The organism is Marinobacter sp. (genome assembly GCF_040882185.1).
Lineage (GTDB): Bacteria > Pseudomonadota > Gammaproteobacteria > Pseudomonadales > Oleiphilaceae > Marinobacter.
Window position 1 is genome coordinate 168,440 of sequence record NZ_JBBEBW010000002.1, and the last position, 115,343, is coordinate 283,782.

106 protein-coding genes (2 of these 106 running past the window's edge) are annotated in these 115,343 nt (G+C 55.3%); 59 read left to right on the forward strand and 47 right to left on the reverse strand.

The window, feature by feature from the left end; all coding sequences use genetic code 11:
• Positions 1-62, forward strand: partial view of a DUF4112 domain-containing protein gene (locus WEB64_RS01800; protein WP_368062089.1) — the final stretch only. It extends 433 nt beyond the left edge of the window; the window shows 62 of its 495 coding nt (coding positions 434-495); its start codon lies off the left edge, out of view; its stop codon occupies positions 60-62.
• Between the two features lie 6 nt (positions 63-68).
• Here WEB64_RS01800 and WEB64_RS01805 read toward each other — a convergent pair whose 3' ends face one another.
• The 6 genes from WEB64_RS01805 to WEB64_RS01830 are packed head-to-tail and all read right to left on the reverse strand — an operon-like array spanning position 69 to position 5,914.
• On the reverse strand, positions 69-401 hold the full coding sequence (locus WEB64_RS01805) for a Na+/H+ antiporter subunit G (RefSeq protein ID WP_368062088.1): 333 nt from the start codon (positions 399-401) through the stop codon (positions 69-71).
• Between the two features lie 58 nt (positions 402-459).
• Positions 460-729 carry a K+/H+ antiporter subunit F gene (locus tag WEB64_RS01810; protein ID WP_368062087.1) on the reverse strand — a complete coding sequence of 90 codons (270 nt, stop codon included), beginning with the start codon at positions 727-729 and terminating at the stop codon, positions 460-462.
• The gene (locus WEB64_RS01815) at positions 726-1,214 is read right to left on the reverse strand and encodes a Na+/H+ antiporter subunit E (RefSeq protein WP_368062086.1); all 489 of its coding nucleotides are present in this window, start codon (positions 1,212-1,214) and stop codon (positions 726-728) included. Before WEB64_RS01815 ends, WEB64_RS01810 begins: the two co-directional genes overlap by 4 nt.
• Positions 1,211-2,731 carry a monovalent cation/H+ antiporter subunit D gene (locus WEB64_RS01820; RefSeq protein WP_368062085.1) on the reverse strand — a complete coding sequence of 507 codons (1,521 nt, stop codon included), beginning with the start codon at positions 2,729-2,731 and terminating at the stop codon, positions 1,211-1,213. The genes WEB64_RS01815 and WEB64_RS01820 overlap by 4 nt, the downstream gene beginning before the upstream one ends.
• Positions 2,728-3,096 (reverse strand): Na+/H+ antiporter subunit C, encoded by a 369-nt coding sequence (locus WEB64_RS01825; protein ID WP_368062084.1) that lies wholly within the window; start codon positions 3,094-3,096, stop codon positions 2,728-2,730. Before WEB64_RS01825 ends, WEB64_RS01820 begins: the two co-directional genes overlap by 4 nt.
• Before the next feature lies 1 nt (position 3,097).
• Complete coding sequence (locus WEB64_RS01830; protein WP_368062083.1) at positions 3,098-5,914, reverse strand: monovalent cation/H+ antiporter subunit A; 2,817 nt, start codon at positions 5,912-5,914, stop codon at positions 3,098-3,100.
• 407 nt (positions 5,915-6,321) lie between these two features.
• Here WEB64_RS01830 and WEB64_RS01835 point away from each other — a divergent pair, with 407 nt between their 5' ends.
• Positions 6,322-7,344 (forward strand): CNNM domain-containing protein, encoded by a 1,023-nt coding sequence (locus WEB64_RS01835; RefSeq protein ID WP_368062082.1) that lies wholly within the window; start codon positions 6,322-6,324, stop codon positions 7,342-7,344.
• Positions 7,345-7,363: 19 nt separating this feature from the next.
• On the opposite strand, the gene WEB64_RS01840 is transcribed toward WEB64_RS01835, so the two are convergent.
• Positions 7,364-7,528, reverse strand: coding sequence for a hypothetical protein (locus WEB64_RS01840; RefSeq protein ID WP_368062080.1), 165 nt, complete (start codon positions 7,526-7,528; stop codon positions 7,364-7,366).
• A 307-nt stretch (positions 7,529-7,835) separates the two neighbouring features.
• On the opposite strand from WEB64_RS01840, the gene WEB64_RS01845 reads away from it, so the two are divergent.
• The 6 genes from WEB64_RS01845 to WEB64_RS01870 all read left to right on the forward strand — a co-directional run bounded on the left by WEB64_RS01845 (position 7,836) and on the right by WEB64_RS01870 (position 16,745).
• Positions 7,836-9,638, forward strand: a complete 1,803-nt coding sequence (locus WEB64_RS01845; RefSeq protein ID WP_368062079.1) for an acyl-CoA dehydrogenase — start codon at positions 7,836-7,838, stop codon at positions 9,636-9,638.
• A gap of 104 nt (positions 9,639-9,742) precedes the next feature.
• Positions 9,743-10,000, forward strand: a complete 258-nt coding sequence (locus WEB64_RS01850; protein ID WP_368062078.1) for a hypothetical protein — start codon at positions 9,743-9,745, stop codon at positions 9,998-10,000.
• 164 nt (positions 10,001-10,164) lie between these two features.
• Entirely contained in the window at positions 10,165-10,476 is a 312-nt protein-coding gene (locus WEB64_RS01855; protein ID WP_368062077.1) for a hypothetical protein, read from the forward strand.
• 62 nt (positions 10,477-10,538) lie between these two features.
• A complete protein-coding gene (locus tag WEB64_RS01860; protein WP_368062076.1) occupies positions 10,539-12,524 on the forward strand; it encodes a PhoX family phosphatase in 1,986 nt (661 codons plus the stop codon).
• A 301-nt stretch (positions 12,525-12,825) separates the two neighbouring features.
• The gene (locus tag WEB64_RS01865) at positions 12,826-14,811 is read left to right on the forward strand and encodes a PhoX family phosphatase (protein WP_368062075.1); all 1,986 of its coding nucleotides are present in this window, start codon (positions 12,826-12,828) and stop codon (positions 14,809-14,811) included.
• A 275-nt stretch (positions 14,812-15,086) separates the two neighbouring features.
• Positions 15,087-16,745 carry a methyl-accepting chemotaxis protein gene (locus tag WEB64_RS01870; protein WP_368062074.1) on the forward strand — a complete coding sequence of 553 codons (1,659 nt, stop codon included), beginning with the start codon at positions 15,087-15,089 and terminating at the stop codon, positions 16,743-16,745.
• Between the two features lie 10 nt (positions 16,746-16,755).
• Here the strand turns inward: WEB64_RS01870 and WEB64_RS01875 are convergent, their stop codons facing one another.
• Entirely contained in the window at positions 16,756-17,646 is an 891-nt protein-coding gene (locus WEB64_RS01875; RefSeq protein WP_368062073.1) for a LysR family transcriptional regulator ArgP, read from the reverse strand.
• A gap of 90 nt (positions 17,647-17,736) precedes the next feature.
• Between WEB64_RS01875 and WEB64_RS01880 the strand changes: the two genes are divergently transcribed.
• Positions 17,737-18,351: a LysE/ArgO family amino acid transporter gene (locus WEB64_RS01880; RefSeq protein ID WP_368062072.1), complete on the forward strand. Its 615-nt coding sequence runs from the start codon at positions 17,737-17,739 to the stop codon at positions 18,349-18,351.
• Between the two features lie 65 nt (positions 18,352-18,416).
• Positions 18,417-18,779 (forward strand): DUF4870 family protein, encoded by a 363-nt coding sequence (locus WEB64_RS01885; protein ID WP_368062071.1) that lies wholly within the window; start codon positions 18,417-18,419, stop codon positions 18,777-18,779.
• A 53-nt stretch (positions 18,780-18,832) separates the two neighbouring features.
• Here the strand turns inward: WEB64_RS01885 and WEB64_RS01890 are convergent, their stop codons facing one another.
• Positions 18,833-20,140 (reverse strand): MFS transporter, encoded by a 1,308-nt coding sequence (locus WEB64_RS01890; protein ID WP_368062070.1) that lies wholly within the window; start codon positions 20,138-20,140, stop codon positions 18,833-18,835.
• A 200-nt stretch (positions 20,141-20,340) separates the two neighbouring features.
• Here WEB64_RS01890 and WEB64_RS01895 point away from each other — a divergent pair, with 200 nt between their 5' ends.
• Positions 20,341-21,183: a 23S rRNA (adenine(2030)-N(6))-methyltransferase RlmJ gene (locus WEB64_RS01895; RefSeq protein WP_368062069.1), complete on the forward strand. Its 843-nt coding sequence runs from the start codon at positions 20,341-20,343 to the stop codon at positions 21,181-21,183.
• A 62-nt stretch (positions 21,184-21,245) separates the two neighbouring features.
• Here WEB64_RS01895 and WEB64_RS01900 read toward each other — a convergent pair whose 3' ends face one another.
• Positions 21,246-21,632, reverse strand: coding sequence for a DUF4168 domain-containing protein (locus tag WEB64_RS01900; RefSeq protein WP_368062068.1), 387 nt, complete (start codon positions 21,630-21,632; stop codon positions 21,246-21,248).
• A gap of 223 nt (positions 21,633-21,855) precedes the next feature.
• On the opposite strand from WEB64_RS01900, the gene WEB64_RS01905 reads away from it, so the two are divergent.
• From WEB64_RS01905 to WEB64_RS01920, 4 genes are read left to right on the forward strand one after another with little or no spacing between them, the layout of a single operon-like run.
• Positions 21,856-23,346, forward strand: a complete 1,491-nt coding sequence (locus tag WEB64_RS01905) for a sensor histidine kinase (RefSeq protein ID WP_368062067.1) — start codon at positions 21,856-21,858, stop codon at positions 23,344-23,346.
• On the forward strand, positions 23,343-24,722 hold the full coding sequence (locus tag WEB64_RS01910) for a sigma-54-dependent transcriptional regulator (protein ID WP_368062066.1): 1,380 nt from the start codon (positions 23,343-23,345) through the stop codon (positions 24,720-24,722). The genes WEB64_RS01905 and WEB64_RS01910 overlap by 4 nt, the downstream gene beginning before the upstream one ends.
• On the forward strand, positions 24,719-25,630 hold the full coding sequence (locus WEB64_RS01915; RefSeq protein ID WP_368062065.1) for a DMT family transporter: 912 nt from the start codon (positions 24,719-24,721) through the stop codon (positions 25,628-25,630). The genes WEB64_RS01910 and WEB64_RS01915 overlap by 4 nt, the downstream gene beginning before the upstream one ends.
• Positions 25,623-25,898 (forward strand): GIY-YIG nuclease family protein, encoded by a 276-nt coding sequence (locus WEB64_RS01920; RefSeq protein WP_368062064.1) that lies wholly within the window; start codon positions 25,623-25,625, stop codon positions 25,896-25,898. Before WEB64_RS01915 ends, WEB64_RS01920 begins: the two co-directional genes overlap by 8 nt.
• Here WEB64_RS01920 and WEB64_RS01925 read toward each other — a convergent pair.
• Positions 25,876-26,769: an alpha/beta hydrolase gene (locus WEB64_RS01925; protein ID WP_368062063.1), complete on the reverse strand. Its 894-nt coding sequence runs from the start codon at positions 26,767-26,769 to the stop codon at positions 25,876-25,878. The two genes, WEB64_RS01920 and WEB64_RS01925, sit on opposite strands and share 23 nt — an antisense overlap.
• Before the next feature lie 148 nt (positions 26,770-26,917).
• Here WEB64_RS01925 and WEB64_RS01930 point away from each other — a divergent pair, with 148 nt between their 5' ends.
• Positions 26,918-27,925, forward strand: coding sequence for an alpha/beta hydrolase (locus WEB64_RS01930; protein WP_368062062.1), 1,008 nt, complete (start codon positions 26,918-26,920; stop codon positions 27,923-27,925).
• A gap of 36 nt (positions 27,926-27,961) precedes the next feature.
• Complete coding sequence (locus WEB64_RS01935) at positions 27,962-28,618, forward strand: OmpA family protein (RefSeq protein WP_368062061.1); 657 nt, start codon at positions 27,962-27,964, stop codon at positions 28,616-28,618.
• An 86-nt stretch (positions 28,619-28,704) separates the two neighbouring features.
• Here the strand turns inward: WEB64_RS01935 and serA are convergent, their stop codons facing one another.
• Positions 28,705-29,934 carry a phosphoglycerate dehydrogenase gene (gene serA / locus WEB64_RS01940; RefSeq protein WP_368062060.1) on the reverse strand — a complete coding sequence of 410 codons (1,230 nt, stop codon included), beginning with the start codon at positions 29,932-29,934 and terminating at the stop codon, positions 28,705-28,707.
• Between the two features lie 202 nt (positions 29,935-30,136).
• On the opposite strand from serA, the gene WEB64_RS01945 reads away from it, so the two are divergent.
• Positions 30,137-31,528, forward strand: coding sequence for an FAD-binding oxidoreductase (locus WEB64_RS01945; RefSeq protein ID WP_368062059.1), 1,392 nt, complete (start codon positions 30,137-30,139; stop codon positions 31,526-31,528).
• Positions 31,529-31,696: 168 nt separating this feature from the next.
• A complete protein-coding gene (locus WEB64_RS01950; protein WP_368062058.1) occupies positions 31,697-32,206 on the forward strand; it encodes a DUF2244 domain-containing protein in 510 nt (169 codons plus the stop codon).
• 279 nt (positions 32,207-32,485) lie between these two features.
• On the opposite strand, the gene WEB64_RS01955 is transcribed toward WEB64_RS01950, so the two are convergent.
• Positions 32,486-33,331: a DUF3037 domain-containing protein gene (locus tag WEB64_RS01955; protein WP_368062057.1), complete on the reverse strand. Its 846-nt coding sequence runs from the start codon at positions 33,329-33,331 to the stop codon at positions 32,486-32,488.
• Positions 33,328-34,080, reverse strand: coding sequence for a HipA family kinase (locus WEB64_RS01960; RefSeq protein ID WP_368062056.1), 753 nt, complete (start codon positions 34,078-34,080; stop codon positions 33,328-33,330). Before WEB64_RS01960 ends, WEB64_RS01955 begins: the two co-directional genes overlap by 4 nt.
• 199 nt (positions 34,081-34,279) lie before the next feature.
• Here WEB64_RS01960 and WEB64_RS01965 point away from each other — a divergent pair, with 199 nt between their 5' ends.
• From WEB64_RS01965 to WEB64_RS01985, 5 genes are all read left to right on the forward strand, one after another.
• A complete protein-coding gene (locus tag WEB64_RS01965; RefSeq protein WP_368062055.1) occupies positions 34,280-34,546 on the forward strand; it encodes a DksA/TraR family C4-type zinc finger protein in 267 nt (88 codons plus the stop codon).
• Positions 34,547-34,570: 24 nt separating this feature from the next.
• Entirely contained in the window at positions 34,571-34,717 is a 147-nt protein-coding gene (locus tag WEB64_RS01970; protein WP_368062054.1) for a hypothetical protein, read from the forward strand.
• 42 nt (positions 34,718-34,759) lie between these two features.
• Positions 34,760-35,506, forward strand: coding sequence for an SDR family oxidoreductase (locus WEB64_RS01975; RefSeq protein WP_368062053.1), 747 nt, complete (start codon positions 34,760-34,762; stop codon positions 35,504-35,506).
• A 113-nt stretch (positions 35,507-35,619) separates the two neighbouring features.
• Positions 35,620-35,997, forward strand: a complete 378-nt coding sequence (locus WEB64_RS01980) for a thiol-disulfide oxidoreductase DCC family protein (RefSeq protein WP_368065510.1) — start codon at positions 35,620-35,622, stop codon at positions 35,995-35,997.
• 192 nt (positions 35,998-36,189) lie between these two features.
• Positions 36,190-36,723, forward strand: a complete 534-nt coding sequence (locus WEB64_RS01985) for a hypothetical protein (RefSeq protein ID WP_368062051.1) — start codon at positions 36,190-36,192, stop codon at positions 36,721-36,723.
• Positions 36,724-36,861: 138 nt separating this feature from the next.
• Here the strand turns inward: WEB64_RS01985 and WEB64_RS01990 are convergent, their stop codons facing one another.
• The 3 genes from WEB64_RS01990 to WEB64_RS02000 all read right to left on the reverse strand — a co-directional run bounded on the left by WEB64_RS01990 (position 36,862) and on the right by WEB64_RS02000 (position 38,908).
• A complete protein-coding gene (locus tag WEB64_RS01990; protein WP_368062050.1) occupies positions 36,862-37,215 on the reverse strand; it encodes a DUF1428 domain-containing protein in 354 nt (117 codons plus the stop codon).
• A gap of 16 nt (positions 37,216-37,231) precedes the next feature.
• On the reverse strand, positions 37,232-37,591 hold the full coding sequence (locus tag WEB64_RS01995; protein ID WP_368062049.1) for a YciI family protein: 360 nt from the start codon (positions 37,589-37,591) through the stop codon (positions 37,232-37,234).
• A gap of 63 nt (positions 37,592-37,654) precedes the next feature.
• Positions 37,655-38,908, reverse strand: a complete 1,254-nt coding sequence (locus WEB64_RS02000; protein WP_368062048.1) for an RNA polymerase sigma factor — start codon at positions 38,906-38,908, stop codon at positions 37,655-37,657.
• Positions 38,909-39,138: 230 nt separating this feature from the next.
• Here WEB64_RS02000 and mscL point away from each other — a divergent pair, with 230 nt between their 5' ends.
• Positions 39,139-39,546: a large-conductance mechanosensitive channel protein MscL gene (mscL, locus tag WEB64_RS02005; RefSeq protein ID WP_368062047.1), complete on the forward strand. Its 408-nt coding sequence runs from the start codon at positions 39,139-39,141 to the stop codon at positions 39,544-39,546.
• Between the two features lie 75 nt (positions 39,547-39,621).
• On the opposite strand, the gene WEB64_RS02010 is transcribed toward mscL, so the two are convergent.
• From WEB64_RS02010 to WEB64_RS02030, 5 genes are all read right to left on the reverse strand, one after another.
• Positions 39,622-40,935: an ABC1 kinase family protein gene (locus WEB64_RS02010; protein WP_368062046.1), complete on the reverse strand. Its 1,314-nt coding sequence runs from the start codon at positions 40,933-40,935 to the stop codon at positions 39,622-39,624.
• Positions 40,936-40,966: 31 nt separating this feature from the next.
• On the reverse strand, positions 40,967-41,632 hold the full coding sequence (locus tag WEB64_RS02015) for a fumarylacetoacetate hydrolase family protein (RefSeq protein ID WP_368062045.1): 666 nt from the start codon (positions 41,630-41,632) through the stop codon (positions 40,967-40,969).
• 36 nt (positions 41,633-41,668) lie between these two features.
• Positions 41,669-42,211: an adenine phosphoribosyltransferase gene (locus WEB64_RS02020; RefSeq protein ID WP_368062044.1), complete on the reverse strand. Its 543-nt coding sequence runs from the start codon at positions 42,209-42,211 to the stop codon at positions 41,669-41,671.
• Between the two features lie 28 nt (positions 42,212-42,239).
• Positions 42,240-43,538, reverse strand: a complete 1,299-nt coding sequence (locus WEB64_RS02025) for an NCS2 family permease (protein WP_368062043.1) — start codon at positions 43,536-43,538, stop codon at positions 42,240-42,242.
• Positions 43,539-43,622: 84 nt separating this feature from the next.
• Positions 43,623-44,240 (reverse strand): trimeric intracellular cation channel family protein, encoded by a 618-nt coding sequence (locus WEB64_RS02030; protein WP_368062042.1) that lies wholly within the window; start codon positions 44,238-44,240, stop codon positions 43,623-43,625.
• 297 nt (positions 44,241-44,537) lie between these two features.
• Here WEB64_RS02030 and WEB64_RS02035 point away from each other — a divergent pair, with 297 nt between their 5' ends.
• Positions 44,538-45,518 (forward strand): NADPH:quinone oxidoreductase family protein, encoded by a 981-nt coding sequence (locus WEB64_RS02035; RefSeq protein ID WP_368062041.1) that lies wholly within the window; start codon positions 44,538-44,540, stop codon positions 45,516-45,518.
• A 23-nt stretch (positions 45,519-45,541) separates the two neighbouring features.
• Here the strand turns inward: WEB64_RS02035 and WEB64_RS02040 are convergent, their stop codons facing one another.
• The 6 genes from WEB64_RS02040 to WEB64_RS02065 form a co-directional block, all read right to left on the reverse strand.
• Entirely contained in the window at positions 45,542-47,527 is a 1,986-nt protein-coding gene (locus WEB64_RS02040) for an acetyl-CoA carboxylase biotin carboxylase subunit (RefSeq protein WP_368062040.1), read from the reverse strand.
• Position 47,528: 1 nt separating this feature from the next.
• Positions 47,529-48,380 carry an enoyl-CoA hydratase/isomerase family protein gene (locus WEB64_RS02045; protein ID WP_368062039.1) on the reverse strand — a complete coding sequence of 284 codons (852 nt, stop codon included), beginning with the start codon at positions 48,378-48,380 and terminating at the stop codon, positions 47,529-47,531.
• An 11-nt stretch (positions 48,381-48,391) separates the two neighbouring features.
• The gene (locus WEB64_RS02050; protein WP_368062038.1) at positions 48,392-49,552 is read right to left on the reverse strand and encodes an acyl-CoA dehydrogenase family protein; all 1,161 of its coding nucleotides are present in this window, start codon (positions 49,550-49,552) and stop codon (positions 48,392-48,394) included.
• Between the two features lie 370 nt (positions 49,553-49,922).
• Positions 49,923-51,539: an acyl-CoA carboxylase subunit beta gene (locus WEB64_RS02055; RefSeq protein ID WP_368062037.1), complete on the reverse strand. Its 1,617-nt coding sequence runs from the start codon at positions 51,537-51,539 to the stop codon at positions 49,923-49,925.
• A gap of 11 nt (positions 51,540-51,550) precedes the next feature.
• Positions 51,551-52,417, reverse strand: a complete 867-nt coding sequence (locus WEB64_RS02060) for an SDR family oxidoreductase (protein WP_368062036.1) — start codon at positions 52,415-52,417, stop codon at positions 51,551-51,553.
• A complete protein-coding gene (locus tag WEB64_RS02065) occupies positions 52,414-54,240 on the reverse strand; it encodes an acyclic terpene utilization AtuA family protein (RefSeq protein ID WP_368062035.1) in 1,827 nt (608 codons plus the stop codon). Before WEB64_RS02065 ends, WEB64_RS02060 begins: the two co-directional genes overlap by 4 nt.
• Positions 54,241-54,365: 125 nt before the next feature.
• On the opposite strand from WEB64_RS02065, the gene WEB64_RS02070 reads away from it, so the two are divergent.
• From WEB64_RS02070 to WEB64_RS02090, 5 genes are all read left to right on the forward strand, one after another.
• Complete coding sequence (locus WEB64_RS02070) at positions 54,366-55,001, forward strand: TetR/AcrR family transcriptional regulator (RefSeq protein ID WP_368062034.1); 636 nt, start codon at positions 54,366-54,368, stop codon at positions 54,999-55,001.
• A gap of 207 nt (positions 55,002-55,208) precedes the next feature.
• Positions 55,209-57,851 (forward strand): S8 family serine peptidase, encoded by a 2,643-nt coding sequence (locus WEB64_RS02075; RefSeq protein WP_368062033.1) that lies wholly within the window; start codon positions 55,209-55,211, stop codon positions 57,849-57,851.
• On the forward strand, positions 57,848-58,366 hold the full coding sequence (locus WEB64_RS02080; protein WP_368062032.1) for a protease complex subunit PrcB family protein: 519 nt from the start codon (positions 57,848-57,850) through the stop codon (positions 58,364-58,366). Before WEB64_RS02075 ends, WEB64_RS02080 begins: the two co-directional genes overlap by 4 nt.
• Positions 58,367-58,467: 101 nt before the next feature.
• A complete protein-coding gene (parE, locus tag WEB64_RS02085; RefSeq protein WP_368062031.1) occupies positions 58,468-60,363 on the forward strand; it encodes a DNA topoisomerase IV subunit B in 1,896 nt (631 codons plus the stop codon).
• A gap of 127 nt (positions 60,364-60,490) precedes the next feature.
• Positions 60,491-62,266 (forward strand): SLC13 family permease, encoded by a 1,776-nt coding sequence (locus WEB64_RS02090; protein WP_368062030.1) that lies wholly within the window; start codon positions 60,491-60,493, stop codon positions 62,264-62,266.
• A 47-nt stretch (positions 62,267-62,313) separates the two neighbouring features.
• Here WEB64_RS02090 and WEB64_RS02095 read toward each other — a convergent pair whose 3' ends face one another.
• Positions 62,314-63,582: an EAL domain-containing protein gene (locus tag WEB64_RS02095; protein ID WP_368062029.1), complete on the reverse strand. Its 1,269-nt coding sequence runs from the start codon at positions 63,580-63,582 to the stop codon at positions 62,314-62,316.
• A gap of 576 nt (positions 63,583-64,158) precedes the next feature.
• Between WEB64_RS02095 and WEB64_RS02100 the strand changes: the two genes are divergently transcribed.
• Both WEB64_RS02100 and WEB64_RS02105 read left to right on the forward strand, forming a co-directional pair.
• Positions 64,159-64,707, forward strand: a complete 549-nt coding sequence (locus tag WEB64_RS02100; protein WP_368062028.1) for a cytochrome b — start codon at positions 64,159-64,161, stop codon at positions 64,705-64,707.
• Positions 64,708-64,796: 89 nt separating this feature from the next.
• Complete coding sequence (locus WEB64_RS02105; RefSeq protein WP_368062027.1) at positions 64,797-65,378, forward strand: YceI family protein; 582 nt, start codon at positions 64,797-64,799, stop codon at positions 65,376-65,378.
• 155 nt (positions 65,379-65,533) lie between these two features.
• On the opposite strand, the gene WEB64_RS02110 is transcribed toward WEB64_RS02105, so the two are convergent.
• Complete coding sequence (locus WEB64_RS02110; RefSeq protein ID WP_368062026.1) at positions 65,534-65,782, reverse strand: hypothetical protein; 249 nt, start codon at positions 65,780-65,782, stop codon at positions 65,534-65,536.
• Positions 65,783-66,029: 247 nt separating this feature from the next.
• Here WEB64_RS02110 and parC point away from each other — a divergent pair, with 247 nt between their 5' ends.
• Positions 66,030-68,327, forward strand: a complete 2,298-nt coding sequence (parC, locus tag WEB64_RS02115) for a DNA topoisomerase IV subunit A (RefSeq protein WP_368062025.1) — start codon at positions 66,030-66,032, stop codon at positions 68,325-68,327.
• On the forward strand, positions 68,320-69,528 hold the full coding sequence (gene serB / locus WEB64_RS02120; protein WP_368062024.1) for a phosphoserine phosphatase SerB: 1,209 nt from the start codon (positions 68,320-68,322) through the stop codon (positions 69,526-69,528). The genes parC and serB overlap by 8 nt, the downstream gene beginning before the upstream one ends.
• Here the strand turns inward: serB and WEB64_RS02125 are convergent.
• The 3 genes from WEB64_RS02125 to epmB form a co-directional block, all read right to left on the reverse strand.
• Entirely contained in the window at positions 69,522-71,606 is a 2,085-nt protein-coding gene (locus tag WEB64_RS02125) for an EAL domain-containing protein (protein ID WP_368062023.1), read from the reverse strand. The genes serB and WEB64_RS02125 overlap by 7 nt on opposite strands.
• A gap of 225 nt (positions 71,607-71,831) precedes the next feature.
• Positions 71,832-73,529, reverse strand: coding sequence for a GTPase (locus WEB64_RS02130; RefSeq protein WP_368062022.1), 1,698 nt, complete (start codon positions 73,527-73,529; stop codon positions 71,832-71,834).
• 252 nt (positions 73,530-73,781) lie between these two features.
• Positions 73,782-74,834: an EF-P beta-lysylation protein EpmB gene (gene epmB, locus WEB64_RS02135; protein ID WP_368062021.1), complete on the reverse strand. Its 1,053-nt coding sequence runs from the start codon at positions 74,832-74,834 to the stop codon at positions 73,782-73,784.
• 45 nt (positions 74,835-74,879) lie between these two features.
• On the opposite strand from epmB, the gene efp reads away from it, so the two are divergent.
• Complete coding sequence (gene efp, locus WEB64_RS02140) at positions 74,880-75,452, forward strand: elongation factor P (protein ID WP_368062020.1); 573 nt, start codon at positions 74,880-74,882, stop codon at positions 75,450-75,452.
• A 4-nt stretch (positions 75,453-75,456) separates the two neighbouring features.
• Positions 75,457-76,440: an EF-P lysine aminoacylase EpmA gene (gene epmA, locus WEB64_RS02145; RefSeq protein ID WP_368062019.1), complete on the forward strand. Its 984-nt coding sequence runs from the start codon at positions 75,457-75,459 to the stop codon at positions 76,438-76,440.
• 6 nt (positions 76,441-76,446) lie between these two features.
• Here epmA and asd read toward each other — a convergent pair whose 3' ends face one another.
• On the reverse strand, positions 76,447-77,304 hold the full coding sequence (asd, locus tag WEB64_RS02150; RefSeq protein ID WP_368062018.1) for an archaetidylserine decarboxylase: 858 nt from the start codon (positions 77,302-77,304) through the stop codon (positions 76,447-76,449).
• Between the two features lie 175 nt (positions 77,305-77,479).
• On the opposite strand from asd, the gene motA reads away from it, so the two are divergent.
• Together motA and motB are read left to right on the forward strand one after the other, a co-directional pair.
• Positions 77,480-78,331 carry a flagellar motor stator protein MotA gene (motA, locus tag WEB64_RS02155; protein WP_368062017.1) on the forward strand — a complete coding sequence of 284 codons (852 nt, stop codon included), beginning with the start codon at positions 77,480-77,482 and terminating at the stop codon, positions 78,329-78,331.
• Positions 78,332-78,357: 26 nt separating this feature from the next.
• A complete protein-coding gene (gene motB, locus WEB64_RS02160) occupies positions 78,358-79,317 on the forward strand; it encodes a flagellar motor protein MotB (protein ID WP_368062016.1) in 960 nt (319 codons plus the stop codon).
• 38 nt (positions 79,318-79,355) lie between these two features.
• On the opposite strand, the gene rsgA is transcribed toward motB, so the two are convergent.
• Positions 79,356-80,414, reverse strand: coding sequence for a small ribosomal subunit biogenesis GTPase RsgA (gene rsgA / locus WEB64_RS02165; RefSeq protein WP_368062015.1), 1,059 nt, complete (start codon positions 80,412-80,414; stop codon positions 79,356-79,358).
• A 154-nt stretch (positions 80,415-80,568) separates the two neighbouring features.
• On the opposite strand from rsgA, the gene orn reads away from it, so the two are divergent.
• A complete protein-coding gene (orn, locus tag WEB64_RS02170; RefSeq protein WP_368062014.1) occupies positions 80,569-81,111 on the forward strand; it encodes an oligoribonuclease in 543 nt (180 codons plus the stop codon).
• 31 nt (positions 81,112-81,142) lie between these two features.
• Here the strand turns inward: orn and queG are convergent, their stop codons facing one another.
• Positions 81,143-82,195, reverse strand: coding sequence for a tRNA epoxyqueuosine(34) reductase QueG (gene queG / locus WEB64_RS02175; protein ID WP_368062013.1), 1,053 nt, complete (start codon positions 82,193-82,195; stop codon positions 81,143-81,145).
• 121 nt (positions 82,196-82,316) lie between these two features.
• Between queG and WEB64_RS02180 the strand changes: the two genes are divergently transcribed.
• The 11 genes from WEB64_RS02180 (at position 82,317) to WEB64_RS02230 (ending at position 95,604) form a co-directional block, all read left to right on the forward strand.
• Positions 82,317-83,885, forward strand: a complete 1,569-nt coding sequence (locus tag WEB64_RS02180) for an NAD(P)H-hydrate dehydratase (RefSeq protein WP_368062012.1) — start codon at positions 82,317-82,319, stop codon at positions 83,883-83,885.
• On the forward strand, positions 83,882-84,385 hold the full coding sequence (gene tsaE, locus WEB64_RS02185) for a tRNA (adenosine(37)-N6)-threonylcarbamoyltransferase complex ATPase subunit type 1 TsaE (protein WP_368062011.1): 504 nt from the start codon (positions 83,882-83,884) through the stop codon (positions 84,383-84,385). Before WEB64_RS02180 ends, tsaE begins: the two co-directional genes overlap by 4 nt.
• 27 nt (positions 84,386-84,412) lie before the next feature.
• Positions 84,413-85,771 carry an N-acetylmuramoyl-L-alanine amidase gene (locus tag WEB64_RS02190; protein ID WP_368062010.1) on the forward strand — a complete coding sequence of 453 codons (1,359 nt, stop codon included), beginning with the start codon at positions 84,413-84,415 and terminating at the stop codon, positions 85,769-85,771.
• 176 nt (positions 85,772-85,947) lie between these two features.
• Positions 85,948-87,840, forward strand: coding sequence for a DNA mismatch repair endonuclease MutL (mutL, locus tag WEB64_RS02195; protein WP_368062009.1), 1,893 nt, complete (start codon positions 85,948-85,950; stop codon positions 87,838-87,840).
• A gap of 68 nt (positions 87,841-87,908) precedes the next feature.
• On the forward strand, positions 87,909-88,886 hold the full coding sequence (miaA, locus tag WEB64_RS02200) for a tRNA (adenosine(37)-N6)-dimethylallyltransferase MiaA (protein WP_368062264.1): 978 nt from the start codon (positions 87,909-87,911) through the stop codon (positions 88,884-88,886).
• Positions 88,887-89,022: 136 nt separating this feature from the next.
• A complete protein-coding gene (hfq, locus tag WEB64_RS02205; protein ID WP_368062008.1) occupies positions 89,023-89,274 on the forward strand; it encodes an RNA chaperone Hfq in 252 nt (83 codons plus the stop codon).
• Between the two features lie 137 nt (positions 89,275-89,411).
• Positions 89,412-90,704, forward strand: coding sequence for a ribosome rescue GTPase HflX (hflX, locus tag WEB64_RS02210; protein WP_368062007.1), 1,293 nt, complete (start codon positions 89,412-89,414; stop codon positions 90,702-90,704).
• A 152-nt stretch (positions 90,705-90,856) separates the two neighbouring features.
• Entirely contained in the window at positions 90,857-92,068 is a 1,212-nt protein-coding gene (hflK, locus tag WEB64_RS02215; protein ID WP_368062006.1) for an FtsH protease activity modulator HflK, read from the forward strand.
• Between the two features lie 2 nt (positions 92,069-92,070).
• Positions 92,071-92,946 (forward strand): protease modulator HflC, encoded by an 876-nt coding sequence (gene hflC, locus WEB64_RS02220; RefSeq protein WP_368062005.1) that lies wholly within the window; start codon positions 92,071-92,073, stop codon positions 92,944-92,946.
• 125 nt (positions 92,947-93,071) lie between these two features.
• Positions 93,072-94,253, forward strand: coding sequence for an ATP phosphoribosyltransferase regulatory subunit (locus WEB64_RS02225; RefSeq protein WP_368062004.1), 1,182 nt, complete (start codon positions 93,072-93,074; stop codon positions 94,251-94,253).
• A 55-nt stretch (positions 94,254-94,308) separates the two neighbouring features.
• A complete protein-coding gene (locus WEB64_RS02230; protein WP_368062003.1) occupies positions 94,309-95,604 on the forward strand; it encodes an adenylosuccinate synthase in 1,296 nt (431 codons plus the stop codon).
• 26 nt (positions 95,605-95,630) lie between these two features.
• Here the strand turns inward: WEB64_RS02230 and cmoB are convergent, their stop codons facing one another.
• From cmoB to WEB64_RS02255, 5 genes are read right to left on the reverse strand one after another with little or no spacing between them, the layout of a single operon-like run.
• Positions 95,631-96,614, reverse strand: coding sequence for a tRNA 5-methoxyuridine(34)/uridine 5-oxyacetic acid(34) synthase CmoB (gene cmoB / locus WEB64_RS02235; RefSeq protein ID WP_368062002.1), 984 nt, complete (start codon positions 96,612-96,614; stop codon positions 95,631-95,633).
• Between the two features lie 10 nt (positions 96,615-96,624).
• Positions 96,625-97,380: a carboxy-S-adenosyl-L-methionine synthase CmoA gene (gene cmoA / locus WEB64_RS02240; protein ID WP_368062001.1), complete on the reverse strand. Its 756-nt coding sequence runs from the start codon at positions 97,378-97,380 to the stop codon at positions 96,625-96,627.
• 10 nt (positions 97,381-97,390) lie between these two features.
• Complete coding sequence (locus WEB64_RS02245; protein ID WP_368062000.1) at positions 97,391-97,738, reverse strand: kinase; 348 nt, start codon at positions 97,736-97,738, stop codon at positions 97,391-97,393.
• 40 nt (positions 97,739-97,778) lie between these two features.
• Positions 97,779-98,777 carry a serine/threonine protein kinase gene (locus WEB64_RS02250; protein WP_368061999.1) on the reverse strand — a complete coding sequence of 333 codons (999 nt, stop codon included), beginning with the start codon at positions 98,775-98,777 and terminating at the stop codon, positions 97,779-97,781.
• A gap of 9 nt (positions 98,778-98,786) precedes the next feature.
• Positions 98,787-99,209, reverse strand: coding sequence for a hypothetical protein (locus tag WEB64_RS02255; RefSeq protein WP_368061998.1), 423 nt, complete (start codon positions 99,207-99,209; stop codon positions 98,787-98,789).
• A gap of 196 nt (positions 99,210-99,405) precedes the next feature.
• On the opposite strand from WEB64_RS02255, the gene WEB64_RS02260 reads away from it, so the two are divergent.
• Positions 99,406-100,518, forward strand: coding sequence for an NAD(P)/FAD-dependent oxidoreductase (locus WEB64_RS02260; RefSeq protein WP_368061997.1), 1,113 nt, complete (start codon positions 99,406-99,408; stop codon positions 100,516-100,518).
• 12 nt (positions 100,519-100,530) lie between these two features.
• Here the strand turns inward: WEB64_RS02260 and WEB64_RS02265 are convergent, their stop codons facing one another.
• Positions 100,531-101,271: a ComF family protein gene (locus tag WEB64_RS02265; protein WP_368061996.1), complete on the reverse strand. Its 741-nt coding sequence runs from the start codon at positions 101,269-101,271 to the stop codon at positions 100,531-100,533.
• Between the two features lie 59 nt (positions 101,272-101,330).
• On the opposite strand from WEB64_RS02265, the gene bioB reads away from it, so the two are divergent.
• The 6 genes from bioB (at position 101,331) to WEB64_RS02295 (ending at position 108,655) form a co-directional block, all read left to right on the forward strand.
• Positions 101,331-102,389: a biotin synthase BioB gene (bioB, locus tag WEB64_RS02270; RefSeq protein ID WP_368061995.1), complete on the forward strand. Its 1,059-nt coding sequence runs from the start codon at positions 101,331-101,333 to the stop codon at positions 102,387-102,389.
• 10 nt (positions 102,390-102,399) lie between these two features.
• Positions 102,400-103,599, forward strand: coding sequence for an 8-amino-7-oxononanoate synthase (bioF, locus tag WEB64_RS02275; protein ID WP_368061994.1), 1,200 nt, complete (start codon positions 102,400-102,402; stop codon positions 103,597-103,599).
• 18 nt (positions 103,600-103,617) lie between these two features.
• Complete coding sequence (gene bioD, locus WEB64_RS02280) at positions 103,618-104,310, forward strand: dethiobiotin synthase (protein WP_368061993.1); 693 nt, start codon at positions 103,618-103,620, stop codon at positions 104,308-104,310.
• 51 nt (positions 104,311-104,361) lie between these two features.
• Positions 104,362-104,607 (forward strand): flagellar biosynthesis protein FlgE, encoded by a 246-nt coding sequence (locus tag WEB64_RS02285; protein WP_368061992.1) that lies wholly within the window; start codon positions 104,362-104,364, stop codon positions 104,605-104,607.
• Between the two features lie 280 nt (positions 104,608-104,887).
• Positions 104,888-106,687 (forward strand): acyl-CoA dehydrogenase C-terminal domain-containing protein, encoded by a 1,800-nt coding sequence (locus tag WEB64_RS02290; protein ID WP_368061991.1) that lies wholly within the window; start codon positions 104,888-104,890, stop codon positions 106,685-106,687.
• Positions 106,688-106,864: 177 nt separating this feature from the next.
• On the forward strand, positions 106,865-108,655 hold the full coding sequence (locus WEB64_RS02295) for an acyl-CoA dehydrogenase C-terminal domain-containing protein (RefSeq protein WP_368061990.1): 1,791 nt from the start codon (positions 106,865-106,867) through the stop codon (positions 108,653-108,655).
• Between the two features lie 138 nt (positions 108,656-108,793).
• Here the strand turns inward: WEB64_RS02295 and WEB64_RS02300 are convergent, their stop codons facing one another.
• From WEB64_RS02300 to leuS, 4 genes are all read right to left on the reverse strand, one after another.
• Positions 108,794-109,057: a hypothetical protein gene (locus WEB64_RS02300; protein WP_368061989.1), complete on the reverse strand. Its 264-nt coding sequence runs from the start codon at positions 109,055-109,057 to the stop codon at positions 108,794-108,796.
• 144 nt (positions 109,058-109,201) lie between these two features.
• The gene (holA, locus tag WEB64_RS02305) at positions 109,202-110,200 is read right to left on the reverse strand and encodes a DNA polymerase III subunit delta (RefSeq protein ID WP_368061988.1); all 999 of its coding nucleotides are present in this window, start codon (positions 110,198-110,200) and stop codon (positions 109,202-109,204) included.
• Entirely contained in the window at positions 110,197-110,775 is a 579-nt protein-coding gene (gene lptE / locus WEB64_RS02310; protein WP_368061987.1) for an LPS assembly lipoprotein LptE, read from the reverse strand. Before lptE ends, holA begins: the two co-directional genes overlap by 4 nt.
• 1 nt (position 110,776) lies before the next feature.
• The gene (leuS, locus tag WEB64_RS02315) at positions 110,777-113,362 is read right to left on the reverse strand and encodes a leucine--tRNA ligase (RefSeq protein ID WP_368062263.1); all 2,586 of its coding nucleotides are present in this window, start codon (positions 113,360-113,362) and stop codon (positions 110,777-110,779) included.
• Between the two features lie 194 nt (positions 113,363-113,556).
• On the opposite strand from leuS, the gene WEB64_RS02320 reads away from it, so the two are divergent.
• Entirely contained in the window at positions 113,557-114,138 is a 582-nt protein-coding gene (locus WEB64_RS02320; protein WP_368061986.1) for a zinc ribbon-containing protein, read from the forward strand.
• Positions 114,139-114,143: 5 nt separating this feature from the next.
• Here WEB64_RS02320 and lnt read toward each other — a convergent pair whose 3' ends face one another.
• On the reverse strand, positions 114,144-115,343 hold the 3' portion of the coding sequence (gene lnt / locus WEB64_RS02325) for an apolipoprotein N-acyltransferase (protein WP_368061985.1). 327 nt of this gene lie beyond the right edge of the window; 1,200 of the gene's 1,527 nt are visible here — the last part of the coding sequence; its start codon lies off the right edge, out of view; its stop codon occupies positions 114,144-114,146.

Below are 115,343 nucleotides of genomic sequence, written 5' to 3' on the forward strand. Positions count from 1 at the left end.
TGTTCGGGCTGGTTCTGGTGTCGCTGGCGGTGCTGGTGTTCCAGGCGCTGTTTCTGACGTAAGGCGGCTTACTGGTCCCAGGGTCTGCCGCGGGTTCTATCTGTAATCCCAACCTTGATGTGCATGGCCGCCTTGGCAATGATGTTGGCGCTTATCGGCGCGGTCATAAAAAGAAATACCATAATCAGAAATTCAGTCAGGCCCGTGCCTTGGCCTTGACTGAAAAAATACACCACCGAAGCCATCGCAATGCTGCCGACCCCCAGCGTTGTCGCCTTGGTCGGGCCATGTAGCCGGGTAAAGAAATCCGGGAATCGGGCCAGGCCGATAGCGCCTACCAGTGCAAATACACCGCCGGTAACCAGTAATATCGAGACTATCAGTTCTGCAATAAACGTCATGGCCGGACTCTCTCTGTCAGTCGCTGGAGGCTGTTATAAACAGTGTGGTGTGTTTTGCTCATTCAATCACACTTCCGCGTTTGAGGTACTTGGCCAGCGCCACCGTTCCCACGAAGCCCATGACTGCGATCAGCAGGGCTGCTTCCAGATAAAGCCGTGTGCCCAGGGCAATACCGAACAGAATGATTAACGCGATGGCGTTGATGTACAGGGTATCCAGGGCGAGTATCCGGTCCGGAGCGTCTGGACCTTTAACCACCCGATAGATGTTAAGTACAACCGCAAGACTGATCAGGGCTATAGTGAAAGACAGCGCAAAGGCAATCATGAGAATAGCTCCAACAACGGCTTTTCGTAACGTTTGTGAATATCGGCCATGAGTGCTTCGTCATCCGTCACATCCAGCGCATGGATCAAAAGCATTTTGTAATCGTCACTGATATCCGCACTGACTGTGCCCGGTGTGAGGGAAATCGTACTGGCCAGCATGGTGATTCCCAAGGGGTGCTCAAGGGTCAGGGGGTAGCAGATAAATGCAGAGTTTGGCTCGCGCCTGAAGCTCAGAACAAGGCGCGCGACTGTAATGCTGGCCACCACGATATCCACGATGACTTTCAGTACGTACCAAACCAGCTTCCAGGGTTTGTGGATGGCGGGATTGTCAGGCCAGAACCCCTGGGTAAACAGCGGTAGCAGCCAGGCGAGTACCAGCCCGAGTACAACGTTACCCGCCGACGCACCGGCCAGCATCAGCCAGACCAGCAGAAGCGTAAAGCTCAATAGGGGTTGGGGCAAACCGAAACGCAGGTTCATTCTTTACCCTCCGAGAACACAGGCATCTCAAGAATTTCAATATAGCCTGCTGGGTTGTGCAGTTGGGCCGCCGTAGCGTCGGTGTAACGACTGATAGGACCCGCCAGCGCCACAATCACAATGCTGAGCCCGATCAGTGCAGTAGCCGATACCGTCACCGGCAGCGTCAGTTTACTGTCAGATTCAATATGCCCCTCATTATTTCGCCAGAACACAATGCTGCCCGCATGACTGTAGGCGATCAGGGTGAAAAAACCGCCAATCAGTATAACGGACCAAAGCAACGCCATCTCGACGCCGGGTGTGACGGCCTGGAGAATCAGCAGCTTGGCAAAGAAGCCGCTCAGGGGGGGCAACCCGGCATTGGCGGTGGCACCCAGCAGAAAGAGTGTTCCCAGCAGGGCCCGGTTGTGCATTCTGGGGGCCGTCACGATCTTGTCAGTCGCTGAGCCGCGTTGGTCGGAGACCAGATCCACCACCAGGAACAACCCACCAACCACCCACGTGGTGTTGATAAGGTAAAACAGGGCCGCTGAGGTGCCCGCCGAGGTACTCAGACCGATGGCCGCCAACAACGTGCCGACGGAAATGATGACCTGCCAGGCGATCAGTGTTTTAAGCGTTCTTGAGCCAAGCAGGCCCACGACACCGACAGCCAATGTGATTAGTGCGAACGGGAATATCCAGTCCATACCCAGGTTCGCAAGCTCACCGGCTTCATCTCCAAAAACCAGGGTGTATACCCGAAGGATGGCGTAGATGCCAACTTTGGTCATCACTGCGAATAGCGCTGCAACTGGCGCTGTAGCGCTGGCGTAGGCTCTGGGTAACCAGAAGCACAAGGGCAGAATGGCGGCTTTCAGGCCGAATACCACGAGCAGCAACATCCCTCCGGCTTTCACAAGCGGCAGGTCCTCACTGCTTATGTTGGGCACCTGTACCGCCAGATCCGCCATATTCAGGGTGCCGGTTACGCTGTAGATCATGCCAACGCTGATCAGAAAGAGGGCAGAGCCGATGAGATTCAGAACCACGTAGTGCAGTCCGGGCACGGTGCGGGTGCTTCCACCCCCGTGCAGGAGCAGCCCATAGGAGGCGATCAGTAATACTTCGAACGCGACGAAGAGGTTGAACAGATCGCCGGTCAGAAAGGCAATGTTGAGTCCGGTGAGCTGGAACAGAAACAGGGTGTGAAAATGCGGCCCCTGGGTGTCTGTACGGTGAATCGAATAAATATGACAGAACAGCGCAAGAATAGCGGTGACCAACAGCATCAGGGCCGCCAGACGGTCCAGTACAAGTACGATACCGAACGGAGGCTGCCAGTGACCGAAAGCGTACATGCGGTAAGTGCCATCATCGGCAAGCCCCAGCAATACGACGGCGGCCACCACCATCAGGACGGTGGTGGCCAGGGCCAGTGTTCTGCGCAGTTGCATCGGGGCATAAGCCATGAATATCTGCAGTACGCCACCCAGAAGGGGAATGAGAATAGGCGCGGTTAGCCAGTGGTTCATTGGGTCTTCTCCCGGGCGTCCGCCAACTCATTTTGTACGGCCTGATTTTGAGCCCCATCAACATGATCGACGCCGGTATCTGCCCGGCTTCGCAGCGCCAGCACCACCACAAAAGCAGTCATTGCAAAGCCGATAACGATGGCGGTCAGCACCAATGCCTGCGGCAGGGGGTCGGTATAAACCTCTGCGCCGCCAATGATGGGTTGGCCGTCTGTCATAAGGCGTCCGGTCGAGAACAGGAACAGGTTCACGCCGTAAGACAGCAGTGTCAGCCCGACGACGACCGGAAAAGTGCGTGCGCGAAGCAGCAGGTAGACGCCGGTGCTGGTGAGCGTCCCGATTATCAGTGCGAATACGAGTTCCATATCAGGCTCCTCCTGCAGCGGCGTGGCGTTTTGGTGGCTGTTCGTGTTTTAAAGACAGCCTGCCAAGACTCGTGAGGGCCAGTAATGTCGCACCCACAACGGTCAGATACACACCAACATCAAAAATCATTGCGGTTGCCAGCTCGAACTTGCCGATAACCGGCAGAGAGACATAAGTAAAAGAGGACGTCAGGAAGGGGTATCCAAACGCATAGCTGCCTACTCCGGCCAGCGTGGCTGCGGCAACTCCCAGAGCAAGCATAATCTGATAGGGCATCAGTGACATACGCTTCTCAGTCCATTCCATGCCATTGGCAATGTATTGCAATAGGAGTGCAACAGCGGTGACGAGTCCGGCGATAAAGCCACCCCCCGGAAGATTGTGGCCCCGGAGGAAAATATAGACAGATACCATAAGGGCCAGTGGTAGCAATGGCCTGGATATCTGGGCCAGCATGACGGGGTAGGCGGATCGCGTCCAGCTATGACCCTGGCCATCAGTATTTGGTGGCTGGAGCTTTACATTCCGTAGCATGGCGAAAATGCCAAGCGCCGCGATGGCAAGAACCGTGATTTCACCCAGAGTATCGAAACCCCGGAAGTCGACCAGAATAACATTGACCACATTGGTGCCACCGCCCCCGGGCTTGCTGTTTTCCAGGAAAAACTCCGAGATCGAGGTGAACGGACGCGTCAGCATAGCGAGGGTGACGAGGGTCATGCCTACCCCTGCAACCAGCGCGATGACTGCATCACGCCAGCGGATTGCAGGTTTCGTTTCCCAGGGTGTCCAGGACGGCAGGTAATAAAGCGCCAACATCAGCAGCACGATGGTAACAACCTCGACTGATAACTGTGTCAACGCAAGGTCCGGTGCGGAAAAACGGGCAAATGCCAGGGCAACCATCAAGCCAACGACACTCAGCAGTATCAGAGAATAAAGCCGATCCCTGTGCATGATGGCGGCGGCAAGCGCACAACCAATAAGAATCAGGGCACCGAGCGCGGTGGGCAGGTCGACGGGGCTGAGGCCCTTACTGCCAATCGATACGCCCAGATCAAGCACAGGCATAACGGTGACCGTCAGCGCGGTTAGCAACAGCAACAGTGTGTAGCGTTGCAATGAGCCGTTCTCCAGCCTCACTGTTATCCGCTCTGACATATCGCCGGACCATTTTACTGCGGCTTCAAATAGGGCTTTTTCGTCAATCTCCTTGAAGCGTGCATGGAAATCAAAGAAGCGCTGACGCTGGGTATACATGATGAGGCCACCGAAGAAGGCGAAAAAACTCATCATCAATGGCAGGTTGAACCCGTGCAAAATCGCCAGTTCGTAGTCCGGCACAGGTCCGGCCAGGGTCGCTGCGGCGGCAGCATAGAGTAGTGGGCCGACCGAAAAAGCTGGAAACATGCCAACCATAAGGCAAGCGAACACCAGTATCTCAACCGGAATTTTCATGTAACGGGGCGGTTCATGGGGCGGATAAATGGGCAGGTTTACCGGCTTCCCGTTAAAGAATACGTCGTGAATAAAGCGAGCCGAGTAAGCCACCGCAAATATGCCTGCCAGGGTTGCGACCAGCGGTGGCAGGTAAGCCCAGAGGCCCGGAAGATTGAGTTGCAACGATTCGGCAAAAAACATCTCCTTGCTCAGGAAGCCATTAAGCAGAGGCACCCCCGCCATCGACGAGGCTGCCACCATGGCGAGAGTTGCGGTATGGGGCATGTAGCGCCAAAGACCGTTGATCTGGCGCATGTCGCGGGTGCCGGTTTCATGGTCAATGATGCCCGCCGCCATGAACAGAGAAGCCTTGAACGTGGCGTGATTGATAATATGGAATACCGCCGCTACGGCAGCCAGCTCAGTGCCCATGCCAAACAACAAAGTGATCAGACCCAGATGGCTGACGGTTGAATGGGCCAGCAGGCCCTTCAGATCGTGTTTGAACAGTGCGACGTAGGCTCCGATTAGCAATGTGGCCATACCGGTGAAGCTCACCATATAGAACCACTGATCTGTCCCGGCCAATGCCGGATAGAGCCTGGCTAGCAGGAAAACCCCGGCTTTTACCATGGTGGCGGAGTGCAGATACGCTGAAACCGGGGTGGGCGCCTGCATGGCGTGAGGCAGCCAAAAGTGAAATGGAAACTGGGCGGATTTGGTAAATGCACCGAGCAACACCAGTGTCAATGTAATCGGATACAGGGAATGCGCCTTGATCTGGTCACCCGCTGCAAGCACGTCATCCAGCTCGAAACTACCGACAATGTTGCCGATCAGAAGAATGCCAGCCAGCAGAGCAAGGCCACCTCCACCAGTGACCGCCAGTGCCATACGAGCGCCGCGGCGGGCATCCTGTTTGTGGTTCCAGAAACTGATCAGCAGGAACGACGTCAGGCTAGTGAGCTCCCAGAAGATGAGCATTAATATTAGGTTGCTCGAGAGTACAATCCCCAACATCGAACCCATGAAAAGCAGTAGCAGGGAGTAGAACTTGGCAATGTTCTCATGCTTTTTCAGGTAGTAGCGGGCATAAAGAATGATCAGAATACCAATGATCAGAATGAGTAAGGCAAACAGCAGCGACAAGCCGTCAAGCCGGAAACTCAGGGAAAGTCCTATGGAGGGCAGCCATTCATAGGTCTGGACCAGTACATCGCCAGCTGCCAGTGTTTTCCAGTGGGGAAATAATGCGGCCAGAGCAATCACCGCCGGTATGGACGATGCAATTGCTATGGCGGTCCTGCCTGCCTGCGCAAAAAATGGTGCAACAAGGGCGCCAATGAAAGGCAGTAAAACGACCAGCGATAGGGTCATCCCAACCTCTTTTGTCATTTTTTTCTATGGTTTGATTCCAACTCCCCGGTTGGATCGGGGCAGCTTTCGAATGCCTGGCGGAGTCAGCCTTGGCCGGGCGGGTCGGGAAAGTAGGGCAGTCTGCCCCAGCGCAGCCAATGAGGCGGGTTGGAGGCAGCTGGGACAGCCGAATGAGCACGGGGCTGTACTGTCATGAAGGCTCCGTAAAGTTAGTATGAACACAGATCATACGTGCCCGACTTCTCAGGTCAAGCGGCTCTGACGACGGTGCAGGCTGATGGGCGCTAAAAATTGCGGCGATCTTCGAACGCACGGTCAGGGTCGGTGGTGTTAATGGACTGGAGAACTGGACGGCAGGCAAGCTATCCGGCAGGGTGCTTGAATGATCGAGTCATTCTAAGGATATTATGGTACTTCTCGTTATTTTTGCGCTGGTCTCAATTGGGTTCTCGTTTTTATGCTCCATTCTGGAAGCAGCCCTGCTATCGATTACGCCGAGCTACATTGCGTCGATAAAAAGCAGCGATCCGGACCTGTTCACCAGGCTGCGAAGTCTCAAAGACACCATTGATGACCCACTCTCCGCTATTCTGACTCTCAACACAGTGGCTCACACTGCAGGTGCGACCGGAGTTGGGGCTCAGGTTGCCGTATTGTTCGGGGAGGCCTGGTTAGGTGTTGCCTCAGCGATAATGACGCTGGCGATCCTCATTTTTTCTGAAATCATCCCGAAAACGATCGGCGCAAAATACTGGCGCAGACTGGCGCCCAGATTGCCAGCGATTCTCGGTTTTATGATGAAGGCCCTGTTGCCATTTATCTGGTTATCCCAACAGATCACCCGACGCTTGGGTTCTGGTGATGCCGACGTTGATATCCGGGGCGAAATCAGCGCGTTGGCGGAAATTGGCCAGGATCAACTGGCGCTTGACGAAGATGAGAGAAGAATCATCCAGAACGTGCTGCAGTTTCACAGGATCAAGGTCAGTTCTATCATTACCCCGCGCACTGTCTGTAAATTCGTGGCACCGGATACGTCAGTGACGGCGACCATCGACTACGTCCGGCCACTGCCGTTTTCCCGTTATCCAGTGATCGACGAGCACGGCGAAGTAACAGGCTTCGTGCATAAATCTGATCTGATCGGCCTGTCAAAAGACGCCAAGTTGAAAGACAGGATTCGACCTATCAAGCGGGTCCGGGCAAAATCCAATATTGAATATGTGTTCGGAGATATGCTGAGGGACAGGCAGCACTTGGCTGCAGTTTACGACGAAGTTGGCGAGTGGCAGGGAATAGTGACACTGGAAGATATCCTCGAAACACTGCTGGGTACCGAAATCATGGATGAGACGGACAATGTCTCCAACCTCCAGCGTTACGCCCGGCAGCGGTGGAGCTGGCGGCTCAAAAAAATGGGTTCCGGCTAGTCCGGTTGCCCTTCAGGCTTTACCTGAGTGAATTCATGGCGTTCTGAATGGCCTGGGCTTCAGCTTCCAGCACCCGGTAACGCAAATGGTCTGTTTGAAGGGACACCTGGGTTAACTGTTTCTGTTTGAGATCATAAAGCCGGGATAACAGTGCAGCCTGACCTTCTTTTACCGGTGTATTCATGGAGTATCTCCCCAGTCTCTCGCCTGTCGAAATATTTTACGTTCTGGATCAGCCAGCGGCCTTACTCTGGTATAAAGCATAACCTGGGCCAAGTGACAGGCGGAACCGACAAAGAAAGCCACCGAGTCTTAGGGCAATGCCGCCGCCAACACCTGCGATAGGTCCGTCCACTGTGATCAGCCTCTCAGGGTGACACAGGAGGTCAGGATAGCGCTGACGGAACTCGTCACTGTAGCCCCAATGCGTCGTAGCTTCCCGCCGCGCCTTCAGTGTGACAATCTGTCGACAAATTATAAGGAGAGTCTCCATGTCCGATGTTTTGATTGACCGCCGGGATCTCGCGTTCCAGCTATACGAAGTTCTCGACACTCACACCCTGACTGAGCGTGAGCGCTTCAACGAGCACAGCCGGGACACTTTTGATGCGGTCATCGAAACTGCTGACAGGATCGCCCGGGACAAGTTTGCCAATCACAACAGTGCAGCAGACAAGGATGAGCCGAAATTCGTCAATGGTCAGGTCGAGATGCTGCCGGAGGTCAAACAGGGTTTTGACGCCTACGCCGAGGCGGGTTTTATTGCGGGTCGTTATGATTACGACCTGGGAGGTATGCAGTTGCCGGAATCGGTGATGGCAGCCTGTAACGGGTTTTTCACAGCAGCCAACCCTGGTACTGCGGGCTATCCGTTTCTGACCACCGCTGCGGCCAACCTGATTCGTGTATTCGGCAATGACGAGCAGCGGAACAGATACCTGCCCCCGATGCTGGCCGGGCACTTCTCGGGGACTATGGCGCTGACCGAGCCGCACGCTGGCTCATCGTTGGCAGACATTCGCACGTCCGCGTCACCGACAGAGCAGGGCCACTATCTGATCAAGGGAGCGAAGATCTATATCTCCGGTGGCGAGCAATCCATTACGGATAATATCGTCAATATGGTGTTGGCAAAGATCAGAGGCGCGCCTGCGGGTGTCAAGGGCATCTCCCTGTTTATCGTGCCGAAATTCCGGGTTAACGAGCGCGGTGAGCTGGGGGAGCGCAATGGCGTCTCCCTGGCAGGCTTGATCCATAAGCTGGGCTATCGGGGCACCACCTCAACCGCCCTGAGTTTTGGCGATGATGCGCCGTGTCATGGTTATCTGGTCGGGGAGCCACACCAGGGGCTCAAATACATGTTCCAGATGATGAACGAGGCCCGGGTAGGTGTCGGTTTTGGCGCCGCGGTCATTGGTTATCGGGGCTATATGCACAGTCTCGAATACGCCAGGGACAGGTTACAGGGCCGCAAGGCCTCGGAGAAGAATCCGGAGTCCCCTCAGGTACCGATTATTCAGCACGCGGATGTGCGGCGGATGCTATTGGCACAGAAAGCCTACTGCGAAGGCGGCCTTGCCCTGTGCCTTTATGGCGCTCGCCTGATGGATGACCAGCACACCCATCCTGACCCCCAAAAAAGCGAGGAAGCTGGCAAACTGCTGGACCTCCTCACGCCTGTAATTAAAGCCTGGCCCTCGGAGTTTGGCCCCAAAGCAAATGATCTGGCGATTCAGGTCTATGGCGGCGCCGGCTATACGCGAGAATATCCGGTGGAACAGTGCTGGCGGGATAATCGTCTTAATCCTATTCACGAAGGCACCAATGGTATCCAGGCACTGGATCTGTTGGGCCGGAAGATCTGGCAGGACCAGAGTCATGGCTTGCAACTGTTAATGAAGGCCATGCAAGTGGACCTGGAAGCCGCCACCACGCCCCGTTGCCAGCAGTGGGCTCTGTCGCTCAGCGAAACCTTGCAGCAGGCCGTTCAGGTTACCCAGATGCTTGGTAAGACTCTGATGAGTGAAGGCCCCGACGGCGTTCTGGCCAATGCCTCCTGTTATCTCCATCTGTTTGGCCACATTTCGATAGCCTGGATGTGGTTGCGTCAGGCCAATGTGGCAGCCAAGTCTCTTGAAGCAGCTAATACCGACGCAGAACGCAATTTCTATCAGGGTAAATTGCAAGCAGCCCAGTACTTCTTTCATTGGGAATTGCCGACGGTGGCGCAGGATATCGTACTGCTGCGCAATCAGGATGACAGCTGCCTCAATATGAAGCCTGAGTGGTTCTGAAGGGTTAATCAGAGGCTCCCTGATTGCAGGCCAGTCTACGCGCTGGCGAAACCTCGGGCCCTGAGCCAGACTGATAGATCATCAGTCAGGTTTCAGGGACGAGTATGAGTATCAATAACGGATACCAGCCTGTTGAATGTGCGACACGCACATTGCTGACCCGGGTTCTTATGTCCCACGACGTGGTTGAAGTGGTGTTCAGAGACGAATCCGGTCAGGTGCAGCATTACCATGATGTCATCCGGGACCTGTTCACTCGGGCAGGGGAGGAATTCCTGTTGTTGGGCCGGGGGCAGCTCATAAGGCTGGATCATGTGATAATGATTAGCGGTCACGCGGTCGGTCAGTCCGGTTCGGCCTAGGCACTGTCCCTGAGAACTTGTTCACAAACTGTCCGTGTAGCACCTAACTTCCTGTCATTATTAAAATATCTGTAACCTGTGGCCTGTTGTTAAGCCCTTAGGTGGGGCCGTAGACTACACGTTCGATGACTAATGTTGTATTTACCTCAAAGAAGGGATTCCCTATGAACAAGTTAACACTTAGTGCACTCGCTCTTACGATGACTCTCGGCCTGGCGGCCTGCAGTGATGAGCCAGATCAGGGCGCCGATCTGGATGAAGCAGCTGATAACGCTGGCGAGATGATGGATGACGCAGGTGATTCTGTAGAAGAAACTTACGAAGAAGCTACTGGCCAGAATTCAGTGGGTGATGACATCGAAGATGCTGGCGAAGAAACCGGTGAAGCGATGGAAGATGCTGGTGATGCCATGGGCGACGCCGCTGACGATGCGGGTGAAGCTATGGAAGAAGGTGCCGACGAAGCCACTAATTAATAGGTGGATGTAGTAGTTCGAAAGCCCGCCTCAGTGCGGGCTTTTTTGAGTGAGCCTGACCTATGAATGATCAGACCCGTTCTGTACCTGATCTCGACCCTGATTTAGAGCCCGTCGCCAATAGTTCTGACAATCCCACCTTCGCTTCCGTACTCAGCGCCCGGTTGCACCGCCGCACGCTGATCAAGGGCAGTTTAGGCGCAGCCCTGGCAAGCCTGATGGGTACCTCCCTGGCAGGTAGCCGCGACAGTAATGACGATAACGACGCTAGCGATGGTGTTAGCGCCAGTGCCCCCTCATCGCCCCGTCTTGGGTTCCAGGCTGTCAGTGTGTCGGATGCTAACCAGGTTTTGGTACCGGAAGGCTACACTGCAAAAGCATTCGTTCCCGCAGGCACGCCCTTGAGCGGTGATTGTCCAGCGTATCTGAAGGACGGCAGCAATACCGGGGCGGATCAGGAGCATCAGGTGGGTGCTAATCACGACGGCATGCACTTCTACCCGATTGACGTGAAAACAGGTGGCGCTAGCTCTACCGAAGGTTTGTTAGTGCTTAATCACGAATACATTGATCAGCGCAGCTTGCACGCCTCCGGACCAACAAACCAGACCGAGGGCGGTCCTCGTCCCAGTGATGAGGTGCGCAAGGAAGTCGCCGCTCATGGCGTGAGTGTTATTCACATTCGCAAGGACGAAGCTGGTGCCTGGGAGATGGTGCCCGGCAGTGGGTTTAACCGGCGTATTACTGGCGCCACACCTGTAGAAATTTGCGGTCCTGTTCGTGGTTTTGACAAGCTGGTTACCTCTTACAGTCCCGACGCTAACCGCAGCCGGGGAACGCTGGGTAACTGCGCCGGGGGCCCAACACCCTGGAATACCTATCTTGCGGCAGAGGAGAACTGGGCAGCCTATTTTTTTAGTGGTGAGGACTCACAGCCGCGCGAACACAGCCGTTATGGAGTGTTCTCAGCAGGGAATAATTACTACTGGCACACCTCCGATGGCGACGAAGACGTCTACACCCGTTTCGATGCCAGTGTTCAAGGTGCTGCTGCGGCCGATGACTATCGCAATGAGCCCAACAATTTTGGCTGGATGGTGGAGATCGACCCCTTTGCACCGGAAAGCGTGCCACAAAAACGCACTGCGCTCGGCCGCTTCGCACACGAGGGGGTCATTTTTGCACCGGCGGTGGAGGGCGAGCCGATTGTTTGTTATTCCGGGGACGATGCCCGTTTCGAATACATTTATAAATTCGTCTCAGATCAGCCCTATCACGCGGATACTGCCGGGGGTTACCTGTTGAATGAGGGCACACTCCACGTAGCCAGATTCAACGATGACGGGAGTGGCGAGTGGTTGCCACTGATCTATGGTGAATCCGGCCTGACGGATAGCGACAGCTTTACCAGCCAGGCAGACGTTCTGGTGAACACACGCCTGGCTGCAGATTCGGTCGGCGCGACCCGCATGGATCGTCCAGAGTGGGGCGCCATTGACCCCCATACCGGCGAGGTCTATTTCACCCTGACGAACAACAGTGATCGTACGGAAGCGGACACTAACGCGGCCAACCCCCTTGGGCCAAACCCTACCGGTCACATTATCCGGTGGTTGGAGCGTGACGGGAACGGCAATGCAACGGCATTCGATTGGGATATTTTCGTGTTTGCCGGGAAACCAGGCACCGAAACGATGGTTGATGGCGAAACTGTTGCCGAGTTGGACAAGAGCAGCACTTTCAACAGCCCGGACGGCCTCTGGTTCGACTATAACGGCCGACTCTGGATTCAGACAGACGGGTCGTCATCACCTCCGTACCAGAACAACATGATGCTGGCGGCAAACCCGGTTACCCGTGAAATCAAACGATTTTTCGTCGGCCCAGTAGGGTGCGAAGTAACGGGCGTGGTCACAACACCGGATTCAAGAACGATGTTTGTCAACGTCCAGCATCCCCGAGCGTACTGGCCAGATGCCAGTGTTGAGCGCGCCCGGAGTGCGACCATGATTGTTACTCGGGATGACGGTGGAGTAATTGGCGCCTGATTGCGCGGTACCCTTATGCTTATTGGACCAGCAATAATTTTCAGGCAGTAAAAGAGCGGAAAGACTACACAGACTGGTCTTGCCAGCTTTCCCCCCCACGCTTAGCAGGTACATCGCCCCTGGTTCACCAGCCGCGTAAGGTCGGCTCAACGGCAACCATGCGGCGCATTCTTCTCTGGCAGTTACAGGGCGTGTGTCACCGATTGTTCATCGTTTTGCCGCAATTCATTAATCCCGTTGTAAACATGAAATTCAACAATTGGCTCTCCAATAATGTTCACAACATGAGAGAGCCTGAAGTATGAACAGACAAACGCCTTCCGCACTTGATCTCGACCCTGATTTTGAACCGGTTTCCAATACCTCTGACAACCCGACATTCGCTTCCGTACTGAGCGCCCGGCTACAGCGCCGCACCCTGATGAAAGGCAGTGTAGGCGCCGCATTGGCCGGTATCATGGGTATTTCACTGGCGGGTTGCTCCGATAGCGACGATGACAACGACTCCAACGGGGGTGGCAACGTCAGTGATGAATCACCGACCGATCTCGGCTTCCGGGCTGTCAGTGTGTCCGATGCCAACCGGGTTGTGGTACCTGAGGGCTATAGCGCCAAGATATTTGTCCCCTCAGGCACGCCCATTACAGGCAACTATCCAGAATATCGCAATGATGGTACCAACACAGGAACTGACCAGGAGAATCAAGTTGGTACCCATCACGACGGCATGCACTTTTACCCGATCGACGTGAAAACGGGTGGTGCCAGCTCTACCGAAGGTTTGTTGGTGCTTAATCACGAGTACATCAATCAGCGTACCCTGCATCCTTCTGGACCGACAAACCAGACCGAGGGCGGTCCTCGTCCGAGTGATGAGGTGCGCAAGGAAGTGGCCGCTCATGGCGTGAGTGTTATTCACATTCGCAAGGACGAAGCTGGCGAATGGGATGTGGTGTTTGGTAGTGCATTTAACCGGCGGGTTACCGGTGCCACACCTATGGAAATCCGCGGTCCTGTTCGTGGTTTTGACAAACTGGCAACCGCATACAGTCCCGACGCCACCCGCACCCGGGGCACCCTTAATAACTGCGCTCACGGCCCCACCCCCTGGAACACCTACCTCGCTGCAGAAGAGAACTGGGCAGGGTATTTCGTGAACGGTGATGACCCGCAGCCGCGCGAACACAGCCGTTATGGGGTAGGGGCAACGGGTAATCGCTACTACTGGCATACATCCGATGGCAATGAAGACGTCTATACCCGTTTCGACGCCAGCGTTCAGGGTGCCACTGCGACCGACGACTATCGCAATGAACCCAACAACTTTGGCTGGATGGTGGAAATCGACCCCTTTGCACCGGAAAGCATGCCGCAGAAGCGCACTGCGTTAGGCCGATTTGCTCACGAAGGTGTCATTTTTGCGCCAGCAGTAGAAGGCGAGCCGCTCGTTTGTTATTCCGGTGACGATGCCCGGTTCGAATATATATACAAATTCGTTTCAGATCAGCCGTATTACGCGGCGACTGCCGGGGGGTATCTGTTGAACGAGGGCACGCTCTACGTAGCAAAATTCAACGATGACGGGAGTGGCGAGTGGCTACCCTTGGTATACGGCGAAAGCGGTCTGACCGATGGCGACGGTTTTACCAGCCAGGCAGACGTTCTGGTGAACACACGCCTGGCTGCAGATTCGGTTGGTGCTACCCCCATGGATCGTCCGGAGTGGGGTGCGATTGAGCCACGCACTGGCGAGGTCTATTTCGCCCTGACGAATAACAGTAACCGCACCGAAGCTGACACCGACGCGGCTAATCCGCTAGGGCCGAACCCGACCGGCCACATTATCCGCTGGCTTGAACGCGAAGAAGACTATACTGCAACGGCATTCGACTGGGATATATTTGTGTTCGCAGGTGAGCCTGGCACCGAAACCGTGGTAGATGGTGAGACCGTCGTAGAGTTGGACGAGAGCAATATATTCAACAGCCCGGACGGCCTCTGGTTTGACTATAACGGCCGGTTGTGGATTCAGACAGATGGCTCGGATGCTGCGCCTTATCAAAATAACATGATGCTGGCAGCGAACCCGGTTACCCGGGAAATCAGACGGTTTTTCGTTGGTCCGCTAGGATGTGAAGTAACTGGCGTGATCACCACGCCGGATTCAAAAACGATGTTTGTGAATGTCCAGCACCCGAGAGAGTTCTGGCCGGATGCCAGTATTGAACGTTCGAGAGATGCGACCATTATCGTCACTCGTGACGACGATGGTGTAATTGGCGCCTGATTGTTCTGGAACCTTTTGATGCCCGGCTCTGCCGGGTATTTTTTTGCCCCGCATTTGTCCACTGATTGAAAAGAGTTGCAAAAACCCCTGTCCAATTGACCCGCTCCACTAAAGTATCAGATAGCTTCGGCCGATAAATGATTAGGCTGCCAGGCTGCCAGGCTGACTGCACGATTTATGACTAAAGATTCATAATTGAATGAAGCGATAAGCAACGAAACTCGGTCGGAACGACCAGCCAAAGAAGAACAGCAACAATCCAGGGGGTGGAAAGCATGTCACTGATTACACGGGGGGTGGCTGTCAGGTGTACCGCGATACTGGGAGCCGTTCTGGTCGCGGTGTTGGTATTGGCTTCATTTTTAAAGATTTCACTGGCGTCCGTGCTGCTGGCTTTTATTGCAGGTGCAGTCGCTATGTTGGGGGGCCTGTATTTTGTATTAGCGCCGCTGAACCGGGACATGGTTCGGGTGGCGGAAGCGCGACATGACGAGCTGGAAATATTACCGCACCTGTGCCCAAAGTTGATTCAGGAGGCAAGTTCAGGCCGTGCAATCTTTGAAACCCTGTCTTCCGGTGCAGACGCCAATGCTATCTCAGCGGCTGAAGTGTCGTTTGCGGCCGACCACCTGAAAACCCGCCTTGATCGTCAGGTCGAAGAAACGGGCCAGATGGCCGATTATGCCGGTCAGATAACCGATACCGTGAAACATTCGGCTGAACAGGCCTCAGAAGCGGCTGACACTGCTCATGATGCCAGTGTTGTCAGTGCCGACGGACGTACCGCACTGACCCAGTCGATAGAGCGCATCCGCGAGGTGCACCAGCAATCTTCAGCCTCTCTGCAGTTAATTCAGACCCTGAATCAGAAGTCCGAAAAAATCCAGGGAGTGACCACGTCAATCCAGGGCATTGCCGAGCAGACCAACCTGCTGGCCTTGAATGCGGCTATTGAAGCAGCCCGTGCCGGTGAGCAGGGCCGGGGTTTTGCCGTGGTAGCAGATGAAGTAAGACAACTGGCGGGGCGTACCGCTTCCGCCACTCATGAAGTCGCCAATACCCTTCAGGACATTCGGTCTGACACCACGGCCGTTATGGCTCAGATCGAGCATCTGGTCGAATGTATCGACGCCGGACTGGTTTCGGTTGAGCAGGTGGGGGAAAAACTGGGAGAAATACAGCAACGCTCCGACCGGGTGGAGCAGCAGGTCAAAATGATTGCAGAAGGCGACCGGAATAACGAAGCCAGCCTCCAGCAGATGTTCAGCTCGATTCAGAATCTGCGTGAAGAAATGTCCGAGAGTGATTCCGCGGTCAAGACCCTGGCGTCACAGGCAGGCACCCTGATGGAGCTGGCAGAGACCGCGAACGCAGCCTTTGCGCAGCATAGTGATGCCAGTTATCACCGCTTCTTTTATGAGCAGGCAAAGCAGGGTGCCAACCGCATTGGCGTGATGTTTGAGCGGGCGCTGGAGAAAAATGAGCTCACTGACGCCCAACTGTTTGATAAAACCCGAACGCCTGTACCTGGCACTACGCCTGCTAAATATCGCTCAGCATTTGACAGCTACACGGATAAGCAACTACATGGTATTCAGGAGCCCGTAAAGGATTCCAACGAGGCCGTGGTTTTTGCCATTGCCTGTGCCCCTGACGGCTATGTGCCAACCCACAACCGGGATTTTGCCCATGAGCCCACCGGTGATTCCAAAAAGGATCTGGTCCGTAGCCGCAGCAAGCGGCTGTTCAATGACCGTACCGGTGCCCGGTGTGGTAGCCATACCCAGACTATGTTGTTGCAGACTTACCGTCGGGACACAGGGGAAGTCATGCACGATCTGTCGGTGCCCATCTTCGTGAAAGGGCGACATTGGGGCGGATTCCGTGTGGGTTATCGACCTCGTCCGGTTGCTAATCAGACGCCCCCTAAATAAACGGGCTTTGTTACGGGTCGCCGTTAGCGAGTAGCGCTGCGCCTTTTCGGATCAGGGTCTGGGTCAGCCGTGCCATGAACTCGCCTCCATGGCGCCAATAGTGCCAGTACAGGTCTACACTGATGCACTCACCACAGGCCAGGTCAACCAGAGCTTCCGGGGCAGGTGCAAGCTTTACCTGCAGGTCCGGAATCATGCCATAGCCTATGCCAACTGCGGCTAACCGTACAAAGCCTTCCGATGATGGACACAGGTGATAGGGAAAATGGCCGTGATAACCACAGCGGGCCAGAAATCGGTGCTGAAGCTGGTCATTAGGGCCGAACACTATGGCTGGGGCGGTCTGGAAAGCTGCCGGGGTCAAGCCTTGTGAAAAGTGCCGGTCGATGTAGTCCTGGCTGGCCCGTGCCCGATAGCGCATCTGTCCGATCCGCACACAGCGGGCACCGGCGATGGGTTGGTCACTGCTGCACAGGCAGGCCGCGACATCGCCTTCGCGCATGCGTTTAAGGCCAACATCCTGATCCTCGATGAGGATTTCAATCAGCAGGTCTTCCTGACGACAGAACTCGCCTACCGCCTCTGCCCACCAACTCGCGAGACTGTCTGCGTTCAGGGCTATTCGCACCCGTCCACGGTCACTGGAGAGCTCCGGTATCTGTTGGCGCAGGTCGCGCTCCAATAGCTGCACCTGCTGGACATGGTTCAGCAAGCGTTGGCCAGCAGGCGTCGCCTGCAATGTGGGATGGCGGGTCAGAACCGGCTGTCCGAGTCGTGTTTCCAACAGCTTGATGCGTTGGGATACAGCGGATTGTGACAGGCCCAGGGCAATACCCGCACGCTCGAACCCCCCCGTTTCAATGACGGTAACCAGGGCCTGAAGTAATTTGTAATCCAGCATAAGAAAAATTAATACAGTATTAGGAATATGATTTTTTTAGTATAGCAGTGCTGCACTATGCTGGCCTTCTTGAAAACGGACGAGGCAAGTATGTTACAAAGTTATCTGACGGGGCTGGTAGTTTGCGGTGGCATCATCATGGCGATCGGGGCCCAGAATGCTTATTTATTGGGCCAGGCGTTCCGCAGAGAACATCATTGGTGGTCGGCGATTTTATGCATGAGCACCGACGCGCTGTTGTTTATCGCCGGGATGCTTGGCCTCAGCGCTGCCTTAATGGCCGTACCTTCGGCTCTTGAGATACTGCGTTGGACCGGCGTGGCGTTTCTGTTGTGGTTGTCGTTCACGGCGTTTATGCGCTCGGTGCAGGGGCGCTCCTCGTTAACGGCCCAGGTCGAAACCCGGCGTAGCCTGGGCGGCGTGTTACTGACAACGCTGGCGGTGACGTTGCTTAACCCCCAGGTCTATCTGGATACCCTGTTATTGATTCCCTCCATCGGCGTACAGCAGTCCGAGCCAATGGTGTTTGTGGCCGGTGCCACCAGCGCATCCATACTCTGGTTCGCCCTGTTGGCCTGGGGCGGTTCGGCGCTCGGCCCCATGCTGTCGAAACCGCTGGCCTGGCGTGTCATTGACGGTGCCATCTCACTGATGATGCTGATTATTGCCTTGCATCTGATATTTAACGGATTAGGGCAGAGGTAGGGCAGCCAAAGATCGCCCTGATCTTATATACTGGTGGTTTCATATCAGGACCGGAGACATTAATTTTGGCTGAACCTGAGTTTCGTCCGGCAAGCCCGGACCCGATCGACCGAAGAAGTGACTCCGCCCGCAACCTCGCTGTGGTCGTTTACATCCTTCAGGCCTTGTCTTTTTTTCTAGGCGGTATCAGTGGCCTGGTGGGTGTCATTATCAATTATGTAAAAATGGATGATGTTCAGGGCACCTGGATTGAGCCTCATTTCCGATGGCAGATTCGCACCTTCTGGATTGGTCTGTTATGGACCGTGATTGGCGTGGTGACCACCATGCTCATTATTGGCTGGTTTATTCTGCTCGGGGTGGCCATCTGGATTATCTTCCGGATCGTCAAAGGGGCGCTGGCCCTGAATGACGATAAAACCATCTGAGTAGGCGAGTCAGTTCAGATCGCTTCGTCAACCCCTGCATCTGGCAGGGGTGGTTATTCGACTTCCCGCAATTTCACAGCACTAACGGTACCTGCAAGCCCCATCATGCCCAGCATGATGATGACCGCGCCGGTGGAAATCATTGAAGCAACCACGCTCAACCCCCCGGCTACCAGCAGCAGAACTCCGATCACCGAATTGCTGACTGCCGTATAGTCGGTGCGCTTGTTACCTCCGGCCATATCCACAAGATAGGTTTTTCGACCCAGTCTGACCCCGGCATGAGCGATGCTCAGTGCGAAAAAAGCAGCAGGGTAGAACCAAACCGACATCGTCCCGCCATCGGTGACGATGGTTGTTATGCCGGTCCCCAGGCACACCAGGCTCGCAATCGCAGCGCCCCGAATCATCACTTGGCGGCTGGACTTATCCGCCATCCATCCCCAAATGCTGGCGCTGACAGAACTGGCCAGGCTGCTCGCGAGCAGGAAGGTGCCCAGCAACCAGCCACTCTCCGATTGCTGCTGGGCCAGAACCACAAAATATGGCGAGGCGAGGGCCGAACACAACAACAGGGCGCGGGTGATCACAAAGTGCCGGAAAGGTTTATCATCTCGCAGTAGCGAAAGACTTTTAAAGGCTTCTCCTAACCCATTACCACCGCCCCCGGTTTCACCCGGGTATTCGTCAACTGTCGAAAACAGTGCCCCGGCCATGAGCCAGAGCCCCGCGGCCAGTAGCAACAGGACGGAGTAGAACAGGACCGATGGGTCGCCCCGGTCCCAGAACAGCAGGGCTGTGAACCCTACGGTGGCGACGCCACCCAAAGTGCTCGCCAGTCCAGAGAGTCTGCCGCGACGTGACTTGGGGATACACTTACCCTGTACATCCTTCATGGCAACAGAACAGAATCCCCTGGCCAGGGAAAAGGCGACGAGTGCCCCGATAAGCCCGTAACCGGCAGGGTAGCCCTCGAGAAACCACACGCTTGCCGCCATACCTGCCACGCTGGCGGCCTGCCCTAGACTGCCCAGCACCCAAAACCACTTGCGAACCGGTTTGCTGCGAACCCATGCGCCGATCATCATTTGTGGGATCATCGATCCGGATTCGCGAATTGGCACCAGCCAGCCTACCAGGCTCGCCGCACCGATTGATGTCAGAAGCCAGGCCAATACAGTCTTGGGACTGATAAGTAAGTCGCCGAGTTTGGTCAGTACCAGACTGCCGAGAATCAGGAAAAAATTTTTGGGTACATCCCGACAGGCCTCATCGGGAATGTCCTTACAAAGACGCGCGTCTTCCTCGTTGGCGATGAAGGCATATAGTTGATCTGCGGTGTTGGTCTCAATAGGTAACACAGGGGCTTCCTCGGTACGCAGGGCTCGGTATGGAGTTGGGGATATCAATAGGCCGTATGTATTATATAGGCGATTCCAAATTACGCAGAGTGGTCCGGCTCAGATCAGGAGGGAGTATGATTCACTCCAAGCGTCCGGGAGCAGGTTGCCTGCGCGGTCTCAGTGTTGCTTAATAGGCATCCAGTTCTCCGGAGCCTTCTATGCTCAGTTATCTTCATGCCTTCCACGCTGGTAACTTTGCCGATGTGCAAAAACACAGTGCGTTGTATCTCGTACTCAAATTGATGCAGGCAAAGTCGTCGCCCATTGCATATTTCGACACCCATGGTGGCAGCGGCCTGTACGACCTGAACAGTGAGCGCGCCCGCAAGACGGCAGAGGCAGCAGAGGGTATCCAAGTGCTATGGTCTCAGCGCCAGACGTTGGCATCGCCGGATTGGCAAGGGTTTATGGACCATCTTCAGCGAGTGAACAAGGGCAGCGATACCCTGGTTCGTTATCCGGGGTCTCCGGCATGGCTGGCGGATAGTTGTCGAAGCCAGGATTCAGCCACCTGCTTCGAGCTTCATCCGTCAGAAGGGGGACAGCTTTCGCGCTGGGCGGGTTCGACGGCGTTGCAGGTGCGACGTCAGGACGGCCTGCAAGGCCTGCTCGGTTGCCTGCCGCCGAACAAGCCACGCCTGCTTGCTTTGATTGATCCGTCCTATGAAGTGAAAACCGAATATAAGCAGGTCGCTGACACACTCGCCAAAGCCTGGCAGCGCTGTCGCCATGGGGTGTATCTGGTCTGGTACCCGTTGCTGCCGAAACAGGAACATAAGACGCTTTTGTCGGCCATCGGTTCGGGAAAGATCAGTAAGGTATTGCGCAGTGAAGTGATACTGAACCGTCCACCGGATCGCGGCATGTACGGTTCCGGGATGCTGGTTATCAACCCTCCGTGGGGGTTTGAAGAACGATATACTGCCATGCTCAGGGACGCTGTTCGGCCAGATGTAATAAATGGCCTACATCAACTCGACTGGCTCGTTCCCGAACCATAAAAAACCCCGCTGGAGGCGGGGTAAAGAGGACAAACTCGCTGGATCGTAGTTTTACATCGGTTTTACATCAGCGCATCAACACGGTTACGAACCCGTGGCTCGCTGTTGTACGCAGTAGCAATGGCGTTATAGGTCGGAATATCCAGACCAGCGTCCTCAATGACGGTTACCATTTCATCATTGGCTTCCATCTGAAGTTCCTGGGCTTTTTCCTGGGAGTCGGTCGACTCTATTTTTGTCATGTACTCGTCGCGGATTTCATTAATGCCCGATTGAGCTTCTACAAACTGCTTGAGCTCGGCATCGTTGTAGTTGGTTTTCTGGGTGCCCGCTGAGGCCGGATCACTGTAGTTTTCTTTATCAACGCTTTCAGTAGACTGCTGAGCGATAGCGGGACCGCCTGCCAGCAGGGCCATAGACAGAGACAGTGAGGTCAGAAGTTTTTTCATGGTCTTCTCCTTTCTAGGTTGATCAGCATGTAAAGGGTTTGTTTGCTTCGTACCTAATACAATCCAACGTCCGTGCCAATTTGGCCTTTAACGCGAATAATAAAAAATTAAACATATAAATCAATGGATTAAATTTTTCAATAGATGAAAGCTGCGTAATACTTATTGAGGCGTAATGCCACATGTGGCATTACTGTGTGACATTTTTGCAGGAGGTCACGCTGTGCCCGTGACATTATCCACGCCCAAGCGGGTGTTTAATTCATTGCGCCTGACATTGGTTCTGAGCATCGTTGTGCCGCTGCTGGTGTTGAGCGGTGGTGCGATTGCCTGGGGCCTGTCAGTTGTAGAAAGCCGTCTGGATGATCGACTCAGGGAAGATCTGGAGCTCGTTGCCAGGGCGGCCAGCGGCCCTCTGTCCCGGGCCATGTCAGAAGGCGACACCATTGTTCTGGATGATGCGCTTAAATCGATTTTTCGCATCGGTCGTGTCTATGGCGCCTCAATATATGACACCAAAGGCGACCGGGTTGCGAGTCTGGGCGTAGCCGATAGCAGTGTGGACCGCAGTCAAAGCGCAGTGCAGGCCATTGAAACCGGGGAACTGGGTGGGGCTTTTCGGCGGGTAGATGGAAAGGCAGTCTTCTCGCAATTCACACCTTTGATTGCTGAAGACGGCAGAATAAAGGGCTTACTTCAGATCACCCGCAAACGCAGTGATTTTCAGGAGCAGCTCACCGCCACGCGATTCTGGGCGATCGCAATCTGGAGTGTGCTGTCGTTGCTTGTGATTCTCGTGGTAGTGATCGGGCATTACGGGTCTATCGGTCGCCATGTCAGTCAACTATTGACCGATATGGCGGCGCTTGGCCCGCGCCATTGGCGGATTCCACATCCGCCTTCCGGTCCGCAGGAAATCCGGCAGATACATCTGGGCCTTGATGCTATGGCAGAGCGTATGGCATCGGCGGAACAGGAGATCAACATGCGGGTAGAACGAGAGCGAGACCTGGCGGAACAACTTCAATATCAGGAAAAAGTGGCAATGATCGGTCGCGTCGCTGGAGGGGTGGCCCATGAGTTGGGTGCGCCATTAAGTGTTATCGAAGGCAGGGCAAATATTCTCGCCCGAACACTGGATGCCGATAGTCAGAAGCGTCATCTCGGTGATATCACCTACCAGGTAAGACGGATGACGCTGATCATCGAACAGTTACTCGATTGTTTCCGGCACGTGCCGAATGCGCGGCGACCGCTGGATCTGGGCAAGTCTCTGCGCGAAGTGATCGTGCAGGTATTGGCAGATCGACGCAAAGAGGACCGGCAACTTGCCGTCTACGGTGTGGATCAGCTGGCATGGGTGCTTGCTGAGCCGACTCGCCTCCAATTAGCCTGCCTCAACATCCTTCGCAATGCCTGCCAGGCGGCCCGGTTCCGGGTGGAAGTTCGTTTGCTGGCGGTCGAAGGAGGCTGGCAAGTACTGGTGGACGATGATGGCCCCGGTATTGAGGAGTCCTTGCGCCAACGCATATTTGAACCGTTCTACAGCACCCGGGCCGCAGGCGAGGGTACCGGGCTGGGGCTTGCGGTGGTGAGTAGCGTGCTGAAGGAGCACGGCGGCACCATACAGGTTGGGGATAACGATAGCGGCGGATGTCGCATGCGCCTGTTCTGGCCAGCCGTTCAATCATCTTCAGTGGGAGAACCGGTATGACGGACCAATCACCACGAATTCTGTTGGTGGAAGACGACGCCAGCCTGAGGTCACTGCTCACCGAAGAACTGGAAATAGACGGTTACAGCGTAGATTCTGCGAATTCTTTCGAGCAGGCGGTGGCAGTCGCGATGTCGAGGCGCCCGGCCCTGGTGGTGTCAGACTTGCGTCTGCCGGATCAGAATGGTCTTGCGATATTGCGTCGTCTGCAGGCGGAGGGAATAACGGTTCCGTTTATCGTGGTTACCGCCTTTGGTACCGTTGATCAGGCGGTAGATGCCCTGAAAGCCGGTGCCGATGACTTTCTCACCAAGCCGCTCTCAATCGATCACCTGAGACTCAAGGTTAAGCGGTTGCTGGCTCATGCTGCGATCACCTCGGAGCTGGAGCAGTACAAATCCCGGAACAAACCCGGTTCTGACCATGGTTTGATTGGTCAAAGCGAGGCCATGTCGGAGTTGCGCAAGCAGTTGGAACGCATCGCCCGTAGCCAGGCATCAGTGCTGGTTAACGGCGAAAGTGGTACCGGCAAGGAACTGGTCGCCAAGGCGATTCACCATGAGAGCAGTCGCCGTGATCAGCCGTTTATACCGGTCAATTGTGCAGGTATTCCCCATGAGCTGATGGAGAGTGAGTTTTTCGGTCATGAAGCCGGAGCCTTCACCGGCGCAAAGCAGGCCCGCAAAGGTCTGTTTGCTGAAGCAAACGGTGGCACGTTACTGCTTGATGAGATTGGCGAGATGTCCCTGGCGCTGCAGGCCAAGCTTTTGCGGGTTCTGCAGGAGGGCCAGATCAAACCTGTGGGGGCCGATCATGAGGAAGCTATAGACGTCAGGGTTATTGCTGCTACTCATGTGGATCTGGTGAAAGCCGTGCAGCAGGGGGAGTTTCGGGAAGACCTCTACTACCGTCTTGAAACGCTTACCCTGAACGTACCACCGCTCCGGGACCGCGGTGAGGATATCGAGTTGCTCGCCATGCATTTTCTGAGGGAGGCAGCGGCCAGACACGGTCGCGGTTTTGTGCGCCTCAGCGAAGTGACTTCCCAGGTGCTGGCGGACTACCCTTTTCCAGGCAATGTGCGGGAGCTTGCCAGCGCCATGGAGCGGGCGGTGACGTTTTGCGATGGCGACACCGTCCAGCCGGACCACTTGCCTGTACGCATTCGTAAGCGCGAGGCCGTGGCGGTCGAGCCCGCCAACGGTCGTACCAGTGATAATATTGCCGAGTGGCCGACTCTGGACCAGATCCAGCAGGAATACGTAGAGCAGGTCATGGGGGCTGTTGAGGGCAACAAGCGCAGGGCGGCGCAAATATTGGGCGTTAACCGTCGCACGCTATATCGCTGGCTTGCTGCTGAGGACCAAACCCTATGAAAAACCAGTCCCAGGCTATGGCCTACGGCTTGGCTACGGTACTGCTCTGGTCAACGGTCGCGACGGCTTTCAAACTGTCCTTGCGTGAAATATCCCCGGTTCAGCTACTGTTCATTGCATGTTCGGCTTCGGTCGTTGTGCTGGCTTTGGTGCTGGTGTTACAGCGTCGCTGGCATCTGGTGTTCTCACTTAGCCGCCACCAGTATATTCAGTCTCTGGGCATGGGGCTGGTCAATCCCTGTCTGTACTACTTTTTGCTGTTCGGGGCTTTTGATCGCTTACCTGCCCAGGAAGCCCAACCGCTGAATTACACCTGGGCCCTGGTGCTGGCTTATTTGTCGGTGCCTTTTCTCGGTCATCGCTTGCGCAAGGTAGATGTGGTTGCAGGGCTGATCTGTTATAGCGGAGTGGTGATCATCGCTACCCGTGGTGATGTGTTGGCCTTGTCGTTCTCTGATCCCTTGGGCGTCGCCTTTGCACTTGGCAGCACACTGGTCTGGGCGTCCTACTGGATTATTGCCACCCGGGACCGTCGCGACCCCGTGGTTGGACTGTTCCTCAATTTTTTATGCGGACTCCCTTTCATTGCACTGGCGTGCGGATTAACGGACGGGTTCGGATTCGGGCTGGGGCAGGGCGTCATGGCGGCGCTCTACGTGGGGATTTTTGAGATGGGTATTGCCTTTGTTTTCTGGTCTTATGCGATGAAAAAGGCAGAGAACACCGCTCGGGTCAGCAACCTGATTTTCATTTCCCCGTTCGTGTCTCTGGTGTTTATTTATTTCATCCTGGGTGAAGTGATCCTGCCTTCGACTTATATCGGCCTGGTGCTCATTGTGGCGGGGCTATGGTTTCAGCAATGGGTTAAAGCGAAAGCCCCTATGCCGGAAGCAGTGCCCCATGAGTAGCTGGTCACTCTATCTTGTCCGCACCCGCCAAGGCACGCTCTATACCGGAATTACGACAGATGTGGAACGGCGTTTTGCCGAGCATCAGGATGGAAGACCAAAGGGGGCGAGGAGTCTGCATGGTCGGGGGCCATTAATCCTGGCTTTTTCTACCCCTGTCGGGAATCGGTCGCAGGCGTCACGTCTGGAATGGCGGGTCAAACGGTGGCCAAGGCAGAAAAAAGAAGATCTGGTGAGCGGTAAGGTCATGTTGCCAGATGAGCCTTGATGTGAGCTCCAGCGACCGCCAGAGCTTCCCTGGCCCGGTCAAGCTGGCTTGCATGGATCTGAAACACATGCCAGAGACTGTTATAAATTTCCAGGGTAGTGTCAACATCTTGAGCCCGGGCCCGGTCTGACAGACGTATGGAGTCATTGAGCAGAATTTCCTGACTGCCAGCCTGAATCAACAACGGCGGCAACCCTGAGAGGTCTCCGTACACTGGCGAGATATAGGGCGTGGTCCTCGTAAGGTCTCCGCAATACAGTTCCGCATTCTTTTCTACCCAGCTTCGTTGCAGAACCGGTTCCATGTCCGGGCTTGATAGCGCGGTATGGGTCAGGTCCGTCCAGGGTGAAAAGACCGTCAGAGAACCGGGTAGTGTCTTGCCGTCGTCACGTAGCTTCATCGCCAGAGCCAGCGCAAGACCGCCGCCTGCGGAATCGCCGGCTAGCGCAATGTTGGCTGGTGAAAAACCATCGCCCAGCAAAGCTTTATAAACCGCTTCGGCATCTTCAAGGGCGGCTGGATAGGGATGCTCCGGTGCCAGCCGGTAATCCGGCACTACCACAGTGCATCCGGAGGTTTTTGCCAGGTGTCCGGTAATTCCGCGATGCGTCTCCGCTGACCCGATAGTGTAGCCACCGCCGTGGAAATAGAGCAACACGCCTTTGTCGGGCTGTCCATAGTTGACGTGGCTGACCGGTATATTGCCATAGAGGCCGTGGCTGAATTCGCAGTCCGACGGAGGCGTCGAGCTGCGATAAGCCTGGCGAGTCAACCGCCGCTGAAGCCCAATCCCGATGAGGGGCGAAAGCACCGGCCGCACAACTCTTCGCATTGTTTGCCGCAGGCCTGCTTCGAGAACCGTCTGAATCATGTTTCTCTCCGAATTAAAGGGGTGATACGTCCCATGGCAGCACCTGGATATGCTAACCTGCTGCATTGATCGGGTACCATTGATCGAGTATTTGGGCCGTGGGCAAACCCTCTAATTTACCGTGCAAATGACAGGCGCTTAACTCTACGTGTACTGGAAAACGGATACCATAGATATTCCCGGCTGGGACCGGGCATCGTTGATCGCACAGGTTCGGGCATTCGAACCGGAAGGCGTACATAGTATTGGTCCTGAGGCTGAGGAATACTGTCGTTTTTACGGCCTTGATCTCTGGGTAGAGCACCCGAGCGTGGCTTATCAGCAAGGCAGCCTGCAGGCGGGGGGACACCGAGTGGTCGCTCATTATTACCGAATGCCGGAAGCCCGGGGTACGGTGTTTATCCTGCATGGTTATTTTGATCATGTGGGGCTATACAGCCAGCTTATCGATCGTTGCCTTGCCGCCGGATTCGACGTCATGGCATACGATCAGCCGGGACATGGTTTATCCAGCGGCACCCCAGCGGCGATTGGCAGCTTTGCTGAATACCAGGCGGTGCTGACAGACGTTATGGAGGCGGTGCGTGGCCGGGTACGTGGCCCATGGTTTGCTGTCGGTCAAAGCACCGGCGGGGGTATTTTGATTGACTATCTGCTCTCCAACCACCATAACCGTGAAACCTCAGATTTTCGGCGCGTAGTGTTGCTGGCACCGCTGGTCAGGCCTGCTGGCTGGCTTGGCGCCAAGGTGCTACATAGCGTCGCTAAGCCTTTTATACGGCGCTGGCGAAGGATGTTTTCGGAAAACAGCGGTAGCTCGCGATTTTTGCGGTTTCTCAAAGAGGTTGATCCACTGCAGGCACGTGCGGTTCATGTGGATTGGGTCACAGCGTTGCGTCAGTGGGTGCCGCATATTGAGTCCGCACGACCGGTGGATTTTCCGCTTACCGTTGTGCAGGGTGAAAAAGATCTCACAGTGGATTGGCGGCATAATCTGCGAATCCTGAGGAATAAATTTTCCCAGGTGACAGAACTTAAAATTCCGGATGGACGTCATCATCTTGTGAACGAAGCACAGGATCTGCAGGCTACCGTCTTCAATACGATTATTGATGTGTTTAACGAGGAGGCGGGCGCTCTTTCCGAGGCCAGCTGATTCTTCATAACCCGTTGTAGTAGTCAGGAGTATGTTGTGAAAAAAACAATTGTAGCGATGTCGGTGGCCCTGGTCGGGCTCAGTGGTTGTATGACTTATGACCCATATACCGGGGAAGAAAAAACCTCGAGTGCCACCAAGGGTAGTATCATCGGTGCGCTCGGTGGGGCCGCAGTCGGCGCTGCCACCTCCAGTAAAAGTGACCGTGGTAAGGGGGCGATGATTGGGGCCGCATCCGGCGCTGCGGTTGGCGGTGGCATTGGTTATTACATGGACCGTCAGGAGTCCAAGTTGCGTCAGCAGCTCGAAGGCACCGGCGTTCGTGTTGTCCGCGATGGCGATGAAATTGAACTTATTATGCCTGGTAACATCACCTTCGATGTTAACGAATCCTCGATCAAGCCAACGTTCAGTAGCACACTGGAGTCCGTTGGTCTGGTACTGAAAGAATTCGACAAAACCATTATTCGGATCGAGGGCCACACTGACAGCACCGGGGCCCAGAGCTACAATCAGTTGCTGAGTGAGAGCCGTGCGGCTGCAGTGCGTGACTTCCTGCTGAACCAGGGTATTCAGGCCAGCCGTACCCGTGCTGTGGGCTATGGCCCCCGCTACCCTCTTACTTCCAATGACACCGCTTCAGGACGCGAGCAAAATCGCCGCGTTGAGCTGACCCTGGCGCCGATGCAGTAACGAGTGTAGGTTCAACGAAAACGCCCGCCAGTTTTAAAGCTGGCGGGCGTTTTTTGTTTCAGGCCTTCTGTCTCCGCCGGGGCTGATTAAAACAGCACGCGGCAGCGAATTGTGCCTTTGACGGATTTGAGCTTCTCAAGCGCCAGTTCGCCGTACGCCTTGTCCACATCCATTACCACATAACCGATGTCTTCCTTGGTTTGCAGGTATTGCCCGCAGATGTTGATGCCATTCTCGGAGAATACATTGTTGATCTCGGACATGACGCCGGGAATATTCTCGTGAATGTGCAGCAGACGATGCTGGCCAGGATGCGACGGTAAGGCCACCTCCGGAAAGTTCACTGAGGACACGGAGGTGCCGTTGTCGCTGTACATGGCCAGCTTCTCAGCGACCTCGCGGCCGATGTTTTCCTGAGCTTCAATGGTGGACCCGCCCACATGGGGTGTCAGGATCACATTATCGAACTCGCGCAGCGGTGAAACGAATTCCTCTTTATTGGATTTCGGCTCGACCGGGAATACGTCGATGGCAGCGCCCAGCAGCTTGCCGCTCCCAAGATTTTCCGCCAGGGCGTCAATATCCACGACCGTGCCGCGAGAAGCGTTCATCAGAATGCTGCCGGGTTTCATCTGGGCGAACTGTTCTGGACCAAACATGTAACGGGTGGCCGGAGTTTCTGGTACGTGCAGGCTCACAACATCTGCAATGTTCAGCAATTCCTGCAAAGTGCCCACCTGAGTGGCGTTACCAATCGAGAGCTTGGAGACGACATCGTAGAAATAGACGTCCATGCCCAGCCCCTCGGCCAGTACACTGAACTGGGTACCGATGTTGCCATAACCGACGATGCCGAGTTTTTTACCGCGGATTTCGTAGCTGTCTTTGGCGGACTTCAGCCATTCACCCCGGTGAGCTTTGGCGCTCTTCTCCGGTATTCCGCGCAGCAACAGAATGGCCTGGGCCAGTACCAGTTCCGCCACACTGCGAGTATTGGAGAACGGTGCGTTGAATACTGCAATACCACGTCGGGTAGCGGCCTGAAGATCAACCTGATTGGTACCAATGCAGAAGCAACCCACAGCAACCAGCTTTTGGGCCGCCTCAAAGACCGCCTTGCTGAGCTGCGTTCTCGAACGAATACCGATGAAGTGGGCGTCCGAGATTTTCTCGATCAGCTCTTCTTCTGACAGGGAGTGGGTCAGATACTCGATATTGGTATAGCCAGCTGCATTCAGCGTATCAATGGCAGATTGGTGCACGCCTTCCAGCAGCAGAATCCGGATTTTGCTCTTTTCGAGAGACTTCGTTGACATGGGCTTGCTTCCAGACCTTTTGTCGCGTCGTATGGACAGTGAGATGACCCGTGAGACTCGCGCCGCGCGGGAGGCACGGGCAGGCTCACAGAACAGGGGCGGTATGATACCATAAACGTGCCTTTTGACAGTGCGTCAGATCACCTGAGTCAAGTCGGGCGATAGGATCGGGCGCCCAATCCCTCACGAGACCGGATACCCCATGACTGCCGAACAGATCATTGCCACACTTAAGACCCTGGTGGACGATGGCAAAGTACTGACTGACCCCGCCGACCTTGATACCTACGGCAAGGACTGGACCAGGATTTATCCGCCCAGGCCCGTCGCCATTGTATTTCCTAAAACCACGAAGCAGGTACAGGCGTTGGTAACCTTTGCCAATGAAAATCAGGTGGCACTGGTGCCTTCTGGCGGACGCACGGGGCTGAGTGCTGGCGCGGTGGCCGCCAATGGTGAGGTGGTGGTGGCATTTGATTATATGAATCAGATTCTGGATTTTAGTGCCAGCGACCGATTGGTAACCTGCCAGGCTGGCGTAGTCACTGCGCAGCTGCAGAATTTCGCCGAAGAGAATGGTCTCTATTACCCCGTGGATTTTGCCTCAGCAGGCTCCAGTCAGTTGGGTGGGAACCTGTCGACCAACGCCGGCGGCATCAAGGTGATTCGTTACGGCATGAGCCGGGACTGGGTCGCTGGCCTCAAGGTTGTGACGGGCAAGGGCGATATTATGGAGCTTAATCAGGGCCTGGCCAAGAACAACACCGGCTACGATTTGCGGCATCTGTTCATCGGCGCGGAGGGCACTCTCGGCTTCATTACCGAAGCCACCATGAAGCTGTCCCGCAAGCCCGATAATCTAACCGTGTTGGTATTGGGTCTGAATGACCTCACCAATACCATGGATGTTCTACAGACTTTCCAGAAACAGATTGATCTGACCGCTTATGAGTTTTTCTCTCATCAGGCCATGCAGCACGTGTTGGCCCATGGCCAGATACAGGCACCTTTCGATACGGAGGCGCCTTATTATGCGCTGCTGGAGTTTGAAGCCGTTTCCGAGCAGATTATGGATGATGCCATGGGCCTGTTCGAACAGTGCATGGAGAGCGGCTGGGTATTAGACGGAGTGATCAGCCAGAGCGAAACCCAGGCCAGAAATCTGTGGCAGCTTCGTGAGCGCATATCGGAATCTATCGCGCCCCGGACACCCTACAAAAACGATCTGTCTGTCGTGGTCTCAAAAGTGCCCGGCTTCCTGCAGGAAATTGATGCGGTGGTGACTGAACACTACCCGGATTTCGAGATCATCTGGTTCGGCCATATTGGTGACGGCAATCTACACCTGAACATCCTCAAACCGGATGACCTTGCGAAGGAAGACTTTTTCGAGAAGTGTAAGCATGTGAACACCTGGGTGTTCGACATCGTCAAACGCTACAAGGGCAGCGTGTCAGCCGAACACGGCGTGGGTATGACCAAGAAAGACTATCTGCACTACACCCGCAGCGAGGAAGAAATCGCTTACATGCGGGCCATAAAGCAGGTGTTTGACCCCAATCGGGTGATCAACCCAGGTAAGATCTTCGACTGAGATCAAACCTGTGTAACTTTTGAGACAGGGCCGCGCCTGATACGTATTAAATCAGATGAGAGTGAGAGGATAGAGCTTTTGTAGATGCGATTCTGCTAGCTTGCGTGTTCGCTACTAAGTCAGAATTGTCGTAGTAGTCTGGCTTAGGAATCTCAAGAGGCAGTTGCCGTGGTTGAATATCTCCCATGCGATGCGGGTATACGTCTGCTCCTGACTCCCAACCGTTCACTCAGTTGGCAGGACAGCGTACGGGTATGGCTTGCGCTTTGTGGAGTGTCGCTGCTTATCGTCTCCCTGATGGTCTGGCTCGGTGCCTGGGTAGTACTTCCTTTTGCAGGTCTGGAGCTGGTGGCAGTGGGAGCCGGGCTTTATTACACCGCGCGCAAATGTCGTCAGCAGGAAGTGCTGGAGATAGTCGGTGACAACCTTAGGCTGGAAAAAGGTCGTTACCGCAAGGAAGCCGAATGGGAAATGCCCCGGCGCTACCTGCGTGTGCAAATCGACGTACCCCGCCATCCCTGGACGCCCCAGAAATTCTTCCTGACTTATCGAGGCACCGAGGTCTCGCTGGCGAACTTCCTCAACGTGGATGACGCCAGGGAACTGCTCGGTATTCTGGAAAGCCAGGGGTTACCGATTGAACGGCGAAGACAGGAATACACCGGATTCTGGTTCTGATGTTCCCGCGCAAGTCGCCAGAGCGCTCACGCGTTTGCCGACGGCAACAAACGCGGCGGAGCGTCCTGTTTGTGGATTTCCTGCATCGCAATAACCGCTTGCTCAACAACAATGGTCAACCGATTGTTAGCGACGCGGGGCACGCTGTCCTAACATTAATGGTTGCGGAGTCTGTCCCTAAATAGAATGACGTACGGATTCGGTTGATTAAGAACAGGTTGAAACAGGAATAATACGTACTCGAAAACGTGTCGCCAGGCTGCCGCTGGCGACGACGGTTTAATGCCTGGCAAACTCGAGAATTCTGTCCTCCTTCGTATACGGCACCACTTCGATGCCATCACCAGCCAGGCTTTCACAGGTCTCTTTAAAAGCCTCCAGTCTGATACCTGCAGGCTGAGTACGCTCCGGACCTTTTACCGGGAACAGAACGGGGCCGTTAAGCAGATGGCGCTTTCTCAACTGCTCCACCTTCAATTTCCAGCGTCCACCATGCTCAATGATCGCGGTGGAATCGGCCTGTCCGAGAAACAGCGGCTTAATAACTCTGAGGGCCCTGTCCTCTTCCTGTTCAACAAACGGGAAGGTGACGCCATAAAGCTGGTCCTCAATTCGCCGTCTGGTGAAACGGCTTGCAAGGTCACGCTGTTCGAGCAGTTTTTTGATGCCTTTTTCGAGAATGGTTTCCTGATACTCTTTGGTGACGAAATTTCTTTCGACGTAGTAGTTGTAGAGTTCCTGAAGGGTTTGTTCAGAGTTTTCAGCCAGAATTACTCGCTGCTCGCTGAATCGGAGAATGGTTTCTCGGGGGCGAATCAGTTCCTGAAACAGGCCCTTGTGGAAACCATACTCTCGGTTGTTGTCGCCGAACTCATCCTTATGGTCTTTGAGCATGACCTGCACTCTGCGCAGTTCTGCCTCGAGGTCGCCCATGGTTTTCAGAAAAACACCTCTGTCCAGCTCGTCAAAAAACTGCGTGATACGGGCATGTTTGCGACGAAGAAGTTTGAAACCGAGGTAGCGGGTCTTGGGCACCCATAGCAGAATCCCGACGTTGGCAAACTCGCCAGTCTCGATATAAGGCATGAATCGCACGATGGCGTATTGGCACCCTAGTCTGGTCATTTCCAGTTCCAAAAATCATCGTTGTTAAAGCGTTGGAGGTGTTTCAGCAAAGAGTTCAGATCGAGGCGCAATTTCATGGTCATTTCCTGATCCCTGTATAGCCACTCCCTCGGTATGCTTTCCACTATAGCTTTCCAATGACTCAGTGCGTGCTCCATGCGTGAAGTATAGTGTTCACGCTCGAACAAGTCATCTGCAATCCCTGAACCGAAATTCTTAAATGCGTGAAATTTAGAGAAGTCATCGGGGGAAAAGTCCGGGTCAAACGACTGGTTATGGTCAATTACTATTAAATTTCGGGTGTCGGGCTCCCAAAATAGGTTTGGGTTTCCGCCGTTCTCGGTCAGCATGCGATCAGCATTGGATATCCACCAGTCGAAAGCTAAAATGGCGTGTCTGAGTTTTTGGGGAACATCGGAAATCTGGGTATAGGCGAGCTCAGTTACCCTTTGTTCAAGCGATCCGAAGGCTGGACCAACACCAAGGTCGTGGGCATCCTGGTCCGACAGTATTTTTGCTAACTCATCAGGTACATCAACGATTCTAAAAGGCGCTACAGGTATGCTAAAGCCCCGGGCAAGGTTGCCAGCGACCCATTCCTTTATCTGACTATCTCTACCCGCCCCAAACCCTTTTACAAAGTAGATTTCGCCATCGTCGCCCCGGCAAATAAAGGGGCGTGTCATGCCATGCTCCGAACGACGAAGAACTTCGACTATCTCGACAATGGGCATTTCGGTAGGCGACACAGGCACTGCGATTCCTTTCTCTATTGCGAGCTTTTATTTGCTAACCCACTATAGGTGCATGGAATACGGTGTCAACTCGGCGAATTTATGTTGGAATCCAGATTGGTAAGTCATCAAGACACAAAATTTGGGTATAGGTTATCGGCTGTGCAATATTGCACTCATCGCGTTGTAATCAGATGTGTTTACGGAGTACACCATGGCCAGTGGCTGGGCAAAAGAAGGGGCAGTGCAGGAACAGATTGATAGCACCGTGGAAGACGCTCTGAAGCGGGCACGTGATCAGCTGCCAACTGGGGAGAGCCTGACCCGCTGTGAGGAGTGTGACGCGATTATTCCGGAGGCAAGGCGTCAAGCGTTACCGGGGGTGCGATTGTGTGTTGCGTGTCAGAGTGAACGTGATAAGCAACAGGCTGGTACGAGCGGCTATAACCGGCGGGGTAGTAAAGACAGTCAGTTGCGTTAAAGTCCATTGGAAGAGGTTTTTTTGATGTTCAGATTACTGATTGCCAACAAGAACTATTCATCCTGGTCATTGCGGCTCTGGGTTCTGATGCGTGAATTGGGGATTCCGTTTGAGGAAACCTTGACGCCGTTTTCTGACGAGACACTGGCGCGCCGGGGTCTGGCAGCATGATTACCGGGCATAAGCCACGGTAGGGCGGTCTAAGGAGGATGAATGACTTCAAACATTGTACTTATTACCGGTGGTAGCCGGGGTATCGGGGCGGCGACTGCAAGGCTGGCAGCGGCCCGAGGTTATTCCGTATGTCTGAGTTATCTGAATAACCGGACGGCTGCGGATGACGTGGTCAGGGAAATACAGTCGGCGGGGGGAAAGGCTTGGGCAATCCAGGCAGATGTGTCGGACGAAACTTCCGTGGTGCAGTTGTTTGAGGCTGTAGATGGTTGCGGGCAGTTGGCGGCGCTGGTGAACAATGCTGGCATACTGGAACGCCAGATGCGGGTGGATGAAATGGATGCCGCCCGGTTACAGCGTGTGTTGGCGGCGAACGTTATTGGCAGTTTCAGCTGCGCCCGCGAAGCGGTGAGACGCATGTCGACGCGCCATGGCGGAAGCGGTGGCGCTATTGTGAACCTGTCTTCTATGGCCGCAAGGCTTGGGGCGCCGGGTGAATACGTTGATTACGCTGCCGCCAAGGGAGCTATTGATGCCTTCACGATCGGGCTTGCCAAAGAAGTAGCCAGCGAGGGTATTCGCGTTAACGCAGTCCGGCCGGGGGCTATCCATACCGATATACACGCCAGTGGCGGCGAGCCCGACCGAATCGAAAGGGTAAAAGGGAGTGTGCCCCTGCAACGTGGCGGGCAGCCCGAGGAAGTGGCGGAAGCTATTCTCTGGTTACTTTCCGATGCCGCATCCTACACGACGGGCGCGCTACTGGATGTTTCCGGCGGACGTTGACTGGCTCTGCCTGCGAACTTTTTTGATAACAGTCAATGTCTGTCAAGCAAACGGGATAGACGCTATACCTGCTCGCGCTTGGCTGGCGTCAACCCAGCGGAATAGGTGAGATGATGAGCAACAGGCAGGAGAGACTCCGGGTGTTTTATGACGGTTTCTGCCCGAGCTGCGTCAAGGATCGCAGAGTCTATGAGCGGCTGGCGGGCAGTACCGGTAAAACTGTCGAATGGGTGGATATCACGGGACGGGACGACGAACTCAGATCGTTGGGTATCGAGCCGGAAAAGGCGTTGCAGGAGCTCCACGTTGAAGACGCCAGCGGCACCATTCACCGGGAACTTGATGCCTACATTCTGCTGATGTCCAGGGTAGGACTGCTCAGACCTCTGGCGTGGTTGATCGGCTTGCCGGTGATACGGCCTGCGTTGGCTCGCCTCTATCACCGCATGGTCAGTAAGCGGTTGGAAAAGACCGGACGTATGCCGAGATAACGATCCTGATTAAACCCCGATACATCTACTTCCAGCTCGATCCTACCGTTGGGACACTAGGCTGTGCCTGTGGAGCAACACGGCTGAAATGGGTTACGGGAACGTCATTGGGAATTTGAGTCCCGGTTTTGTAGGCTGGTGAGAGGAGGATGAAATTGCAGCACTCCGCCAACCCGATTGGGAGGCATTGTTATGAAAAGTTCAGCGATATTGAGTGGGGAAGTGGTCGATCATAAAATCGCCGCTGTATTTGAATCCAGCACAGAAGCTGAGAATATTGCATTGGCCCTGCGGGAAGGGACCAGTCTTGCCGCAGATCAGGTTATTATAGTCAGCCCGGAAAATCCCCGATCCGCGCGGGCGCTTGAGCCTGAAAGTCAGGGAATCTGGAGCACCTTGGTGCGTTCTCACATTGGTTTGGGTATGGCGGGTGCGATTGCCGGTTTTATCCTGTTTTCGACGCTCTACTCTGCAGATGTAGCATTTATCACGCAGAGTCTGGTGGTATCCGCCATTGTGCTCACTGCAATTGGTGGTGGGATCGGGCTTTTACTGGCAGGCATGGTCACACTCCGGCCGGACCATATGCCCTACCTGATGTTGGCTCAGTCGGCGCTTCGCAAGGGAAAATACGTTTTAACAGTGCACGCCTCATCCGCACAGCAACTGGATGAAGCCAAAAAAACCCTTAGAAACCGTCGGGTAAGCTCTGTGCGCAGTTTCTGACACGTCTACCCGCTTTGTGAAGTCTCCGAATAACGCTTGTTTTGTCTCTGCTTTCAGGCCAGCCACACGTTGTTCAGAGGCTTATGAGGCGCATATTTGGTGAGTCTGTCTCCCATGCGCGGCCTGAGAATGACCCTTTTATTCATCCAAGACCACTTCGAATCCGCCGTAAATCAGTCGTTTACCATCAAATGGCATAGGGTTGACGTCCATCTTCAGTCGTGGATCTTCCATAACCTTTGGCATGCCCCTGTCACGTGCTTCCTTTGAGGGCCAGAGAATCCAGGAAAATATGACCGTTTCATCCGGCTTGCATTTTACCGCCATGGGGAACGAGGTGAGCGTACCGTCGGGTACATCATCGCCCCAGCACTCCACCATTTTTAAGGCACCGTGATCTTTGAACACCGCCACGGCATCGCGGGCATGCTGAATGTATTTCTGTTTGTTAGCGGTGGGGACCGCTGCAACAAATCCGTCAACGTAGTTCATCTTCTTGCTCCCTGATTCAGTCTTTTGGGGGTAGTTCCCGGACAGGTCTGACTTCAATGGTGCCGAAGCGTGCGGGTGGAATTCGGCTGGCCAGTTGTAGTGCTTCGTTGAGATCATGGGCTTCCAGCAGGTAAAAGCCTGCGAGCTGTTCTTTGGTCTCCGCAAATGGGCCATCGGAGATCAGCACTTCGTCTCCCCTCAATCGTACCGTGGTCGCTGTGTCGATCGATTGGAGCGCTTGCCCCGCAACGTACTTGCCCTGATCGGTGAGTTTTTCAACGCCTGCAAGGCATTCCTGATTGAGAGCATGCCATTCCTGCTCGGTCATGCCATTGATGATGCTTTCCTGGTAATACACTAACGCTACATACTTCATCGTCATCTCCTGCTCGATTGCTAACAGTGAGTCGTGGAGAGGGAGGGGAATTCGACAGCGGTATCAGCGATTTTTTCCAGAGCACCCTAGTTCGGCCAGTCGGCGTGACAGAAAGCGCTTTTCTGGTCCTTGTTGGGTTAACGCGAGCGCTCGCTCGAAGGCAAACCGTGCAGCATCCATTTGCCCCGAGCGACGATAAAGATCGGCGCGGGCGGCATGAAAAAGATAGTAGTTCTGCATCGCTTTGTGGCCGCTGAGTTGTTCCAATAGCTTGAGGCCGTGCTCAGGTGTATCTCGCATGGCGATGGCTACCGCACGGTTCAGGGCAATCACCGGCGAGGGCGTTTGTTCAAATAGCGCGTCGTAGAGGCGGACGATGCGAACCCAATCGGTGTCTTCTGCCTGGCGGGCCTGCGCATGAACCGCCGCAATGGAGGCCTGAAGTGTGTAGGTGCCGGTGGGGGAATGTTGTAGCGCATCCATCAACCACTGGATGCCAGCATCAATCTGATCGCGGTCCCACAGGTTTCTATCCTGTTCTTCCAGAGTAATAAGATCACCATCGACATCTTGCCGGGCATGGCGCCGGGCATCGTGCAGCAACATTAGTGCAAGTAACCCGAACACTTCGCCTTCAGGCAGTAAAGCGGCCAGCACGTGGGCCAGCCGAATGGCTTCGCTGGCCAGACTGATGTTCATCACCGTGTTGCCCTCGCTGGCGGAATAACCTTCATTGAACATCAGGTAGACGACCTGGAGAACGCTTTGCAAGCGACCGGAAAGCTCTCTGTGCTCAGGTACTTCATAGGGAATATTGGCTTCCAGAATCTTACGCTTGGCCCTTACGATTCGCTGGGCAATCGTGGTTGATTTCTGTAGCAGGGCGTTCGCGACCTGTTCAGTGGTGAGGCCGCACATCTCCCTCAATGTCAGTGCAAGCTGTGCTTCCATCCCGAGCCCAGGATGGCAACAGGTGAAAATAAGCCGAAGCTGGTCATCGTCGATACTGCGTTCGTCGGGCGCAGGGGTTTCCTCACCTTCCTCCGGTAGCAGGTGTTGTAAATAGCTGCGGGCCGTCTGCTTCTTGCGTATCTGGTCGATGCCTCTGCGTTGGCCGGCTTTAATAAGCCATGCCGTCGGATTATCCGGAATGCCCTCGGCTGGCCACTGTCTGAGAGCGGCGGCAAAAGCCTCCTGAAGGGCTTCTTCGGCAAGATCGAAGCTGCCTAACAGCCGGATCAGGGTAGCGAGCACCCGTCGTGATTGTTGCTGGTAGATGACGTCGATCTGTGTGCTGATGACCGGGTTCGATGGCATGCTCCCTGCCTATGTCAATTCGATGAATTAACAGCATGGTGATAAATCCCATTACGTCAAGAATTGGCGACCAGTGATTCTGGGAGTGCGCGGTCAAGATGGTTTACAGAACGGGCTGATGAAATAACTTATGCCTTATGTAGCCTTAAGCTAAACTGCAAAGGCGCTCATATGAGCGGGGTCCGGAGTCTTCCGGAGATTGGGGTCGTAATGACAACGGAGTGCATCCCATGACTATGATGAGTGAATTCAAAGAATTTGCCGTTAGAGGCAATGTGGTGGATCTGGCAGTCGGCATCATCATCGGCGTAGCGTTCGGTAAGATTGTTTCTTCTTTTGTGGCCGATGTCTTGATGCCGCCCATCGGGCTGCTGATCGGCGGGGTCGACTTCAGCAATCTTTCAATTACATTGCAGGCGGCCAGTGAGGGGGCAGAGGCCGTAGCGTTGAGATACGGTGTGTTTCTGCAGGCGGTGTTCGATTTTGTGATTATTGCGTTTGCGGTGTTTATCGTTGTCCGCATGCTTAATAAGCTCAAGCGAAAAGAAGTGGAGGCCCCGGCGGCATCGGTGGCGCCTACGGTCGAGGAAAAACTGTTGGAAGAAATACGGGATTTGCTCAAACACAGAAATGTTTGAGCCTGGTTTTACCGTTATCCGAGTAATATGAAGCATCCGGGCGGAGCTATTCGCGCCCGGGTCACCTGTACTGAGTTATCCTGCATTGGAGCCCAGGTAGGTTTCCAGTTCCTCTCTGAAGGCGGCTTGTACCCCCAGCCGCTTCATCATCCAGTAGTGCCCTGCAATCATACGGTCAATGAAAATACTTTCCACGGGTGGTTTGAAGTAATCCAGATATTTGAAGACGGTGGTGGTTTTGGCAGCGACATGTTTATGGATATCGGATTCGGCAAAATTATAGGGTGTGTCACTATTGAAAGGTTTAACCAGAATGTCACGCCACATAGCGTAATAGGCTTCATCCACCGCTGGCTGGGATTCCACACGGGCGCCCAGGTCAATCAAATGACGGTCGAGCGCGGCGTAGTCTTCTGCCAAGGCAGAAACCAACGCCTTGCGGTAGGCTTCCACGATCTCGTGTTTGAGTTTTTTAACACACCCGAAATCGTAAAGGATGATGGTGCCGTCGGGACGGTAGGCGAAGTTACCAGCGTGAGGATCGCCGTGGATGCACTGAAACCGGAACAACTGGTCTGCCATCATGGTAAAGATGCGATGGCCGATGAGGTTGATGGTGGCCTGGCTGTATCTTTCAGGAGTGATGGCGCTGATGTGGTCGCCTTCGAGCAATTCCATAGTTAGCACCCGCCGTGCTGAATGGCTGACGATCACCCTGGGAATACGAATCCACTCGTCATTTTTGTGGAATTCCTGAAAAGCTTCCAGATTTCGGGCTTCATTTTCGTAATCCAGTTCTTCCTTCAGGCGCACGCGAATTTCTGCGAACAACTGGTCTACATGGTCCTTCGGCATTTTCAGCAAGCCACCCAGCCGGAGGGCCATGCGCAATTGTTTGAGGTCGGAATCACAGGAGTCGTCAACGCCGGGATACTGCACTTTGACGATGACATCCTCGCCACTGTGCATTCTGGCCCTGTGTACCTGGCCGATTGACGCTGCGGCGTAGGGCTCTTCCTGCAGATACTCGAACAACTCACCAAGGGGCCTGCCCAACTCTGCCTCCACCTGACCGACAATCACGTCAAAAGGCATGGGCGGCGCTTCTTTCTGTAGCTTCTGCAGTGCGTCAGAGAATTCCTGTGGCAGAAAATCCTGGGTTTGCGACGCTATCTGACCGACCTTCATCACAGCACCCTTGAGTTCCCCCAGAGTATCGACGAGTTGGCCCGCCATCCGGGAGTAGTGCTCGCTGCGGGCGGCTTCGTCCTGTTCCTGGCCAAACATACGGCGCGCCCGCTGGCCAGCGTATTGGCCCGCCACGGAGGCTGTCATGCCTGCAAGTTTGAAGAAACGCCCGCTACGGGATGTGACCGGTTTTTTTGCCATAGTGCTTGTACGTTTAAGAGTCAGGAAGCTATCACAACACTTCTGTGCCGATAAACAATACGTCCTCAAGCTGAAACTGAAGTTTCTGTCCGGAAACCAGCGGTCCGACGCCAGCCGGTGTGCCGGTCAGCACAACATCTCCCGGCAGCAGTGTAAAGGTCTGGCTGATATGAGCCAGCAGCGGCAGAACCGGATTCAGCATGTGTGAGGTGTCGCCAGTCTGCTGACGGCTACCGTTTATGTCCAGGCTGAAGCCCAGATGGCTGGCCTGTTTAAGGTGCTCCGCAGAAACAAACGGTGACATCGGGCAGGCGCCGTCAAAGCCCTTTGCTCTCTCCCAGGGTTGCCGCTGTTCTTTAAGCTGGCTTTGCAGGTCCCGGAGCGTGAGGTCCAGCGCCAGACCGTACCCCAGAATGGCCCGGTTTGCTTCATCCTCGGTGGCGTTGGTCAGGGGTGTACCGATCAATACCGCCAGCTCAGTTTCGAAATGGACCGTGCCCTGGTGTGCTGGCAAAGCCAGCGGGCGCGTCAGGTGCGCGGCGGCGGTTGCCGGTTTGATGAACAGTAACGGTCTGTCAGGAATGGGGTTGTTCAGTTCTTTGGCGTGCTCAGCGTAATTGCGGCCAACACAGACAATCTTGCCGAGTGGCAAGTGGATGGGGGTGCCGTCTTTCCAATGATGTTCGTAAGCCGCCATAAACCGTCCTCTCCTTTTGTAAATAGCTGTTGAGGATTAATCTCCCTCGAACGAGCAGACAGTATAAACCTTGAGGTTTTCCGCGCGCAGTTTTTCTGAGCCCCCCAAATCCGGCAAGTCAATCATCGCCGAAACTTCATAAATTTCTGCGCCGATCCTGCGGATCAAGCGTGCCGCTGCAAGCATGGTGCCGCCCGTGGCAATGAGGTCATCAACCAGCACCACGTTGTCGCCGGGTTTAAACGCATCCTTGTGCAGCTCTACAGATGCCGTGCCGTATTCCAGTTCATAGTCCTCGACCAGGGTGTCGAAGGGCAATTTGCCTTTTTTCCGGATCAGCACCAGGCTGGCATTGAGCTCATACGCCAGGGCGGAACCGATGATAAAGCCCCGGGCATCCACAGCGGCAACGGCATCAATCTGATGGCCGTGATACCGGTGGACAAACGCATCAATCAGTTTGCGAAACGCGGTGCGATCCTGCAACACCGTTGTGATGTCGCGAAACTGCACGCCAGGCTTGGGCCAGTCGGGCACAGTGCGAATGGCGTTTTTAATCGTTTCTGCGAAGTAGTCCATAGGTTTTGCAGCCTTTTATCCGTGATGTCTAGGCGACGTCCAGAAAAATAAATTTAAGAATAAAGATCACTGCAATCAGCACCACGCTTACATTGAGTTGGGACCAGCGCCCGCTAAGAGCCTTCAACAGCGCGTAGGTTATAAAACCCAGGGCAATACCATTGGCGATCGAGAACGTCAGCGGCATCATCAGGGCTGTGACGACGGCGGGGGCGGCATCGGTAACATCCTCCCAGTCGATCAGCTTCAGCCCGCTGGTCATCAGAACGGCTACGTATAATAGCGCCGGAGCCGTTGCGTAAGGAGGGATAATGCTGGCAATCGGGGATAGCAGCAGGCACGCCAGGAACAACAACGCCACCACAACCGCCGTCAGGCCGGTGCGGCCGCCCGCGGAAATGCCAGCTGTGGATTCTATATAACTCGTGGTCGTTGAAGTGCCCAATGCGGCACCTGACATGGTTGCCACCGAATCCGACATCAGAGCCCGGCCAAGACGAGGCAGTTTGCCGTCTTTATCCAGCAGTCCGCCGCGCTGGGCAGCGCCAATGAGAGTGCCAGAGGTGTCAAACAGGTCTACAAACAGGAAAGCAAAGATCACGCTGATCATGCCGACATTGAAAGCCCCGGCGATATCCAACTGCATGAAAGTGGGGGCCAGGCTCGGCGGCGCGGAGAAAAATCCTTTGTATTCAACTAGGCCCAAGGCCAGTGCGGCGAGAGTGACTGCAATTATGCCAATCATTACCGCCCCGGTAACACGCTTGAACGACAGCGCACACGTCAGCAGGAAACCCCCGAAGAACAGCAGGGCCTGAGGTGTTTTTACCTCCCCCAGCCCAACCAGCGTAGCTGGATGATCAACCACAATACCCGCATTCTTGAAAGCGATCAGGGCGAGAAAGAAACCGATACCGGCGGAGATGCCAAACCGAAGCGACAGCGGAATACTGTTGATAATCCATTCCCGCACTTTGAACAGACTTAATAAAAAGAATAATAAGCCCGATAGAAAGACTGCGCCGAGTGCGACCTGCCAGCTGTAACCCATACTGCCGACGACGGTAAACGAGAAAAACGCGTTCAGACCCATCCCCGGGGCAAGCGCAATCGGGTAATTGGCCCAGAGCCCCATGATCAGCGTGCCGATGACCGCCGCCAAGCAGGTGGCGACAAACACGGCGCCGAAATCCATACCCGTCGCCGACAGAATGCTGGGGTTGACCACAACGATGTATGCCATGGTCAGGAAGGTAGTCAGACCAGCGACTATTTCCTTGCGGACTGTCGTCTCATGGGCCTGTAATTTGAAAAGTCGTTCAAGCATGACGGGGTCTGCCTCGTTAAAAAACCGCAATAGTACCGGCTGGCGTTAGTCAGGCCAAGTTATGAAGCTTTGTTCAATTAATTATTACGAATGATGTGGATCTCGTTGCAGACGGATGTCGAACCGCACGGCGAGAAGGCGAACCACAACGATGAATATCAGGCCGATGCCCAGGGCAAGGGGTTCACTTACCTGTAGCCATTGGCACAAAAAGTACAACCAGCACCCGGCAAAGGAAATCGACGCGTACACCTGATCTTTACGGAATATGAAAGGTACCTCGTTACACAGGGTATCTCGCAGAGCGCCGCCAAAGGTGCCGGTCATAACGCCGAGCAGAGACGCAATAAACCAGGAGTGCCCCAGATCGAGTGCGAGCTGTGCGCCCAGAATACTGAACACGCCAAGCCCGATGGCGTCCGGCAGCACAATGCGGGATTCACGGATGCGGCCCATGGGATGCCAGTAGCTGAAAATGATGGCCATCACCAGAATGAAGATGGGTTGCTCCTGGTGTTTGATCCAGTATAGCGGGTGGTTGTCCATCATCAGATCACGGAGGGTACCGCCACCCAGAGCGGTGACAAAACCGATGGTGAAGACGCCTACCGGGTCCATATTCTGCCTGCGCGCAGCGATCATGCCGGAGATGGCAAAGGCGATAACGCCGATCATTTCAAGGCTATAGATGATGTCGAACAAGGGCTTCTCTCAATCGTACAGTTGGGGGGTCGGGATCAGCCGGGAACACAGGGGCAGGATAGCCCAAGTGCGAAGACGATTCATCTTTCCCTAAGCCTGTGGTCTTATTGGTCGCCGAGACTGTAATGCTCTGAAACCAACCCTTTAGAAATGCAGAACGAACCCAGGTTATTCGTCTGGTTTATAAAAAACCATTACAGCTGTTTATTTGATTCATCGCGGGTCTGGGGTTAGGTTGAACATCATCAGGCGTTAACAGTCTCAGAGTAACGCTACCTCAACCTCTGGAGTAACACCATGCGAGCAATTCTTTGCAAGGAATATGGCCCGGCCGACACGCTGGTTATTGAAGAGACCAAGAGCCCGGAAGCCAAAGGTAGTGGCGTCAAGGTCCGGGTACGTGCCGCTGGTCTGAATTTTCCGGATACCCTCATTATTGAAGGCAAGTACCAGATCAAGCCGAATATGCCATTTTCGCCAGGCGGCGAAATGTCCGGTGAAGTGCTGGCCGTGGGCGATAAAGTGACTCGTTTCAAGGCTGGCGACCGTGTAATGGGTTTAACCGGTTACGGTGCTTTCGCGGAAGAAGTGGTGGTGGCTGAAGCAAATCTGCTGCCGGTTCCTGAGAGCATGAATGATGAAGAGGCCGCCGCTTTCACCATGGTTTACGGCACCTCCTACCATGCTCTGAAACAACGGGCGAATATTCAGCCGGGTGAAACCTTGCTGGTCCTGGGTGCCAGTGGCGGTGTCGGCCTGGCCACTGTAGAGCTCGGCAAAGCTATGGGCGCACACGTTATTGCGGCCGCCAGCAGTGCCGACAAACTGGAAGTGGCAAAGCAGGCCGGGGCAGACGAAGTGATCAATTATGCTGAAGAGCCGCTCAAGGACACCATCAAGAAACTGACCAACAACCGTGGCGTGGATGTGGTCTATGACCCGGTCGGCGGAGAGTTTACCGAGCAGGCTCTGCGGGGTATGGCCTGGAACGGCCGTCACCTGATCGTTGGTTTTGCGGCCGGTGATATCCCGAAAATCCCGGCCAACCTGACGCTGCTCAAAGGCTGTGCTGTAGTAGGAGTGTTCTGGGGCGCCTTCACCCAGAAAGAGCCAGAAGTCAGTGCCCAGAATATGATGGATCTGTTCAAGCTCTACTCTGCGGGTAAGATCAAACCCCGGATCAGTGAAGTGTTTGCCTTTGAAGATTACGCCGGTGCTTTGAACGCGCTGACGGAACGTCGTGCCAAAGGCAAGATCGTGCTGAAAGTCGCTGACTGAAAGCGCACCCTTCGTTCATGACTTCATGGTTCGTCGCTCACTAGCTCAACCAACAACTGGTGACGGCGAACCTGGTCCCCCCTGGCGGTAAGTATGGTGCTAACCTGGCCGTCCCGGTCTGCCTTTACCGGGTGTTCCATTTTCATGGCTTCCAGTACCACCAAGGTGTCGCCCCGCTTCACTTCATCTCCTTCTGCTACCAGCACGTCGACAATGCCGCCGTCCATGCTCGCCAGCAGTCGGCCCGAGCTCGCTACGCTGGCTGCCGTTGGCGGTCGGTGGCTGATGTCATTGATGCAGAACGAGCCTCCGAACGCCTGTAAATACAGTTGATCGCCCAGGCGCTGGTACTGGCAGACCTGACGTACGCCGTTGTCCAGAAAGTCCATATGCGTGTCAGTCAGACTGAGCATGTCGATTGAGCGGGTCCCCTCTGTACAAGTAACCTCGACGCTTTGGCTACGCCGCTTCACCCTGATGGGTATGACGGTGCCGTCGATATCGAGAGTGATATCGAAAGCTAAGGGCACTGCCGACGATGCGCTGTTACTCCAGTGTGCATCCCTATGCTTACACGAGTGACCACCTGAACTACGACTTGAGCTCAGGATTGCTCCGGCCAGAGCCAACTCCAGCATGCTGGCTTTGGCAGGCAACATACTGGTATCCGCAGCGAATCCCTGTTCCAGAAAGGCGGTGGTGGCAGCGCCAGCACCAAAGGTGTGGTCGGCGATAATCCGACTGAGAAAATACCGGTTCGTGGTGATGCCAAAGATGACGGTGTTTTCCAGTGCTAGCAGCAGTCGTCTCCGGGCTTCGTCACGGTTGCGCCCATAGGCAATGACCTTGGCCAGCATGGGGTCGTAATAGGGCGTTACCGTGTCGCCACTGCGAACGCCGGTATCGACCCGGATGCCTTCGTTGATGGCTGGCTCAAACCTGTGCAGGGAGCCGGTCTGGGGCGTAAAACCGTTAGTCGGGTCTTCAGCGTAAAGCCTCACCTCAATGGCATGGCCGGTCAGGGTAATATCGTCCTGACCCAAGGGCAAAGGCTCGCCTGCCGCTACCGCCAACTGCCAGGCCACAAGATCCTGCCCCGTGACCAGTTCGGTGACGGGATGTTCCACCTGCAGACGAGTATTCATCTCGAGAAAGTAGAAGTTACGGTCCTGGTCCACCAGAAATTCAACGGTGCCGGCGCCTTCATACTGGCAAGTCAGAGCTGCCTTCACCGCTGCCTCACCCATGGCCTGTCGAAGCTCAGGAGTCATGAACGGCGAGGGAGCTTCTTCCACCACCTTCTGGTGACGGCGCTGAATGGAGCAATCCCGATCACCCAGATAAACCGCGTTGCCGTGCTGATCGGCGAACACCTGGATTTCAATGTGACGTGGCTCAATCACTGCCCGCTCAAGAATCAGTTCATCATCGCCAAAAGCGTTCCGGGCCTCGGATCGTGCACGCCGAATTTCGTCCTGCAGACTTTGCTGTTCATGCACCAGCCGCATGCCACGGCCCCCACCGCCAGCGGACGCTTTTATCATTAGTGGATAACCAATATCGCCTGCCGCAGCGACCAGCTCTTCATCGCTGGCGTTTTGGCCTTCGAAACCAGGAACGCAGGGGACGCCCGCCTGTTGCATAGCGATTTTGGAGCGTCGTTTACTGCCCATTAATTCAATAGCGTGTTCTGGCGGCCCGATAAAGACCAGACCGGCATTCCTGCAGGCAGCGGCAAAACTCGAGTTTTCCGACAGGAAGCCGTAACCCGGATGTATGGCATCGGCTCCCGTTTTGCGGGCGGCTTCCAATATTGCATCCACGTTCAGATAGGACTCTGAAGCTGGCGCCGGGCCAATCGCCACGGCTTCATCGGCCACGTCGACATGCAATGCATTGGCGTCGGCCTGGGAGTAAACCGCGACTGTGCGATAACCCAGCATACGTGCGGTGCGGATAATCCGGACAGCAATTTCACCCCGGTTGGCAATCAGGAGTTTGGTCAACATGTCAGTGTCCTTTGCCTGGAGCGAACGGTTCCGGGTTGTCAGTCTCAGCCCAGCGGGTGAGCCGTTTTTGCACGAAGGCCAGGGTGCCTTCCGCGCCCTCATCACTGCGGATTGCCTGGGCAAATTGTTTGGCGGCATCATCCAGCAGTGTGCCCATCGGTTCGTGACCGACCCTATGCAACAGGGCTTTGGTAGCGGCAGTGGCGTTCGGAGCACAACGCTGGAGATGACCAATAGCAGCCTGTAGTGCTTCGGTAAGGCTGTCCTCGCTGTCGCAGAACTGATGCACCAGTCCCAATTGGCACGCTTGCGCACCATCGAATCGGAGACCCAGCAATGCCAGCCGTCGGGTCTGGGTCAGGCCGATGCGCTCAACTACGAAGGGCGCTATCTGGGCTGGTATAACGCCCAGGCTGGTTTCCGGCAGACTGAAACGGACTGTTGGCCCGGCTATCGCCACGTCGGAGACACAGGCAAGGCCGAAACCGCCCCCCATCACCGAGCCCTCTAAAATGACGATAACCACTTTTGAGGATTGGTTTACCTGCTGGATCATTTCACCAAAGGCCCGATTGAGTCGGTAAAGCGGATCAGGTTCGCCTTCGATGGGTTGCTGGCTGCGAGCGCTGGCCATGTCATTGATATCGCCACCGGCGCAGAAATGTCCGCCTGTGCCGCGCAGCACTACTGCGCGAATGCCCGGGTCCTGTTCGATCTGGCTGAACACTGCCGAGAGCTCAGCGACCATGGCCAGGCTCATGGCATTGCGGGCCTCGGGTCGGTTCAGTGTAACGTGGAGCACCCGGTTGTTCAGGTCGAGAACCAGAGTGTCGCTTTGGGAAAAGTCCGTCATGGTGGCCTCGTTTATTCTTTGCGCTTGCCGGGCAGGGTGCCCATCAGCTTGCAGATGATGCCCAACATGATTTCATCGGCGCCGCCGCCGATGGAGACCAGCCGGACATCCCGGAAGGCTCGTGACAGCTGGTTTTCCCACATGTAACCCATACCACCCCAGTATTGCAGACAGCTGTCGGTCACCTCGCGCCCCAGGCGCCCGGCCTTGAGCTTGGCCATGGAGGCCAGTTTGGTGACATCCTTGCCCTGAACGTGGAGTTCGCAAGCCTGGTAGGTAAGCGCGCGCAGGGCTTCCACTTCGGTCTGCAGCTCGGCGAGGCGGAAATGAATAACCTGGTTGTTGATCAGGGGCGTCCCGAAGGTTTTGCGCTCGCGACAGTATTCAATAGTCTTCTCAATGCACATTTCCAGCGCCTTGATGACGTTTGCGGCTCCCCAGAGTCGCTCTTCCTGGAACTGCACCATTTGCATCATGAAGCCGGTTCCTTCTGCGCCAATGCGGTTGCGTTGGGGCACCCGTACATCGTCAAAGAATACCTGTGCGGTTTCGGAGGAGCGCATGCCGAGTTTGTTCAGATGTTTGGAAAAGGTGATGCCGGGGGTGTTCATAGGTACGACGATGAGGGATTTATTGGAGTGGGCTTTACCTCCGGAAGTGTTGGCCAGAAGACATATGAAGTCGGCCTTCGGGGAGTTGGTGATCCACATCTTTGAGCCATTAATAATGTAATCATCACCCTCTTTTTTAGCATTGGTGGTCAGCCCGGCGACATCGGAACCTGCGCCGACCTCGCTCACACCGATGCAGCCGATCTTGTCACCGCTGATGGCTGGCGCCAGAAATTCCCGCTTGAGTTGGTCGGAGCCGAAACGTGCGATAGCTGGCGTACACATATCGGTCTGTACGCCAATCGCCAGCGGGACACCGCCGCACTGGGCTGTGCCCAGTTCTTCTGCAGCCACCAGGTTGTAGCTGTAATCGAGGCCCATACCGCCATACTCCTCGGGTTTCTGGATACCGAGGATTCCGAGATTGCCGAGTTTTTTGAAAAGCTCCCGGGCCGGAAATTCGCCAGCTTCTTCCCATTCGTCACAGTGGGGATTAATTTCTTTTTCAACGAAATCGCGAACGGTCTTTCTCAGGGCTTCGTGTTCTTCGGTAAAAATCATTCTTGTTACTCCCGATAAAAGGATTTGTGACTTTTTCTAGCTTGGGCGGCAGCGCTGGTGACCCTCTTTCAGAAACACGCCCGTGAATACTTCCCTGTAGGGCTCGGGTGCGGCCATCCATGGCCACACACGGTTTCTGAAAGAGGGTCACCAACGCTGCCAATGTCTGGATATTCGGTTACCGTCTCTTGAATCTCTTCGTTGTATCTCTTTTAAGCGCTAACTCGTGGTCCATGAGAGCAGGGGTGGGAGGCCTTTCTAAAACCGTAGAGCGCCATGGATGGCGCGACCGAGCCCTACAGGGACGTACTTGCGCGGCGTGTTTTAGAAAGGCCTCCCATCCCGGCTCAGACTCTCCCAATCCAGCCAATTAAAAACGCGCCACCCCAAAAGAATTAGGCCTCAGAACACGAATCTCGGACTCCTGGCAAACCGACAACACTAACGCCAAAACCCGCCGTGTATCGCGGGGATCAATCAGGCCGTCGTCCCACAAGCGGGCGGTGCCGAACAGTGCGGTAGAACCTTCTTCCAGTTTCTTCGCTGTCGCCTGCTCCAGAAAATCCAGCGTTTTGGGATCAGGCTCCATGCCTCCGCGCCGCTGCTTGTCCTCGGCGACAATGCGCATCACCTTGCCCGCTTGGGCGGGGCCCATTACGGCGGTGCGACTGTTTGGCCAGGCAAATATGAAGCGCGGGTCGAGGCCCCGGCCGCACATGGCGTAGTTACCGGCGCCATAAGAGCCACCAATGACAATCGCAATCTTTGGCACCCGGCAATTGGCGACTGCCTGCAGCATCTTGGAGCCGTGTTTGATAATGCCGTTCTGCTCCGAATGGGTACCGACCATGAACCCAGTCGTATTGTGGAGAAAAAGTAGCGGCGTTCCCGCCTGGTCGCAGAGTTGTATGAACTGGGCCGCTTTGGTCGCGCCTGCTGTGGTTATCGGGCCGTTGTTGCCGATGATGCCGACGGCGTATCCTTCAATGCGGATGGTGCCGCAGACGGTCTGGTTGTCGTAGCCGGACTTGAAATCCATAAAGCCGGAACCATCGGCAATGCGCGCCAATATTTCCCGGACGTCATAGGGTTTTTTGGGGTCAGAGGGAATCACGCCCAGCAGTTCTTCCGCCTCGTAAATCGGCGGCTGCCATTCGAGCTCCCGCAGCGGAGGTAACTGTTCGTTCCAGGGCAGGGCGTCGAGTATGTTGCGGGCGTGACGGATGCCGTCGCTATCGTTTTCTGCCAGGTATTCTGCGGTGCCAGCAATTTCAGCATGCATCTGGGCGCCACCCAATTCCTCATCGGTAGCGACTTCCCCGGTGGCGGCCTTTAGCAGTGGCGGGCCAGCCAGGAACATTTTTGCTTTTTCCCGAACTACCACAACGTAATCAGACAACCCGGGCTGGTAGGCGCCGCCAGCGGTGGCGTTGCCGTGTACCACTGTGATCTGGGGAATGCCAGCCGCTGACATGCGGGCCTGGTTGGCAAAGCCGCGGGCGCCAAGAACAAAGATGTCAGTGGCGTAGTTAAGGTTAGCGCCGCCGCTCTCCGAGAGCGACACCACCGGGAGTTTATTTTCCCGGGCAATGGCTTGCAGCCTTAAGGTCTTATCCAGTCCAGCCGGGGTGATGGTGCCACCTTTGATGGCGCTGTTGCTGGCGACGACCATGCAACGAATGCCGCTAACGTACCCGATGCCCGCAATGATTCCACCCCCGGCCATACTGCCGTCTTTATCGTCGTGCATTTTGTAGCCAGCGAAAGAGCAGAGTTCCAGAAAAGGCGCGCCTCGGTCGAGCAGATGATTCAGCCGCTCCCTGGGCAAAAGCTTGCCTTTCTGGATGAATTTGTCGCGGGCGGCTTCGGCCAGGTCGAGCACCTTTTGCTCGACTTCGCGAAAAGTGTCGATGTGAGCCTGCATGGCGTCGACGTTGGCTCGGAACTCATCCGATTGCGGGTTAAGTGTGCTCTCAAGTGGCTGCATGGAGGGGTTCCTTACTCATCGCCCAGGACTTTCGGGTCACTACTGCGGTGGAAGCCATTGAAGGGCTGGTTGTTCTTGGCTGCGGGAAACGGCCACACGCGGCCGCCCTGGGATGCGGCGCCATCAATGCGCAAGGTGTCACCGCTTATGAACGCCGCGCCGGGGCTGAGCAGGAAACAGATAGCAGCACTTACCTCCGCTTCGGTGCCCATGCGTTTGACGGGGACCGCATCCTTGAGGCCACGAATCCAGGGCTTCATGGATTCCGGATAGCTGTCCATACCACTGGAGGCAATCCAACCCGGGGCGACCGCGTTGACACGAACGCCGCAGGCTGCCCATTCCACCGCAGCGGTCTGGGTAAAATTCACCATGCCTGCGCGGGCAGCTCCTGAGTGGCCCATGCCGGGCATGCCGCCCCACATGTCGGCGACGATGTTGACGATTGCCCCGCCGGTTTTTGAAAGTGCCTGGTTGTAGGCCTCGCGTGCCATCAGGAAGCCGCCGGTAAGGTTGGTGCGCACAACGGTTTCCCAGCCCTTCTGGTTTATCGAGGCCAGCGGACCGGGGAACTGGCCTCCGGCATTGTTGACCAGACCATTGAGGCCTCCGTGTTCAGTGATGATGGCATGAACGGTTGCTTTGACAGCGTCTTCTTCGCGGATATCACAGGCGTGGGCGGACGCGATGCCGCCATCTTCTAGAATTTCCGCTTTGACGGTTTCCAGCTTTTCCGCCTTGCGCCCGACCAGTGCAACTCTTGCTCCAAGCGCTGCCAGTTCATGGGCATTGCAGCGCCCGATACCAGAGCCGCCACCGGTGACAATAATGGTCTGGCCTTTGAACAGGTCGGGGCGAAGGATGGATTGATAGCTCATGACGGGGTTCCTTTATTCAGTATCGCCTGTGCAATGGGCACCGGCATTTCGAGAAGTTGTTGGGCAAAGGCTTTGCCCTGGGGGTCGATACGCAGACTCGCCACGCCACCACCGCCGAGGCTGTGCTCCAGCAAAAAGTTGAAGGCGCCCAGGCCCGGCATTTCCCAGCGGGTGACCCGGCCGGTTTCCGGATTCAGGGCGTGCTTCATCCAATCCGCTACGGCGGTTTCGGTGAGGGCGGCTCTGATGAACGGCAGGTATTCCGGTTTGCGGGCAATGACACCAATATTGCTGTGGTCACCTTTGTCGCCACTGCGGGCCCAGGCCAGTTCAACCAGGGGTACGAGGACATCGGGCTCCGGTAAGTCGGTGTCGGACGGCGCAGGTTTTGCTGGAGCTCTGCAAGACGTTGCTACAGCTGGGGTTTCGGGCAATTCAATGCCACGCTCTTGGCCCCCGCAGGTAATTCTGATCTGTACGTCGTTTTTTGGTATCAGGCAGGAATAAAGCCTGATCTTCGGCCATACCGTGGGGCGTCCACCTACAATTCCAGTGATGCCAGGTGCCATGCCGGTGGCGGCCTGGGCGATTTCACGGGAGAACAAAACCAGGGCCTTTTTGTCAGGGTGGGCCACGCTGATCTTTACAACCACTTCCCGGCATTGACTGGCCCGGGCGTGGTCGCCGTAGGTTGCTTCCGCTCCCAACAGTTCAATACTGGTTTCGGAATAGGGCTCGAAGCCCCGTTCCAGGAATAGTGCAGAGGTCTTTTCCAGAATGGCACCGGCTACCCGGTGGGCTTTGGCTTTGGCATCGATACCCGCCAAAAGAAAGGTCACCGTGCATTTATGGCCATCGGGCCAGGTGCCAGAGGCTTTGTAAGTTTCCGTGGGCGCAACCCCTCGAGCCCCGGAGACGGCTACCCGGTCAGTTCCTGCCTGTTGAAGGGTGACCTGAGTAAAATCACAGGTGACGTCTGGCAGCAGGTAAGCGCCCGGGTCACCGATCTCATAAACCAACTGCTCTGCTACAGTGCCATAAATCACCTGCCCGCCAGTCTGCTCCGGTTTGGTAATGATAAAATCCCCATTGGCCTCGACTTCCACGATTGGGAAGCCCATATCCGCGTAGCCATCGGCGATGTCTTGCCAGTCAGTAAAATTGCCGCCCGTCGCCTGGGCGCCGCATTCCACCAGATGGCCCGCCAGGCTGCCCTGGGCGAGTTTGTCGAAATCATCCCAGCGCCAGCCGAATTCGTGTACCAGCGGTGCCAGCACCAGGGCGCTGTCTGCGACCCGGCCGGTAATCACGATGTCTGCACCATCCTCCAGCGCGGCCACCAGCCCGGGGGCTCCGAGGTAGGCGTTCAGGCTTAACATCATGCCGGGCATGGGCGCGCCGGTGCTCGTCTCGGTGATCCCGGCGGCGGTCAGATGTTTCTTTTTAGGCAGCAGGTCATCCCCTAGCACCAGGGCAATCTTCAGGTCTGTTCCTGCTTCATCGCAAAGCGCCTGGAGGGCGTCGCGACAGGCCACCGGGTTAACACCGCCAGCGTTGCTGAGTACCTTGATGCCTTGCTTCTCGATCTCGCCCAATAACGGTCCCATCGCGGTCTGGACAAAATCCCGGGCGTAGCCGGCGGTCGGGTCTTTCATTCTCTGGCCCGCCATGATCGACATGGTGATTTCCGCCAGATAGTCCGACACCAGGTAGTCGAGCCGGCCTTTGCTCACGAGTTGTTGAGCGGCGGTTTCAGTGTCACCCCAGAAGGCGGAGGAACAGCCGATGCGAATGGTTTTGCCGGAATGGCCTTGAGCAGGCATAAGGGTTCCCTGGACAGTTCTGAAACAGTTGAATTGACAATACCAAGCAAGCGCTTGGTTTGTAAAGTATCCCGGATCGAGTAAAATGAATCTGGTTTTGAAATTCACAATATTCGGATGCCTACGTGATTGAACCCGTGACCTCGAATGCTAATGAAAGCCCGATTCTGAAAGCCCTGGTGGCAGAAAACCTCGTTTCAGACCCCGCTGGTGCGCGAGGCCGTCTGCTGAAAGAAGCTGCCCGTCTGTTTCGGGAGAAGGGCTATGAGCGCACCACGGTAAGGGATCTGGCAGCAGCGGTGGGCATCCAGTCAGGCAGTCTGTTTCACCACTTCCGCACCAAAGAAGAGATTCTCAAGGCGGTGATGGTGGAAACCATTCGGCTTAATACCGCTATTATGCAGCAGGCCATGGAAGCAGCGGATACCGACAGAGACAAGCTGCGCGCGCTGATTCTCTGTGAGCTGGAATCCATCACCGGTCAGACCGGCGAAGCCATGGCGGTGCTGGTCTATGAATGGCGCAGCCTTTCGACTGCCGCCCAGGCTGGCGTGCTGGTGTTGCGGGAAATTTATGAACAGCTGTGGCTTGATGTGTTGGATTCCCTGGCGGCCCAAGGTGTGGTCAAAGCCGAGCCCTTTGTAATGCGGCGCATGCTGACAGGCGCCCTGAGCTGGACCGTTACCTGGTACCGGCCGAACGGAGGCATGACATTGTCGGACCTGACGGATCAAGTGATTGCGATGCTAAGGCTCGACTAGCGTCATCGTAGTGAGTCCGCATGTCTCTGCCAGCTACACCGCCCTCAAGTTTGCAGTTTCTTTCCCAGGTTCGCCCATCCTGCATCCGATTATGCATCCATAAGTATGAATTGGGCGTAATTTCGTAACCGGTTCGCCGTTGCCATCTGTTGGTAAGGTATGCTCGTTACATTCAGGGTAATCATTGTTGGCGGAGCACCAGATTTGATGCAGATATCAGTTCGATATGGGTTGTTGACCGCACTGAGTTTCGGTTTGCTAACCGCTTGTGAAAATGGCGGCGGTGGCGGTAGTTCAGAGTCCGCTGAAATGGACGATCTCAGTGGCACGATCTCTATTGAAGCCCGCTCTCGGGTGGATTCGGATACCGCTGACGATATTCGGGTGGGCCTCGCCATTGGAAACAGCCCTAACGATGAACGCCCCGGGAGCACACCCCAGAGTTTGCCCGGTTCCGGCATCTTTGGCGGTTATGTCAGCGTTACTGGTGGGGTCTACACCGATAGCGGCTTTGACTTCTACGCCGACGCCGAAGATCAGATACAGACCCAGCTTGCCGCCGGGGACAGGGTAGCATTGCAGGTATTCGCCGCCGACACCAACCTGGCCGGGCCAGATGTGGAGTTTTCGATCAATACCACGTCAGGCGACCTTTGTGGAGTCAATTGTCAGGACGGCCCACCATTTGTCTATGTTCATGAACAGGCAACAGTTGACGCCATCATAGCCATCTCGGCCAAGGACGGCGGGCCAGCGCGCTATGTGCTGACAGTGACTTCTGACACCCAGACCCCAGCTATGAATGTGGCCTACGCTGAGCCGGGTTTCCGAGTTGACGAAGCGGTCATTACTTCCCAGCCCGCCAAAACCGGCACATTGGTGCAAGCCGCCGCACTGGGCGCGAGCGAGGCAAGGGCTTTGGGTAATGGAGCCTGGCACCTGCGCCGTGTGCCCGCTTCGGTGGCGAGGATCTACAGTGGGGATGAGCTGGAGAAGGCCAGGAAAGCCACTCTGGACTGGATCAGGGAACTCCAGGTCCGCAGTGATATCCTGGCCGCTGGACCAAACTATCTCTACAACGCTCAGACGGTTGAGCCGAACAATGATCCCCTTTACCAACTGCAGTGGCACTACCCTCTGATCAACCTGCCACTGGCCTGGCAACTTGCCCCAAATGCAGGCGAGAGCGTGGGTGTAGCGGTGATGGATACCGGTCTTTTCAGCACCAGCCCGGGCAGCTATGGCAATTGGCATGAGGATCTTGTTGAAAATGTTCCTGTGGTGGCGTCGGATATTATCGGTCCTGACCAGTTCCTTGATTTTGTCACCGGTACTCTGGATATCGATACTCAACCTGGCCGTGATCGGAACCCGGCTGACCCGGGTGACGGCAAAGCCCAGAGCAGCAACTTCCACGGTACCCATGTTGCGGGCATCGTTGCGGCAGCGGATAACAGCATTGGTATGGTCGGCGTGGCATCAAAGTCCACTCTTATCCCGGTGCGCGTTCTGGGCCGGGACGGCAGCGGTTCCCTGAGTGACCTGATCGCTGCGATCAACTGGGCGGCGACCAATGGCCAAGTCGATGTCATAAATCTCAGCCTCGGTGGCGTGGGCCCTGACGCCAGCCTCGAACGTGCTATCAACGCGGCCGCTGCCAACGGCAAGCTGGTGGTGGCCGCCGCAGGAAACCAGGGTTCTGACGTACTGACCTTTCCGGCGGCTTTCGACAATGTGATCGGGGTGGGCGCCGTGGATGGCGCTCGCAAGCGCGCAGGCTATTCAAACATTGGCGGGTCGGTGGACCTCGTAGCACCCGGCGGTGACGCTAGTCGGGATGCCAACAATGATGGTAACGCCGACCTGGTGATCAGCGCGTGGGGTGAAGATTCGGGCGACGTTTTCGAGGCCCGCTATGCCGGCCTGCAGGGAACCTCCATGGCGGCGCCCCATGTTGCCGGGGTTTATGCCCTGATGAAAGAAGCTGCGAGATCAGCCGGGACCCCGGAAGTAACCCCCCAGCAATTCGCCTCTTTATTGCAAGCGGGCTTGCTGACTGATGATGTCGGCAATGCGACGGAATACGGTGCCGGGCTCATCAACGCATTGAAAGCAGTGAATGCCGCCCTGGACGGAAGCGAGGTAAAACTGTTGTCGTCCACGCCCTCCTCGCTGCAGTTTTCTGAAGCCGTATCCAGCCAGGGATTTTCCCTTGCGGCTTACCCCGAGGATAGTGCCGTAACGGTTGACACGGTAAATGTGCCGGAATGGATCGAACTGACCCCGGTGCCCTCAGGTCCACCAACCGGGGAAATCATCACCGCGACGGTGATCATGGATGGCCTTGAAGCGGATGCAAGTTTGCGTGATGTTATTACCATCAATTACACCGGCGGCTCGCAGCCGAGTCTCGAGATACCGGTGCGCCTGCAACTGGGGAATGTTCCGGGCGACACCGACGCCGGTCGTCATTACGTGTTGCTGGTCAGCACGGACGATGATCCGGAAACGCTCGCGCAACAAGTGGTTGAGTCCAGTGACGGTGGCTACCGGTTTGCGTTCACTGACCTTGAACCCGGTGAATACTTTCTCGTGGCCGGGACGGACAATGACAACAACGGATTTATTTGCGAAACAGGCGAAGCCTGTGCCGAGTATCCGGTGAACGGACTGCCTGAAAAAATCGTCATTGGCAACGAGCCCATCAGCGGTGTCACACTCACCACCAGCTTCCGGCGGCCGACCATCTCATCCATGGGGCTGCCGCGCTATGGCTTCGGGGGTTACCGGCTGATGACCGGGCCTTCTGATCAATCGACTCCGATCCGTCAACTGGAATCTGCTCCATGAAGATAGTGTTTCTCGGCCTGTTATCCGCGTTCCTGATGCTGTCGGGATGCGCTGGTACGAATGGTGAGTCAGACCAGGACGTCGGGACCGGTAAAGAGGTCGACGTCAAACAACCAGCGCCCCTGGCGAGACAGATCACGGCCTCTGACTATTGCGGGCTGACGGCGCCAGGCTTGGTCTACCTGGACAGTCTTAACGCGTTGCAGGCCTTCCGCTCCCTGAACGGCCAAATGCTCAGCCTGGATTCTGCCTCGAGTCTCGATTTTCAGCGCGAGCACTTGTTGGTGGTGGCGATGGGCCGTAAAAACACGGGCGGTTACGGCCTGACCCTGGCGGATGCCGCCATGAAGAACTCCACCCTGGCCGTGACGACCCGAGTTCATTCGCCAGCGCCAGACTCCATGGTTACTCAGGCCCTGACCACACCTTGTGTAGTGTTGGCGGTGACAGCCAATGATTGGGACAAGGTGGTCGTGCGCGGTGACGGCCTTATTAACATGACCCGAGCGCGATAGCCCGCGCCGCAACGGCACAAATCAACCGTTGATCTTTTGCCCCGAATCCCTAAGCTATGGGCCTGTTGTCGAGACATTCGCCCGGGAGTCCGTGTACCTCTATGAGCCAAAAACAATACAACGCCGATGCCATTGAAGTCCTGACTGGTCTGGACCCGGTGCGCAAGCGCCCGGGCATGTATACCGACACCAGCCGCCCGAACCATTTGGCGCAGGAAGTGATCGACAACAGTGTGGATGAAGCGTTGGCGGGTCACGCCCGGCGGATTGATGTCATTTTGCACAGTGATGGCTCCCTGAGTGTTGAGGATGACGGTCGCGGCATGCCGGTTGATATGCATAAAGAAGAAGGCGTATCGGGGGTTGAGCTCATCATGACGCGCCTTCATGCGGGCGGTAAGTTCTCTGAGGGTAATTATAGCTTTTCCGGTGGTCTTCACGGGGTGGGTGTATCCGTGGTTAACGCACTTTCCACCGAACTGGAAGTCACCATCAAGCGTGACGGCCAGCTTCACCGCATGACCTTCGCCAACGGTGACAAGCTGACAGATCTCGAAGTGATCGATACCGTTGGCAAGCGCAACACCGGAACAAGAATCCGGTTTCACCCAGACATCCGCTACTTTGATAGCCCCAAGTTTTCAATTACCCGCCTGCGTCATAACCTGCGAGCCAAAGCTGTACTGTGTCCCGGTTTGACAGTTACCTTCCTGCAGGAACAGACCGGTGAAAAGGACGAGTGGTTTTACGAAGAAGGTCTGCGGGATTATCTGAAAACCGCCCTGGCCGATATTGAGGTGGTGCCCCTTGAGCCTTTCACGGGCGAGCTTTCCGGTAACACCGAGCAGGTGCACTGGGCAATCCAATGGCTGCCAGAAGGCGGCGAAGCGGTTCTTGAAAGTTACGTCAACCTGATACCGACTGCCCAGGGCGGCACCCATGTTAACGGGCTGCGCACCGGCCTGCTGGAGGCGATGCGGGAGTTCTGTGAATTTCGCAGCCTGATGCCCAGAGGCGTCAAACTGTCACCGGAAGATATCTGGGACCGTTGCAGCTATGTGCTGTCATTCAAAATGCAGGATCCGCAATTCTCTGGCCAGACCAAGGAACGCTTATCTTCAAGGGAAGCTGCAGCGTTTGTATCCGGCGTGGTCAAAGATGCGTTCAGTCTCTGGCTGAATCAGCACACCGATGTGGCGGAAGTGCTGGCAGAGTTTTTCATCAACAACGCCCAGCGTCGTTTAAAGGCCAGTAAAAAAGTTGCCCGTAAGAGGATCACTTCCGGTCCGGCACTACCCGGCAAACTGGCCGATTGTTCTGGCTCCGACACCAATCGCTCCGAACTTTTTCTGGTAGAGGGTGACTCTGCCGGCGGGTCAGCCAAACAGGCCCGGGACCGTGAGTTCCAGGCGGTTATGCCGTTGCGGGGCAAAATCCTCAATACCTGGGAGGTGGACTCCAGCGAAATTCTGGCCTCTCAGGAAGTCCACGATATCGCGGTGGCCATCGGGGTGGATCCGGCCTCAGACACGTTTGAAGGCCTGCGGTACAACAAAATTTGCATCCTTGCCGACGCCGATTCTGACGGCCTTCACATTGCGACGTTGTTGTGCGCACTCTTTGTTAAACACTTCCGTCCGTTGGTACAGGCCGGCCACGTGTTTGTGGCGATGCCGCCCCTGTATCGGGTGGACCTGGGCAAGGAAACTTTCTATGCGCTCGATGAGCATGAGAAACAGGGCATCATGGACCGGCTGGCCGCTGAGAACCGGAGAGGCAAAGTTTCCGTTACCCGTTTTAAGGGCCTTGGTGAAATGAATCCGTTGCAGCTTCGGGAGACCACTATGGCTCCGGATACGCGCCGACTGGTCATGCTGACCCTGGAGGAGGGCGATGAGACCGACGAGCGCATGGACATGCTGCTGGGCAAAAAAAGGGCTCCGGATCGGCGGATCTGGCTGGAAGAGTACGGCAATATGGCTGACGTGGCGGGCTAAAGTTTGTATTGGTAAAGCTGAATTTCAACTTTAATATTCGTTTTAAACCTATCAACAGCACTCTTTATTCTTTCTTCATCTTCCTGAAATTCGCTAATCTGCACCCCTTTAGCCGCGAGTAACTCGAATGGAATGGCAGGGGTGGTTTTCGCTGGGCCTGGCAGCCGCAGCGCTCCTATTAATGAGTATCGGACGCTTCGGCCCGCATCTGGTAATGATGGGGGTGCTGATCATTCTGAGCGCCACCGGTATTCTCGATTCGACTGAGGCTCTGGCCGGTTTCAGCAACAGCGGCCTGATTACCGTAGTGGCGATGTTTGTGGTGGCCGCCGGTATTCATCATTCCGGTGGGGTCGACCTGTTGGTTCATCATGTCTTGCGTTCTCCTCGCACGGTCCGGGGCGCCCAGGCACGCATAGCGTTTCCGGTGGCGCTGTTAAGTGGTTTTCTGAATAACACCCCTGTCGTTGCCACCATGATCCCTGCCATTCACGCCTGGTCCCGGAAGATTGGTATAGCACCCTCAAAATTGATGATACCGCTGAGCTACTCCGCGATCCTTGGCGGCACCATTACTCTGATTGGCACCAGCACCAACCTGGTAGTGAACGGGCAGTACCGGGATTTGACCGGAGAGGAGGGTTTCTCAATCTTCTCCATTACCGCCGTGGGTTTGCCGGTAGCAGTCATCGGCCTGATCGCCATGCTGGTATTTCTGCCGCGCCTGCTGCCAGACCGAAAGGATCAGCAGAAGTTCGGTGCGATGCGGGAATTTACGTTGGAAGTGGCAGTAGCGTTGGATGGCCCATTGGTAGGAAAAACCGTGGGGGAGGCGGGCCTTCGCGAGCTGGAGCGCCTTTATCTGGTTGAAATTGAACGGGATGGCAGTGTCGTAACGGCGGTGCCTTCGGAGGAGCGTTTGCGGGGCGCTGACCGCCTGGTGTTTGCTGGGGACACCCAGGCAATATCAGACCTATTGAGAATCAACGGTATCGTGCCTTCGGTGCACGACGACGAGCCCAGTCTGAGTAAAGACCGGGCAGAGCGTCGGCTGGTGGAAGCAGCTCTGTCGCCGCAGTCTGATGTGCTGGGCCTGACCATTCGTGATGCCCGCTTTCGGGACCGATACGGTGCCGTGGTACTGGCGGTGGCCCGGGGCGGCGAGCGGGTCTCCGGTAATCTCGGCAATATCCGGCTCAAACCCGGCGACGTGCTGCTACTGGAGGCTCGCCCGGCTTTTGTGAGTCGCCAGCGTTATGCCAAGGATTTTCTGCTGATCAATGATCTGGAGACCGAAACTCCGCGCCATGATCGCGCCTATTTGTCCTGGGCAATTCTTTTGCTGTTGGTCGGCGCGGCAGCGGCCGGATTACTCAGCATGCTCAACGCTGCCCTGATGGGCGCGGCACTGATGATTCTGACCGGCTGCTGTTCCGTAGGACAGGCCCAGAAAGCAGTAGACGTGCCAGTCATACTGACCATTGCGGCGTCGTTTGCGCTAGGTGCCGCCCTGGAAGTTACGGGAGCGGCCAGCTATGCAGCAGAGTCGATACTCACAGTGAGTAGTGGTCATCTTTTGTTTACGCTTTTGCTGGTTTACTTCTCAGTCTCGGTACTGACGGAAATCGTGACCAACAATGCTGCGGCGGTGATGGTATTGCCAGTAGTGCTTTCGATGACCTCATCTCTGGATGTTGCCGCCGAGCCGTTTGTCATTGCCGTGATGATGGCAGCGTCCGCCAGCTTCGCGACCCCATTGGGGTATCAGACCAACATGATGGTTTTCGGTCCGGGCGGTTACCGATTTATGGATTTTGTCCGGGTGGGTATACCCATGAACCTGTTTATCGGCGTGGTGACGGTGATGGTTATTGCTCAGGTTTATGATATTCCCCTGAGTTGAGGTTGGGGGACACGATCAAACCGGATGGCGGCGTAGTGTGGTTTCGGTTATTGAGTGAGTATGTCGCAGCAGAGCACCGTGAGACTGCCATTGTGGTAATACGCCAGCGACAGAGTAACGCACATATTGGCCCCCGCAATCGACAGGTAAGGCCGGGTTACCTGTATGCGGTCTGGCTGAGCCAATGCCTGTTTCAGATAGTGCTGCCGGTACCAGTCCGCGCTCAAGGTATTTTCCAGAGGCAGGAACCGGGGGTCGAGCCTGCTTGCGCTGGTCGACGCGATCAAGGTGTTGTCAATCTGAACACCGTTGGCGTCGATAAGATAGCACCGTGAAACGGTATGATGTCCCAGCAGGTTTTTACAACTCACTTCCAGACCGGCTCCGAGACGCAATTGATCAACTGCTGAATGAAAGTAACCACCGAAAAAGTCGCTGATTTGCTGGGTAGGGTCCAGTTGAACCCGGTTTCTGCTCTTGTAATCCGTCAGTAGGCGTTCAAGGTCACTGACGTTCCGATGAATTCCCTCGAAATCGAGTGTCGGTTTACAGAAATAGAACCCTTGTACAAAATCCACCCCGGCATCAATAGCGATCATGGCCTGACCATGGGTTTCAACGCCTTCCAGTAGCACCAGACAACCCGACTGATGAAGCAGAGAGACAATGCCATTCAGAATCTGGCGAGCTTTCTTGTCATTAGTGGCCCGCGTGAGCAGCGTTCTGTCCAGTTTGACTATATCCGGTGACAGGTTCCAGATACGCTCAAAATTGGAATGGCCCGCGCCAAAATCGTCAATGGCCGTCAGGCACCCCAAGGATTTGTAATAGGCAACAGTGTTTTTGAGCTGCCGGGAGTCATCTGTTGGCTGTTCGACGATTTCCACCACGATGCGGTGCGGGGACAGCCCCGTGCGTTCTAATAAGCGTCCGAAAAACGAGTCAGAATGCCTGCCGTTCGCGACTACCGTCGGCGACACATTCAGGAAGAGCCAGTTCACCTGATCACTGAATGATGAATAATTCTGAACATGGAGATAGCGGCAAAGACGGTCAAGCAGGACATTTTCCGGTTCGCTGGTCGGCAACTGGAATAAGTGGATTGGCAGAACGCTGGCGTTGTCTGTGTCGAATGCCCTGATCAGAGCTTCATAGCCGACGACGCGCTTATGGGAAATACTGAAAATAGGTTGTAATGCGGTTCGGAGGATGAGCCCCTGAAAGCGGGCGCTCCAGCCATAATCGTGCCGATTGAGCATCGGACCGATAACGTCAAGTTCCGGGTCGGCCAGTTTGTGCGGCACGTTTTTTGACATATCTCGTCACTGGGGTCGTGGAACGGCGTTGTCAGAAAGCCCCACAGGGGGCAGGCATTCGGCCAGCTTATAGTCTTGACGGTGGGGCATTAATCAGCTGACCGCAAGACGGTTATTTTTGAAGAATGCCAAATTTTTCGCTAAGTTACCAGTATGTTAGATGTAAACGATTGTAAGAGAACGAGAGGCGGGTAGTTTTTACAGCAGGGTAGTTAGGTGAGCATTAAAGAGGCAAGCTGGATGAAGCAGACCTGTCTGAAGGGACAGGCCCGGTAATTCTAAACCATTGGCAGGGCAGATTAGCGCTTCAGTTGTTGCTGGGAACAACGACGCGTTCGTCGAATTCAACTTCCATTTCATTCTCCTTGAGTGTTAAAGGCTTCTGCCTTGAATATATGTATAGACTATCTTCTTTAAGGTTTTCCTCAATCCGTAGAATCCGTATTCGACAAAAGTCCAGCATCAGTTTTTCTGATCATTGCGTCCAAAACATTTCGGTTGGTTTTTGAGGTACGGATTTCTAAACTCAAGATGTCGCTTAACAAATCGCGACAGGATCATGGAGCCTTATAACTCATGCAGGTACGCAACTCGCTCACTCGCTTCGGTATTATCAGCATTGTTTTTCACTGGCTGGTTGCGATCGCGGTGTTCGGGCTTTTCGGACTCGGGTATTACATGGTCGACCTGACTTATTACGATGACTGGTACCGTTCCGCCCCCAACATCCATAGAAGTGTTGGCTTGCTATTACTCGCCACCGTCGTGTTCCGTCTGATCTGGCGATTGGCGAATACCCAACCTGAAACTCTCTCCAGTCACCAACGCTGGGAGGTTTTGGCTGCGCACATTGTTCACGGTTTGCTTTATCTTCTGCTATTCGTTGCAATGGTCAGCGGCTATCTGATTTCTACTCTCGACGGCTCTTCCATCGATGTCTTTAACTGGTTTTCAGTCCCATCCGTTACCGGTGAAATGCGTTTTCTCGAAGAGATTGCAGGTTTCGTCCATTACTGGGTGACGTGGGCGTTGGTCGTGCTGGCCGGTCTGCATGGTTTGGCTGCGATGAAACATCATTTTATTGATAAGGACAGAACGCTGCTCCGGATGATTGGGCGCGGCTGAGCGTCGGCCAAATGCCGGTCGGTTCTGCTGTCTATGTCGTATGTCTTTTAAACCCGGTCTGTTAGGGCCACAAAAGGAGATTACCCACTATGAAAAAACAACTGCTCGCCTCTGCCATATCCGTTGCCATGATTGCGGGTGCGCATGCCTCGGAACACAGCGGGACGTACGCTTTTGACGAGAAAGACTCCCACCAATTTGTCATGTTCAAGATTTCGCACCTTGGCTATAGTTGGCTGTACGGCGGTTTCAACGATTTTGACGGTGAGTTTGTTTACGACGCGGAAAATCCGGAAAACAGCACGGTCAATGTGACGATCGATACGGCAAGCGTGGATTCCAATCATGGCGAACGCGACAAGCACCTGCGTAGTGAAGACTTTCTGTTTGTGGACGATTTCCCCCAGGCGACCTTCAAAAGCACTAGCGTAAAGCTGGATGACGAAGATGAGGCAGAAATCACCGGGGATTTTACGCTGCGTGGCGTTACCAAGGAGATTACGCTGGATGTTGAAATGTTAGGCCATGGTAAGGATCCCTGGGGGGGCTACCGCATGGGCTTTGAAGCAGAAACAGAGCTGAAACTGGCGGATTTCGGAATTCCGACCGATTTGGGCAAGGCGTCCGAAACTGTCGAAATTATTATCTCAGTCGAAGGTATCCGTCAGTAATGTCTGATCGAGTCGCTGCACAGCTGCCACGCATAGCGTGACGGGCAGTCAGAGCCTTCCGGTGGCTGGCTCTGGGTTATTGAACCCGGAACCGGCCAGCCGAATACAGTCGCTGCCTGGTGAGGCGCCCTATAAATGCTGCTGGAGAATAATGGCTATAAAGGCTTGGAGTGGTGCTCCGCGCTTGAGCGGTACTGATCGCAACGGCAAAGTTTTAACTGGCGATAGAATTGGGCGCTGAATATAACCAGGCAGATCAGAACGCCAGCCCAGAGATAGGGTCCGGTGAGATGGAGATGGCCACTAATGGCGAATTCAATCAGAAACATCAGTGCCAGCGCCAACGTGCCGTTAATGAGCGCCGTTAACATTGCCTGCTGACAAGCTTTGAAGGTCATTCTCATCGTGTTCGCTCGATTAGAAAATAGACGGTTGCTGGACAGTAATGTAATTACTTGTTACCGAGAATACGGCGTGAGCTGCCGCCCCGACATTCGTGAATTCCGCTATTTAAACTTGACCAGGAGTTAATCAGAGGCTCCCTAAGTTGTGACTGATTGGTGTCCGGCGCCCGTGCTCCATATAATGTTCCCCCAGATATGCTGCCGATGAGTAGCAACCGGAATTCACTACTATTATCAAGAGGCCTCCATGCCAGAGTTTCAGACTACGGATGAAGGGTTTGAACGGGTTTCGCTGCGAGATTACACCGAAAAGGCGTACCTTGATTACTCCATGTACGTCATCCTCGACCGGGCACTTCCCAATGTGGGAGACGGTCTGAAACCGGTCCAGCGGCGCATCATTTACGCCATGTCGGAGCTGGGTCTCAAGTCAACATCAAAATACAAGAAATCGGCGCGTACCGTGGGTGACGTGTTGGGTAAGTTTCATCCCCATGGCGACAGTGCCTGCTATGAAGCCATGGTGCTTATGGCGCAGCCGTTTTCTTATCGTTATCCACTGGTGGACGGCCAGGGTAACTGGGGCTCGCCTGATGATCCCAAATCCTTTGCGGCGATGCGCTACACAGAGTCGCGCCTGGCGCGCTTTGCTGATGCGCTGCTCAGTGAGCTGGGCCAGGGGACGGTGGATTGGGTGCCCAACTTCGACGGCACCATGGACGAGCCGTCAACGTTGCCTGCACGACTGCCGCACGTGCTACTCAACGGTACTACGGGCATCGCAGTAGGCATGGCGACGGATATCCCGCCCCATAACGTACGTGAGGTCACTGCCGCCTGCATTCGACTGCTGGAAGCGCCTCAGACCACCATCGAGCAACTTTGTGAACATATTAAAGGGCCGGACTTCCCGACCTATGCCGAAATCATTACGCCCCGGAAGGACTTGCTCCAGATGTACGAGACCGGCCGGGGGTCGCTTCGCATGCGTGCCCGCTGGATCAATGAGGGAGGGGACATTGTGGTCACCGATCTGCCTCACCAAGTCTCCGGTAATCGGGTGCTTGAGCAGATTGCCCACCAGATGCAAACCAAGAAACTGCCGATGGTGGCGGATTTGCGTGATGAGTCTGATCATGAGAACCCGACTCGATTGGTGATTATTCCGCGCTCCAATCGGGTGGATCTCGATGGCTTGATGACGCACCTGTTTGCGAGCACCGATCTGGAAAAAACCTATCGGGTGAACATCAATGTAATTGGCAATGACGGTCGGCCCGCCGTCAAGAATCTGCATACCATTCTGACTGAGTGGCTGAGTTATCGCCGCACCACGGTAACCCGCCGGTTGCAGTACCGGCTCGACAAGGTGCTTGCCCGACTGCACTTGCTTGAAGGCCTGTTGATTGCGTATCTCAATATTGATGAAGTGATCGAGATTATTCGCACAGAGGATAAGCCAAAAGCGGAGTTGATGGCGCGGTTCGGATTATCACCGGACCAGGCTGAAGCCATCCTTGAGCTGAAATTGCGTCACCTTGCGAAACTGGAAGAAATGAAGATCCGCGGTGAGCAGGACGAACTGGCCGCCGAGCGGGATGAGTTGCAGTCGATCCTGGGCTCCGACAAACGGCTCACAGCATTGATCAGGCAAGAACTTGAGCAGGATGCCGAAACCTACGGTGATGATCGACGCTCACCCATCGTCGAACGGGGAGAGTCGAAGGCCTTCAGCGAGCTGGACCTTATTTCCAATGACCCTGTGACCGTTGTGCTTTCCGAAAAAGGCTGGGTGCGAGCGGCCAAAGGCCATGACATTGAACCCGGGGGCCTGAGCTATAAATCCGGCGACCGGTTTGCGATGTCGGCCCGTGGACGAACAAATCAGCAAACGATCTTTCTGGACTCCACCGGTCGGGCATATTCCATGATGGCCCACACCCTCCCATCGGCCCGGGGGCAGGGAGAGCCTTTGACCGGGCGTATCAACCCTCAGCCTGGTGCGACCTTCGCAGGTCTGCTAATGGGAGAGCCCTCTGAAAAAGTGTTATTGGTCACTGATGGGGGCTATGGCTTTGTGACTTCGCTGGAAGAAATGATCAGCAAAAATCGTAACGGCAAGGCGCTGGTCAATGTACCGAAGGGCGCGCGTGTAATGCCTCCGGTGGTTGTGCCCAGGGGTGAAGAGGTGCTTTATCTGGCCGCCATATCCAACGAAGGCCGGATGCTGGTGTTCCCCCTCAGTGAATTACCAGAACTGTCGAAGGGCAAGGGGAACAAGATCATCAGCATTCCGTCGGCCCGGGTTCAGAACCGCGAAGAGTACGTGGTGGCAGTGGCGGTATTTGCCCAGACTGATCAGCTTCAGGTTCTGGCGGGCAAGAGAAAAATGAACCTTCAGTTCAATGATCTGGAGCATTACCTGGGCGAACGTGGTCGTCGCGGTCATAAACTACCGAGAGGGTTGCAACGGGTAGACGGGGTCGATGTAGTCAAGTCAGCGGCTTCACTGGCTGCCAATGAGGAGCAAGAAAACGGTGAGTGAACTGGTATTGATTAACGTGTCGGGCCGGGACAAACCTGGCCTGACCTCCGAGATTACCGGCATTATGGGGCGCTATGACGTCCGAATCCTCGATATCGGTCAGGCAGTCATTCATGATCACCTGACCTGGGGTATTCTGGCGGAAATACCGGACGAGTCGAAGGCGTCATTGGTGATCCGGGAGCTGTTATTCCGGCTTCACGCTCTGGATTTGCAGGTCCGTTTTGCGCCGATTACTGAAATGGAGTATCAGCAGTGGGCAGCGGGCAGAAATCGCGCCTGCTATATCGTGACGTTGCTTTCCCGGGACATCAAAGCCGAGCAGATTGCCCGGGTGTCCGCCATTACTGCGCGCCACGGTCTCAACATCGACAATATCACCCGGCTTTCGGCCCGGCCTTCACTGCATCCCGGTGACAACCGGATTGCCTGTATCGAATTTTCAGTGCGCGGGACGCCGTCCGATCCGAAGCAATTACGGTCCGATTTCCTCCACATAGCCGGTGAGATGAATGTGGATATTGCCTTCCAGGAAGATTCCATTTTCCGTCGCAACCGGCGCCTGGTGGTGTTCGATATGGACTCTACACTGATTGAGGCGGAGGTGATTGACGAGTTGGCCCGCGAAGCGGGAGTGGGCGAGCAGGTCGCGGAGATAACCGAACGCGCGATGCTGGGGGAACTCGATTTCAGTCAGAGTTTTGCTGAGCGGCTGGCGCTTCTGAAAGGTCTGGATGAGTCGATACTTGAGGAAATTGCCCAACGCCTCAAGCTTACAGAAGGTGCGGAACATTTACTGAGGAGCCTGAAATCCCTTGGTTATAGGACCGCTATCCTGTCTGGGGGGTTTAACTACTTCGCCAGGCATCTGCAGCAAAAGCTCGGTATCGACTACATCTATGCTAACGAGCTGGAAATTGAAGATGGCAAGGTGACCGGTCGGGTGTCAGGCCGCATTGTCGACGGCCAGCGTAAAGCGGAATTACTGCTTGAAATTGCTGCCCGGGAGAATGTGTCCCGGGAGCAGGTCATTGCGGTGGGAGACGGCGCCAACGACTTGCCCATGCTCAGTCAGGCCGGACTCGGAGTAGCGTTTCGAGCGAAGCCCCTGGTCAAGGAGTCCGCCCGGCATTCGATTTCCACGCTCGGGCTGGACGCTATCCTGTACCTGATCGGTTTTCGGGAAAGTGAGACTCACTGATCTCCGAAGTCGTAGTTCATTTCTGGCGCAGGTGCTTGTAGGTAGTAGCCCTGTATGTAGTTGACGCCAGCCTGCCAAAGCGTCGCCAGCACGGCGGCGTTTTCCACCAGCGGGATAATGGTGAGCTTGCCTGTGCTTTGAAGCGACTTGACCATTTCCTTGATTTCTTCTTTGGCACTTTCGTTTTTTTGGATTTCTTCCGTGAAAGAGCCATCGATTTTCACGTAATCCACATCTATGTGTTTGAGTGTATTGAACGGATTCAGGGCACAGCCAAACTGGCAAATGGACACCTTGCAGTGCAGTTCATGAAGCGAGCGGGAAAATTCCTTGGCCTGCTTCATGTAACTGTTGGCGTCGCCTTCGCGGAGCTGGAAGATCAATGAGTCCCCTGGCAGTCGAGCGGATTTAAGCGCCACGCTGAGCCATGACGTGAAGGTTTTATCCTGTATGGTTTCACCAGTCACGTTCAGGAACAGCCGCGAGTCATGACCGTTGGAACGATGGCTGGCGAGTTGCTTTATGGTCTGCAGAATAACCCAGCGATCAATCTTGCAGGCCATGTCAGACGGGCCTGCTGGCGGCAGGAAGTCGTAGGGGGAGACTTCTTCATTGTCCTTGTCCAGCATGCGTACGAAGGCTTCATAATGCTCCTCACCTTCGCCGCGGAGGTTAATAATGGGCTGGAACAGGAGTCGGAAGCGGTCTTCATCGAGTGCCTTCTGGATCGCTTCCAAGGAATTGTCGTCGTCGAGCGATTCGAACTGGCCGGGATTATAGACCAGTACTCCGTTGCCTCGCTCGTGCCCCTGAGGCTTTCGAACCTCAGCCGACGCAGTGTGGGCCCGGCCCATGAGGTCGGGCGCTTTGGGAGAGTTCTCGGTAATAGCTGCGACACCAATGCTGACGGTGATTTGCACGGTGCGCTCACTGATGTCAAAAAGGTGGTCATCGATCTGCTTACAGATCGTTTCACACAGGTCCGCCAACCGCTTTTCATCACAGGGTTGGGCCAGAATGGCAAAGGCATCATCGCTCATGCGTGCGAGAACCATCTCATCATCGACCTGATCCTTCAGCATGGCTGCGAGATCTCCGAGCACGAGATCAGCGCCGGCGATGCCAACCTGACTTTTCATCGCCATGAAGTCATCCAGCGCGATATAGGCCAGGGCGCCGTTTATTTGTTTCTCACCCGCCACCGTGATGGCTTTGCCCAGTGCGTCCATCAGGTGTTGGCGATTGTAGAGGCCCGTGAGCAAATCCTGACTGCTGATTTTTCGCAGTTTTTCTTCAAGTTCGGCGTCGTTCTGCTCTGGCTGGATGACAATCTGGGTGCAGGGTTCGCCATCGTAGGTTGCCGACGATGCTGTCATCACAATGTTCATTTGATGATCGTCGCTGCGCTTGGCAACGCATGTAAGCGTGACGCCATCTTTCGGCGCTTCGGCGAAGGCTTTCATGAAATCTTTGTAGGGGGTCTGGCTTTCCGGGGCAAGCGTATCCAGCAATGGAATGCAGATCAGCTCATCAATATCGTCATAGCCCAGGAAATCCATGTAGGACTGGTTGGCATAGATATGCATACCGTCATTGATATAAGCGATGGCGTCCTTGGAACTTTCGAGCAATAACTGACAGCGTTGTTCGGCCTCGCGCAAGTGGGATTCCAGCGCACGGCGTCTGCGTCGCTCATCCAGCGCAGCGAGTTCACGTTTTGCCGTCAGAACGACCAGATCCGAGTACTCGAATGGCACGGTATCCTGAGCGCCGCCACGGATAAACGACACACTGCGATCACGATTATATTCCTGAGTCAGCAGGATATACGGAATATCCTTGTCGAGACGCCGGATCAAGGCAAGAGCAGCTTCCGGGGTGAATTCCTGCTCCACGTCACGGGCAAGCAAAATATCCCAGGTGCTGGCTTTAATGGCCTCTTCGAGATCTTCTTCCGAGGTTATCCGGTGTGCCCGGGTTGCTCTGCCTGAGTTTCTGAGGAGGCTGACCAGGGTTTCCGCATCGTTCTGGGACGGGTCAAGTATCAGCAGGTGAACCGTTGCGTTTTTTTTCTGCATTCCTGAGGGATCTCTCGCATTACGCTGTTCGTTATTATGGTGGTGACAGTCATACCTATCATGGGATATTTGCCACACTCTTCATGTTGGGTGAATGATGCAGCGGAAGACAGCCAATGACAACCCTTAGGACCGCAGCCCAGAACCGTCATGTGAATCGGCAGTGGCATTGCCGGTAGGGATGCCGCCTGAGTCAGGAATGTCTTTGCGTTAAACGTATTGACCCTATAACGACGGCCAAAGTGAGTCGAACTCATCTTCGCTGGCGGCGCCGGAGGAGGTTTCAGACGCAATGCTATCCCGCTCGCCGCTGTTTTGAAGCTTGAGTTCAAACTGACTGACGCTGCCCGTAGCAGATACCCTTTGGGAGAGCTGACCCTGATCCTCTCTGCCATCGTGCAGGAGTACAATCCGGCTGCCGCTTTGAAATGGCAGCCGGGGAGTTATCAGGGTGGCCGCTTGCTTTACGGTGCTAATCTCCGGTAACAACAGGCCGCGAAGGAATTCACTGTTGTTGCCTATTTTCTGGATCAGCCGGACCCCGCAGGGTGAGGCGCTTGGTGCTAATAATTCAACGCCCACCTGGGTGCCCTGATCGCGAATTTGCCGAATCCAGCGCACAACCGCTACGCTCCAGGGGTGGGACTGCTGCTCTCTTACACCGAGAACTTCGCCAGCTTGTAGAGCCGGAGGCACGTCCGCTTCCCAGCCCACGCAATAGCCGCCTGGGCTGGTGTTAATGAGCTGGGTCTGATAAGACCGGGGCTGATTTTTACCCGGTACACCCGATTCGGCGGAACCACCGCTACCACGAAAGGTAATGGGCGCGTCTGCTGAGGTTAGCGCCTCCTCTGTTCCGGCATCGTGGGCTCCAGCCCAGGCATCGTTGCGCTGACGTGCAGTACTCAGGAATACGTTGGTATCGTCTTCCGGCGCGTAGTTATTGCCCGATACAAACTGATTGAAACTTTTCTCCCCCGCGATGAAATAATGCGCCGCCGTTAAACCGACACAGACTTCAAGCTTACCCTGGCTGGTTATACGATTGAAATTGCGCTTGGTAAGGATGCCCAGGGCCTGACTGAGGTGAGTCAGCAAGGTGTCACTGACGGCTGCGGGCAAGGTTATTCTTGCTTCGCTTTCCGGCTGGCACCGCTCTGTTCTCGCATGTAGATATTCTGAAATCCTCTCGGCTAATTCCGTGGTGTCGAACCCAAAACAGTCGCTATTGGGCTCCTGTTGCCTGAGGCTGCGATAGATAGGGGCAGAATCCCGTTCCATATTCACGACGAACAGTGTCGTCTCTACGAGTTTCGGGCTACACGCAACCAGGTCGGTCCAGGCCTCGAAAAGCTCATAGGCCTGCATCAGCTCATTCTGGCGCAGCTGGTTGGGCCTGGCGCAGCCGAGGAGGAGAACTCTATGGTAAGCATCACTGACGGTGCTGCTTTTTCGATGGAACAGGGTGTCATCATCCACAACGATGTCAGCCAGCTCGTTGCGGAGCGCAAAACGATATAGCCGATGGCACTCGAGCCAGCTTCTTGCCGGGCTGGGGCAATATAGCTGATGTGCCCGAACGATGGTGGCGCCCAGCTCGGACAAGGTCCGGTGGCTACAGATACCGATCAATTTACGGTTTTTGTCTATAGAACCGGAGTCGAGCAGCTCCAGAAGACAGGCTTTGTAGCCGTTCGCCAGGTGTAATTGCAAAGCCTGGGACAGATTGGCAATTTTCCGTTGCTTCTCGGGCAGGGCAATGGCATGCCCGAGATAGTGACGGGAAAGTTCCTTGCACACGAAGTGAATTTTCGGGCGTATCAGTTCAAGCAGTTGCAGGCGTTGGTGAGGTGGCAAGAACAACTGGTTCAGCTCGATAATGGCGTGATAGAGCTGCCGCGAAACCTCGCCGATATTGGCCATGGGCAGGTGCCCTATCCAGGCTCCGAAACCTTTTTGGGTAGTTTCGCAGAATGAAAGGCTTGCGATTTTCTGTTCCGTTACAGCCAGGTCGGGTTTCAGAGTTTTACCTTCCTTTCATGTTTTCGCCGTGATTACAGGTTTTTATAGATTGCCTAGATTGAACTCTAAAATAGCAAAGTGTGAACAAAAAGCCAGAAATCTGAGAGTTGACAATTTTTCACAGAAATAGTGGTTTTGGTTGAGTTAAAAGAATCAGCGTCTGTCGTCGACAAACAGATCCAGTGGCGTTTTTGAGGTCTTGCCGGGCGTCTCTCTCACCAGGCGAGGTACCAGAAAACCTGGCAGGCGGTCCAGCAGGCAGCGCACAAGGTCACGGGCGTCGTCATCACTTACCTCGAAATGATGAGCGCCCTCTACCGGATCAAAAGCGTGCAGATAATAAGGTAGTACACCGGCTTCAAACAATGTCTCGCTCAGTTGGATCAGAATGTCGGCATTATCATTCACGCCTTTGAGAATAACGCTCTGGTTGAGCACAGTGGCGCCAGTCGATTTGAGTCGTGCTATAGCGTCTGCAACTGGCCGGTCAATTTCGTTGGGGTGGTTAATGTGGAGGACGATGACTTTCTGCAAACGACTGCTCACCAGCCATGCCAGCAAGGCGTCGTCCACTCGCTGAGGGATGACCACGGGCAAACGCGTATGAATACGCAAACGTTTCAGATGGCGGACCGTGGCGAGTTCGTCGGCCCAGCGGGCCAACAGACGGTCACTGGCGATCAGGGGATCACCGCCACTGAAAATAACTTCGTTTATTTCTGGTGAATGGCGCAGCAGATCAATCACCTGTTTTCGCTCATCTGGCGACATCCTGTGTTCGGCATAAGGGAAGTGCCGGCGAAAACAATATCGACAGTTGATGGCGCATTGCCCGGCGATCATCAGCAGGGCTCGACTGCGATATTTCTGGATTAATCCCGGGGTAGGAGTGGCTGTTTTTTCGCCGAGTGGGTCACGAACGAAGCCCGGTACTGATTGGCTTTCTGCCTCCAGTGGGAGTACCTGGCGTAACAAAGGATCCTGCGGATTGCCGCGTTCAATACGCTCCAGGTAAGGTTGTGGAACACGAATCGGGAACAACCGGTGCCCGGCGGTTGCGCCCGTAAGCCATCGGCCAGGGTCCAGGCCCAGACTTTCAAGGAGTTTTTCGGGCGTTGTGGCGCAATCACTCAGCAACTGCTGCCAGCTTTGTCCGCTTATATCGGTCGGGTGGGCTTCTACCGGGGCAGGGGTTCGCTGTATCATATCCGGCTTTCGACTCTCAACAGCGCTATTTCAGGTGATATTTTCATGGCTTCATATTCTACCAATGAATTCCGCAGCGGTCTCAAGGTTTTGCTGGACGGAGACCCGTGCATCATTCTTGAAAATGAATTCGTAAAGCCCGGTAAAGGTCAGGCTTTTAACCGGGTTAAGCTTCGCAACCTGATGTCTAACCGTCAGTGGGAGCGCACTTTCAAGTCCGGGGATTCTCTGGAAGCCGCTGACGTTGTTGATCAGGAAATGGAATACCTGTACACCGACGGTGAGTTCTGGCATTTCATGCTTACCGATGGTTCCTTCGAGCAATACGCCGCTGACGCGAAGGCAGTGAGCGATGTACTCAAATGGCTGAAAGAGCAGGACGTTTACATGGTCACGCTCTACAATGGCGCGCCGCTTTCCGTAACGCCACCGAATTTCGTTGAGCTTGAAGTTGTAGATACCGATCCCGGTATGAAAGGCGACACTGCTCAGGGTGGCACCAAGCCCGCCACGCTGTCTACCGGCGCTGTGGTCAACGTACCTCTGTTTATCACGATTGGTGAAGTGCTCAAGGTAGATACCCGCAGTGGCGATTACGTAAATCGCGTCAAAAGCTGAGCCGGTGTCCTGCACCCCGGAGCAAACCTGGCGCCCGTCTGCTTCTTTGGCCGCCATCCAGAGTCGCGCACAGCAGTTGAGCTATGTGCGTGACTTTTTTGCCTCGCGGAACGTGCTGGAAGTTGAAACACCCGTCCTGGCAAGTCATGGCGCGAACGATCTCAATATCGACAGTGTAAGGGTAGATCTTGCGCCTTTGCCGGGGTTCACGAGCGCGCGAGGCTGGCTTCAGAGTTCTCCCGAGTATCATATGAAGCGGCTGCTGGCGGCCGGGTCAGGGCCCATTTACCAGATTACCCGCGCCTTCCGGAATGGCGAACGTGGCGTTCGTCATAATCCCGAGTTTTCGTTGCTTGAGTGGTACAGGCCCGGGTTTGATGACCTTGAGCTTATGGCTGAGGTGGCCACGCTGGTTTGTGGCTGGCTTGACCTGCAGATGCCGCAACGTCTGACCTATCGCGATGCTTTCTGCCGGTATGCCGGATTTGATGCTGTCACGGCCAGCGATTCGGCCGTGGCGCAAAAGTGTGAGCGTTGGGTCGGTGCGGAACTGGCAGCGCGGCTGACCCGGGACGAGTGTCTGGACGTGTTGATGAGTCACGAGATAGAACCAGCATTGCGCCATCTGCCCCCGACCTTCCTTTGTTATTATCCGGCCAGCCAGGCTGCGCTGGCGAAAACATCGGTCAGTGAGAGTGTGACGGTTGCCCATCGGTTTGAGCTTTATGTGGAGGGCCTGGAGCTTTGCAATGGTTACTGGGAACTGACAGATGCCACGGAGCAGCGCCGACGTTTTGAGATGGAGAACCGGAGCCGGCACGCCGCGGGCAAACCGGATATGGGTATTGACGAGCGGCTGTTGGCGGCAATGGCATCTGGCTTGCCGCCGTGTGCCGGGGTGGCGCTGGGTCTCGACCGTCTGCTTATGCTGAAGTTGCGGACCCGCGATATTGCAGACGTGCTCAGTTTTCCGGTCGAGCGGGCCTGAGTTTGTTCATTCTTTCATAGCGGCGCCGAAGCTCTGCCCCATTCTGACTCCTGCAACAGCACCCAATGTTTTATTCCATTGTGCAGCGCCTTTGGGCAAAATCATTACAACGGTGGAGCCCAGGCGAAAACGGCCCATTTCTTCGCCTTTTTCAAACGTTATCGGGGCTTGAACTCCATCATAACGAACCGTTTTGATGCCCCCAGGTGCCACCACACCTGCCCAGGTTGTTTCCACGCTACCCACAATCATTGCGCCTACCAGTATCATAGCCAAGGGGCCGATCTCGGTGTCGAATATGGCCGCGACCCGTTCGTTGCGGGCAAACAGGTTGGGCACATTTTGAGCGGTAACAGGATTAACCGAAAAGAGTTTACCGGGCACGTACACCATCTCCCTGAGCGTTCCGGCCAGCGGCATATGAATGCGGTGATAGTCTTTCGGGGCCAGGTAGATGGTTGCGAATTGACCATCGATAAAGTCACTGGCACGGGCACTGTCGCCTCCGAGCAGCTCCAGCAAGCTAAAATGCTGGCCCTTGGCCTGGAACACGCGGTCGTGGTTGACTTGGCCAAGCTGACTGACCACTCCGTCCACCGGGCTGACTATGACGGAAGCGTCACCGGCGATCGGTCGGAGGCCGGGTTTGAGTGCTCTGGTAAAAAATGCGTTGAAGCTGGGGTAGCGAGTCGGATCCGATTCGACTGCTTCGCTCATGTTTACGCCATAGCGGTCGATAAACCACTTTATGACGCGATCCTTCAAGGCGGGCTGGTGTTCATTATCGGCCAGTTTGCCAGCCATACGTGAAATGGCGAGCTGTGGAGCCAGGTACTGGCTAAAAATGAAAAGCTTGTCCAGCATCGGTGCATCCTTTGGGGTGAAGTCGAATTATTGGAAGCGGGAGTTTAGCAAATTGCGACGGGCACGGAGAAATCGTTTATCTCCTTCGCTGTATGAGCAATGCCTTGCTATGATTCTTCCGCAGGGCGTCCGCAGGGCGATCTCTCTCTACTTATCCGGGGCTTAGAAACTATTCATGGCACTGATTATTGGCGTTATTGTGGTATTTGCCAGTGTGCTTGGCGGTTACGTACTGCACGGTGGTAACTTGGCGGTCTTGTGGCAGCCAACAGAAATTCTCATCATCTTTGGTGCAGCGTTGGGCGCATTTGTCATCGCCAACCCAATGCATATCATTAAGGAAGTCGGCGGCGGTGTGTTGAGACTGCTGACCGGATCTCCCCATAACAAAGCGTTTTACATGGATTTGTTGAGCTTGATGTACGACATGTTCGACAAGTCCAGAAAGCAGGGTGTGATGTCCATTGAAGAGGATATCGACAACCCGGAATCCAGCCAGATATTCACCCGCTATCCAGCCATTATCAAATCCCACGAATTGCTCGCTTTTATCACCGATTATATGAGGATCATCAGCGCTGGTAACATGGCTCCTCATGAGCTTGAAGGCCTGATGGACAGTGAAATCGATAGCCGTGAGCATGAGCTTAACGAGCCCGCCCACGCTGTTAATAAGGTTGCGGATGCGTTGCCCGGTCTTGGGATCGTGGCAGCGGTGCTGGGCATTGTTATCACCATGAACTTTATGTCGGAGGGCCCGGAAAAGATAGGTCTGAGCGTAGCGGCCGCCCTGGTGGGGACCTTTTTGGGTATTTTCATGGGTTACGGGTTTGTGGGTCCTATGTCGAACGCGCTCGAACACCATGCTAAATACGAGCTCAAATCCTACGAATGTGCGAAGGCCTCAATCGTAGCCACGGTTTCTGGTCAGGCCCCGCAAATGGCGATCGAGTTCGGACGTAAAGCACTGCCCTCCGAGAAAAGGCCATCGTTTCAGGAGTTGAACGACCATGTTCGTTCGAAGTAATTCTCCAACAGGCCGCAGGTGAAGGTTTGGAAGAACAGCCGATAATCATCAAGAGAGTCAAAAAGGTAGCTGCGGGCCACCACGGGGGCTCCTGGAAAGTAGCCTTTGCAGACTTCGCCACTGCAATGATGGCTTTTTTCCTCGTGCTCTGGCTAACATCGACTGCCTCGCCGGAGCAGTTGAAAGCGGTAGAGGGCTATTTTCGTGACCCGGTTGGGTTTACAGAGGGCGGGGTTCCGAATCCTGTTGATCTTGAGGGCAGCGCCTCGGTGGTCGAGTCGAGCAGCGCAGATATCGCCGATAACGAAATCCGCATTGAAGATGAACGGGTAGAACAACTGGCCGAAACCCTCGAACAACGTCAGATGGAGGAGTTATTTCAGGATTTACAGGAGCAGATTGAACAGAGTGAAACCCTGCAGGAATTCAAGGATCAATTGCTGATCGATATTACCGATGAAGGCTTGCGGATTCAGATTGTTGACCGATCCCAACGCCCAATGTTTGATAGTGGTCGCGCCCAACTCAAGTACTACTCTCAGGATATCCTTTTCGAGCTGGCAAAGCCCTTGGGTGCGGTGGCCAACAAATTGAGCATCACCGGTCACACGGACGCCACGCCGTTCGGCGGTCGCCCTGGGTATACCAACTGGGAGTTGTCAGCGGATCGCGCCAATACGGCGCGACGGGCCCTTGTTGCAGGTGGCGTGGACGGAGGTCAGATCGCCCGCGTAGTGGGCTTGAGCGATTCAGTCCTGTTCGACACAGAGGACCCGGCGGCTCCCGTAAACCGACGTATTTCAATTATCGTCCTGAACAAGAAGTCGGCGGCCAGCATTCAGCAGAATGCCAGTCGCAGCGGTGAACCCCTTATCGATTTAACCGCGCCCACACCTGAAGACCGGGCGGTAGCACGAGAACAGCTCGAAAGTGGCGAGGTGATCGAAAAGGTGCCCGAAAATAATCCTGACGAAGTGACCTGGTAACTCGCCCGATAACGTCGAATATCCCGCCCCCTAAGGGTTTAAAGCGATAGGCCCCGGGACTGCTGCTCCGCCATATCTGCCAGAATTCGCCGAAAACTGTGCATGCGATCAGGATTGATGCGGCCATCCTCGGCAGCAGCCATGATAGCGCACCCGGGCTCGCCGAGGTGTCGGCAATTGCGGAACTTACACTCACCAATCAACGGTCGAATCTCCCGAAAGCCATATTCGATCTCTTGTGGATTCATATGCCAGAGCCCGAATTCGCGTATCCCTGGCGAGTCGATCAGGTTGCCTCCGCAGGCAAGGTGAAACAGTTTCGCGGTGGTGGTCGTGTGGGTGCCTTTGCCAGTGCTCTCAGACAGCGCGCCGACCCGAATGGATATGTCCGGCATCAAGGTCTGGATAATGGATGATTTGCCAACTCCGGACTGGCCTACGAATACGCAGGTTTTGGCTCTCACCAGGGCCTCTATTTCTTCGGCATGGCGTTGGCTGTCCTCGTTGGCCCGGGCGGACGTTCTGACCACCGGGTAACCCAGGGACTCGTACCGGCTAAGTAATTGGTCGAGGCCCGGGGCATTCTGGTGGTTGATCAGGTCGCTTTTGTTCAGCAGCAGAATGGGGGGGATGCCGGTGCTCTCCGCGGCTACCAGGTAACGGTCGATCAGATTGTCATGGGGTTCCGGTTCGGGAGCGATAACCAGAATAATATGATCGATATTGGCAGCAACGGGCTTCAGTTGGCCAAAATTGTCGGGACGCTGAAGTAAAGAGTGACGCTCAGAGCGGGCCACGATGATGCCGGTATCCTCCGACCCGGGGCGCCATATGACCCGATCGCCAGTCACCAGGGAGTCGATGTTGGTACGCATGTGGCAGCGCACGACCCGACCTTTGCGCTCGCCCTCAAGCGCTTCGACGTCCAGTTGCTGGCCATAATGCGCAATCAGCAGGCCAGCCTGTTCATCGCCCAGTTCGCTGGCATCTAGCTGCTGGTCTATCTGACGCTCTTTGCGTTCTGCACGTACTGACCGTTCAGCCTGAATTTTCTGGATTCGCCATTGCTGTTGTTTGTTGAGGCGGCGTTTACTCATTGCAGGTCGTCATTGGTTCAAATCATCCATTGTGGGCCATAGTCTGATGTAACATCATACGCGATTCAAATGACAGGAACCTTTGAATCCAACGCCGCTGAGAATCGACGGGCGGCCTTCCAGGTTACTGATGGCTTAAATGAGGGAGACAGATATGGCAGTTACCGACCGATTGGTCTGGATTGATCTGGAAATGACCGGTCTGGATCCGGACCAGGAGCGGATCATTGAAATGGCAACATTGATCACCGACTCGGATCTTAATCTTGTCGCCGAGGGGCCAGTGATTGCGGTGAGTCAGCCCGATAGCCTGCTTGATGGTATGGACGAGTGGTGCACCAGAACCCATGGTCAGACTGGCCTGACCCAGCGAGTTCGGGAGAGCACCGTTTCCGAGGCGGAAGCTGAGCAGCAGACGCTGACCTTCCTGATTCAACATCTTGAGCCCGGACAGTCGCCATTATGTGGCAACAGCATCGGTCAGGACCGGCGTTTTCTGGTGAAATATATGCCGGAACTGGAGGGGTTTTTCCATTATCGCAATCTTGATGTAAGTACCATCAAGGAATTGGCCCGGCGCTGGCGCCCGGATATTTTGGACGGTGTTCGGAAAAAGGGCACCCATTTGGCTCTTGACGACATCCGGGACTCGATTGAGGAACTTCGGCATTATCGGGAGCATTTCTTCAGACTCTGAGATCAGGGGGGTGAAGAGGAGGAAGCTGCCTTTACAAACCATGCCGCCGCAAAGCCCATTGCACATGCTCCCTCACTAATTCCGAGGGATGGTCTGCGCGGGCTTTTAGCGCTTCTATCACGGGAATCGTCGAGGGCGCGTTGCCCAGGCCGACCGCAAGGTTTCTGAGCCAGCCCTGATAGCCAGTGCGACGTATGGCGGAGCCTTCTGTACGCTTGAGAAACTCCTCCTCGCTCCATAAAAACAGCGTGGCCAGTTCTGAGTTGTCGAGTTGGTGACGGGGTTGGAAATCATCTTCTTTTGTTGGTTTGCTGAAGCGGTTCCAGGGGCAGACTAGCTGGCAGTCATCGCAGCCGAAGACACGATTGCCCATCAGTGCCCGCAATTCTTCAGGGATGCTGCCTTTCAGCTCAATGGTGAGATAACTGATGCAGCGTCGTGCGTCCAGCCTGTGGGGAGAGGGGAATGCATTGGTTGGGCACAAATCAAGGCAGGCTGAACAGCGCCCGCAGTGCTCAGCCTCATAAGGTTTATCCACAGGCAGGGGCGCGTTGGTGAAGATTTCCCCCAGGAAAAAAAACGAACCCGCCTTACGATTCAGCAGCATGGTATTTTTGCCAATCCACCCCAGTCCAGCACGCTGGGCCAGCGCCCGTTCCATCACCGGTGCGCTGTCGACAAAGGCGCGGTAGTCGAAACCGGATACTGCCTCATCAATACGCTTCGCGAGTGTGGCCAGACGTTTACGGATGAGCTTGTGATAATCACGGCCCAGCGTATAGCGGGAAATATAGGCCTTCTCCCGATCTCCCAGCGCTTCTTTTGGGCTGTCCGGACCCGGTAGATAATCCATCCGCACTGAAATCACTCGCAGAGTTCCCGGCACTAGCGAGGCCGGGGTATACCGTTTATCGCCGTGGTCTTCCATATAGGCCATCTCACCATGGAGGCCCTCGTCTAACCAATGCTGCAAACGGTCGGCGTGGAGGCCGACATCGGGCAGGGTGATGCCCAGCTCGTCGAAGCCCAGCTCTGCCGCCCAGCGTCTAATATCGTCTGTAAGTTGAATCAGGGTATCGGTCATCAAACGGGCATATACGAAATTAACATTGATTAAGTTATGACCTTTTTCACTGTTTTGCTATGCTTTACAGGTATCTGGACATAACACTTAAACTGATTTCTGTATCGGGGCCAGGTTTTCTATGTCATTGCCCAGCACGACCAGCTTAACAGAAACCCTTTACGCTGCAGACGCCGTGCGGGCAATCGATCGCTATATAATTGATAAAAAAGGGGTCTTGGGTTTCGAGTTAATGCAGCGCGCAGCCAGCGCAGCCTTCCGGCATTTGGTTAAGCAATGGCCGGACGTGCAGCGAGTGCTGGTGTTTTGTGGGGGCGGCAACAATGGTGGCGACGGGTATCTGGTAGCCGCTAATGCGAAACGCCATGGTCTGAGCGTGCAATGTGTAGCGATGTCAGCGCCTGAAAAATTGAAGGGTGACGCTGAGGCTGCCTATCAGAAAGCGCTGGCAGATGGGGTTGTGGTCACCCGCTGGGAACGTCATGCAGAACAAGCGCGGGCAGAGTTTTTCAGCGCCTTCCCCGTTATCGTGGATGCCATGCTCGGTACTGGCGTCACTGGCGAGCCTCGTCAACCTGTCAGTCAGGCGATTGAGGCCTGTAACCAGTCTGGGTGCCCGGTGCTGGCCATAGACATGCCATCGGGCCTGGATGCTACCTCAGGCTCCGCCCCGGGTGTGGTCATCAGGGCTGATATCACGGTAACGTTTATCGCTTTGAAGGCAGGACTGTATACCGCTCAGGGCCCTGAGTTTTGTGGTTCGATACAGTTTGAACCGCTCGTTGATGAGCTGGCTGGGGGAGGCCATGGGCAGGCAGCAATGGCAGTAAAGTTTGACTGGGCGAGCTTACGATCAATGCTGCCGAGACGACTGGTAACGGCGCATAAAGGTCGGTTTGGCCGACTACTGGTGGTTGCAGGTGACCGGGGCTTTGGCGGTGCTGGCTTGATGGTAGCCGAGGCAGCCGCCCGGACCGGCGCTGGTACCGTAACGCTTGCAACGCGCCCGGAACATGTAAGCCCGGCGCTGGCCCGGTGCCCCTCGCTGATGGTGCACGGGGTAACTCATGGTTCTGAGTTGGGCTCCCTGATTGAGGCCGCTGACGTTATTGTGTGCGGCCCGGGCCTCGGAAAGGCCGCTTGGGGCCAGCAGATGCTGCAATTGGTATCGGCCTCGGGAAAACCGCTGGTTCTGGATGCCGATGCGTTGAACCTGATGTCGTTCCGAGTCGCGATGAAAGCCGACAACCACGTTTTGACGCCTCATCCGGGGGAGGCCGCGCGCCTGCTGGGACTTACAGTGCCTGAGATCGAGGCAGACCGACTGGCGGCAGCGCGTCATATCCAGCGTCAATTCGGCGGTACGGTTTTACTCAAGGGTGCTGGCACCATCGTGGACTCCGGTGATGCCCTGCCTGGCGTACTCGGCGGCAGTAATCCGGGTATGGCGACCGGGGGCATGGGTGATGTGTTGTCTGGAGTGCTTGGTGGGCTCCTGGTTCAGGGCCTGGAGTTATCACTTGCAGCACGACTCGCAGCCGCGCTGCATTTGGCCGCTGCGGATCGCGCAGTAATGAGCAAAGGTTATATGGGGTTATTGCCTACGGATGTTATCGATACCTTACCGACCATTCTCGGCGAAGCCGAAGGTATCATTACCAGAGCCATTGCTAACGGGGTATTGACGTGAAAGTGCAAGGTGCCACCCAAACCGTGTTTTTAGCTGATGAAGCTAAAACTGAGCGGCTTGGTCGGCACTTGGCCGAGGCTATTTTGTCGGTGAAACAGGGTTTTACAATATTTTTGCAAGGCACGCTTGGGATGGGGAAAACGACCTTGAGTCGCGGGCTGATAAGGGGTTTAGGGCATCAGGGGTCGGTCAAGAGCCCCACCTATACCCTGGTTGAGCCCTATGAGCACCTCAGTCCAATAGCCTATCATTTTGATCTGTATCGCCTCGGCGACCCAGAAGAACTCGAGTACGTCGGCATTCGGGATTATTTTCAAGGCGACAACGTGTGCCTTATTGAATGGGCTGAGCGCGGCCAGGGGATTTTGCCGGAGGCCGATCTGGTCATTCGGCTGGAAACACAGCACGAGGGGCGATCTGCGGCCATCCAGGCCCGAACAGATCGCGGTTCACAGTTGATTTATACACTGAATCGGCTAGTGACACCCACTGACGATTGAAACGCGGTAGGTTGCAGGATGTTGACAATGAAGCGGATAAAAACAGTCTATGGCAGGCAACTGATTACGGTTTTGCTGCTCTGGGCTACTTTGGGGTTTACCGCCGAGGCGGCGACGACGGTAAAAAGTGCAAGGATCTGGCCAGCACCGGATCATACCCGTGTGGTTTTCGATACCGGGGCGGATGTCGAACACAGTATTTTTGCGCTGGAGAATCCGGCCCGTCTTGTCATCGACATAAAAAACGTTAATCAGAACGTGGATTTTTCCGGATTGGAACTGGGTGATAGCCCGATCCGAAGAATTCGAAGCGCGCCGCGAAATGGCAACGACCTGCGCGTGGTGCTTGACCTGAAGAGCGAGATCAAACCACGAAGTTTTCAGCTTGAGCCCAACCAGCAGTATGGCCATCGTCTGGTGGTGGATCTTATCGAGGAAAATCGCAAAGCTTTGCCTCAGCCCAATGAACCCATTCTGCGTGACAATCCAGACGGTCGTCGGGATATTATTGTGGTGATTGATGCCGGACATGGAGGGGAGGATCCCGGTGCCATCGGTCCGAGCGGTACCCATGAAAAAGACGTTGTCTTGCGGATATCGAAAACTCTGGAGTCGCTGATCAATAGCAAGCCTGGCTACACCGCCAAATTGACCAGAACCGGGGATTATTATATTGACCTCCGCAGCCGAACCCTTTTGGCGCGCAAGCACAACGCAGATCTGTTTGTATCCATTCATGCGGATGCCTTCCGGACATCACAGCCCAGTGGGGCTTCTGTATTTGCGCTATCTCAACGGGGTGCCACCAGTGAAACCGCGCGATGGCTAGCCAGGAGTGAGAATCGCTCGGACCTGATCGGTGGCGTCGGTGGCGTGTCATTGGGCGACAAGAATGATGTGCTCGCGGGCGTACTGCTGGATCTATCGATGACCGCGAGTATAAACGCCAGCGTCGGTGTCGGCGATTATGTATTGCGACGGCTCGGAGGGGTGACCAAGCTGCATAAGTCCGGAGTTGAGCAGGCTGCGTTCGCGGTGTTGAAATCACCGGATATTCCGTCAATCCTGGTTGAGGCTGGCTTTATTTCCAATCCCGGCGAAGAGCGGAATCTCAGAAGTGCTGGGTACCAGCAAAAAATCTCCCGGGCGGTGTTTGACGGTATTGACTCCTATTTCAATCACACGCCCCCGCCGGGCACTTTATTGGCTTACCAGAAGCGACAGAATAATAATCTTGCTGGCGGTCAATACCAGATTCGGCGAGGCGATACGCTGTCAGCGGTGGCGCGTAAGAATCAGGTCAGTGTCAATGAACTGATGCGGCACAACGGTTTGAGTGATGATCGGGTTCTGGTCGGCCAGACTATCCAGATTCCGGCTTCGTGACAGGTTGATAGAACGCTGTGTTCCGTGGCCGTTGAGGACGCGCCACGATGGCGCCCTCTCTTGCGGTTAAGGGTTCTCTTGCGCTGGTGGGCTCTTCAGGGGGTGAGGGGAGCTCCGCGGTTCTGGTATGATGCGATGCAATGACTCCGATCGCACTGCAAGAGGCCGCCCGCATTATGCCATCGATTAAACTCCTGTCGCCCCGCCTGGCCAACCAGATTGCTGCGGGAGAGGTTGTCGAGCGCCCGGCCTCGGTTGTGAAAGAGCTGGTGGAAAATGCGCTGGACGCTGGTGCAACCCGGGTGGACGTCGATATTGAGCAGGGTGGTGCCAAATTGATTCGCGTGCGGGATGACGGCAGCGGCATTGATGAAGCCGATTTACCTCTGGCACTTAGCCGTCATGCCACCAGTAAGATTGTCGATCTCGAGGACCTGGAGGCCGTCCTGTCACTGGGGTTTCGAGGTGAAGCCCTTGCCAGTATCAGTTCTGTTTCCCGTCTTTCACTCACCTCTCGTACCGCACTTCAGGAAGCAGCTTCAAGGGTGGAAGTTGAGGGCCGTGAGATGGACGCCCGTGTTTCACCGGCTGCTCACCCGGTGGGCACCACGGTGGAGGTGCGAGATCTGTTCTTCAATACCCCCGCGCGCCGAAAATTCCTGCGAACGGAAAAGACCGAGCTTAATCACGTTGAAGAATGTATCCGGCGTCAAGCCTTAAGCCGATTCGATACCGGGTTTACGTTACGGCACAATCAGAAGGTGCTTCAGAGCCTGCGACCTTCAGACACTCAGGTGGATCGTGAGCGTCGAGTCGGGGCGCTATGCGGTCAACAGTTCATTGATAACACTGTGGTGATTGATGCGGAAGCCACCGGGCTGAAACTCTGGGGTTGGGTAGCATTACCGACATTTTCCCGCAGTCAGGCGGATCTGCAGTATTTCTTCGTCAATGGCCGGGTTATACGTGACCGGCTGGTGGCCCACGCGGTCCGGCAAGCTTATCGCGATGTGCTATATAACAATCGGCATCCTGCCTTCGTGCTGTACCTGGAAGTAGACCCTGCCAATGTCGACGTTAATGTGCACCCGACCAAGCACGAAGTTCGATTCCGTGACGGGAGGCTGGTCCATGATTTTATTTTCAGGACGCTACACCGCACACTCGCCGAAGTGAAACCAGACGATCATTTTCGCGGTGCAGTGGCGCAGTCAGTCAGTCGGGACATGCCTGGCGGGCAGTCCGGCGGGACTGATGAGGGTGTTTGGCCAGGGGCAGAGCAGGGGGCAGGTGCCTCGGCTTCCTATTCACAATCATCAAGTCAGCCCCAACATTACGCTGGACAAAAAGACTGGCAGGCGCGCGACCAGATGGCCTTCTATCAGGCCTTGAATCAGGGCGGTGGCGTCACCCATCAAGCTACAACCCCCTTTTCGGCCAGCAGCACCGAAGCATTGCCTACGCCCCCAATATCAGAAGGTGACGAGCCAACACTGGGGTATGCCATCGCCCAGTTGCACGGAATCTACATTCTGGCCCAGAGCCGACAGGGCCTGATTATGGTAGATATGCATGCGGCTCACGAGCGCATCACTTATGAGCGCATGAAGCGCGCCCTGAGCCAGCAGGATATCAAGAGTCAGCCGCTACTGGTGCCGGTGTCACTTGCGGTCAGTCAAAAGGAAGCTGCACTGGCAGAAACGCACGGCGAAGGGCTGCAACAACTGGGGTTGATCGTAGAACGCATCGGCCCCGAGACGCTAGCGGTAAGGCAGGTGCCTGCGCTGCTACGCGGCGCCGACACTGAGCAGCTACTACGCGACGTGCTGGCGGATCTGATTGAGCATGGCCAGAGTGACCGGATAGAGGCGGTAACCCACGAACTATTGGGCACCATGGCTTGCCATGGCTCGGTGCGGGCGAACCGTCAGCTTACGATCCCGGAAATGAATGCCCTGCTGCGTGATATGGAAGCCACCGAGCGCAGCGGCCAGTGCAATCACGGTCGACCGACCTGGACACTGATGACCATGACCGAGCTCGATAAGCTATTTCTGCGAGGGCGATAGTGTCAACTGCAGATGACGTGGCAATCCGACCAGAAGACAAAATTACCCGCCCACCTGCTATCTTTCTGATGGGACCGACGGCCTCCGGAAAGACCGACCTGGCTATGCAGTTATGTGAGCATTTGCCATGCGATATTATCAGTGTGGATTCAGCCATGATATATCGCGGTATGGACATCGGGACAGCAAAGCCGAGCCCGGATGAGCTGGCCCGAACGCCCCATCGACTCATTAATATCTGTGATCCTGCTGAGACCTACTCGGCCGCCGATTTTTGCCGTGACGCCCGCCGCGAGATGGCGGACATTACTGCTGCTGGACGAATCCCATTGCTGGTTGGCGGAACGATGATGTATTTCAAATCGTTGCTCAACGGGCTCTCCGATATGCCATCCGCTGATCCGTCGCTTCGGCGGAAGCTCGAGGGTTTTGCAGCCGCACACGGATGGCAAGCCCTGCACGAGGAGCTTGTAAGTCTCGATCCGGTAGCGGCGAAATTGATCCATCCAAACAACCATCAGCGAGTGCTTCGCGCTGTTGAGGTCACTCGCTTGAGCGGCGTGCGTATTTCTGAGCTTTGGAAAAGCAATAAAACCGCTTCTGAGGACGACCGTGGTATCAAGGATTACCCTTATTTCACACGGTGGCAGGCAGACGAAAGTAATTCTCTTCCGTATACTGTAACGCAGTTGGCGATTGCCCCTAAAGAGCGTAGTAAGCTTCACGAACGTATCAGTTCAAGATTTTTACAGATGTTGGCACAAGGGTTCGTAAGCGAAGTTGGGGGGTTGAAGGCCAGGGGAGACCTCAACGCGGACATGCCATCTATGCGCTGTGTGGGGTACCGTCAAGTCTGGTCCCATCTGGATGGGGCTTTTGATGACGCAACCATGATTGATAAGGGCACTGCGGCGACCCGGCAACTGGCCAAAAGACAACTGACTTGGCTAAGGAAGTGGCAAAACTTGCATTGGCTCGATTCAGGTTCCAATCAAAATTTGACAGTGGCCTTGAAAATTTCGGGTCTTCGCGCCACATTAAAATAACGGGGTTTCGTATAGGAGCGCCGTACCGCTTGGTTTTAGGCTTTGCGTGGAGGCAATGGGCCGTCGTGTCGATTGATGCCGGCTGCACCTGAACCGTTAAAATGACGATCTGCTTTATCATAATAGGAGAACACAAATGTCAAAAGGGCACTCTCTACAAGACCCTTACCTCAATGCATTGCGCAAGGAACGTATTCCAGTTTCCATTTTTCTCGTTAACGGCATTAAGCTGCAGGGTCAGGTCGAGTCGTTTGACCAGTTTGTTATCCTGCTGAAGAACACCGTGAGCCAGATGGTATACAAGCACGCCATATCAACGGTTGTGCCTGCCCGTAATGTTCGTATTCCTCAGCAAAACCCTGCTGGAGAAGATGAAGCCGAAGATTGATCTGAAGGATCGTCAACGGTATTGCAGTCATGCTTTTCAGACGCCCGCGAGTTCTGACACCGGTTAGCCCGGGTTTCAGGGCTCGCGGGTATTTGCGTTTTGGTGAATTCAATTTTATTCCGGGGAGTCTCGTCTAATTGTTTGAGCGGCCTGAAGTTGGTGAACGGGCAGTGCTTGTTCACATAGAGTTTTCGTCCCACGGTGAATCCGAAGACCTGGGAGAGTTCGGGGAGCTGGTTACGTCCGCAGGCGTTGAAGCGGTTGCTACAGTGACGGGCAGTCGCAATCAGCCGAGCACCCGGTTTTTTGTCGGTAAGGGTAAGCTGGAAGAGGTACGCCTTGCGGTAGAGGGTTCCGGCGCGGATGTCGTGCTGTTTAACCATGCCCTCAGCCCAAGCCAGGAACGCAACGTCGAACGCGAGCTCAAATGTCGCGTACTGGACCGTACTGGTGTCATCCTCGATATTTTTGCTCAGCGCGCCCGGACCCATGAAGGCAAATTACAGGTAGAGCTTGCTCAGCTTGAGCATATGTCCACCCGGCTGATCCGGGGCTGGACACACCTGGAACGACAGAAAGGCGGTATCGGTCTGCGGGGCCCTGGTGAAACCCAACTGGAGACAGACCGCAGGCTGTTGCGCGCCAGAATCAAGTCCATCCATCAAAGACTTGAGAAGGTTCGCCGTCAGCGTGATCAGGGTCGCCGGGCCCGTAAGCGCGCGGACATACCCACGGTTTCCCTGGTTGGTTACACTAACGCGGGCAAGTCCACATTGTTTAATCATATTACGACCTCGTCCGTGTATGCGGCTGACCAGCTTTTTGCGACTCTGGACCCAACCTTACGGCGACTTGAGTTGCCGGATATCGGCGCAGTGGTGGTCGCCGATACCGTAGGGTTTATTCGTCACCTGCCGCACAAACTGGTGGAAGCGTTCAGGGCAACCCTGGAGGAAACCAGCGAAGCCTCTCTGCTGCTTCATGTTGTGGATTGCTACGATGATCGCCGTGACGAAAACATAGCCCAGGTTGAGGACGTATTGCTGGAAATCGGTGCGGCAGAGGTGCCGGTCCTTCAGGTATTTAACAAAATTGATTTATTGAGTGAGTTCAGGCCACGAGTTGAGCGTAATGAAGACGGGGAACCGGTAAGGGTCTGGGTCTCGGCTGTCACCGGCGCTGGCATTCCGGAACTCTTTGATGCGGTTGTAGAACGCCTGGCAGAAGATGTGATCCATCAGTTTGTAATCCTGGGGCCGGCGGATGGTAAGCTTCGGGCGCTCCTGCACCAGTCGGGCTCCGTGTTATCAGAACAGCAGCATGACACAGGTGATACAGTGGTGGAGGTCCGGATTCAAAGCCGCGACTGGTTCCAGTTGCTTAGCCGGGCGGGAGTCAAGGCAGACTCGATTCGTCTTGACCAGGGCTGAAAGTGTCCGAAACGGGGTTGATCGTGGAACTTCTGACGTAATTACTGGCCAAAACCGTGGTTTTATTGGTTTAGATGGGGCCTGCCCTTGCCGGGGCGGTAATAAATCCCTAGTATTTGCAGCCATTCGATATCTTGAGAACGGAGAGTATTATGGCCTGGAATGAACCGGGTGGTAACCGTAACGACAATGATCCGTGGGGCACGGGCGGTGGTCGTGGCGGCAATGACAAGGGGCCGCCTGATCTTGATGAGGCACTAAAAAAAGGCCTCGATAAGCTGAACCGGTTACTGGGTGGAAAAAAAGGCAATAAATCCGGTTCAGGTGGCGGTTCGTCCGGTTCTGGCGGCAGCGGAGGCGGCTTTGGTGCGGTGCTGGCGATCGCAGGTATCGTCTTTGTCGGATACGTAATTTTCCAGTCCTTTTATACCGTCGATGAGCAGGAGCGCGCAGTGGTCCTGCGTTTCGGTGAGTATCACCAAACCGAGAACCCGGGTCTGCGTTTAAAAGTTCCCCTGATCGACGATGTTACCAAGGTGCGGGTCACCAACGTCCGTTCTGCCCAGTCTCGTGGCCAGATGCTGACGGAAGACGAGAACCTGGTTTCGGTAGATTTGCAGGTGCAATACCGGGTCGATAGTGCACGGGATTACGTTCTGAATGTACGCGATTCCAACGAAGCCTTGGCTTATGCCACCGATAGCGCGCTGCGGCACGAAGTCGGTAGCTCTACCCTTGACCAAGTGCTAACGGAAGGTCGGGCAGAGCTTGCCGTAAGGGTCGAGCAGCGGCTTCAGGGTTTCCTGGAAGAATATGGCACAGGGCTGCAGATCGTCCGTGTTAACGTCGAGAGTACCCAACCTCCCGAAGCGGTTCAGGATGCCTTCCGCGAAGTACAGCGCGCCCGCGAAGATGAGCAGCGTGTAAAGGAAGAGGCAGAAACCTATCGCAACAAAGTGGTGCCGGAAGCTCGCGGTCAGGCCCAGCGTTTGACTGAAGAAGCGATGGCTTACAAGGAAGAAGTCATTGAGCGTGCACGGGGTGAAACCGCTCGCTTTACCGAATTGCTTTCGGTTTACCAGACTGCTCCTGAGGTGACACGGGACCGCATGTACATAGCAGCGATGGAAAACGTGCTGTCAAGTACCAGTAAGGTGCTGGTCGATACCGAGAGCAGTAACAATATGATGTACCTGCCTTTGGATAAGCTGATGAATCGTGAAGGTCGCCCCGCTGGAAGCAGTTCTTCGAAGGGTCAGGGCAACTCATCTGGCATGGAGCAGGACCTGGGCTCCCTGACGGATCAGGTCATTCAGGAAATCCGCAGCAGACAGGATAACACCGGCGTTCGGAGGGGCAGATAGTTATGGGGCCTAAAGCTATTCTGGGTCTTGCAGGGACCCTAGTCGTTGTCCTGCTGGTACTGTCAAGTGTTTACATCATTCCGGAAACCCATCGGGGTGTATTGCTTCGGTTTGGCGAATTGGTCGAAACCGATATCCAGGCAGGTATCCATTTCAAAGTACCCGTGATTGATCAGGTCCGCCGCTTTGACGTTCGGGTACTGACCACGGATCTGCCGTCCAGGCAGTACCTGACTATTGAGAAGAAGCCCTTGGATGTGGACTCCTATCTTGCCTGGCAGATTCGCGATGTCGATCAGTACTATCGCTCGACCGGTGGTGATGAAGCTCGGGCCAGGTCACTGCTGTCGTCCCGGGTCGATAATGGCCTGCGGGACGAATTTGGTGTTCGCACCATGCATGAAGTGGTTTCAGGTCAACGTGACGAGTTAATGCATTTGCTCAGGGATCGGGTAACCGAGGCAACGCTCAGGGAATTTGGTGTGGAGGTTGTTGATATCCGGGTCAAGGGTATTGAGCTTCCCGGTTCTGTGAGTGAAAACGTGTTCCGACGTATGGCGACTGAGCGCGAAAAACTGGCACAGGAGTTCAGGTCTCGTGGTCGGGAGCTTGCAGAGGGAATCCGTGCCGATGCTGATCGCCAGCGCACGGTTGTTTTGGCCGAAGCATTTGCCAGGGCCGAAGAAACCCGCGGTGAAGGTGATGGTGTTGCGGCACAGATATATGCCGATGCCTACACTGAGGATAAAGAATTCTACAAGTTCTATCGCAGTCTTGAGGCCTATCAGAATACGTTCTCGAGTAAAGACGATATCATGGTGATTGACACCGATAGCGACTTTCTTCGATACTTGAAAGATCCTATGGGCAGCAATTAGGCCGTAGGGACCTGACAACAAAACCGGAATAGCTTTGCTGTTCCGGTTTTTTTGTGGGCGCCAAAAGTGTAAAATTCTGCCGGTTTTGTGTTGGTTTTCCGCTCCCCAAAGGACATCAGAAATACATGACAGACTCTAACCGCTGGTTACTGCCTGACGGGGTGGAAGATATTCTGCCGCCGTTGGCCGGACAGATAGAAGCTCTGCGCCGTGATGTAATGGATACTTGTCAGCGCTGGGGCTATCAGTTGGTCATTCCACCGCTGATCGAGTATCTCGATTCACTGTTTACTGGTACCGGCCATGATCTGGCTCTGCAAACGTTCAAGCTGACGGATCAGTTAACAGGGAGAATGATGGGCGTCAGGGCAGATATGACGCCGCAGGCGGCACGAATTGACGCCCATACATTGAGACGCGATGGCGTGACTCGCCTGTGTTACGCAGGCCATGTGCTTCACACCCGTCCCGAGCACATGTTGACAGGTAGAACGCCTATTCAGGCCGGTTGCGAGCTTTTTGGCAGTAAATCCGAAGCGGCAGATTGTGAAATCATAAGCCTGTTGCTGGATGTTCTGCAGATGGGCGGTCTGCCGTTAGTGCATCTTGATCTGGGCCACGTGGGAATATACCAGGCGTTGATTAAAGAAGCAGACGTGGACCCGCACACTGAAACAGCGATTTTTGACGCCATGCGGCGTAAGTCTGTTCCTGAGCTGGACACCCTGCTTGGGGACTGTACCGATCATAGTGCAGGGGCCCGATTGAGAGCCCTGGCCCGCATCAGTGGGGGGAGAGAAACTCTGGCGCAGGCAAGGTCGGCCCTCAAGGGGTCGTCAACGGAGGTCATGGAGGCACTTGACCAACTTGAGCGAATAGCCGCTATGCTGGCAGAAAGCTATCCGGAGGTCGTTCTGGGCTTCGATTTCTGTGAGCTCCGGGGTTACAACTACCATACCGGCATGGTGTTCGCTGTTTACGCCCCCGGGCATGGCGAAGCGCTGGCGAAAGGCGGTCGTTATGACGCCATCGGGCAGGATTTCGGCCGGGCTCGGCCGGCTACTGGTTTCAGCGTAGATATCCGGGCCCTGGCAGCCTTGGGGCAACGTCGGCAGTTTACTGGTGGTGCCATATGGGCCCCGTTCAGTGAAGACAGTGGTCTCGCCGGTGTTATCGCCGGGCTGAGATTAACCGAAACGGTCATTCAGGCCATGCCAGACGATCCAAGCAACGGCCCGCAGAACCCGGAGTGTAACCGGCAGCTGGTCAAACAGGGCGACCAGTGGGTCGTTGAACCAATCCGATAAATGCGTCGTCGTTTTCACGAGCGCGCGAGCATCGAGAGAGAACCGAGAGAGAATCATGGGCAAAAATGTTGTAGTACTGGGTACCCAATGGGGTGACGAAGGCAAGGGCAAGATCGTTGACTTGCTGACGGATCAGGTTGCTGCGGTCGTGCGATTCCAGGGCGGCCACAACGCGGGGCATACGCTGGTGATCGAGGGTCGCAAGACGGCTCTCCACCTGATTCCTTCCGGTATTCTGCGAAGCAACGTGGCTTGTCTGATTGGTAACGGCGTAGTGGTCTCGCCAGAGGCCTTGCTGAAAGAAGTGCGGGAGCTGGAGGAGCGGGGCGTTGCCGTGCGAGACAGATTGCGGATCAGTTATGCCTGCCCATTGATTCTCCCAACGCACATTCGCATTGACGTGGCTCGCGAGCGTGCCCGCGGTAATGACAAAATCGGTACCACCGGCCGTGGCATTGGCCCCGCTTATGAGGACAAGGTGTCTCGTCGTGGTCTGCGTATTGGTGACTTGCTCAACGAAGTGACTTTCGAGCAGAAGCTGCGCGATATCATGGAGTACCATAATTTCATATTGACCCAATATTTCAAGGAAGAGGCGGTCGATATTGACCAGGCATTCAGTGACCTCAAGGCGATGGGCAGCGAAATACTGCCGATGGCAGCCGACGTGACGGATCTGTTGCATGATTATCGCAAGCGGGGCGAGCACATACTGTTTGAGGGCGCTCAAGGGTCTCTGCTCGACATCGACCTTGGCACCTATCCATACGTGACCTCATCCAACACCACGGCGGGCGGCACCGCGACGGGCACCGGGTTCGGGCCGCTGTTTCTTGATTATGTATTGGGTATCACCAAGGCCTACACCACACGGGTGGGCTCCGGGCCTTTTCCTACTGAGCTGTTCGACGAGTTTGGCCAACACCTGGCGGTCAAAGGCAATGAGGTTGGTACCACCACCGGGCGAGCGCGCCGCTGTGGCTGGTTTGATGCGGTAGCCTTGCGCCACGCCATTCAGATTAACAGCGTGTCGGGTATCTGCCTGACCAAGCTGGATGTGCTGGATGGCCTGGACGTGGTTAAAGTATGCGTAGGATACAAGACTCCCAGCGGGGAATTGCACCGTCCTCCCATTGGCTGTGACAACTACAGCAATATTGAGCCAGTCTACGAGGAGTTGCCAGGCTGGAACGACAGCACTGTAGGCCTGACCAGCATGGACCAGTTGCCTGAGAATGCACTGGCTTACATCCGCTTCCTCGAACAGCAGATTGAGGCACCCATTGATATTATTTCGACCGGGCCGGACCGGGTTGAAACCATTATTCTGCGTCACCCTTTTGGCGCTTGAGGTTTAGCTCCCGGGTATGGTCTTCCTTAGCGTTCGGCAATAACCGTCGCACGCTTGGGGCCGGGGTAACCCTCTATTGTTCTGGTGGGGTCTTTCGGATGCAGGAAGTCCTCCAGCGACTGGAACCGCATCCAGTCTGTTCTGCGCTGCTCCCGGGTCGTAGTGTCGGTGACATCCACCACCCGGGAATTCCGGAAACCTGCCCGCGCCAGCCAGAGTAGCAGAGTCTCACAGCTCGGCAGGAACCAGACATTCCTCATCATTCCGTAGCGATCTTCAGGCATCAGGCTGTAGCCCTTCGGGCCTTCTGCCACCAGCGTCTCCAGCACCAGTTCACCACCATCCCGAAGAGTCTCGCGAAGTTCCACCAGATGATCCAGGGGCGACCGACGGTGGTAGAGAACGCCCATCGAGAACGTTGTGTCGAAGGTCTCGAGTTTGCGGGGCATGTCCTCCATGCGAATCGGTAGCAGATCCACCGGCACGTCTCCCAGATACTTTTTGACGCTGAGAAACTGGAAAAGAAACAGTAACCCCGGGTCAATGCCAATTACCTGCCGGGCGCCAGCGCCTGCCATGCGCCAGCAATGATATCCGGAGCCACACCCCACATCGAGAACCTTGCGGCCGTCGAGATCCGACAACCAGGGCGCTATGCGGTCCCATTTCCAGTCGGACCGCCATTCTGTATCGATGGCTATGCCGAAGAAATCAAACGGCCCCTTGCGCCACGGCATCAGCCCTCTGAGGCCGGACTTAAGATCGCTGAGGGTGCTCGTGTCGAGAGGCGTGGCCGAGGACAGTCTGATGGCAGACTGGTTGAGATCAGCTTGCGTGTCAGCAACAGTGGGTAACGACTCAAGCGCGCCCTGCCAGCGCTTTGTATCGCCGTGGGGCAGATCATCGAATCGCCGGATCAATTGGGTCCGTAACTGGTCTGCCCAAGGTAAGTGCCCCTGCTGTTCAAGCGTTGTCAGCAAAGTACGGTAGCGGTGTTGCCAGTCAAACATGATGGATTGCTCAGGAGGCCTTGATTGCGAGGATTGAAACGAAATTGAAGCATTGATACCAGACCACTACGTCGGTAAACCCGGCATTGAGCAGTCGTTCACGATGCACGGCCAGGGTCTCTGGTATTAATACCTGCTCCAGAGCGGAGCGTTTCTGACTGATTTCCATCTCCGAATAACCATTAGCCCGTTTGAATTCGTGATGCAGGTGGGTTTGAGTGTCTTGCTCTGACGTATCTTCAAAACTGATCTTTTCCGACAGAATCAGCACCCCGCCAGGGCGAGTGGCCGCTGCAATTCGGGCCAGCAGACCGCTGCGTTGAGCCAGGGGAATGAACTGCAAAGTGAAATTCAGTGTCGTGACGGAGGCGTTTTCAAAGGCAGTCTGAGAGATATCTTCACAGCGCAGGGTGACGGGCAGTGGATGATCATCCAGCGCAATATAATGTTCACAGCGCTCCAGCATGGCCGCAGAGTTGTCTACACCGATCAACTCACAGTCCCGATGCCGAATCCCGTGCCGCATAGCCAGGGTAGAAGCTCCGAGCGAGCAGCCCAGATCATAGCAATGGCTGCCGGGCTGGACGTATTGCTCGGTGATTACCTCGATCATCGGGACAATGGTGGTGTATCCGGGTACTGAGCGTCGGATCATGTCCGGGAAGACGCGTGCAACCGAGGCGTCGAAGCGAAAATCCTCCGTCGGGCGGACGCTGGCAAAAAGGGTATCGGTCTCAGAGGCGGGGTTCTTGGGTGAAGGGCTCATGGTACCGTCCTCAGCGCGCTTCGCTGGCTGGTGCAGGCACCTGATTGGCCGGTCGACAGCGAACGCCACGATTTTTGTAATCCACTAATATGCCCCGGAACTCGGTGTCCGCGTCGGAAGCGATCGCCAGATAACCCTGCTCACATGCAGCGTGAAGTTCCGAAGGTTTGGGTGACATGCGGAAGTCTTCTCCGGGCGCCACATGAATTGCAGTAAACTCACCAATCGGACCGTCAGATTGGTCGCCAGCATGATTGATGCGCCCGCTGACCTGTAAGGCAATGACCGTCACAGCAATAGTGACCGCCGCCGTGACAAACAGGCTGCGTATGGTGAAACGGGCCTCTGGCTGACTCATGGCAAATCTCTCGTGTTCAATGTAGGTTCACCGGCCAAGCCTAAAGCTGACCGGGTATCGATATGGGTGGAGCCTGCAGTGCGGCTAGCTGTTCTCTCAATGCCAGAATCTGATCAGACCAGAACCGACCCTGGGTAAACCAGGGGAAGAAGCGTGGGAACGCCGGGTCATCCCAGCGTCGTGCCAGCCAGGCGCAATGGGCTATTTGCCGATAACAGCGCAGAGGCTCGATCAAATGACGCTCACGACGGTCAAAATCCCGGAACATCTCGTAGCCTTCCAGTAACTCCCCAAACTGGGCACCCTGTTCAAATTCATCCCCGTTGAGCAGTAACCACAGGTCCTGAATCGCCGGGCCAGTACGGCAATCATCCAGGTCGACAAACAACATCTGTTCATCACGGACCAGAATGTTGCCCCCGTGACAGTCACCGTGCAGGCGCAGTGTCTGGACACTACCGGCATCGTCGATACGACGTTGGCAGTTTTCGATCAGGTCGGGGATCAGGCTGTCCCAGGCTGGTCGGAGGTCATTCGGTATCCAGTCGTTGTCGGTAAGATACAGGCTGAAATCGGTGATTCCGGACATGATGGAGAGGGTAGGTCGGGTCTCGAAAGTCGAGCAGGCACCTACATTGTGAAGCTGCCCCAACCATTGCCCCATCCGATAGAGGGTGTCCTGCATGCTGGTATCGGGGGCCTGGCCGCCTCGTTGATCGAATACGGCGAACAGGAAGCCCTCATACTGGCCAAGTGTGTCGCCAGAGGGCATGGCAAGTGGGGCAACCACAGGGATGTCAGCCTCCCGAAGTTCCAGTGAAAATCGATGCTCCTCCCGAACCTGTGCCTCGCTCCAGCGCCCCGGACGATAGAATTTTGCGATCACCGGCGGCCGACCCTCAATACCGATTTGGTAGACCCGGTTCTCATAGCTATTGAGCGCAAACAACCGACCGTTGATCACAAAGCCCGCAGCTTCGATAGCATCCAGAATAGTGTCCGGTTTTAAATCATCGTAGGGGTGTGCGTTGGTAGTCATAAAGTCCTGTTAGCGCCGCGCCTGGGCTTTCTGACGCATATCACTGAGGTGGTACCAGTTTGCATCGAGCTCCCAGCGCACCCTGGAGATCCCCGGCGTACTGAGAACCACATCGCCGGCTCTTGCTTGTACATGGGCGAACTCCCGCTCTGCGCGTTGCCAGTCACGATGGTTCTCGTTGACGGATCGCATGCTGGGGAAAATGGTGATAAGAGCGTCACGGGTTGACATGTCATGGGACCGCAAGGAGCTCATGACAGCGGTATCGCCGTCTACCCTCAGGACTCGATGCTGGTAAGGATAGCTTGCGACGACACTGTCCGACCGAAGGTGCTGATTGAGGGTAATGACCTCAAAGCCGCGCCAGCCTAACCAGCCGACAAAAATTGCGGCTACCAGCATCACGATAATAAACTGCTTTTTATCCGACATTGCTTGCTCCGGGCTCCCTGCTCATCGACCTGCTGCGAATATGCGTCATTCGATTGCTTAAGTGTTTAGCTGGCGGTCAGTATAACGCTTTTTGTATAGCTTTCGGAGTCTGTACCCGGCGCAATGTGTTAAAGATTTAGTCGGCGGAGCAATTTTGTTTTGCGACGCTGACCTACTGGCAAGGGGAGATGGTCGAATGGTGAAACGGGAGCAGCTTGCCACCGATGTCGTGGTGATTGGGGCAGGGGTGGTCGGTCTGGCGGTGGCCCATGCACTGGCGGTCTCCGGGCAGGAAGTCATCGTGCTGGAAGCAGGCGACCGGTTTGGCGAGGGCATTTCATCGCGCAACAGCGAGGTGATTCACGCCGGGCTCTACTACCCGGAGTCGTCGCTCAAAGCCAGGTTGTGTGTTCAGGGGCGCGAGCTGCTTTACCAATACTGTCGGAGTTACAAGGTTCGTTGCGCCCAAACGGGTAAATGGATAATTGCCTGCCATCAGGACCAGGAGTCTGCACTGGAGAGGGTTCTTACTCAGGCTGAGAAAAACGGCGTGGACCTTGGTTATGCGGATGACCGGCGAATTGTAAAAGCCTTACCTGATGTCCGTGCGACTGCAGCCCTTTATTCGCCTCGAACGGGCATCGTTGACAGTCATGGCCTTATGCTCTCGCTATTAGGCCGATTGGAATCCCGAGGTGGGGCTCTGGTTTGTCGGGCTCCTGTGGAATCCGTTGTGAGCAGCGGAAATAATCACTTGGTGCAAGTCGGGGGTGCCAATCCCTGTGCAATCACTGCTCAGCGAGTTGTGAATTCTGCAGGACTGATGGCGGTGCCGCTGGCGTCCGCATGGCAGGGTTATCCCCGTGAGAAATGCCCGACACTTTATTTTGCTCGCGGACATTATTTCAGCTATTCCGGGCGCCACCCTTTCAATACCCTGATTTACCCAGTACCCGAGCCTGGGGGTTTAGGTGTGCACCTGACCCTTGATCTGGCCGGTCAGGCACGGTTCGGCCCCGACGTTGAATGGATTGATCATGTGGATTACACCGTTGATCCTACGCGAAAAGAGACGTTTGCGGGTGCGATCAAGAACTGGTGGCCCGATCTGGACCCCAGCCGATTGCAGGCAGCCTATGCTGGTGTGCGTCCAAAACTGAAGGGTCCTGATGGAGGGTTCTGTGATTTCGATATCCAGGATCAGGAAGTTCATGGAGTGCCGGGACTGATCCAGCTCTTCGGCATTGAGTCCCCTGGACTTACGGCAAGCCTGGCAATCGCCGACTACGTAGCTGCCAGGTTGAAGTGAGTCCTGACCCGGTTAACCCGGCGTACGAGCCAATGCCCAGACCTCCACTTCCAGAGCCCCAGCTGTTTTTAACAACTCTGCAAGCACTCGCGCGGTGGCACCAGTGGTCACCACGTCATCAATAATCGCGATCCTCGGTGGTGGTCGGCCCGTTACCTCAAATGCCTCCCTCAGGTTTGCCAACCGCTGCTGTCGGTTCAGGCCGGATTGCGCCGGGCCAGCGCGCTGCCTTTTTACCAGCGTTACCGACCAGGGCACCCCAATCGATAGGCTAAGATGTTCGGCAATATCTTCGGCCTGGTTGAAACCACGCTTACGTTGTTTTGCCGGATGCATGGGGCTTGGAACAAGTATATCCGGGCGCAGTGTTGGTGACCTGATCAGGTGACCGCTGACCTCATGGGCGAGAACATTGATCAGGGGGCGCCCCAGGGCGCGCTGATGGCTGTATTTGTAGCGACTAATCAGGCGATTCACCGGAAATTGATAGCGTAGCGGGGTTATCACGCGGTCGAACGCTGGTGGGTGTTTGAGGCATTCGCCACACAGCACCAGTTTGGCCGGTGCAAATGCCAGAGGAAGGGCACATTGACGGCAACGCTGCCAGTTATAGGGCAAAGCATCCAGGCAGCGTGAGCACAGTCCCCGGCCCTGGAAACTGGCGCAGCAGGCGATGCATTGGCCTGGGAGTGACAGCGTCCTGTTAACCTTGGAGATGAATTGGGTTGACAGCAGTTTCAGGCGCTTTATCATCTGTTCAATCCTTGAACCTAGTGTATTTCGCGAACCGTCAAAATTAACAGGATACCCCGATGACTGCCACCGCCCTCCGTCATGATTGGTCGCTAGAAGAAATTCGCAATCTTTTCCTGTTGCCGTTCAACGACCTGATATTCAAAGCCCAGTCTGTACATCGGAACTATTTTGATCCTAATGAAGTCCAGGTCAGTACGCTCTTGTCCATCAAGACCGGCGCCTGTCCGGAAGACTGCAAATACTGTCCTCAGAGCGGTCACTACAATACCGGCCTGGAAAAGGAAAAACTTCTGGAGATCGAGAAGGTGATCGCAGAAGCAAAAGCGGCGAGAGAAAAAGGAGCTTCCCGGTTTTGCATGGGTGCTGCGTGGCGTAGCCCGTCAAAGAAAGACATGCCTTATGTGGTGGATATGGTACGCCAGGTCAAGTCACTGGGGCTGGAGACCTGTATGACCCTTGGCATGCTGGAGGAGCATCAGGCCCGGGAACTTGCCGATGCCGGGCTGGATTATTACAACCATAATCTGGATACCTCCGAGAAGTACTACAACCACATAATCACCACGCGGACCTATCAGGATCGTCTCGATACCCTGGAGAACGTGCGCAAAGTCGGCATGAAAGTGTGCTGTGGCGGGATCATGGGCATGGGAGAAGACCTGGACGACCGCGCAGGCCTGCTGATGCAACTGGCCAACCTGCCACATCATCCTGAAAGCGTGCCCGTAAACATGCTGGTGAAAGTTGCGGGCACGCCAATGGAAAACGTGGAAGACCTCGACCCGTTTGACTTCATTCGCACCATCGCAGTGGCTCGCATCGTAATGCCGGCCTCCCATGTGCGGCTATCTGCAGGCCGTGAAGACATGAATGAGCAGATGCAGTCCCTGTGTTTTCTCGCCGGAGCCAATTCGATTTTCTACGGTGAGAAGCTGCTGACTACTGCGAATCCGGGTGCGGACAAGGACCGTGAGCTTTTCCGTCGCCTCGGCATTCGCCCGGAGCAGCGGGAAACCGAACACTCGGAGGAAGAGCGCGAAGCCGCTCTCGCCCAGGCTGTCGAGACCGAGCGTACCCGGCACCTGTTCTACGATGCCGCCCGCCAATCTGCCTGAGGTTTCTGGTATGCGTGAGTTCGCTCGGGAAATTGAGGAACGTAAAGCGGCCGGGCTTTACCGCACCAGGCGCGTCGTCAGTGGGCCCCAGCAACCCCGAATGACCGCAGACGGGGAACCCGTACTGGCATTTTGCAGCAACGATTACCTTGGACTGGCGAATCATCCGGCCCTGGTTGAGGCAGCGAAATCAGGTCTGGAGACAAATGGCCTCGGCGGTGCGGCATCCCATCTTATTTGCGGACATCATCAGGCCCATCACCGACTGGAAGAACGGCTAGCGGCTTTCACGGGCAGGACAGGTGCGCTGTTTTTCTCCACCGGTTACATGGCGAATATGGGGGTGATTTCAGCCATGGCGGGCAGGGGTGATACCATTTTCTCTGATTCACTCAATCACGCTTCGATTATCGACGGCTGTAAGTTGAGCCGGGCGACCATCAGAACCTACCCGCACGGCGACACCGACACACTGGCGCAACAGCTCGCAGAGACCGGGGGGCACAAGCTGGTAGTGACAGACGGTGTGTTCAGTATGGACGGCGATATAGCCCCGCTGCGAGAACTGGCCGGGCTGTGCCGCATCCACAATGCTCTGCTGGTGGTGGATGACGCCCATGGCTTTGGCTGCGTGGGCCCCCAGGGCCGCGGTTCGGTTTTCGCTGCAGGCTTGACTGAGGAAGAAGCACCGTTGGTGATTGGTACCTTTGGCAAGGCTTTTGGCTCCAGTGGCGCTTTCGTTGTGGGGCCGGAGCTGCTGATGGACTACCTGGTCCAGAAAGCCCGCACTTACATTTATACCACAGCAATGCCCCCGGCCCTGGCGATCGCAAATCAGGCGAGTATCGATTTGGTGGAGCGGGATGATGAGCGTCGATACCACTTACAGCGCCTGATAAAACGATTCCGGTCTGCCATGACCGTTTTAGGCTATTCTTTACTGCCCTCGATCACGGCCATACAGCCGGTTATGGTCGGAGACGCAAAGGCGGCACTGAGATTAAGTGCCGAGCTGGAAAAATGTGGTCTGCTGGTCACAGCCATTCGGCCACCCACAGTCCCCCAAGGCGCCTCGCGATTAAGGGTGACTTTGAGTGCCAGTCACACCGACGCTGATCTGGACCGCCTGATTGAAGGGTTTTCGGCCTGCGCAGCCATGATGTTACCAAACGTCCAGGCCCCAATCGTCGAGGCGGCGGCGCCCCATTGATTATTCAGGATCTACCTCTTGGCTAAAAAAACATTTTTTGTCACTGGCACCGACACCGGTGTGGGTAAAACCTTAATCTCGGCGATCATTCTTCATGCAGCTGGTAACATGGGGCTTCGAACCCTTGCCATGAAGCCCATAGCCTCCGGTTGCGAGCAGACACCGGAAGGCCTGCGTAATGAAGATGCCCTGATGTTGCAGGAAGCCATGTCAGAATCATTGAGCTATGATCAGGTCAATCCGATTGCCATGGCACCGGCCATTGCCCCCCATGTTGCAGCGGTGCAAGCAGGCCGACAGCTTAGTGCCCAGCGCCTGGTGGGGCTTTGTCGCGGACTTCAGCTTCGGCCTGCAGAGCTCTTTATTATCGAAGGGGCTGGCGGCTGGCGAGTGCCATTGAATGATCGTGAAACATACGCTGCGGTACCCAGGGCGTTGGAGGTGCCTGTCATTCTGGTGGTGGCTCTCCGACTCGGGTGTATCAATCACGCGTTGCTGACAGCGGAAGCTATTCGAGCTGATGGGTTGAAACTCGCAGGCTGGGTAGCAAACCGTCCGGATCAGGAAGCAATGACTAGTGAAGTCGAGACACTGGAGTATCTTATACAGCACCTGGGCGCCCCCTGCCTGGGTGTGGTGCCATGGCGAGCCTCACCCGCCCCCGACTCATTGACGGGCCAGATTAACATTACTTTGTTGATTGATAATTAAACAACGGTGTGGCTAAATGAAGTCCTACATTAGCTGTTACGTGGTCGGCTTATGATCAGCAATACACTGGGTATTGGTATTCAAGGCATTCAGGATGGTCTTCAGGGCATGGATAACGCAGCCCGAAAAATAGCTCGCGGTGGTGTTGACGGCCCTCAGGGTTCGGCCACTGGCGCAGGCGACCTGATTGAGCCAATCATCGATTTGAAACTCTATCAGCGCAGTGTCGAAGCCTCCGCCCAGATCGTGAAAACGGCGGACGAAACCTTGGGCACCCTGCTCGATATCCAGGCCTGATCTCCAGTTTACGTGTGAACCTATCCCGCTCTACCCTTATTCCCCTCGCGAATTAGTACGTAAAGCCGTGTCTTTCCGTCATTGTTTTTGATTACGTTTGGTTGCGTTAAACAACACAAATTATTGCGCCTCTGCTTGACAATGCCACTGTGACAAACGTATGTTTCAAACACCCGTTTAATTAACGCTGGCAGTCGCGGATTGTCACGCTTGAGTCAAACCCAAGGCTAGGCCATTGCAGCGATAGCTGCAGGCAAAACCGAAAACCCGAGGTGGATGTATGCCCGACTATAAAGCGCCCCTGCGTGACATCAAATTTGTAATGAGTGAACTGCTGGACAGCGAGCAGCACTACGCCAATCTGGAAGGTGCGGAAGACGCCACTCCGGATATGGTCGATGCGATTATCCAGGAGGGAGCCAAGTTCTGTGAGCAGGTGTTGTCGCCACTGAACCAGGTTGGGGATAAGGAAGGCTGCACCTGGAGCGAAGACGGCGTCCAGACTCCGACGGGCTTTCGGGATGCCTACAAGAAGTATGTCGAAGGTGGCTGGCCCTCAATGACAGCAGCACCGGAAAGTGGCGGCCAGGGCCTGCCTGAGTCGGTTGGCCTGGTGATGAGGGAAATGATCGGTACCGCCAACTGGTCCTGGGGCATGTACCCGGGCCTGAGTCATGGCGCGATCAACACAGTCGAGCTGCACGGGACCGAGCAACAGAAAGAAACCTATCTGAGTAAAATGATCAGCGGCGAATGGACCGGCACCATGTGTCTGACCGAAGCTCATTGTGGTTCTGACCTGGGCACTCTGCGTTCCAGAGCTGAGCCCAATGCTGATGGCTCCTACAGCATTACCGGTACCAAGATTTTTATCTCGGCTGGTGAGCACGACATGGCGGAAAACATTGTCCACATTGTACTTGCCCGCCTGCCGGGTGCTCCGGAAGGCACCAAAGGTATTTCACTGTTTATCGTACCGAAATCCCTGCCGAACGAGGACGGTTCAGTGGGTGAACGTAACGCCGTGACCTGTGGCTCCATTGAACACAAGATGGGTATCCACGGCAACGCTACCTGTGTAATGAACTTCGACGATGCCAAGGGCTGGTTGATCGGGCCTGAAAACCGCGGTTTGAACTGCATGTTCACCTTTATGAACGTGGCGCGTCTGGGTACGGCCATTCAAGGTTTGGGTGCGGCTGAGTTGTCATTCCAGGGCTCTCTGGCCTACGCCAAGGATCGTCTGGCCATGCGTTCCCTGACCGGACCAAAGAATCCCGAAGGGCCTGCTGATCCGATCATCGTGCATCCTGATGTTCGCCGTATGTTGCTGACTCAGAAGGCGGTAGCCGAAGGCGCCCGCGCTCTGATTTACTACACTGCCCAGCAGGGCGATATCGTCCATAAGGGTAAGTCCGAAGAAGCTCGCAAAGAAGCTGACGAACTGATGGGCTTCCTGACGCCGATTGCCAAGGCCTTCCTGACCGAGATCGGTTACGAGGCTTCCAACCTCGGCATGCAGGTATTCGGTGGCCACGGATTCATCGCTGAGTGGGGCATGGAGCAAATCGTTCGGGATGCCCGCATCGGTATGATTTACGAGGGTACAACCGGTATTCAGGCTTTGGATTTGCTGGGTCGCAAGGTTCTGATGACCCAGGGCGAGTCTTTGAAGCGCTTTACCAAGCTGGTCCATGTGTTCTGCAAGGAAAATGCCGACAATGAACAAATGAGAGAGTTCATTGAGCCGCTGCAGGCGATCAACAAGGAATGGGGAGATCTGACCATGAAACTGGGTATGACCTCCATGAAGAACCGCGACGAAGTGGGCGCTGCCTCAGTGGACTATCTGATGTATTCCGGTTACGCCGTGTTCGCGTACCTTTGGGCACGGATGGCTCAGGTTGCACTGGGCAAGATGGCGGACGGTACCACTGAAGAGAACTTCTACAACGCCAAGGTCCAGACCGCGCGTTTCTATTTCAAGCGCCTGTTGCCGCGCACCCGCACCCACGCTGAGAGCATGTTGGCAGGTGCGGACTCGTTGATGGATATGCAGGAAGACGCGTTCGCCTTTTGAGGCGAATGGCACTGACGATCGCAAGAAAGTCCGGGCTCGCAGGAGGCGGGCTTTTTTTATAACACGACCGGGACGACATCATGAGTGCGCGCTCGCTTTCAGGTAGACTGGTGGTCTGAAAAATAAACCGGGCCGGCGTTATCGATGTCGCCCCGAAGACTTCTGGAGAATTAATTAATGGCTGACTATCAAGCACCCTTGCGGGATATCCGTTTCACCCTTTACGAAGTTTTTGATGCACCTGCCCTCTGGGCATCATTGCCGAGATTGGCGGAGCATGTGGACCCGGAAACTGCGGACGCCATTCTCGAAGAAGCGGGCAAGATTACCAGCGCAGTACTGGCCCCCCTGAATCGCGAGGCCGATGAGCAAGGCTGCAAATGGGTTAACGGTGAAGTCACTACACCTGAAGGGTTTCGTGAAGCCTATCAAACCATCGTAGACGGTGGCTGGAATGGCCTCGGCGGTAATCCCGAGTTCGGTGGCATGGGTATGCCGAAGACTCTGGTGGCGCAGTTTGAGGAAATGCTTCAGGCTTCAAATATGGCATTTGGTCTGGCTCCCATGTTGACCGCTGGCGCTTGTCTGGCCGTGGATGCTCATGGCAGCCAGGAATTAAAAGAGAAGTATCTGCCGAACATGTATTCCGGTGTATGGTCCGGTGCCATGGATCTGACCGAGCCTCACGCAGGCACCGATCTAGGTATTATCCGTACCAAAGCCCAGCCTAACGATGATGGCTCCTATGATGTAACAGGTACCAAGATCTTTATTACCTGGGGCGAACACGATATGGCCGGGAACATTATTCATCTGGTATTGGCCAAGCTGCCTGATGCCCCCAAAGGACCCAAAGGTATTTCGCTGTTCCTGGTGCCTAAATTCCTGGTGAACGATGACGGGTCGTTGGGCGAGCGCAACACACTCAGCTGTGGTTCGCTTGAGAAGAAGATGGGCATCAAGGCCTCCGCGACCTGTGTAATGAATTTTGACAACGCCAAAGGCTGGCTGGTCGGTGAGCCCAACAAAGGACTGGCGGCGATGTTCACCATGATGAACTATGAACGCCTGGGCGTGGGTATTCAGGGTATTGGCGCCGCAGAAGCGTCGCTTCAGAGTGCGCGGGAATATGCCCTTGACCGGATTCAAAGTCGCGCGCCGACCGGTGCTCAGCAACCGGAAAAAGCTGCAGACCCCATCATCGTGCATCCCGATGTGCGCCGGATGCTGCTGACCATGAAGGGTTATGTTGAAGGCGGTCGGGCATTCTCTACCTACGTTGCACAATGGCTGGATGTGGCCAAATACGCCGATGACGATGCCCGCCGTGAACATGCCGAAGGCATGGTGGCGCTGCTCACACCGGTTGCCAAGGCGTTTCTGACCGATCGTGGGCTGGATGCCTGTGTTATGGGGCAACAGGTGTTCGGTGGACACGGTTATGTGCGTGAGTGGGGTCAGGAGCAACTGGTCCGAGACGTTCGCATAACCCAGATTTACGAGGGCACCAACGGTATTCAGGCGCTTGACCTGATGGGTCGGAAGGTCGTGGGCAGCAAGGGACGCCTCTACGAGCTGTTCGCTGAAGATGTTGGTGCCTTTATTGAAGAAAATAGCAGTAACGCTGCGCTACGACCCTACCTTGAGACGCTTGCGGCCTCGCTGGAACGGCTGTCGGATGTAACCGAGCATGTTATTAACCAGGCCGAAAGGGACCCCGACGCGGTTGGTGCCGCATCAGTTGATTACCTTGACCTGTTTGGCCTGACGGCGCTGGGTTATATGTGGGCAAAAATTGTGAAGGCTGCGTTGTCTAGAGCACAAGGGGATACGTCCGGCTTCTACACTGGCAAACTCAAGTCCGCGCAGTTCTATTATGATCGTTTGTTGCCCAAAACGGTTGCGCTGGCGGAAGGGCTTCGCAGTGGTAGTGACTCAATGATGGCGCTGACCGCAGAGGAGTTTTGAAGCTTCGAGCCAGAATGCTTTCGCGGTTGAAACCGCTCCTACAATAGAACTGGGACTCGCGGTTGAAACCGCTCTACAATGGAACTCGGTGCTTCGGCATTCCTGTAGAGCGACTTCAGTCGCGATTCTTTTGGTCACCTACTTAATCCGCTTTCTCAGGCGCTCATAGCTCTGTTTGAGTTCCTCCCCCATCTCACGAGCCTTGGTGCGAGCTTCTTTCGACGTATCTTCAGCGTTATGGAAGACATCGTCCAGCTTATGCCGAAAGCGCTCCCAATAAGCATCCAGGTCGTCCCACTCATCCTTGATATCCTCTTTGGCCAGATGGAGCTGAACCCGAATTTCATCCCGGTGCTGGCGGATGGTCTCGGATAATTTGTTCAGATCGTCTTTGATACCCATGTTAAACGCCTCCTTTTTGACGCAACTGGAAAACCCCACCACCCTTGGTTGTTAGGGGCAATAACGCCACCTGTATTTACAATGCGACTGAAACTCAGACTCTGTCAAGGGGAGGGCAGGACACGCGGGCAATCGGAGTTAACGTCAGACGAGGGCGGTTGCCATTGAGCGGAGATAATGCCAGGGACCCAGATCACTGAACCCTTTCGAAGCCCGATCAATATCACTGCAAAAAAGGACGGCGCTACGAAGTTGTTCCGGTGATAGCCTCCTGGCTGCCCGCTCCATCGCCTTCATGCGCTGGGGCTGCCGGATGCCACGGGATTTGAGAAAGCCCCCGGGCGTTTCCCTGTTGGCCAAGGCTTGCTGGAGCTCAATCACAAGATGAATGTCCCGGCTCAAAACGGCCAGCAGACCCAGAGGATTATCACCTTCCTGCTCAAGCGCACCGATGATTTTCTGGGCGTTAGCCACGTCACCCATCAACAATTCAGTCACTAATTCAAAGAGGTTAAAGCGGGCGCTGTTTTGCACCGCCTGTTCGACAACCTCTTCATCAATGGTTTTGGTTTTGCTGAACAGGGCAAGCCGGTCCATCTCCTGGCTCGCGGCGAGCAGATTACCCTCAAGCCGATGCACTAGCATATCCAGTGCTCCCCGGGTCAGAGTCAGGCCCTGGGCTTTCGCTCTTTGTTGTAACCAGCCTGGAAATTTGTCCGGGTCGATAGGCCATACCGTTACATGCACACCTTCATTCTGGAGCGTTTTGTACCATTTTCGACGGAGTTCAGCCGGATCGAGTTTCACGCTGATGAGTAGCAACACGATATCATCCGCTGGTGAAGCCAGGAACTGCTCAATGACATCACGGCCGTCGCCGAGCTTGCCCGTGGGGAGATGGATTTCAATGCGTCGCTTTTCGGCAAATAGCGAAAGCGCGCCACACTCTTCCGCCACGGAACGCCAGTCGAGCTGTTTGTCAGCATGGAACGTGACACGGTCTTCGTACCCTGCGGTGCGAGCTGTCTTTCTTATCTCATCACAAGCTTCCTGCACCAGCAGGGGCTCGTCTCCCGATACCAGGTAAACCGGCGCCAGTTTTTTGCTGAGCAACTGGTTCAACTGAGCCGGGGTGGCTTTCATTGCGGGGACTCTTCCTCGCTGCTTTCGGTTTCTGCAGCTTCCCGCAATATTTCTATACGATCTTCGGTAAGCGGTACCAGCCGGAATATGATCTGCTGAGCCAACCGTTGGTAGAGGGTTTCCTGCAATTCCCGCTCTTCTCGTTGTTTGGCGAGTACGTTGGTTTCATCGTAGCGGTAGGTTTCGCTACTACGGATGTCAACTTCCGCTACCAGGGGAATCTGGTCAGAGGTGATAACCTCCATTATCACCGTTTGCCGCAGATCATATTCAGCGGCCGCAGCTTCCAGAGTTATCGCGCTTGCCCGGCGTTGCTGGTTGAAGTCATTTAGCCGTAACAGATAGGCTGCCTCTTCGCTTGCCACCAACCGTATGTCCCCGAGCTCAAGCTGATCTTTCACGGCATTGCAAAGGTCTTCCGGGATATTGTTTGCGCATACCACGGCAAGTGGCTGCAGCGCATCGGAAACTGGCGGCGCTCCCCGGAGCTGGAACCCGCACCCGGTAAGAGCCAGTGCTACCAACGCACTGCCGGTCGTCTTGGGATGGAACCTTGCGTGCCGGGAGAGCGTCATATCAGTTAGCTACCACATTGACGAGTTTGCCGGGGACCACGATCACCTTCCGGACTGTTTTTCCTTCCACGAAACGGATGACGTTTTCGTCTTCCAGAGCAAGAGTTTCCAGGCCGGTTTTATCAATGTCGGCTGGCACATCAGCTTTGGAGCGCACTTTGCCGTTCACCTGCAACACCACCTGGATGCTGGTTTTCACCATGGCTTGCTCGTCTGCCACGGGCCATTTTGCATCTATAACCGCGTTCTCGTGTCCCAGGGCATGCCAGAGTGAGTGGCAGATGTGCGGCGTAATCGGGGATAGTGTCAGTACGGCCGTTTCCAGAGCTTCCTGAATTACCGCGCCGCTTTGGGGGGCATCAGCCGGGAGCCGGTTAATCTCGTTGAGGAGTTCCATCACAGCCGCAATGGCGGTGTTAAACGTAATGCGACGGCTGACATCGTCTGAAACCTTGGCGATGGTTTCATGAGTCTTACGCCGAAGATCTTTCTCGGCACTACTGAGGCTGCCAACATCCAGGGCTGACGCAGAGCCATTTACGAGGTGTTCATGCACGATGCGCCAGAGTCGCTTGAGGAACCTGTGTGCGCCTTCGACGCCACTGTCCGACCACTCAAGTGACTGCTCCGGCGGAGATGCAAACATCATGAACAATCGTACGGTATCGGCACCGTACTGGTCGATGATGGCTTGTGGGTCGATGCCGTTGTTCTTCGATTTGGACATCTTGGTGGTTCCGCCGATTTCCACCGGCAGTCCATCGGCCTTGAGGGTGGCTCGAATCACCTGCCCCTTGTCGTCCTTTTCCAGGGTGACATCGGCTGGCGGTATCCACGCTTTGCCGCCGTTTCCGTCTTCCCGGTAGTAGGTTTCAGCCAGTACCATACCCTGACACAACAAGCGTTTGAACGGCTCCGAACTGGTCACCAGCCCGACATCCCGCAGCAACTTATGGAAGAAGCGTGCGTAGAGTAAGTGCAGAATGGCGTGCTCAATGCCGCCGATGTACTGATCAACCGGTAGCCAGTAGTTTGCTGCCTCCGGGTTCAGCATGCCTTTGTCGTAATTGGGGCTGCAAAAGCGGGCGTAGTACCAGGAAGACTCCATAAATGTATCGAAGGTGTCGGTTTCAAGTGTGGCTGGCTGGCCCTCGAAACTGGTTTTCGCCCACTCGGGGTCGGCCTTGATGGGGGATTTTACGCCATCCATCTCGACGTCTTCCGGCAGCAGGACGGGTAGTTGGTCGGCAGGCACCGGCCGTTCGGTGCCGTCTTCCAGCGTCATCATGGGAATGGGTGCGCCCCAGTAGCGCTGTCGGGAGACTCCCCAGTCGCGCAGCCGATAGTTGACCGTACGCCTGCCTATGCCTTCTTTTTCCAGAAAGTCGGCAATCGCCTCGAAGGCTTCTTCGCTGCTCAAACCGTTGTACTTGCCGCAAGAAACCAGGGTGCCCTTTTCGGTAAAAGCCTCTTCGTGGGTGTCAATCTCACGGTTGTCCGTGGGAGCGATGACCTGCTTGATTGGCAAGTGGTATTTGAGAGCGAACTCGTGGTCTCGTTCATCATGGGCTGGCACGGCCATCAGGGCACCGGTGCCGTAATCCATCAACACGAAATTGGCGACCCAGACGGGAATCAACTCCTGGGTGAGCGGGTGGATAACTTTCATACCCGTATCCACGCCTTTCTTTTCCATCGTAGCCATATCGGCTTCGGCGGTTTTGCTGTTGCGACACTGCTCAATAAATTCGGCAACTTCTTGACTACGTTGAGCTGCTGCAATAGCGAGCGGGTGTTCTGCGGCGAGTGCCATATAGCTCACGCCCATCAGGGTGTCGGGCCGGGTGGTGTAGACCGTGATGTCATCCTCACGGCCCTCGAACCTGAATGTCAGCTCGGTACCAACAGATTTGCCAATCCAGTTGCGCTGCATGGTTTTGACCTGTTCCGGCCAGTCATCCAGTTGGTCCAGGTCTGCCAACAATTCTTCCGCATAATCGGTAATGCGAATGAACCACTGGGGAATCTTCTTTTTCTCGACCAGTGCACCGGAGCGCCAGCCACGACCATCCACCACCTGCTCATTGGCCAATACGGTCTGGTCCACCGGGTCCCAGTTGACCGTGGCCATCTTCTTGTATACCAGGCCTTTCTCGTACAACTGGGTAAAGAACCACTGTTCCCAGCGGTAGTAATCCGGCTTGCAGGTCGCCAATTCACGATCCCAGTCATAGCCAAAACCCAGCTGTTTGAGCTGGGTTTTCATGTAATCAATATTGGCATAGGTCCATTTGGCAGGCGCTGTCCTGTTGCTGATGGCGGCGTTCTCTGCAGGCAGTCCGAACGCGTCCCAGCCCATGGGCTGCATGACGTTCTTACCCTGCATGCGCTGGTAGCGGGAGACCACGTCACCGATGGTGTAGTTGCGCACGTGACCCATATGCAGCTTGCCGCTGGGATATGGAAACATCGACAGGCAATAGTATTTTTCTTTGCCCGGCTGTTCTTTTACACAAAAGGTTTTGTTGTCGTCCCAGAATCTGCGTGCGTCCTGCTCAATGTCGCGGGGGCTGTATTGCTGATCCATTCCTGCCATTGCTGAGATTGCCTGTAGTTGGAAGCTGTTCGTGAAAACTGACAGTGAAAACGTGACAAAGAACTGTCATTAATCGAGTGTTCAAGAGGTTGGATATTCTAACGTAACGGGGTCATTACAGGTAGTCTGCAAGGTAACACGACTTGTGCCAGACTAAACAAGAGACAACACGAAGAGGTGACGCCATGACGGATTCCGAGCGACCCGAGTTTTCAGGTCAGGCACTTAAAGTTTATAACCGGATGCTTGCCAGGGTTGAGACCCGGCTTGGCGAAATGGAGAACCGAACCCGGGAGAGCCTCCGGGAAGAAATTGCAAATGCTGTTGAGTTCGAGAACGAACTCGAGGAGATGACACGGGAAGAGGTGGATTTGCTGGCGACGTACCTTCGTCGTGACCTGGAACACCTGATGAAATTTGTCGATGAAACCGGCGAAGGAGTGGGCGAGTGGTTGCGGTTGGATCTGTCGCTGATCGAACGTCAGTTGTCGGACTTGCTGTTCTCGATTGCCGATAAAAGCCAGCTGGATACGCTGGAACTCGACCAGAAAATTCATAATCACGATGTCGGACATTACATCAGTGGCGAAGTCGCGACCGCTGGCGTGTTGAGATGTCTTTCATGTGGTCATATGCGGTGCCTCACCGCGACCAGTCATATCGAGCCCTGTGAAGCCTGTAATTCCCATTATTTCGAGCGGGTGACGAGCCGATGGCCCCACAGTGAAGATGAGGAAAGGCTTCCGCCAGACCGGGGACAGGGATGAACCTGTCAGGGCAGCTTGGGGATTACTCTCTCCCTGACGAATACAATCAGTATGATGGCGAGGGTGAGTACCGGCCAGGAGCCTGACTGCATATAAGGGGTGTCGCCAGAGGCAGCGTAGACCTCGCTGCGTAAGGTGTCGCGAGTAAACTGGTCGATGGTGTCGGTGATCTGCCCTCTGGGACCAATAACCGCCGTAACGCCATTGTTGGTGCCGCGCAGCATATAACGCCCGGTTTCAAGTGCTCGCATACGGGCAATCTGCATATGTTGAAGCGGGCCTACCGAGTGGCCAAACCAGCCATCGTTGCTGATGGTGATTAACAAGTCAGTGTTGCGCGCGTAAGAGGCGACAAAGTCCGGGTAGGCCACCTCGTAGCAGATAAAAGGCATGACCCTGAGGTCACCTGCTTTGAGCGGCGCCTGGTTATGCGGTCCCGGGGAGAAGCTCGACATCGGCAGGTCAAAGAAGCCGATTAATCCCCGCAACCATTGCTGCAAGGGCACGTATTCTCCGAATGGTACCAGTTTCTGTTTGTGGTAGATGCCCTCACCATTCCCGATGGCCATGATGCTGTTGCGGAAGGTGAAATCCTCAATGGATTCGCTGAACCCGTACCAGGGGATACCGGTGATAAGTGTGCTGCCTGGCCCCAACTCGGCCTGAATGTGCTCAATCACCTTGCCAGCCTGGTCCTGGGGGATGGGGATAGCGGTTTCGGGCCAAAGGATCAGGTCCTGGGTCCAGTCGTCCTGGGTGAGGGTGAGGTAGGTGTAAATCTGTTCCTTCAGGAAGTCCGGGTCCCATTTAATCTGCTGCGGTATATTGCCCTGCATGGCCGCAACGGTCTTCGGCTTGTCAGCCAGGGTGGTCCATTGGAGGTTGGTCATCAGCGGACCGCTCATCCATGGCAAGGCAGCAGCAATGGCAATCAGGACGGCAGCGCCATTGCGCGTGGCGCGGGCAAACCGGTAGCAGAAGATGATCGCAACGCCTGAGAACACAACCCAGAAGGTCAGGCCGTGGACCCCGGTGACTGGTGCGAAGCTGGCGAGAGGGCCGTCGACCTGAGCGGTTCCAAGATAGAGCCACGGAAAACCGGTTAACAGCCAGCTTCTGACCCAATCGCCAAGAATCCAGACCGCCGGAAACAGTAGTAACCGGCGGGACTGACTGGTTTTCGCAAGTTTGCCCCAGGCCCAGAA

Bases quoted from the DNA above. Each gene is read 5' to 3' on its own strand.
- WEB64_RS01805 (WP_368062088.1), bottom strand. From the start codon at position 401: ATGACGTTTATTGCAGAACTGATAGTCTCGATATTACTGGTTACCGGC.
- WEB64_RS01810 (WP_368062087.1), bottom strand. From the start codon at position 729: ATGATTGCCTTTGCGCTGTCTTTCACTATAGCCCTGATCAGTCTTGCG.
- WEB64_RS01815 (WP_368062086.1), bottom strand. From the start codon at position 1,214: ATGAACCTGCGTTTCGGTTTGCCCCAACCCCTATTGAGCTTTACGCTT.
- WEB64_RS01820 (WP_368062085.1), bottom strand. From the start codon at position 2,731: ATGAACCACTGGCTAACCGCGCCTATTCTCATTCCCCTTCTGGGTGGC.
- WEB64_RS01825 (WP_368062084.1), bottom strand. From the start codon at position 3,096: ATGGAACTCGTATTCGCACTGATAATCGGGACGCTCACCAGCACCGGC.
- WEB64_RS01830 (WP_368062083.1), bottom strand. From the start codon at position 5,914: ATGACCCTATCGCTGGTCGTTTTACTGCCTTTCATTGGCGCCCTTGTT.
- WEB64_RS01835 (WP_368062082.1), top strand. From the start codon at position 6,322: ATGGTACTTCTCGTTATTTTTGCGCTGGTCTCAATTGGGTTCTCGTTT.
- WEB64_RS01840 (WP_368062080.1), bottom strand. From the start codon at position 7,528: ATGAATACACCGGTAAAAGAAGGTCAGGCTGCACTGTTATCCCGGCTT.
- WEB64_RS01845 (WP_368062079.1), top strand. From the start codon at position 7,836: ATGTCCGATGTTTTGATTGACCGCCGGGATCTCGCGTTCCAGCTATAC.
- WEB64_RS01850 (WP_368062078.1), top strand. From the start codon at position 9,743: ATGAGTATCAATAACGGATACCAGCCTGTTGAATGTGCGACACGCACA.
- WEB64_RS01855 (WP_368062077.1), top strand. From the start codon at position 10,165: ATGAACAAGTTAACACTTAGTGCACTCGCTCTTACGATGACTCTCGGC.
- WEB64_RS01860 (WP_368062076.1), top strand. From the start codon at position 10,539: ATGAATGATCAGACCCGTTCTGTACCTGATCTCGACCCTGATTTAGAG.
- WEB64_RS01865 (WP_368062075.1), top strand. From the start codon at position 12,826: ATGAACAGACAAACGCCTTCCGCACTTGATCTCGACCCTGATTTTGAA.
- WEB64_RS01870 (WP_368062074.1), top strand. From the start codon at position 15,087: ATGTCACTGATTACACGGGGGGTGGCTGTCAGGTGTACCGCGATACTG.
- WEB64_RS01875 (WP_368062073.1), bottom strand. From the start codon at position 17,646: ATGCTGGATTACAAATTACTTCAGGCCCTGGTTACCGTCATTGAAACG.
- WEB64_RS01880 (WP_368062072.1), top strand. From the start codon at position 17,737: ATGTTACAAAGTTATCTGACGGGGCTGGTAGTTTGCGGTGGCATCATC.
- WEB64_RS01895 (WP_368062069.1), top strand. From the start codon at position 20,341: ATGCTCAGTTATCTTCATGCCTTCCACGCTGGTAACTTTGCCGATGTG.
- WEB64_RS01900 (WP_368062068.1), bottom strand. From the start codon at position 21,632: ATGAAAAAACTTCTGACCTCACTGTCTCTGTCTATGGCCCTGCTGGCA.
- WEB64_RS01910 (WP_368062066.1), top strand. From the start codon at position 23,343: ATGACGGACCAATCACCACGAATTCTGTTGGTGGAAGACGACGCCAGC.
- WEB64_RS01915 (WP_368062065.1), top strand. From the start codon at position 24,719: ATGAAAAACCAGTCCCAGGCTATGGCCTACGGCTTGGCTACGGTACTG.
- WEB64_RS01920 (WP_368062064.1), top strand. From the start codon at position 25,623: ATGAGTAGCTGGTCACTCTATCTTGTCCGCACCCGCCAAGGCACGCTC.
- WEB64_RS01925 (WP_368062063.1), bottom strand. From the start codon at position 26,769: ATGATTCAGACGGTTCTCGAAGCAGGCCTGCGGCAAACAATGCGAAGA.
- serA (WP_368062060.1), bottom strand. From the start codon at position 29,934: ATGTCAACGAAGTCTCTCGAAAAGAGCAAAATCCGGATTCTGCTGCTG.
- WEB64_RS01945 (WP_368062059.1), top strand. From the start codon at position 30,137: ATGACTGCCGAACAGATCATTGCCACACTTAAGACCCTGGTGGACGAT.
- WEB64_RS01955 (WP_368062057.1), bottom strand. From the start codon at position 33,331: ATGACCAGACTAGGGTGCCAATACGCCATCGTGCGATTCATGCCTTAT.
- WEB64_RS01965 (WP_368062055.1), top strand. From the start codon at position 34,280: ATGGCCAGTGGCTGGGCAAAAGAAGGGGCAGTGCAGGAACAGATTGAT.
- WEB64_RS01970 (WP_368062054.1), top strand. From the start codon at position 34,571: ATGTTCAGATTACTGATTGCCAACAAGAACTATTCATCCTGGTCATTG.
- WEB64_RS01975 (WP_368062053.1), top strand. From the start codon at position 34,760: ATGACTTCAAACATTGTACTTATTACCGGTGGTAGCCGGGGTATCGGG.
- WEB64_RS01980 (WP_368065510.1), top strand. From the start codon at position 35,620: ATGAGCAACAGGCAGGAGAGACTCCGGGTGTTTTATGACGGTTTCTGC.
- WEB64_RS01985 (WP_368062051.1), top strand. From the start codon at position 36,190: ATGAAAAGTTCAGCGATATTGAGTGGGGAAGTGGTCGATCATAAAATC.
- WEB64_RS01990 (WP_368062050.1), bottom strand. From the start codon at position 37,215: ATGAACTACGTTGACGGATTTGTTGCAGCGGTCCCCACCGCTAACAAA.
- WEB64_RS01995 (WP_368062049.1), bottom strand. From the start codon at position 37,591: ATGAAGTATGTAGCGTTAGTGTATTACCAGGAAAGCATCATCAATGGC.
- WEB64_RS02000 (WP_368062048.1), bottom strand. From the start codon at position 38,908: ATGCCATCGAACCCGGTCATCAGCACACAGATCGACGTCATCTACCAG.
- mscL (WP_368062047.1), top strand. From the start codon at position 39,139: ATGACTATGATGAGTGAATTCAAAGAATTTGCCGTTAGAGGCAATGTG.
- WEB64_RS02010 (WP_368062046.1), bottom strand. From the start codon at position 40,935: ATGGCAAAAAAACCGGTCACATCCCGTAGCGGGCGTTTCTTCAAACTT.
- WEB64_RS02015 (WP_368062045.1), bottom strand. From the start codon at position 41,632: ATGGCGGCTTACGAACATCATTGGAAAGACGGCACCCCCATCCACTTG.
- WEB64_RS02020 (WP_368062044.1), bottom strand. From the start codon at position 42,211: ATGGACTACTTCGCAGAAACGATTAAAAACGCCATTCGCACTGTGCCC.
- WEB64_RS02025 (WP_368062043.1), bottom strand. From the start codon at position 43,538: ATGCTTGAACGACTTTTCAAATTACAGGCCCATGAGACGACAGTCCGC.
- WEB64_RS02035 (WP_368062041.1), top strand. From the start codon at position 44,538: ATGCGAGCAATTCTTTGCAAGGAATATGGCCCGGCCGACACGCTGGTT.
- WEB64_RS02040 (WP_368062040.1), bottom strand. From the start codon at position 47,527: ATGTTGACCAAACTCCTGATTGCCAACCGGGGTGAAATTGCTGTCCGG.
- WEB64_RS02045 (WP_368062039.1), bottom strand. From the start codon at position 48,380: ATGACGGACTTTTCCCAAAGCGACACTCTGGTTCTCGACCTGAACAAC.
- WEB64_RS02050 (WP_368062038.1), bottom strand. From the start codon at position 49,552: ATGATTTTTACCGAAGAACACGAAGCCCTGAGAAAGACCGTTCGCGAT.
- WEB64_RS02055 (WP_368062037.1), bottom strand. From the start codon at position 51,539: ATGCAGCCACTTGAGAGCACACTTAACCCGCAATCGGATGAGTTCCGA.
- WEB64_RS02060 (WP_368062036.1), bottom strand. From the start codon at position 52,417: ATGAGCTATCAATCCATCCTTCGCCCCGACCTGTTCAAAGGCCAGACC.
- WEB64_RS02065 (WP_368062035.1), bottom strand. From the start codon at position 54,240: ATGCCTGCTCAAGGCCATTCCGGCAAAACCATTCGCATCGGCTGTTCC.
- WEB64_RS02075 (WP_368062033.1), top strand. From the start codon at position 55,209: ATGCAGATATCAGTTCGATATGGGTTGTTGACCGCACTGAGTTTCGGT.
- WEB64_RS02080 (WP_368062032.1), top strand. From the start codon at position 57,848: ATGAAGATAGTGTTTCTCGGCCTGTTATCCGCGTTCCTGATGCTGTCG.
- parE (WP_368062031.1), top strand. From the start codon at position 58,468: ATGAGCCAAAAACAATACAACGCCGATGCCATTGAAGTCCTGACTGGT.
- WEB64_RS02090 (WP_368062030.1), top strand. From the start codon at position 60,491: ATGGAATGGCAGGGGTGGTTTTCGCTGGGCCTGGCAGCCGCAGCGCTC.
- WEB64_RS02095 (WP_368062029.1), bottom strand. From the start codon at position 63,582: ATGTCAAAAAACGTGCCGCACAAACTGGCCGACCCGGAACTTGACGTT.
- WEB64_RS02100 (WP_368062028.1), top strand. From the start codon at position 64,159: ATGCAGGTACGCAACTCGCTCACTCGCTTCGGTATTATCAGCATTGTT.
- WEB64_RS02105 (WP_368062027.1), top strand. From the start codon at position 64,797: ATGAAAAAACAACTGCTCGCCTCTGCCATATCCGTTGCCATGATTGCG.
- WEB64_RS02110 (WP_368062026.1), bottom strand. From the start codon at position 65,782: ATGAGAATGACCTTCAAAGCTTGTCAGCAGGCAATGTTAACGGCGCTC.
- parC (WP_368062025.1), top strand. From the start codon at position 66,030: ATGCCAGAGTTTCAGACTACGGATGAAGGGTTTGAACGGGTTTCGCTG.
- WEB64_RS02125 (WP_368062023.1), bottom strand. From the start codon at position 71,606: ATGCAGAAAAAAAACGCAACGGTTCACCTGCTGATACTTGACCCGTCC.
- WEB64_RS02130 (WP_368062022.1), bottom strand. From the start codon at position 73,529: ATGGCCAATATCGGCGAGGTTTCGCGGCAGCTCTATCACGCCATTATC.
- epmB (WP_368062021.1), bottom strand. From the start codon at position 74,834: ATGATACAGCGAACCCCTGCCCCGGTAGAAGCCCACCCGACCGATATA.
- efp (WP_368062020.1), top strand. From the start codon at position 74,880: ATGGCTTCATATTCTACCAATGAATTCCGCAGCGGTCTCAAGGTTTTG.
- asd (WP_368062018.1), bottom strand. From the start codon at position 77,304: ATGCTGGACAAGCTTTTCATTTTTAGCCAGTACCTGGCTCCACAGCTC.
- motA (WP_368062017.1), top strand. From the start codon at position 77,480: ATGGCACTGATTATTGGCGTTATTGTGGTATTTGCCAGTGTGCTTGGC.
- rsgA (WP_368062015.1), bottom strand. From the start codon at position 80,414: ATGAGTAAACGCCGCCTCAACAAACAACAGCAATGGCGAATCCAGAAA.
- orn (WP_368062014.1), top strand. From the start codon at position 80,569: ATGGCAGTTACCGACCGATTGGTCTGGATTGATCTGGAAATGACCGGT.
- queG (WP_368062013.1), bottom strand. From the start codon at position 82,195: ATGACCGATACCCTGATTCAACTTACAGACGATATTAGACGCTGGGCG.
- WEB64_RS02180 (WP_368062012.1), top strand. From the start codon at position 82,317: ATGTCATTGCCCAGCACGACCAGCTTAACAGAAACCCTTTACGCTGCA.
- WEB64_RS02190 (WP_368062010.1), top strand. From the start codon at position 84,413: ATGAAGCGGATAAAAACAGTCTATGGCAGGCAACTGATTACGGTTTTG.
- mutL (WP_368062009.1), top strand. From the start codon at position 85,948: ATGCCATCGATTAAACTCCTGTCGCCCCGCCTGGCCAACCAGATTGCT.
- miaA (WP_368062264.1), top strand. From the start codon at position 87,909: ATGGGACCGACGGCCTCCGGAAAGACCGACCTGGCTATGCAGTTATGT.
- hfq (WP_368062008.1), top strand. From the start codon at position 89,023: ATGTCAAAAGGGCACTCTCTACAAGACCCTTACCTCAATGCATTGCGC.
- hflK (WP_368062006.1), top strand. From the start codon at position 90,857: ATGGCCTGGAATGAACCGGGTGGTAACCGTAACGACAATGATCCGTGG.
- hflC (WP_368062005.1), top strand. From the start codon at position 92,071: ATGGGGCCTAAAGCTATTCTGGGTCTTGCAGGGACCCTAGTCGTTGTC.
- WEB64_RS02225 (WP_368062004.1), top strand. From the start codon at position 93,072: ATGACAGACTCTAACCGCTGGTTACTGCCTGACGGGGTGGAAGATATT.
- WEB64_RS02230 (WP_368062003.1), top strand. From the start codon at position 94,309: ATGGGCAAAAATGTTGTAGTACTGGGTACCCAATGGGGTGACGAAGGC.
- cmoB (WP_368062002.1), bottom strand. From the start codon at position 96,614: ATGTTTGACTGGCAACACCGCTACCGTACTTTGCTGACAACGCTTGAA.
- cmoA (WP_368062001.1), bottom strand. From the start codon at position 97,380: ATGAGCCCTTCACCCAAGAACCCCGCCTCTGAGACCGATACCCTTTTT.
- WEB64_RS02245 (WP_368062000.1), bottom strand. From the start codon at position 97,738: ATGAGTCAGCCAGAGGCCCGTTTCACCATACGCAGCCTGTTTGTCACG.
- WEB64_RS02250 (WP_368061999.1), bottom strand. From the start codon at position 98,777: ATGACTACCAACGCACACCCCTACGATGATTTAAAACCGGACACTATT.
- WEB64_RS02255 (WP_368061998.1), bottom strand. From the start codon at position 99,209: ATGTCGGATAAAAAGCAGTTTATTATCGTGATGCTGGTAGCCGCAATT.
- WEB64_RS02260 (WP_368061997.1), top strand. From the start codon at position 99,406: ATGGTGAAACGGGAGCAGCTTGCCACCGATGTCGTGGTGATTGGGGCA.
- WEB64_RS02265 (WP_368061996.1), bottom strand. From the start codon at position 101,271: ATGATAAAGCGCCTGAAACTGCTGTCAACCCAATTCATCTCCAAGGTT.
- bioB (WP_368061995.1), top strand. From the start codon at position 101,331: ATGACTGCCACCGCCCTCCGTCATGATTGGTCGCTAGAAGAAATTCGC.
- bioF (WP_368061994.1), top strand. From the start codon at position 102,400: ATGCGTGAGTTCGCTCGGGAAATTGAGGAACGTAAAGCGGCCGGGCTT.
- WEB64_RS02285 (WP_368061992.1), top strand. From the start codon at position 104,362: ATGATCAGCAATACACTGGGTATTGGTATTCAAGGCATTCAGGATGGT.
- WEB64_RS02290 (WP_368061991.1), top strand. From the start codon at position 104,888: ATGCCCGACTATAAAGCGCCCCTGCGTGACATCAAATTTGTAATGAGT.
- WEB64_RS02295 (WP_368061990.1), top strand. From the start codon at position 106,865: ATGGCTGACTATCAAGCACCCTTGCGGGATATCCGTTTCACCCTTTAC.
- WEB64_RS02300 (WP_368061989.1), bottom strand. From the start codon at position 109,057: ATGGGTATCAAAGACGATCTGAACAAATTATCCGAGACCATCCGCCAG.
- holA (WP_368061988.1), bottom strand. From the start codon at position 110,200: ATGAAAGCCACCCCGGCTCAGTTGAACCAGTTGCTCAGCAAAAAACTG.
- lptE (WP_368061987.1), bottom strand. From the start codon at position 110,775: ATGACGCTCTCCCGGCACGCAAGGTTCCATCCCAAGACGACCGGCAGT.
- leuS (WP_368062263.1), bottom strand. From the start codon at position 113,362: ATGGATCAGCAATACAGCCCCCGCGACATTGAGCAGGACGCACGCAGA.
- WEB64_RS02320 (WP_368061986.1), top strand. From the start codon at position 113,557: ATGACGGATTCCGAGCGACCCGAGTTTTCAGGTCAGGCACTTAAAGTT.